Genomic DNA, 111704 nt, shown 5'->3' with positions numbered 1-111704 from the left:
CTCGGCCAGGCGTTGCAGCTCCTCCGAGACCTGCGGTGCGGCCGGTCGCTGCGCCCCGTACATCTCCATGCGGGCCATCGCCGCCTCGCGGTTGCGCTTGTTCATGGAGTCCCCTCGCGAGATCAGGTACACGAGGGCTCCGAGCCACGGGATCAGGATGATGAAGATGGTCCACACTGCCTTCATGCCACCGCCCAGCGTGTCGTCGCGGAAGATGTCGATGAGGATGTGGACGAGGAGCGAGATCCACGCCAGCAGGATCGTGAACCAGAAGATCGAGACCATCACGTCCCAGAAGCCGAAGTCGTCAGACATGTTCCACCTACTCAGTAGTCGCTGAGCGACCGGCGGTCGCCGTGGGCCGTGACGGCGTAGATCACCAGGACGTTGACGGTGATCATGATGAGCGACCACAGGGGATAGGCCGCCATGAAGACGAGGTTGGCGATCGAGCTCAGGATCGCGAGCACGATGGCCACGATCCGGGCCCACATCGCGCCGCGGAGGAGCGCACCGCCCGCCGCTGCGACGAGGATCCCGAGGATCAGGTGGGTCCAGCCCCACGTGGAGTAGTCGACGGTCACGACGAGGTCGTTCTTGCCGACCAGGTAGTAGTCCTCGTCGAAGATGCCGACGAGGCCGGCGATCGCGTGGAAGCACCCGAGGATGAACATCAGGGTGCTGGCGAACATGATCCAGCCCGACCAGCCGCCCCCCGAGGCCGGGCGGTCCTGCCCCCTCACCGGGGTCGGTGTCGACATCAGCGTGCCTCCCTGTCGTCGTGCTCGTGCCTCCAGCATGGAGACGGCGCAGCGCGCCGGCCTCACCCATCAAGGGTGACGCGAGGACCCCGCTGTCGGCGCACCGTTGCGGGATGGTGCACGGTGCGGTCGACGGCGCAGAGCAGGTCTTCGAGTACGACGTCCAGCTGTCGGGGTGGCCCGACGAGTCGGTGTGCGAGCGCTACCCCGGCATGAGGGTGCGGAGCACGGATGCGCAGACCGCCCTGCGCCGACGGGTCGAGGGTCCCGAGGAGCTGAACGCGTTGCTCGCCGAGATCAGCACCGTGGGTCTGACGCTCACGGACGTGCACCGGGTGGCGAGTGTCGACGACGCCGAGCCCGAGGCGCGGCGCGGGGTCTACGAGGTGCGGGTGCTCGGTGAGCTGGGAGAGCCCCTCCTGCGCTACCTCAGGTGCGCGCACTACCCGGTCCAGCGACAGACCCTCGTGCGGCTCACCCTTGCCGCCGGTGAGCTCCACCGGTTCCTGCAGGCCTGCGTGGAGTGCGGCGCGGGGCTGGAACGGGTGCGCCGCGTGGGTGCACCTGTCCTCATGGGCGCGCGCTAGCAGAGGCCGAGCGTCCGCCCACGGCGTACGGCGTCCACCCGCCGGTTGACGCCCAGCTTGCCGAAGATGCCCTTGAGGTGGGTCTTGACCGTGTTGGTGGACACGTAGAGGGCTGCGGCGATCTCCTCGGTCGAGTTCATCTGCGCCAGCAGCTGGAGGACCTGGCCCTCCCGCTCGGTGAGCAGCGAGGGAGGCAGCTGGTCAGCCTCCACGCCGGTCGGCGCGGCGACGGACGCCGGTCGCCAGTGCCCGTCGTCGTCACCGGGGCAGGTGGCGAGGAAGTCGCGGTGCTTGCGCAGCAGGACGGCGTCGCGCTCGACGGCCCGGCGCAGCCACCCCCAGTCCCGCATCACCGCGCGGCGCATCCCCTCGCTCGTGGCCGAGCGGAGCGCTCGGTCGGTGAGCAGCCGTGCCCGTTCGTCCCGATGCTGGTCCTCGGCCATGCGTGCCTCGAGCAGCCACGCCTCGACCTGCAGGGCGAGGGGAGCGTGGTCGAGGTCGGTCACCGCACGGCTGAGGACGGCCAGTGCCCCGCGCACGTCCCCGATCGTCCGCCGGGCGAGCGCCGCCATGACCATCGCCTCGACGACCGCGTGCCGGGGAACGGGGGTGAGGAGTGCCATGGCGCGGTCCGGCTCGCCCGACGCGATCAAGGCCTCGGCCCGCACGACCGTCAACAGCTCGGAGAGCCAGTCCGTGGACCTGGCCGCCGGCACCGCCGGCTCCCGGGCTGCCAGGAGACGGATCGCGGCCTCGGGAGTTCCCAGGGCGATCGCCAGCCTCGCCTCGAGCAGGAGGTGGCTCGTCGCCAGCCACGGGTCCCGCCCGCGCACGACGTGCTCCAGGGAGTCGAGGCGGAGCCGGGCACCGGGGAAGTCGGCCCGCTCGAGGGCGACCCATGCCTCGGCCAGGAGGGCGTGGGCGTGGCCGGAACCACCGCGGGGGTCGGTCGGTCCGGTGCGCACCTGCTCCGCGTGACGTTCGGCCCGCCGCAGGTCGCCCTGCAAGGCCTCCACGTGGGCCAACGGACCCACGAACCTGCTGCGGATCTCGGCCGGGGCGGCGTCCGCTCCGCGGGACAGCACGGCGGCGATCTCACCGCGGCCGGCATCCTCGAGGCGCGTGGCCGCGAGGTGGGTCTTCAGGAGCTCGCTGAGCTCGGTGATGCTCGACTGAGCGGTAGGTGGACCGTCAGCGTGCGGTGGGTCCAGGGTGCCCGGCGCCGGGATCACCCGGGGTTCGCCCCAGGTTCCGTCCGACCGGATCTCGACCAGGGCCCAGCCCCAGGTGGGCGGGCCCTGCTCGTGCACCCGCGCTCGGGGCTGCGGCACGGTGGGCGCCGCGACGTGCTCGGTCAGCGGGGGCCTGCGGCGGGGGGCGTGCCGGGCGGGAGGATGGAGTGACATGGGGGACCACCTGGTGTGTGACAGAACGGTCACATCCCATTGAGTCACCCCCCGGGGTGAGGCGGGATCACCCCGGGAGTGATTTCACCCGGGTGAGGTCTAGATCAGGGACCGGCGACGCGCGAGGCTCACCGCTTCGGTCCTCGAGTGGACGCCCAGCTTGCGGTAGACGGCGCGTGCATGTGTCTTCACCGTGTTGGGGGACAGGTAGAGCGCGCCAGCGATCTCGTGGAGGCTCATCGGGCCCTGCAGCGACCGGAGGACGTCGACCTCGCGGTCGGTGAGCGGCTCCCCGGCCAGCTCGATGGTGTGGTCGTCCTGGATCAGGTGTCGTACGGCGTCGGCCCGCGCGTGCATCGCAGTCATCCCCTCGCCGAAGCGGCCCATGCGATGGGTGAGCTCGGTCAACAGGTCGCGCGCGAGGGCGGTGTGTCCTAGTCGGGCTGCGATGTGGGCGCTCATGAGGAGGTGGTGGATCGGCCCCCACACCGCCTGCGCGTTGTCGAGGCGGCGGGTCGCGAGACCGAGCTCCAGCGTGCGCATCGCCTCGTCTGACTTTCCCGCGTCGGCCAGCGCCAGTGCCAGGGCGACGTAGGCCCACGAGGCCTGCGGGGTGGCTCCGAGTCCTCTGCTGTCGAGCACGTCGATCGCTCGCTCCGCCCACTCCCGTGCTCGTGCAAGGTTGCCGCGCTCGCACTCGGCGAAGCAGGCGAGGGACAGCGCCAGGATGCGGAACACTCCGGGCGCACCGTCACCCCTGATGGCCGCCTGGAGGTGCGGAACGGCCTCGTCCAGCTCGCCCTGCAGGTAGTGAGCGTGGCCGAGCGTGGCCTGGGCGATGACGTACTGGGCCGACCGGCCGTTCGTCTCGAGCTCCGCCGCACGTCGCGCCGCGGCCATCATGTCGAGGGGACCACCGAAGCCGAGCAGGGCGCGCATCTGGACCGTGGCGGACTCGATCGAGCAGGAGCCGTCCGGCAACGGACCGTAGTCCTCCAGGCCCTCGAGGGAGCGCAGGTGCCCCGCCATCGTCCGCTCGTCGCCGGCGAGGCCGGCCAGCCAGGCCGCCGTCGCCTGCGCAGGCGGACTGCCGTCGCCCCAGCCGACCCCCTCGAGCCACCCCTGGACGGTGGCGCCCTGACCCGCGTCCACGAACCGCAACCAGTTGACCTGGACGAGCTCGGCTGCCTCCTGGCGTCTTCCTGCAGCGAGCCAGTGGGTGATCGCCTCTGGGACGAGGGCGCGTGCGGAGAACCACTCGGCGGCCCGGGCATTGAGGCCGGCGAGGTCCTCGGGCTCTCGAGCCAGCTCTAGCTCGCTCCGGGCGACGGCGGCGAAGAGCTGGTGGAACCGGAACCACCTGCGCTCCCCGTCCAGAGGGACGAGGAACAGGTTCGCGCGCTCGAGGTCGTGGAGGACCGTCGCGCTGTCCCTGCGTCCGAGTGCGTGGTCGCAGAGCGAGGCCGAGAACCGGTCCAGCACGGATGCCTCCAGGATGAAGTCCCGCAACCGCTCCGGCTGCCGGCTCAGCACCTCTTCGGTGAGGTAGTCGCCGATGAACCGGTTGGTCCCGCTGAAACGGTGCACGAACTCGTCCGGATCGGGCCGGTCGGCCAGCGAGAGCGCGGCCAGGTAGAGGGCCGCCGGCCAGCCCTCCGTCCGGTCGACCAGCTCGGCGAGGGTGTGGTCGGACAGGACGGCGCCTGTGCGGGCGAACATCTCGCGCGCCTCTGGGAGCGTGAAGGCGAGATCGTCGGCCCGGAGCTCGGCCAGGTCCCGGGACACGCGCAGGCGCCCCAGCCTGAGTCCCGGGTCGGACCGGCTGATGATCACCAGGTGCACGTTGTCCGGGAGGCTCTGGATGAGCAGCTCGACCTCCTCGTGGCGTGCCGGCGACTGGACGAAGTGGAAGTCGTCGAGGACGAGCACCAGCTCCTCCGGCATGGCTCCGAGGGCCGCGACGATGGTCGTCAGCAGGGTCGGCGGAACCTCGGCCAGCCTGCCGAGCACCCGTCCGGCTTCGACGGCTGGCAGCGCGCACCCCGCCCGTTCGAGCGCCGCGGCCACGTGGCTCCACAGCCGTACGGGGTCATCGTCCCCTGCGTCGAGGGAGACCCAGGCCGAGGCGGGGCACTGCTCCGTGAGCAGGCCCTGAGCGACGACGGTGGTCTTGCCGTACCCGGCGGGGGCGGCCACCAGGGTGACAGGGTGGCGGATCGCGTGGAGCATGGCGTCGAGCAGACGCGGCCGGTCGACCCAGCTCGCGCGCGCGGACGGGGCATGGAGCTTGGCCTCCGACAGGTGGCTCATCGAGGGGAGGGCAGCACCATGGGGAAGCGAATCCGGCCTCACAGGGTTCACCAGTCGGCCTCCCGTCCGCCCGTGTACGAGTCGGAGCATACGCCGCTCGACCGCCGGCCGTCGGGACCCGGGACCGGGACCGGGACCGGGACCCCCCCGGGGTTCACGTTGGCGGCCGCCTGCGTGGGGAACGCCGTGGAGTGGTACGACTTCGCGATCTACGGAGCGCTGGGCGTGGTGCTGGCCCAGCTGTTCCTGCCCGTGAGCGACCCGAACGCGGTCCTCCTCGCGGCCTTCGCCCTCTACGCCACCGCCTTCCTGGTCCGGCCGGTGGGAGCGGTCCTCTTCGGGAGGTGGGCGGACGCGAGGGGACGCCGGGGAGTGTTCACCAGCACGCTGCTGCTCATGAGCCTGGCCACGGCGGCTGTGGGGCTGCTGCCCGGGTACGCCGCGATCGGCGTCGTGGCCCCTGTGGCGCTGCTGGTGCTGCGCGGGACGCAGGGGCTTGCCGCCGGTGGTGAGCTCGGACTGGCGGCCGTCTTCATCGTCGAGTCGGCCCCCGCGGGTCGCCGCGGGGCGTTCGCCGCCTGGCACACCGCGACCCTCGCCCTCGGCCTCGCCGCCGGCCTGGGCGTCGGTGGTCTGGTCCAGCTGCTCCCCGACGACTCGGTGACGGCCGGTTGGTGGCGGGCGCCGTTCCTGCTCGCGCTTCCCCTGGGCATGGTGGGCGTCCTCCTCCGCCGACGGGGGCTGGAGTCGCCCCTGTTCCTGCACGCCCGGACCATGGCAGCGCGGCGGCCCGCTCCCGTCCGGGTCGTGTGGTCGGAGCACCGCCGCGGTGCCCTCACCGGGTTCGCTGTGATCGCTGCCGGCTCGCTGGCCTTCAACACGTTCTTCGTCTACGTGCCCAACCACCTCGTGGCGACCCGCGACTGGGCTGCCCCCGAGGCTCTGCTCGCCTCGGTCATCGGTCTGGTCGCCGCGGCCGTGTCGGCGCTCGCCCTCGGACGGCTCTCTGATCGACTCGGCCGTCGTCCGGTCGTCATGGGCTCACTCGTGGGGCTGGTCGTGGGGTCCGGACCGGTGATGGCGCTGGCCCACAGCGACGCCCTACCCGCCATCGTGCTCGCCGAGGTCCTGGCGGGGGTCGCCGTCGGTGGCGTGCTGTCGGTCTCGCTGCTGGCCGAGATGTTCCCCACCGCCGTTCGCGCCACCGGCCTGGGGCTCACCGCCGGGATGGCCACGGCCCTGGTCGGGGGCACCGCCCCGTTGGTGGGGCAGGTCGTCGAGACGGCGACCGGGCACGACCTCGCTCCCGCGGCGTACGTCGCCGGCGTCGCGGTCGTGGCGCTGGCGGCGCTTCGATCGTGGCCGGAGACCGCCTTCGGCAAGCTCTCCTAGTCGTTCTCGAGCTCGACGGGGGGCTCGCGGCGGACGTCGACCAGTGCGTAGCCCTCGCGACTGAGCGCGGCCAGCAGCCCGTGCAGCTCCGCCTCGTCCCCCAGCACCACGTGGATCGTGGAGCCGCCGGGGTCCTTGGAGACGGTCGCGCCCTCGAAGTCGTCCAGGAGATCGGGCGGCACCTCGCCGACAGCGCGGATCTCGTAGACCGATCTCGACATGGCGCCCTCGATTCGTGGAGGTGGGGAACCGAATGGCATCACCATGCCCTCCCGGATGCCTGGACGCGTCACCCTCGGCGGGTGACGCCGACCGCCGGTGGTCCGTCGCACGGTGGGGCATGGCCGGTTCGCAGACCTACGACACCCCGGAAGAGGCGGCGCGGGAGATCGAGCGCCTGCGCGCGGAGCTGACGCGGTTGAGGAGCGCGCCGCCGGCGGGGCAGCCACCGGTCACGACCGAGCGCCGGGGCTGGTGGCGCCCGGTGGTCGCGGGCGTGCTCGTCGTGCTGGCCGCGCTGATCGCACCGCTGTCGGTCCTGGCCACGTGGTCCAACGGTCAGATCCAGGACACCGACCGCTACCTCGCGACCGTGGCGCCGCTGGCGGACGACCCCGCCGTCCAGGGGGCGATTGCCGCCCGCATGGAGCAGGTGATCTTCTCCTACCTCGACGTCGACGCGGCCGTGGACGAGGTCGTCTCCGCGCTCCAGGAGCGTGGGCTCCCGGACCGGGCTGCCACGACCCTCGATGGCCTGTCGGGCCCTCTCTCGACGGGCATTCGAGGATTCGTCGAGGACCGCATCCTCGCCGTCGTGCAGTCCGACGCCTTCGAGCAGGCGTGGGTCGAGGCGAACCGGACGGCCCACGCCGAGCTGGTCGCCGCGCTGAACGGCGACACGGACGGGGCGGTGGTCATCGAGCGGGGGGAGGTCAGCGTCCAGCTCGCCACGCTCATCAACACCGTCAAGCAGCAGCTGGTCGACGCCGGGTTCGGCATCGCCGACCGGATCCCGGAGGTCGACGCCTCCTTCGCCATCGTCAAGTCGGACGACCTGGAGACGGCGCAGAACCTGCTGGGGTGGCTGGACGACCTCAGCATGTGGTTGCCGGTGGTCGGTCTCGCCCTCATCGGTGTCGCGGTCGCGATCTCCCGGGACCGGCGCAGGACGGTGCTGGCCGCGGGCCTGGCGGTGGCTGTGGCGATGCTGCTGCTCGGGGCAGCCCTCAACGTGATCCGACCGTTCTACCTCGACGCCCTGCCCGAGAGCAGCTCGCCGGAAGCGGCCGGAGCGGTCTACGACCAGCTGGTCTCCTTCATCCGGGTGGCGCTGCGCGGGGTCCTCGTCATCGCGCTGACGGTGACCGTCGTGGCTTGGCTGAGTGCGGCGCACGGGTCCGGGGCGGCCGCACGCTCGGCACTGTCGAAGGGGGTGGACGGGCTCCGCCGGGGCAGGTCCCGGGCCGGGATGGACACCGGACGGCTCGGCGTCGCGCTGGCGACGTACCGGGCACCGGTCCGGGCGACCGTGGTCGCGGTGGCAGCGCTCCTCTACCTCGCTCAGGACCACCCCACGGGTGGGACCGCGCTCGTGTTCGTGCTCGTGACCGCGCTCGTGCTGCTCGTCCTCGAGGTGCTGGCCGCCCGCCCGGAGCCGGCCCCGGCCGTGCCGCCGGCACACGAGTAGGCGGGCGGTCACCGGCCGTTGCCGTTGCCGTTGCCGTTGCCGGTGGACGGTCGGATCACCAGCTCGAGCAGGGTTCCGGCCACGGACACCACCACGGCGCCGAGGACGGCACTGCCCGGGCCGGCGATGTCCATGTTGGCGGTCAGGCCCGCCGTGACGGCGAAGAGCGTGCCGTTGACGAGGAGCGCGGAGGCGCCCATCCGAAGCCAGGACTGGGAGCCGACGAGCCACTGCAGCACCGGTCCCACCATGGCGTTGACCAGTCCGAAGACCACGGAGATGGCGAGGTAGGCCCCGACCCCGCCGCTGACCTCGATGCCCGGGACGACCGCGGTCGCGACCCACACCGCGGCGGCCATGATCGCCCAGTTCACGAGCACGTGGACGATGGCCAGCAGGTCTTCGCTGGTGAGGCCGCCGACCTCGTGCTGCTCGACCACAGGCTCTGCGAGCTCGCCGGCCGCCGGGTCGCTGAGCCCGAAACGGTCCTTGAGCTGCACGAGCCATGGCGCGTCGGAGGAGTCGAACTGGGCGCCCATGACAGTGGAGGCGACGACGATGCCGGCCGCCGCCAGGAGCCAGCCGAGCAGCGTGATCGTCACCCCGAACAGACCGAAGTCCTCGGTGGCCCGGGTCATCACGCCCGGCATGTAGATGGGTGTGCCGATGGCGAAGATCGTCATGCCGGCTGCCGAGACCGCTCCGGTCGCCAGCAGCCGGCGCCAGTGCACCTCCCGCTCGAGCATGAAGTAGGGGATGCACGTCCACAGCACCAGACCGATGCCGGCCGACAGCGGGATCGTCCAGAGCCACTGGGGCGGGAACCGGCTGGCGAGCTCCCGGAGGACGAAGGAGAGGCCGGTCATCACGGTGAACGCGACGAGACCCAGCCCGGCGTACATCGTGCTGCGCATGCCACGCCTCTCGCGCCCCCACGCCGCCCGGTACATCGACTGCAGGCGACGGCTGAACGCCATCGCGGAGTAGACCAGCAGCAGCGCGCTGAAGACCGACACGCTGATAGACGCCCCGGCAGGGGTGTCGAACAGCTGCGCCACTGCGTCGGCCGACGCACCCGACAGGGCGAACCGGCGGATGATCGCGTCACTGATCACGTCCTCCTGGCCGGCCGGTGCGGCGCTGGCCACGACGATGAAGAGCGGGATCAGGGCGGTCAGGGCCTGGGCCGAGAGGACGATGCAGCGGTCGAACCCCTCCATGAGGGCGAAGCGCCGCACGGACTGCCCGAGGAACGACGCGGCCACCCGGCGCGAGAGGGCGCTGACCTCGTTCGTCCGCTCCTCCGGCAGCAGGCGCATGAGCCGATGCTCGATCCATCGGGCGCGGGCGTCGTCACCCCTCACGTGTGAGCCATGGGTGACCCCCCGGCTCACACGTAAGGGGTGATACGCCCGTGCCGCTCGGCACCCGACACTCGACCGAGGCGGTGCGGACCGTGACGCGGACCGCGCGTCGGTCACTCCGACGCGGCTGATGGTGAGGTGGGTGCAGATGATCGGACACCACCGGCTCGTGGGAGCCCGGTGATGGACCGCCTCCTGGTGCTCCTGGGCGCCGGCCTGGTGCTCCTCGACTACGTGGTCAAGTTCCTCGCGATCGGGGTGCTGCCGAGCAATCGGAAGCCCTCGTCTGCCATGGCGTGGTTGATCCTGATCCTCATCGTGCCGCTGGCGGGGTTCCTCGTCTTCCTGGTCCTGGGCCGTACCAGCCCCGGCCGGGGAAGACTGGCGCGGCAGCGCGAGGCGGACGCGGCAATCCGTGCCGCCACGGAGGGCCTGCCCGCGTCCACGGTCTCCGCACCGGCGTACCTGCCGTCGATGGCGACCCTGAACTACAACCTCGGCTCTCTGCCCCTCCAGGGAGGGAACCAGGTCGACCTCATCCCGGGCTACCACGACGCCATCGCGGCCATGACCGCCGAGGTCGCCGCGGCCGAGACGTCGGTCGAGGTCGAGTACTACATCGCGGCCTGGGACGAGGTGACCGCTCCGTTCTTCGAGGCAATGGTCGAGGCCACCGGGCGGGGCGTGCGGGTGCGGCTGCTGGTCGACCACCTGGGGTCGAGGGGCATCCCGGGCTACGCCGACTTCGCGAAGCGCCTGGACGCATCCGACATCCAGTGGCGGGCGATGCTCCCGGTCCGTCCCCTCAAGGGCGAGTTCCAGCGCCCGGACCTGCGCAACCACCGCAAGATCCTGGTGGTCGACGGCCGCGTGGCCTTCATGGGATCGCAGAACCTCATCGAGCCGGGCTACAACAAGCCGAAGAACCACGCCGCGGGACGCGAGTGGGTCGAGCTCGTCGCGCGCGTCGACGGGCCAGCGGTCAGCGCCCTCCGGGCGGTGTTCGCCAAGGACTGGTTCACCGAGACCCACGAGCGCCTGGGCGAGGAGTTCTCCGCCTCGACGCCGCGGACCCACGCCGCCGGCGTGACGGCGCAGGTCCTGCCCAGCGGTCCCGGCTACGCCACGGAGAACAACCTGCGGCTCTTCACCGCCCTGATCTACTCCGCGCAGTCCCGCGTCTCGTTGACCAGTCCCTACTTCGTCCCCGACGAGCCCCTGCTGTACGCCGTGACTACCGCGGCACGACGGGGTGTGGAGGTGGAGCTCTTCGTGAGCGAGGAGGGCGACCAGTTCATGGTCTACCACGCTCAGTGCTCCTACTACGAGGCGCTGCTCGAGGCCGGCGTGCGCATCCATCTCTACCCCGCCCCGGCCGTTCTCCACTCCAAGCACTTCTCCATCGACGACGACGTCGCGGTCATCGGCTCCAGCAACATGGACATGCGCTCCTTCGCGCTGAACCACGAGGTGTCGATGATGCTCACCGGCGCGGACGTCGTCGCACGCTTCCGCAAGGTCGAGGACGACTACCGCGCGCTGTCGCGCGAGCTGACGCTCGAGGAGTGGCGGCAGCGCTCGCACTGGCAGCGATACCTCGACAACACGATGCGGCTCACCGCCGCGCTGCAGTGAGGAGACCGACATGGCGCGAACAACTCACGAGCTGTGGCTCGAGGACCGGCAGGGAGTGCTCGACCGGTGCCGCGACCGGACCTGGTGGCGGTGGATGCACTGGTGCACGTCCATCGGCCTGCTGCTCGCGGTCGTGCAGTGGGGATGGGTCGGCCCGAGTGCGGTTGTCCTCGCGGGCGTGGCGGTGTCGGTGCTTCTCTTCGTCGCGTGCGTGGGAAAGGTCGACGTCCCGCAGGTACGGCTCGTCGTGGACCTGACCGCCCTGGCCGCCCTCGCGGCGGTGGGCGCGGCCGGTCTGGTCGCGGTCTCGGCGACGGTGGGGCCGCTCGTCGTGCTCGTGCTGACCCTCACGTCGCCCGCCGTCCGCCGGTCGCTGCGTGACGCGCGCACGGCGTTCCGGCTGTCCGTCGTCCTGTCGCGCGAGGCACGCAGGCGGCCCAGGTCCTTGCCGTGACCATCAGGGTCACGTGGCTCGGACACGCCACCGTGGTGGTCGACATCGACGGCGTCCGCCTCGTGGCTGACCCCCTGCTGCGCCGGCACAACGGGATCCTGCGGCGCCGCGGCGGCGCGACCACCGCCCCGCAGGACGAGGCCTGGTCCGGCGCGCACGCCGTCCTCCTCTCCCACCTGCACCACGACCACGCGGAGGTGTCCTCGTTGCGGAGGCTCGGCGAGGTGCCGGTGCTCACGGCGCCGGACAACGCCGCCTGGGTGACGAAGAAGGGCCTGGCCGGGCGGGGCGTCGCCGAGGGGGAGTGGGTGCCCGTCGGCGACGCGGGCGACGTGGCGGTCCGGCTGGTCCCGGCGGTGCACCATTCGCGGCCGATGCCGCACCGGCCCAATGCGGCGAACGGGCACCTCGTCCGGGGACCGTCGGGAGTGGTCTGGGTCGCGGGTGACACCGACCTGTACCCGGGGATCGCTGGCCACCCGGAGCTGGCGGGCTCCGCGGTCGACGTGGCCGTGGTGCCGATCGGTGGCTGGGGTCCGCGCCTCTCGCCGGGACACATGGGGCCGAAACAGGCCGCGAGGGCATGCCGGATGGTGGCTGCCCGCTGCGCGGTCCCGGTCCACTGGCAGACGCTGCACGTCCCCGTCGCCGGGCGGTTCCCGCGCGGCTGGATGGACCTCGCCGGCCCGCGGTTCGCGGAGGCGCTGGCCCACGAGGCGCCGACCTGCGAGGCGCGGGTGCTGGAGATCGGCTCGTCGACGACCATCCACTGACCTCTGCTCACTCGCCGCGGGGGATCCGCCGCCCAGCGGCTGCGCACCAGACTCGTCCGTGCCCACCGCCGACAGCAGGAGACACCCATGCCGCACGCGGACGAGACCCTCGTGGACGACGATCACGCGGACGCCGACCTCGTCGCCCAGGTCCATCGCTACCGGGAGGTGCGCGAGACCCTGGAGCGCAGCGCGCTCCCGCGCGCCACGTCGGTCGACGGCCGGACCTTCGAGCTCCAGGCCTCGCTGCACGACCTGGAGCTGCGACGCGGGGGGTACGTCGCCCTCGAGGCGGGTGCGGTCACCCGGCTCGGCCAGATCACCGACCTCGCGTCCCACATGGTCACCGTCGACATCGGTGGCCAGGACGGGTCGCGCTCCGGCGTCCTCGTCCGGCTCGCGGTCGGCAGCGGGTTGCTCCTCGACCGTGGCGAGACGTTCCACGACGCCCACGTGAGGCCCGCCGCTCCGGAGGAGGTGGCGGCCTGGCTGGCCCGGACCACGTCCGACCGCGCCGCCCTCACCGTGGGGGAGCTGCTGCTGGCACCCGGCGTGCCGGCCGCGCTCGACAGCGGTGGCCTGGGCCGGCACACCTTCCTCTGCGGCCAGTCCGGGTCGGGGAAGACGTACGCGCTCGGGTTGCTGCTGGAGCGCGTGCTCGCCGAGACGACGCTGCCCGTCGTCGTCCTGGACCCGAACTCCGACCACGTCAACCTGGGGCGGCTGCGCGCGGACGCCGATCCGGAGCTCGCCACCCGCTACCGCGAGGTGGCCGGCGGCGTGGACGTCTGGGGGTACCAGCCGGGCCAGCGCCCGCTGCGCCTGCGCTTCGACGAGCTGGACGCCCGCACCCAGGCAGCCGTGCTGGGTCTCGATCCCCTGCGCGACGCCGAGGAGTACGCCGCGCTCGTGGACCTCCTCGCCGCCCGCGAGAGTGGGCGGCCACTCATCACCGGACTCTCACAGCTGCTCGAGGCCGAGTCCGAGGGGACGCGCAGGCTCGGCAGGAGGGCCCGCAACCTCGGCGTCCTCGAGTGGTCGGTCTGGAGCCCCGACGAGCCGTCGATCCTCGCCGAGATCGCGGCGCCGTCCGCCCGCTGCGTCGTGGTCGACCTCGGTTCGCTCCCCACCATGGGCGAGCAGCGGCTCGTGTCGGACGCGGTGCTGGCCGCCCTCTGGGCCCGACGTCCCGAGCGCAGACCCGTGGTCCTCGTCATCGACGAGGCCCACAACATCTGCTCGTCGACACCGATCGAGCCACTCGCGCGCCTGTCCACCGAGCGCACCATCCAGGTGGCGGCGGAGGGACGGAAGTACGGGCTCTACCTGCTGGTGTCCACCCAGCGGCCGGGGAAGGTGCACGAGGAGATCGTCTCCCAGTGCGACAACCTGGTTCTGATGCGCATGAACGCCGCGTCGGACCTGCACGAGATCGAGAGGCTGTTCTCCTTCGTGCCACCCGGCCTCATCGCCGGGGCGTCGGGCTTCGCCATGGGCCAGGCCCTCGTCAGCGGACGCATCTTCCCGCCGGGCGCCTGCTACGTCCAGATGGGTGCCCGGGTGGCCGAGGAGGGCGGCGCCGACGTGCCCGCGACCTGGGCTCGCGCGCGCGGCGGGTAGGGCCAGGCCGGGCTCATCCGCTGCGGGTGAAGCGGGGCGGTGTGCGTGCTTCCTAGGCTCCGAGAGGACGGCGACCGGGTGACCCCCACCGGGTCGCGTCCCACCGACCCGCAGGAGGAGAGCATGTCCAACGACCTCGACCAGGAGACCGGCGACGACCTCGATCTCATGGGTCCGATCGACTACATCGTGGTGGAGTTCCCGGGAAGCAGGATGACGGGGGAGGGGTTCGCGATCCTCCTCGACCTCGTCGACCGGGGGCTCATCCGCATCCTTGACCTCGCCTTCGTCACGAAGGACCCGGACGGGTCCGTCCACGCGATCGAGATCCGTGACATCGACGGCGACGGGGAGCTCGACCTGACCCTCTTCGAGGGGGCCTCTTCGGGGCTGCTGGACGAGGAGGACCTGGACGACGCGGGCACCGCGATCGAGGCGGGCAACTCCGCGGGCATCCTGGTCTACGAGAACGTATGGGCCGCGCCCTTCGCCCGGGCCGTGCGAAAGGGGGGTGGGCAGCTGGTCGCCAGCGGCCGCATCCCGGTCCAGGCCCTGCTCGCTGCTGTCGATGCCGCCGACTCCGCTGCCTCTGTCTGACCACGAGAGAACAGGAACACGTCATGCCAGGTCTTCTCCGCGGTGTCGCACGCACCGCCGTCGTCGCAGGTACGGCCACGGCCGTGTCCAACCGGGTCTCACGCCGGCAGGCGGGCAGGTGGGCCGATCAGCAACAGCAACAGCAGCAGTACGCCGAGCCGCCGCCGCAGCAGTACGCCCCGCCGCCGCCCGCCCCGCAGGCCGGCATGGACGACAAGCTGGCGCAGCTCAAGGAGCTCGGCGAGCTGAAGGCCGCCGGAGTGCTGAGCGAGCTCGAGTTCGAGCAGCAGAAGGCCCGCATCCTCGCCGGGTGATGCCACGCCGCCACGCCGCCGCATGAGCCACCGCTCCAGCGGGTACTGGCGGCACAGCACCCAGATGTAATGCCTCGGGCCTCCGCACGTTGAGGTGCACGCGGGAAGTCCCCGCGGATCCTGAGCGAGGTGGCGCGATGAGCAGCGGTCTGTGGGACTACCGAGACTCCGTTTGGGACTACCGCGAGTCGACCTGGACCCTCGACGCCGACCTCGTCGGCTACGAGGTCGTGGCCTCAGACGGCCATCTCGGCACCGTCGTCCGGGCCTCCAGCTCGTCCGCCGCGGCCTACCTGGCGGTCGACGCTGCGCGCGCGGGTGCGGGGCTGCGCCTCGTGCCGGCCGGCGCCGTCGCTTCGATGGACCACGACGACCGCACGGTCCGGATCGACCTGACGGTGGTCCAGGTCGCGGCCGCACCGGCCTACGAGGAGGCGGACGGCGCCGTGCGCGCCGAGCACCACGACTACTTCAGCACCCTGGACCGCTGCTGACCTACTCGCGCTCGTCCTCGAAGTGGACGGTGACGGCGTAGATGACGAGCACGTCCAGGAGGATCAGCAGTCCGTACCATCCGGGCGACGCCGAGAGGAACGCCAGGTTGGTCACGGCGCTGAAGGAGGCGATCACGATGGTCGCCACCCGGCTCCAGGGCCTCCGGTAGAACAGGGCGATGCCGGTGAGGAACGCGAGGGTGCCGAGCGCCATGTGGGCGATGCCCCACCCGGCGTAGCTCTGGAACAGGAGCAGCTCCGACGAGTTGACGTCGTACACCCGGTTCTCCAGGAGGGCGATGAACCCGCCCAGGACGTGGAAGCCGCCGATCAGCACCAGCATGATCGAGGCGAAGCCCATCATCCCCGTCCACAGTCGCGAGACGGGTTCGTCGTAGGAGTCCTGGGGGTTCGACCGGGTGGTGTCGCTCGCCATCGTGGTCCTCCTCGTCCTGGTGCCTCAGGCACAGGCTCGCACCGCATCGGTGCAGGGGATTCACCCTGCGCGGGTGACGTCCGGCGGTCACGACTCCGGTCAGGACTCAGCGGGGCCACCGGGCTTCCGGAGCTCCTCCATCGCCTCGACGATGGCCACCGGCGCGTCCTCCGAGAGCTCGGCGTGCAGCAGCACGACGTCACCTCGCTCGAGCTCGCGCTCCATCGCCGGTCGTACCTCGTCCAGCTTCCCGTCGCTCGACAGCACCAGGAGCGCGGAGGAGCCGGGGGTCAGCTGCGCGCCGAGCTCCTTGACGAAGTCCTCGTCGATGCCTGACTTGCGCAGTCGGGCCGCTGCGGAGGCCACCCCGGCTCCGACCGCGGCGCCCGCCACGGGCGCCAGCACGACCATGCCTACCAGGCCACCGAGGATCGACCCCTTGCCGGCCATCGCGGCCGTCGAGTGCTTCAGGTGCCCGATCACAGGCTCCTTCGCCTGCGGCATCCACGCGATCGTGATGGCGTCGTGGACGGTGAGGACCTTGCGTTCCGCGAGGCTCTTGAGCCGCACGGCTGCGGCCTCGGCCCCGAAGGGGGTGTCGTAGCGCCAGACCGTCAGGGCCGTCATCGTGATCGCCTCACTGGGCTGCCGCGGCGGATCCCGCCGACGAGGGGGCGGAGGACGGCGAGAAGGGGTGCAGCTGTTCCCGGCCGCCCTCGATGACGAGGCACGTCGATTCCGGCACCTCCCGCCAGGCGCCCTGCAGGGACCCCAACGGCTCGGACACCACGAGACGTGCATCGTCGGACAGCTGCTGGAGGGTCGGGTTGTCCGGGTGCTGCATCCGGAGCGCGCTCACGTCGACGTTGTGGAACAGCGACCGGGACCTGCCCTCGCTGGAGTACCGGAACGCCCACGTGACCTCTCCGTCGGTGGTGGCGACCGTCATCTGGATCGGGAACTGGATGCCGTGCCGCCGTCCCGTCTCCTCGATGAAGCCGACCGCCCGGGCCACGGCCGCCGGCGGGTCCTGCTCGAGCCCGTAGGTGAGGGCGAGGAAGAAGAAGAGCTCCGAGTCCGTCGACCCCTCGATGAGCGGGAACAGCGCGGGCTCCACCTCCAGCGTCAGGTCGCGCTTCACCGACGCGAACTCCGCGATCGCGCCGTTGTGCATCCAGAGCCAGCGCCCGTGCCGGAAAGGGTGGCAGTTGCTCTGCTGCACGGGCGTGCCGGTCGTCGCCCGGATGTGGGCGAACACCCGACCCGCGGAGGCGTGGCTCGAGAGCTCGCGCAGGTTGCGGTCGCTCCACGCAGGCTCGGTGCTGTGGTAGATGCCCGGCTCCTCCTGGGCGCCGTACCAGCCCACCCCGAAGCCGTCGCCGTTGACGGCCTCGACCCCGAGCCGCGAGTGCATGCTCTGCACCACGAGCGAGTTCTCCGGCGCGAACAGCAGGTCCGAGAGGAGCACCGGCGAACCGGAGTAGGCGAGCCATCGGCACATGGCGGTCGTCCTTTCGATCATGGTCGACCGCTCCATTCCACGCGCGCCGCGGGGTCGACGGCTCACCCGAGCGGGGTGAGGTCCCGCCCGGGGCCGGGTCGTAGTGTCTGGCCGGTGGCAGCCCCCGAACCGCCGGCTCCGCTCGCACTGGCCCGGGGCCTGGCCGCGCACCGTCCCGGCTCGAGGGTGCCCCACACCGTCGTCGTCCTCCCGTCCTACAGCGTGGAGCACGCGCTGCTCGCGCACTTCGGGCCGCGCATCCCCGCCCTGGAGAACCGGCAGCTGCTCACGATGCTGTCGCTCGCGCGGGTTCCCGGGGCCGAGATGGTCTTCGTGACGGCCGAGCGGCCCACCGAGCGGGTCGTGGACTACTACCTCTCGTTCGTCGAGGACGCGCTCCGCGACGGCGTACGCGCCAGGTTCCACGTCGTGGAGGTCCCCGACAGCACCCCGCGCTCGGTCACCGAGAAGCTCCTCGACAGGCCCGACCTCCTGGCAGGGATCCGGTCGATGACCAGCGGCCGGCTGGCCTTCATCGAGCCGTGGAACGTGACCGACCTGGAGATGCAGGTCGCCGAGCGGCTGGGTCTGCCCCTCAACGGCACCCCCGCGGGCCTCTGGCCCATGGGGTTCAAGAGCAGCGGACGCCGGATCATGCGGGACGCCGGGGTGCCGCTTCCTTCGGGTCAGGAGGACGTCCGCAGCGTCGACGAGGTTCTCGCGGCCGTGGAGCGCGTCCGGCTGGAGCATCCCGGCGCCGAGGGTGTGGTGGTGAAGCTGGACGACAGTGCGACGGGCCTGGGCAACCGCGTGATCAGGTTCGCCGACGTCCCGACCACCACCATGCTCCGCACGACCGTCGAGCTCCTGGGGCCCGACTACCTGTCTGCGCTCGCTTCCGGTGGCATCGTCGAGGAGCTGAAGACCGGTGATGAGTTCGCCAGCCCGAGCGTGCAGGGCGAGATCACGCCGGGGCGTCGCGTGCAGGTCGTCTCGACGCACGAGCAGCTCCACTCCGGCACCCACCGACAGGTCTACGCGGGCTGCCGCTTCCCTGCGAGGCCGGACTACCGCAGCGAGCTGACGGCGTACGGCGCGTCGGTCGGGCGGCTGCTGGCGGACCGGGGTGCCCTGGGCCGGTACGCCGTCGACTTCGCGGCGACCCGCCCGTCGTCGACGTCGCGGTGGCGCCTCCACGGCCTCGAGATCAACCTGCGCAAGAGCGGCACCTCGCACCCGCTGTCCCTGCTGCACAACCTGACGTCGGGCCACTACGACGACGTCGCCGGCACGTGGTCGCTCCCGGACGGTTCACGACGCTGCTACCGGTCGACCGACCACCTCGTGGACCCGGCCTGGGCCAGGCGCCCGGACAGCGACGTCATCGACGCCGTCGACCGCGCCGGGCTGACGTTCGACCGGGGGCACGCGGTCGGTGCGGTGCTCCACATGCTGGACGGGCTGAAGGCCGGCGGGCTCCTGGGACTGACGACGATCGGCCGCTCGCCCAACCACGCCCAGCGGCTCTACGACGCCGCGGTGGCGGCGATCGCGGGGCGAGGACCACCGGATCCGGGTGAGGCGCACGGACGCAGGTTGTCTGGCAGCATGAGTGGTGGGAAGGACGACGCATGGACCGAGGCACCCGGGCTGACATCGACGGCGAGGGCGTGAGCCCGGGCCACCGACGCCGGGCCGCGGACACACTGGCCCGCCGGGATCCCGGTGGCCTGCTCTACGGCGCGGTGATCGCGGCCGGTTCCCTGGCCGCGGTGAGCGCCAACCTCTCGCACGCCCACAGGGTCGCGCTCAGCGTCACCGCTGTCGTGGTCACCTACTGGCTGGCGCACGTCTACACGGAGAGCCAGGAGATGCTCTTCGAGGGGGACCACCGCCCGTTGTACCGGCGTACCCCGCACGCCGCAGCCAAGGAGGTCTCCATCCTCGTCGGTGCCGCGCCGGCTGTCGCCGTCTATCTCGTCCTCTACCTGCTGGGGTTGTCCTCGAGCGGCGCGGCGCTCTGGGCGCTGTGGTTCTCCGTGGCGTTCCTGTCGGTGATCGGCTACCTCGGAGCACACCGGGCAGGCATCGGCGGATGGCGCCTCGTGCTCGAGTCGGCCGGGGCCGCCTCGCTCGGTGTCCTCGCGGTGATGGGGAAGCTCTTCCTGCACTGAACGCCGGGGGCGCGCTACTCGACGACCTGCAGCCCGCGAGCGGTGTTGTTGAGCCGCCGTCCTCCGGTGTCGGTGACCGTGACGATGTCCTCGATGCGAACCCCGAACCTGCCGGCGAGGTAGACGCCGGGCTCCACGGAGAAGCACATGCCCGGGACCAGCGGCTGCTCCTCGCCCTCGATCATGTACGGCGGCTCGTGCGTCGTGGTGCCGATGCCGTGGCCGGTGCGGTGGATGAACTGCTCGCCGTAGCCGGCGTCAGAGATCACGGCGCGGGCCGCCCGGTCGACCTCCTGGCAGGCGACGCCGGGCCGTACCGCGTCGACACCCGCCTGCTGGGCCAGGCGCACGATCTCGTGCACCTCGCGGACCGTGTCCGACGGCTCGCCGACGCAGACGGTGCGGCTCGTGTCGGAGCCGTAGCCGTGCATGAGCCCGCCGAAGTCGAGGACGACGGCGTCACCGACCTCGATGGTGCGTTCGCCCGCCTCGTGGTGGGGGTTGGCACCGTTCGGCCCGGAACCGACGACGGTGAAGTCGACCTGCTCGTGGCCGTGCTCACGGAGCAGGCGCGCCAGGTCGGCCGCCACGTCGGTCTCCTTCCGCCCCGAGAACCGCACGTGCAGGATCTGCTCGTACGTCGCGTCCGCGGCCGCGCCCGCCGCCTCCAACCGGGCCAGCTCGTTGGCGTCCTTCACCGCGCGGAGCATCGGCAGTCGCGTCGTGATCGAGTCGTACGCCGTGCGCGGTAGCGCCGCCTGCAGGCCCAGCAGGTGGAGGGCCCACGTGCTGTCGGAGATCGCGTAGCGACCGTCCGGACGCAGCAGCGCTTTCGCCGCGGCGTACGGGTCGGTTCCGTCGAGCCAGTCGACGACGGTCGTCGCGGCGGTGCCGTCGGCCCGCTCGGCATCCGGTCGCTCCAGCCTGGGCACCAGCAGCGTCGGCTCGCGGTCGGCGGTCAGGACGAGCAACGTCAGTCGCTCGGTGATGGCGGTCGGCTGGTAGCCGGTCAGCCACACCAGGTCCGGGCCAGGGGACACCAGGACGCCGTCGACGCCGGCGTCACCGCCGGCGGCCACGACCCGGGCCATTCGCGCGGCGTAGTCGTCTCGCGTGAACGGGACCGGATTCATGACGCACTCCCTGCGGCAGTTGTCGGGATGGTGTGGAGGTGGGCCGCGGCCGCGGCGGCGGCGTCCCCTGCGGTGCCCTCGGCCGCCTTGTGCCGGCGGATGGCGACCACGGCGAGGAGGATGCCGAGCGCACTGATCACCGCCATCAGCCAGGAGGCTGCGCCCAAGCCGGAGGCGAGGGCGTCGCCCGGGCTGGCGCCGTCGTCGAGCTGATTGCTCTCGACGGTGGCGTAGATCGTGGCGCACAGGGCGGTCGCGACGGCTGCGCCGACGTAGCGAGCCATGTTCGACACGCCGGACGCCCCGCCGACCTGTTCCTGCGGCACGCACGCGGTCGCTGCGGACGACGCCGGCCCGTTGGAGAGGCCCATGCCGACGGCGATCGCGAGGATCGGCAGCAGGAAGGCGACGTACGCCCACGACGAGTCGGTGAAGCCGATCCACCCGAAGCCGACCGCCATCAGGATGAAGCCGACGCCGATCACCTGACGTCCGCCGAGCTTCTTGGCCAGCTTGGGAACCAGCGGCGCGACGGCCACGAGTCCGACGGTCGCCGGGAGGGTGGCGATGCCTGCCTCGAGCGGTGTGAAGCCGAGCGCGGCGGGGTTCTGGAAGTAGAGGCTGAGCAGGTACATCAGCCCGTTGATCGTGCCGGCGCCGATGAGGATGGCGAGCGTCGAGCCGACCAGGATGCGGTTGCGCAGCAGCGCGAGGTCGAGCAGCGGCACCGCGACCCGCTTCTCGATCACGATGAAGAGGAAGCCGGCGACGGCCGACGCGGCGAAGCAGCCCAGCGTGGCGGCGGAGATCCAGCCCCAGTCGCCACTCTTGGTGAAGCCGTAGATCAGCGGCACGAGCGTGAGCGCGATCAGCACGGTGCCCAGGTAGTCGATGGAGCGTGGCCGTGTCTCGTCCCGCGACTCCTGGACGGTCATGAAGGTCAGCGCCATGCAGAGGACGGCGACCCCGGCGTCGATCCAGAACAGCCCCTGCCAGCCGGTGACGTCCACGAGGACGCCTCCGAGGAGGGGCCCGGCGGCCGCGCCGACCGCGGCGGCGGCTCCCCACAGCGACACGAACTTCAGCCGTTGGTCCCCGGACGTCGCGACCGTCAGGAGGCTCAGGCCGCACGCCAGGATCGTGGAGCCGGCCGCGCCCTGGACCACCCGTCCGGCGATCACCATGCCGCCGGACTCGGCGAGCGCGATCATGACGCACGAGACCACGAAGAGCGCCAGGCCGAGCTGGAAGACCTTCCTCCGCCCGAACACGTCCCCCAGTGAGCCCGACGTGATGATCACCGCCGCCCCGACGAGCGAGTAGCCGGTCACCGCCCACTGGAGCGTGTCGACGCCCATGCCGGTGTCCTCGCTGATCGCCGGCAGCAGGATGCTGACCGCCGAGGTGTTCGCGTTGACCACCAGGGTGGAGATGCAGGTGGCCGCGAGCACCCCACGCGCCGTGGTCCTCACAGTGGTCGCCTCACTCATCGTCAATTCCCTTCTCAGGTCAGATCACGGGGTGGTCCCGGTCCCCGAGGTCGGGCTGGCCCCCACGGCGGGCGATGCCGCGTCGCGCCGCCGAGGTCAGCAGCCTGATCCCGAGCCCGAGGACCGCCAGGTTGAGGATCATCTGCGTCGTCACCAGCAGCATCATGCTCTGGCTCGAGGCGACGATGTCCCCGAAGCCGACAGTGGCGAAGACGGTCACTGTGAAGTAGAGAGCCATGACGTGGTCCAGGGGCCGCGAGAAGCCCTCGGGGTCATGGAGCGAGTTGGCCAGGTAGAGCCGGGCGAAGATCAACAGGTAGAGCGGGACGAGGACGGCGAGGGACTCGATCGCGCGCAGGATCGGGTACTTCGATCGGACGATGGCCGGCACCTGTGCGCCGACCACCGCTGCAAAGACGCCCAGCATGAGGACCAGCCACAGCACCCCGGTGCCGTCGTCCGGGCGCTTCGCCGGCAGCAGGAAGTACGCCGCGCACATCACCGCCACCGCGACCACCACCCGGCAGAGCACGAGGAGGCCCTGCGTCCGGGCGGCCCGTCGCGCGTCCGCGGGCCGTGGCGGGGTCATGCCGCGCACCTTGCGAGCGGGGACATGGCGCACCTCCTCGTCCGGGTCACGCCGCACCGTCGACGATCGGGCACGTGCGGACGAGCCACCTCCCCCGGCGTGGGTGAGCAGCGGAGCCGGGCGCCTCAGGCGGCGTCGGGAGCCCACCGGACGACGAGCAGTGCGACGTCGTCCTCCTGCTCCTCGCTCGCCATCGCACCCAGCAGCCGGTCGCACAGCTGGTCGAGGTCGGACGTGGAGGGAGCCACCTCGGCGAGCAGGTGCTCGAGCGCCACGATGCCGTCCTCGATGTCGCGGTCGCGGCGCTCGACGAGCCCGTCGGTGTAGAGCACGAGGGTCGCGCCGGCCTCCAGCGCCACGACGCCCTCGTGCCGGTCGACGGCGGGGTCGAAGCCGAGCAGCAGGTCGTTGGCGTCGGCGTCGGCCAGCCTGGTCACGGTGCCGCGCGGGTCGACGAGCAGCGCCGGCGGATGTCCGGCGTGGGACCAGCGCAGCAGGGCCCCCGCAGAGCCCTCACCGGGGGAGTGCACCTGCTCGATCCGCGCCACCACTGCGGTGGCGGTGGTCTCGAGCTGCAGGGACTGCATGACCGTGTCGAGCCCGGACAGGATCGCAGCCGGCGCGTCACCGCTGTGGACGGCGATGCCACGCAGCAGCCCCCGGACCTGTCCCATCGCGGCGGCCGCCTCGACGTCGTGACCGACCACGACCACGATGTCGGGCGCCGTGGACGCACCGTCGCCCTGCAGGAAGGCGTCGTACCAGTCGCCCCCGATGCGAGCCGCCTCGCCGGCGGGCGTGTAGCGGGTGACGACCTGGAGGCCCTCGCGGTGCGGCGGCGGGGTGAGCATGCTGCGCTGCAGGGCCTCGGAGACGTCGCGCTGGGACTCGTAGAGCCGGGCGTTGTCGAGCGCGAGGGCGGCGCGTGCGCCGATGTCCTCGAGGAGGGCCACGTCGTCGGCGGTGAACGGCGTGCGGTGGATGTCGCGGAAGGCGCTGACGACGCCGACCGTGCGGCCGCGGGCGCGCAGGGGCACGACCGCGGCGGAGAAGGGGGCCAGCTGGCGCAGCAGGTCGCGGGCCGCGCCCGGCTCGAGCACCGCGGCGACCGCCTCGGTGGCCGACGAGGACAACAGCACGGGCGTCATCTCCCGGATCGCCTGGGCGAGGTAGGAGGAGTCGGTCATCGCCCGGAGCCGCCTGGTCGCGTAGTCGCGCAGGGTGTCCTCCATGGCGGGGTCGCGGTGCGACCACCCGACGTCGCGCAGACCGCGTCGCCAGTCGGTCGCGTGCGGGTCCTCCACCAGCGTCACCAGGCACCAGTCCGCGAGCTCGGGCACCAGCGAGGTGGCGAGGCGGCTGACGCCCTCGGTCGGGTCGAGGGTCGCGGTGAGCGCCTCCGAGACCGACGCCAGCAGCGCCAGGCGGTGGGCCGACCGGTCCAGCGCCTCCTGGGCGTCACGCCGGGCGGAGATGTCGACGAAGTAGACAGCCAGGCCCTCGGGGGAGGGCCAGGCGCGCACCTCGTACCAGGCGTCGAGCGGCGGGGGGTAGTAGGGCTCGAAGGTCACCGGCTCGCCCGACGCGACGGCCGCGCGGTAGTGCTCCTCGAACGGGCCACCCGCGGCAGCGGGGAACGCCTCCCAGATGCTGGCACCGACCAGGTGCACGCGGCTGGAGCCCAGCAACCGCTCGGCCTCGGAGTTGACGTAGGTGAAGCGCCACTGGCGGTCGAGCTGGAAGAACGCCGACGACATGGACTCCAGGACGCGACCCACGCGGGCCTCGCCCTCGCGCACCTCGGTGGTGTCGTACGCCGCCCCGACGAGGCGGACGGGCTGGCCGTCGGGACGGTCGGCGAAGGCGTGGCCGCGGGCCTCGATCCACCGCACGGTCCCGTCGGGCCGCACCACCCGGTACTCCGCGTCGTAGTCACCGCACGTGGCGATGGCGCGCTGGAGCGCGTCCGAGACGCGGCCGATGTCGTCGGGGTGCACGCACCGGTTGAAGGCCTCGATGGTCCCGCCGAAGCCGTCCTCGTCGAGGCCGAACAGCTCGAGGAGCCGGCCGTCGAAGCGGAGGTCGCCGCTCACCAGGTCCCAGACGAAGGCCCCGACACCGGCGGCGTCGACGGCGAGCCGCCACGCGAGACGGTCGCTCTCGGCGTCGAGGGAGGACGGAGAGCGCGGCGGCGAGGAGTCGTCGTCGGTCACGGGCCTCTTCTCACGTCAGGTCGGTGGCCCACGTTCCTCGAGGCACGCGCACAGCGTGCCACACGGCGGGTCCGCGACACCGGTGAACGACGAAACCTCAGGGCGTCCTGGCTGCCCGCGCAGCGGGCGGGAGGTCGTCGACGTCGGCGGCCGCCGCGGACGCCGGGTCGGCCGGCAGCTGCGCCACCTGCTCGCGGCACCACACCGACACCGTCCGGGTCCCGTCGAGGACCCCCGCGCGGAACGCCGGCCACGGCTCCCAGCGGGCGTCCTCGACCTCGTCCGGGTCGGGTGTCACGGCGCCCTCGGCGGACCCGACGAAGACCGGGCACATCTCGTTCTCGACGACGCCCTCCTGCTCGGCGCGGTAGCGGAACCGTGGCAGCACGAGCCGCAGGCCGGTGACCGTCGTGCCGAGCTCCTGCTCCACCCGGCGGCGCACGGCGTCCTCGAGGGGCTCGCCGGGAGCGGGGTGGCCGCAGCAGCTGTTGGTCCACACGCCGGGGAAGGTCCGCTTGTGCAGGGCGCGGCGGGTGACGAGCACGTTGCCGTCGCCGTCGAAGAGGTAGCAGGAGAACGCCAGGTGGAGGGGGGTGTCGGCGTGGTGGACGCCGGCCTTGTCGGCGGTGCCGACGGCCTGCCCGTCCTCGTCGAGCAGCACCACCTGCTCGGGCGTGACGGTGTCGGTCGTGCTGGTCTCGGTCGTGGTCATGCGGGCCTCCCCACGGGTCGGGCGAGCTGGTTGACGGCGGTGTCGAAGAGCCACGGCAGCGTCGTTGCTGCCGGGACCAGGTGCCTGCGGACGGACGCATGGGCGGTGGCGCGCAGGAGCGCGTGCGTGAGGAGCTCGTGGCGTGCGCCCAGCCGGCGGGCCAGCCGGTCGTAGCGGTCGGTGCGGCCCTCGGCGACGCACGCGACGGCGACGCGCGCCTGGGCCAGTCCGAGGGCGAGTCCCTCGCCGGTGAGGGCGTCGACGTAGCCCCCGGCGTCGCCGACGAGCAGCACCCGTCCGGCCGACCGGGAGCGGGCCCGCTGCCGCAGCGGCCCGGCCCCCATCACCCGCGTGCGCGGGCCGGTCAGGCGCTCCTGCAGCAGCGGGAAGTCGTCGAGGAGGTCCTCGAAGCGCGAGCCGGCGTCGCCCAGCACCGCGACGCCGACGAGGTCGTCGTCGACCGGCGTCACGTAGGCCTCCGCGCGCGGTGACCAGTGCACCTCGACGTACGACGTCCACGGCGCCTGCTGCACGTGGCACCGCAGGCCGAAGCGTCGTCGCCCGTCCACCGGTGCGTCGAGGCCCACCATGCGGCGCACGGGGGAGTGCAGCCCGTCCGCGGCGACGAGGTGGCGGGCGGGCTCCCCGTCGACCAGGACGTGGTCGCCGGCGTCGTCCACGCGCGTCACCGCACGGGGGTCGAGGGTGATGCCGGCGGCGGCGACCTCCCCGGCGAGCGCGTCGTGGAGCACGGTGCGACGCACGCCGCGACCCGGACCGCGGGAGAAGCGCGCCGTGGCTCCCGGGCCCCCGGCCGAGCCGTCGAGGTAGCGGATGCCGCTCAGCTCGCGCCCGCGCGGGTGGACCCCGAGGGCGGCCAGCTCGGCCACGGCCCCGGGCATCAGCCCCTCGCCGCACGCCTTGTCGATCGGGCCGGTGCGCGGCTCGCGCACGACGACGGAGAGCCCGGCTCGGTGGGCGTGCAGCGCCGCTGTGAGGCCCACCGGCCCGCCGCCGGCCACCACGAGGTCACGCACCGGCCGGCTCCGCGCTCGGCAGCGTCGCGAGCGCCGCGTCCTCGACCCGGATGCGTACGACGAGGAGGGCGGCGTTGAGGACCGTGAACACCAGGGCGGTGATCCAGGCCGCGTGCACCAGCGGCAGGGCGACGCCCTCGACGACGACGGCGACGTAGTTGGGGTGGCGCAGAAACCGGTAGGGCCCCGACGTCACGGGCGCCATGCCCGGCACGACGATCACGCGGGTGTTCCAGCGCGGGCCGAGGGTCGCGATGCACCACCAGCGCAGGGCCTGGGACGCGACGACCAGGGCGAGCATCGACCAGGCCAGCAGGGACGGCACCTGCGGTTGCCGGATCCACGCCTCGGCGAGCGCGCCGACCAGCAGGGCGGTGTGCAGCACGACCATGAACGGGAAGTGCCCCAGGCCGTGCTCGACGCCGCCGCGCTCGCGGCTCCACCGGGCGTTGCGGGTGGAGACGACCAGCTCGGCGACCCGTTCGAGGCCGACGAGCGCCACCAGGACGGTGAAGGCGACGAGGCTGGTCACGCGACGGCCCTCAGCAGCACCAGCTCGGAGCAGAAGCCCGGGCCCATCGCCATCAGGACGCCGTGGCTGCCGGGCGCGGGCGGGCGCTCGCGCAGCGTGTCCTCGAGGACCTGGAGCACCGAGACCGACGACAGGTTGCCGACGCGGGCCAGCGAGTCCCAGGTCAGCCGGACCGCCTCGCGCGGCACCTCGAGCGCCTCCTCGAGGGCCTCGATCACCTTGGGGCCGCCGGGGTGGCAGACCCACCAGCCGATGTCGGCGCGGGTGAGCCCGTGGTCGGCCAGGAACGCGTCGACGTCGCCGCGCACGAACCTGCCGACGAGCGTCGGCACCTCGGCGTCGAGCACGATCCGCAGGCCGCTGCCGGTGACGTCGAAGCCCATGGTCCGCTCGCTGTCGGGGTAGAGCCGGCTGCGCGAGTCGAGCACCTCGACCGGACCCGGCCGACCGGACCGGCCGGACCGGCCCACCGCGACGACGGCGGCCGCACCGTCGCCGAAGAGCCCGCTCGCGACCAGGTTGGGCACCGAGGCGTCGTCGCGCTGGACGGTCAGCGAGCACAGCTCCACGGCGATGAGGACCGCGGTGTGGTCGGGGTGGCCGAGCAGGTAGTCGTGCACGCGGGCGATGCCGGCCGCCCCGGCGACGCACCCGAGTCCGACGAGCGGCATCCGGCGGACGTCCTCGCGCAGCCCGACCTGCGCGGCGATGCGCGCGTCGAGCGAGGGGACGGCGAGCCCGGTGACCGTCGCGGTGACGACCAGGTCGACGTCGGACGGGGTCAGGTCGGCCGCCTTGAGCGCGTCGACGAGCGCCCGGGAGCCGAGCTCGACGGCGTGCTCGATGAAGAGGTCGTTGGCCTGCCCGAAGTCGCCCAGTCCGGCGTACTGGTCGAGCGGCAGGACGGTGTGGCGGCGCTCGACCCCGGCGTTGGCGTGGAAGCGCCGCATCAGGGACCGGTCGAGGCTGCGCTCGGAGATGAACTCGCCGAAGGCCTCGGTGATCTCCTCCTGCGGGTGGGAGTGCGGCGGCAGTGCGCCTCGTACGGAGAGGATCCTCATGTCAGCCACCTCGGGGTGTGGGGGTCGTGGGCAGGTCGGGGGGCAGGTCGGGGGTGGGTCTGTCCGGACGGTCGGGACGGGCCAGGCTGCGCACCAGCCCGCCCGCCAGTCGGGCGTCGATGCGGCCGCCGCCGAGACCGAGCTCGACGAGCGCGTCGAAGGCGTGCCGGTCGCGGCCGGCGGCGCGGATCCCCGCGTCGACGATCCGCGGCGACCGGGCCAGCCGCCCGGCCGCCCACGTGTGCCGCAGGTGCGTGCCCAGCAGCGAGCGTACGACGCGTCGGTGCTCGGCGCCGGCGTCCGCCGGTCGCCCGGCCCGTACGGCCCGCGCGGCGGTGCGGCCGGCCGCGATGCCGGTGGCGACGGCGTAGTAGATGCCCTCGCCGGTCAGCGGGTTGACCAGACCGGCGGCGTCGCCGACGAGGAGGACGGGCCCGTCGGGCTGGTCCCAGCGCCAGGAGCTCAGCGGGAGGTGGTGGCCGCGCCAGTCGCCGCCGGTGCGCGCGGCGCCCGGCACGAGCTCCTCGAGCTGGTCCAGGAGCAGGCGACGGCTCGGGGCACCGCCGCTCCGCTCGTCCGGCAGCAGCTCGCCGTAGCCGACGTTGGCCAGCCCGTCGCCGCGGTCGAAGGCCCACGCGTAGGACGGCTGGCGGCGGGTGCCGTAGCGGATGACCTGTCGACCGGCCGTCTCGGGCGTGATCGGCGCGTAGCCGCGGATCGCGATCGCGCGGGGCTCGCGGCGCTTACCGAGCAGCGCGGTGCGGACGAACGAGTGGGCGCCGTCGGCGCCGACCACGACGTCGGCCGACATCTCGCCCGACACCACGGGGGTCCCGGTCCCTGTCCGCGTCAGGGAGGTGGCGCGGTGCGTACGCAGCACGGCACCGACGGCCACGGCCCGCTCGACCAGCCGGGCGTCGAGCACCCGGCGCGGCACGACGTGCACCTCGCGACGCATCGGGCCGGCGACGGAGACGTCACCGTGCGCCAGCTCGAGGTCGCGCAGCGGCGACCAGCCGTCGACGACATCGGCTGCGCCGACCGGCGCGAGGGCGTCGAGCACGTGGGGCGCGATGCCGTCCCCGCAGGACTTGTCGCGGGGGAAGTCGCTGCGGTCCAGGAGCAGCACGCGCAGGTCGGGGTCCTCGGCCAGCGCGCCGAGCGCGGTGGCCGACCCGGCGGGCCCGGCGCCGACGACGACCAGGTCCCAGTGCTCGGTGGCGGTGTCATGACTCATCGCGCGACCACCAGCAGCAGGGCGTCGACCAGCGCGATGCCGACCGCTGCGGCGAAGGGGGACCGTCCGGTGCCCACGACGACGACGGCAGCGAGGGCGAGCACGACGGTGACCACCGCGACGGTGACGACGAGCGGCGGGCCGGACCCGACGAGGACCACGACGGACGCCGTGACGAGGACGACGGCAGCGACGGGTCCGATGCGCTGCCGGCCCAGCCGGTGGGGGAGGCCGCGCACGCCCGTGGCGGCGTCGTCGGCCAGGTCGGGCAGCACGTTGAGCAGGTGGGCCCCCACGCCGAGGAGGGCGGCGCCGACCGGCCACCACCACGGCGGTGCCTCGCCGTCGGCGAGGGTGACGACCGCGGTGAGACCGCCGAAGGACACGGCGTAGGGCGCCCACGACCACACCGTCGTCTTGAGCCAGAGGTTGTAGGCCCAGGCGGACGCGACGCAGGCCAGGTGCACCAGGCCGGCGGCAGGTCCGAGCGCGAGGGACAGCACGACGCAGGCGACCACGGCCGCACCGCACGCGGTCCGGACGACGGCCACCGAGCCGGCGCCGATCGCCAGGGGCTTGTCGCGGCGACCCGCGGCGCGGTCCCGCGTGCGGTCGACGAGGTCGTTGCTCCACCCGACCGAGAGCTGGCCCGCCAGCACGGCCGCCACCAGCACGACGGTGGTCGTCGGGGCCAGCCCCTGCGCGACGGCGAGCAGGCCCGCCAGGACCGTGACCGCCAGCGCCGGACCGGGGTGCGCCGCCCCCACCAGCGCCCTCACGGGCGAGGGGCTGGTGAGCTCCGGGCCCACCGGTCGGGTGGTCACCGCGTGCCCCAGAGCGCGTCGGGCTCCCGGGTGAGCCGGCCGACCAGGCGCGCGGCGCCGACACCGACGACCGCGACGAGCCAGCCCGCGAGGACGTCGACGACGTAGTGCTCGCCGGTGTAGACGAGCGTGAGCGCCATCGCCAGGGCGTACGCCGCCAGCAGCACGCGCGAGACCCGCGACACCGACGGCCACAGGAAGAGCGCCGCGAGGAGCGCGGCACCCGCGTGCAGCGAGGGCATCGCGGCCACCGGGTTGCTGCCCGACTGGCCCAGCTGGACGAGGCTGCCGATGCCGTCGAGCCCGAGCCCCTCCCAGCCGAGGTGCGAGATCCGGTCGATCGCGCCGATGTCGCCGCGCTGCGCGGCCAGCCAGGGCGGAGCGGCCGGGTAGGCGAGGTAGCCGGCGATGCCGAGGAGCGACATCGACAGTACGGCGGTGAGCCACTCGCCGAACCGGTCACGGAGACGGAACCACACGACCGCGGTGATGAGCGGGATGGTGACGAAGTGGGTGACGTAGACCAGCGCGGCCACGACGTCGTACCAGTGGGGGGAGCCGTCGACGAGGTGGCCCTGCAGCCACACGCTCGGCACCGCGCCGAGCAGCGCCTCGTCGGCACGAGCCGGTCCGAGCACGTGGAGGCTGGCACCGAGCCGGTTGGTGTCGGCGCCGTCGCCCACCCCGAGCGGCGCGGTGACCCACTGCGCCACCCAGTAGGCCACCAGGATGGCGCTGAGCGGGGACCAGGCGATCAGCAGCTGGGCGATCGGGCCGTGGCGGGAGTCCGTCGCCGGTGCGGGGGCGATCCCGGACCGCGGCGCCGCCGCGGTGGAGTCGACGGTGTCGGTGCGCGAGGTCGCGGGGCTGGTCATGGCGCGCTCCGCCGGCGCGCGAGCCGCTCGAGGACGGCCTGGGTCCGGAAACGGTTGTAGCGCTGGATGGCGATGAACGGCAGGTTGACCAGCACGCCGTAGGCGGCGAGCAGGGCCGCGGCCAGGGGCGGGTTCCAGAGGACGAAGAGCGGACTGCACCACATGGCCCACCAGTGCCCCATTTCGGCCCGACGAGTCTCGCGCACGAACATCTCGAGTCCCGCGGCGTCGCGCGCGGGCAGCTCGCGCTTGCTGACGCCGCCGTCGAACAGGGCGCCCGCCTCGGGGACCCGGTCCTTCCAGCGGTGGATGTGCAGGCGGCGTCGGTACCAGCGGCCGCGGTCCTCGAAACGGCGCTCCCGCAGTCCCCAGCCGTCGCGTGCCAGCCGCTCGTCGCTGAGGCGGTGGGCGGCGTAGCCCGTGGCGGCGTGGAAGACACCCCATGCGACCACGTCGACCACGATCGTGAGGGTCTGCGGCATGACGAGTCGCAGCATCAGGCCACCCCCTCCCCGGACCGGTGGTCGGCGAGGGAGACCTCACGGCCGCGCCACGACACGGAGCGGCGTACGGCGGTGAGGGCGAGCGAGCGCGCGAAGACCAGGTCGAAGGCCAGCAGCGGAACCGGGAACAGCGCCCACGCCCACCACCGGAACGAGCCGGCGCGCCCCAGCACCCACCGCAGCTGCAGGGCCACGGCGACGTAGGCCACCGTCCACAGAGCAGGGCTGCCCGCCACGACCGACGAGCCCCGTCCGACGACGGCGACGAGGAGGGACAGGAGCGCCCCGACGGCCACGGCGTGGTGCGCGCTGATCCAGGCGACCGTGGCCGCGGTGGCCGCGGGCGCAGCGTCGGACGCCCCGGAGGCGATGTTCTTGGTCCACCCGGCCACGAGCTGGCCGAGGCCGCCGGGATAGCTCCGCATCCGCACCGCGGCCCCCCCGACCGCGCACCACACCGGCAGCCCGACCCGGTGGTAGGCGGCTGCGAGGGCGGCGTCGTCGAGGATCTCGCCGCGGACGGCCTCGTGGCCGCCCGCGCGCTCGTAGTCGTCGCGCGAGGTCAGCAGGCAGGGCCCGAACGCCATCGGCGCGTGGGTCGGCTGTTCCCGAGCGGCGCGACGCGTGAAGGCCGCGCTGGCCATCAGGGCGACCACGTTGAAGTAGGCCGACAGCTGCTCGTAGGGACGTACGACGTCGTGGTGCGGCTGCACCGACACCAGGCCGCCGTGGCGGGCGTGCGCGGCCAGGAGGCCGGCGAGGGCGCCCGGCTCGAGGACGGTGTCGGCGTCGAGCAGGAGCAGCAGGTCGCCCGTCGTCGCCCCGACGCCGACGTGGCAGGCCCATGCCTTCCCGGTCCACCCGGGCGGCGGGGTGCGGGCCGGCACCACTCGGGCGCCGCCCGCCTGCGCGACCGCTGCGGTCGCGTCGCGGGACGCGTCGTCCACCACGACGACCTCATGGACCGCCGACCCCTGGGCGGCCACCGACTTCAGCAACGCGGGAAGGGTCTGCTCCTCGTCGCGGGCCGGCACGACCACCGAGACCGTGGGCACCGGGAGCGACGCGGCGCCCGCCCGGTCGTCGGGTCCGGGCAGCGTGCGGAGGTCGGCCAGCAGTCGCTGGGCCCAGACTGCTGCCCCGAGGAGGAGCACCCCGAGCACGAGGTCGACGAGGAGGGCGGACGTCACGGGGTGCTCGTCCGTCGTACGACGAGCGGCATCCCGCCGCGGGGATGGACGGCCACCTTGGCCTCCGCCACGGGGCGCGTCCACACGCCCGGACCGCCGGGCACCTCGAGCCGGTGCTCGCGCAGCAGCTCGGCGAGCACGACGACCATCTCCCCGAGCGCGAACTCGCGACCGATGCAGAGTCGGGGTCCCTGGCCGAAGGGCAGGTAGCCGGTGCGGGCGGTGCCGTCGAGGAACCGCTCGGGGCGGAAGGCCTCGGGCTCGGGCCAGAGGTCGGGGCGGCGATGGACCAGCCACGGACTGATGATGGCCAGCGTGCCGGCGGGCACGGGTCGCCCGCCGAGCTCGTCGTCGCGGTGCGAGCGGCGCGAGATGGCCCACGCCGGCGGGTAGAGGCGGAGCGCCTCGTCGACGACGGCGCGCGTCCACGGGAGCCGGTCGCGGTGAACCACGAGCGGCACGGGACCGGCGTGGCCGGCGAGCTCGTCGCGCACGCGCCGCTGGGCCACCGGGTGCTCGGCCAGCAGCATCAGGGTCCAGGCCAGAGCGGCGGCCACGGTCTCGTGGCCGGCGATGACCATCGTGACGAGCTCGTCGCGGATCTCCCCGTCGTGCATGCCGCTGTCGAGCAGCAGGCCGAGGAGGTCGTCGCCGTGGTGGGCCGTCGCGCCGGCGTGGGCGTTGCGGGCCCGCCGCTCGGCGATGATCGCGGCGGCACCGGCGTCGAGGCGCCGGCGTGCGGAGCGGAGCCGGAGGTTGGTCCGGGTCGGCGTCCACTCGGCGCGGGGGAGGATCGACCGACCCAGCCGCACCACGAGGTCGGCTGCCTCGCTCGTGGCGGCCAGGAGGTCGTGGGCCTGGTCGGACAGGTCGGTGCTGAAGAGCGCCCGCCCGACAGCGTCGAGGCCGATGGTGTGGGTCAGTGCGGCGACGTCGACCACCTCACCCGAGCGGGCCGTGCCGCCGAGCCGCGCGGTGATGGCCGTGCGGGCGGCGGCGCGCACCTCGTCGCCGACCGCCTCGAGACGCTGGTGGTGGAAGGCCGGTGCGGCGAGGCGTCGGTGGTCGATCCAGCTCGGTTCGGCGGAGGCGAGCAGGCCGGGCCCGGTCACCCGGGCGAGGGCGGCGTACTGGACGGTGTCCTTGCCCCAGCTGCGGGCCGAGGTCTGGAGCACGTGCTTGACGTCGGCAGGGTCGTTGAGCAGCAGCGCCGGGGCGCCGGGCACCGGGAAGGAGACGGTGTCACCGAAGCGCTGCGACACCTCGCCGAGGAAGGCGAGCGGGTCGGCGCGGACCGACCGGAAGGCCCGGGCCATGTCCCACGACGTGGGCCCCGGGATCCCGACGTCGGTCGGCTGCATCGCCTGCAGGCGGGTCGCCACGCTCATCGGCGCACCTCGCGTCGCCGGCCCAGCCACGTCCACGCCACGCAGCTGCAGAGCACCAGCCCGAAGCCGAACATCAGGTCCTCCACCGGGGCGTAGAACAGGCGGCCGTCACCGAACATGGTGATCCGGCCGCTGCCGATGATGGCGTCTCCTGAGTAGCGCACGATGCCGCGGCCGGTGAGCCAGCCGTTGGTGAGGAGCTGGAAGAACACGATGATCGCGTAGGCGCTCCACCAGTCACGGGTCGAGGTGACGCGCGTCCGGGCGACCCACCGGTCCAGCACGAGGGCCAGCGGCACGCAGGCGAGGGCGATGGCGGTGTAGGTCACGTGCCCCTCACCTCGCCTCCTCGTGTGCCCGTGGCGTCCAGGGGCGTACGCCGCGCCGGGCCGCGCTCACACCCTCGAGCGTCAGCACCGACACGACCGGGATGACGACGAAGAAGGCGATCTCCTCCAGCGGCAGGCCGGCCAGCCGCCACGGCAGCGTCTGGTCCTCGTCGAACCACCAGTGGCCGACGTGCGTGGCCCACAGGTCCCACAGCAGGAACGGCGTGCCGGCGAGGCCGATGGTGAGCAGCAGGCGCCCCGGCTGCCGGAGCACCTGCAGCCGGAACGCGGGCACCAGCGGCAACGTGCCGGCCAGGCAGAACGCCAGCATGGCGACGTAGGACCAGTGGGGCAGGCTCATCAGGTGATCATGCCTGCACCGGCAGGCTCGACCGGTCGCCGGTGAGCCGCTTGAGCACGAGCTCGGCGCTGATCAAGCACATCGGCAGGCCGACCCCGGGCACCGTGCTCGCGCCGGCGTAGAGCAGCCCGTCGACCTTGGCCGAGACGTTGCCCGGACGCAGGAACGCGCTCTGGCGCAGGGTGTGCTCGAGCCCGAGGGCACCGCCGCGCCACGAGTGGTAGCGGGTGGCGAAGTCCTCCGGGCCGACGGTGTGGCGGACCCGGATCCGCTCGCGCAGGTCGGGGATCCCCGCCCAGGACGCGATCTGGTCGATCGCGGCGTCCGCGGTGCGCTCGACGGTCTCCGAGCCCGCTCCCTCGTCGCCGCCGCTGCCGATGGTCGTGTCGGCCGGCACGGGGACGAGCACGAACAGGTTCTCGCAGCCCTCGGGCGCGACGCTCGGGTCGGTCTCCGACGGCTTGCAGACGTAGATCGAGGCGGGATCGGGCACCCGGGCATCCTTGCCGAAGATGTCGCCGAAGTTCTGCCCCCAGTCGCGGGTGAAGAACAGCGAGTGGTGCGGCAGCTCGGGCAGCCGGCCCTCGACGCCGAGCATCGCCAGCACGGCGCCGGGCCCGGGGGAGCGGTCGCGCCACGCCGGCTCGGGGTGGGTCTGCAGCTCGGTGGGCAGCAGCGCGGTCTCGAGGTGGTGGAGGTCGGCCGCCCCGACGACCACGTCGGCCCCGAGCGTCTGCAGCCCGCTCGCCGACTCGTGCTCGACGCCGGTCACCACGGGACGTCCACCTCCTGCGTCGGAGGTGAGGATCCGGGTGACGGCTGCCCCGGTGTGCAGGCGCGCGCCGTGCTTCTCCGCGAGGTCGGCGATGGCCCGGATGAGCCGGGTGAACCCGCCCTGGGGGTAGAGGACGCGGTCGCCGAGGTCGAGGCGGCTCATCAGGTGGTACATGCTCGGCGTTCGGCTGGGGGAGGAGCCGAGGAAGACGGCTGGGTAGCCCAGCACCTGCCGCAGCCGGTTGTCGGTGAACGAGCCGGCGACGTGGCTCTCCAGCGACCTCGTCAGCAACCGACCGAGCGCCGGCGTCCGGCGTACGACGTCGGGGTGCACGAAGGCCGTGGGCGAGTCGAAGCTCGTGTAGAGGAACCGGCGCAGGGCCATGTCGTAGGTGTCCTCGGCCGAGCGCAGGTAGGCGTCGAAGCGGTCTCCCGCCCCGGGCTCGAGCGACTCGAACAGTGCGCGGTTGTGCTCCCGGTCCGGCCGCAGGTCGATCGGTTCGGGGTGGCCCTCGAAGAACACGCGGTAGCTCGGGTCGAGCACGGTCAGGTCGAGCTCGGCCTCGGCCGAGGTGCCGAGGAGCTCGAAGAAGTGCTCGAAGACCTCGGGCATGAGGTACCACGAGGCGCCGGTGTCGAACCTGTAGCCGTCGCGCTCCACGCTGCCGACGCGGCCGCCGAGGTCGTCGTTCTTCTCGAGGAGGTCGACCGAGTGGCCGCGCGAGGCGAGGAGCGCCGCGGTGGCGAGGCCGGCGATGCCGCCGCCGACGACCACGACACGCTGGGGCGTACCGTCTCCCGTCCTGCGGGGCGTCGGGGCGAAGCGATTGAGACGATCGGGCAGGCGGAGCGTCACGAGCGTCCTCCCCGCAGCGAGCTGGCGGCCAGGCGGAGCTTGACCGGCGTGGGGACCCGGACGCGGGTGCGTCGGATCTCCTCCGGCGAGGCGGCGCGCAGCCGCTGGGCCAGCTCGGCGAAGGTCGCGTGGGCCGCCCGGACCGCGCGGCGACTGCTCGGGGGCAGGTCCGGCACCACGGCGGCGGCCGCACGCAGGTCGTCGTCGACGTCGTCGAGGATGCGGTCGCGGTCGGCCTCGCAGAACGTCTCGACGTCGAGGCCGGGGAAGTAGTCGCGGCGCAGCAGGTCGTGGTCGTCGGACAGGTCGCGCACGAAGTTGAGCTTCTGGAACGCCGCGCCCAGGCTCCGTGCTCCCGGGGAGAGCCGCTCGTACTGCTGGTCGCGGTCGGGCCGCGCGTCGGGCGCGGCCAGGAAGGCGCGCAGGCACATCAGCCCGACGACCTCGGCCGAGCCGTAGACGTAGCGGTCGAACGTCTCCTGCGTGTGCGACCCGGTGTCGAGGTCGGTGCGCATGGAGGTGAAGAACGGGGTGACGATCTCGGGCTCGAGGCCCACGGCGATGGCCGTGCGGGCGAAGGCGTGCACGACCAGGTTGCCGCTGTAGGCGGTGCGCATCGCGTGCGCGACGTCGCCCTCGAGCCAGTCGAGCATCGTGGCCCGGGCCGATCGGTCCAGCGTCGGGTCGGGGTTGTCGACGATCTCGTCGGCCACGCGCACGAGCGCGTAGATGTTGCGGACCTGGGTGCGCACCGGCTCGGCGAGCAGGCGCGAGGCCAGGCCGAACGAGCTGGAGTACTCGCGGATGACGACGGCCGAGCTCGCCTCGGACACCGTGTCGTAGAGGCTGCGTGGGGCGCTGCGGCCCATGAAGAGCGTCATGCCGCCACCTCGCTGCCGTCGGCCAGGACGGCCGGTGGGACGGCCACGCCGTCCAGCAGGTCGGCCGGGATCCCGAGGCCGTCGAGCACCGTCCGTGCCTGGGCGAAGTGGCGCTCGGCGAGGTCCTCGACGAAGCGCCGGGAGCCCGAGGCCACGAGCAGGTCCCGTGCCTCGGCGAGCTCCTCGTCGCTCAGCTCCCGGCCGAGGTAGTCCTGCAGCTGCAGCCACGCCGAGGTGGTGCGCGCGTGCACCAGCAGTGGTGTCTGCTTGCGGGTGCGCAGGTCGCACGTCGCGCTCTTGCCCGAGCGCGTGGGATCGCCGAAGACACCGATCAGGTCGTCCGCGAGCTGGAAGGCGATCCCCATCGCGCGACCGACCTCGCCGAGCCGGGCGATGGTCGACGCGTCGGCCCCCGCCAGCACCGCGCCGGCCTGGAGGGGGAGGATGAAGGAGTAGGCGCTGGTCTTCTGCGCCTCCATCTCCAGGCTCTGGGCGAGGGTCGCGGGGGCGAGGTCGAGGGAGTGCCGGACGTCGGCGAGCTCGCCGGCGGCGGTCCGGTGCAGCGCCGTGTCGAAGAGGTCGAGCAGCCGCCCGACGACCGGAGCCGGGGCACCACTCAGCGCGACGGTGCGGACAGCGGCCGCGAGCGCGAGGTCGCCGGCCAGGATCGCTGCGGTGAGGCCGTAGCCGGCGGCGACCTCGGGCTCGGCTCCGTCGACACCGGCCAGTGCGCGGAAGGTGCCGCTGACGTTGGGGCGCCCGCGCCGCACGTGGTCGTCGTCGATGACGTCGTCGTGGATGACGAAGGCCGTGTGGAGGAGCTCCACGGCCGCCCCGACCTCGGCCGCGGCGTCCGGCGACCCGCCGCCGAGCGCGTCGTGGGTGGCCCTCACCAGGGCGGGACGGAACCGCTTGCCTCCCTCGGTCGCGGCGGACAGCGCCTCCCACAGGAGCGCGTGGTGGGCGTCGATCGCGGCCGCGCGCCGGCGGCCGTCCTCGAGGATCCGAGCCAGTGCCGCGTCCGTATCGGTGCCGATCATCTGTGCCTCCCGCAGTTCGACCGTTCCTTGGTGTCCAAACCTATGCAACACTTCCAACTAAATCTAGGCACGATGCAAAGGAGTGGACAAGGTTTGGACGCCCATGCTCGCGCATCCCTCACTATCGGTGATCTGGCCCACAGGACGGGAGTACCCATCTCAACGCTCCGCAGCTGGGAGAAGCGGTACGGCTTTCCGGAGCCCCGTCGTCAGCCCGGTGGGCACCGGCGCTACAGCGACGCCGATGTCGACGCCGTCCTCGACGTCCTGGCGCGCCGCCGTGGCGGCCTGTCGCTCGCCGCCGCCGTGCACCGTGCCGAGGCTCCGCAGGTCCGGTCGGGCTCGGTGTTCGCCGAGCTCCGGCGCCTCCACCCGCTGCTCAGGCCGCAGGTTCTGTCGCGCCGCACGCTCGTGTCGATGAGCCATGCGATCGAGGACGAGTGCGCGGCGCGCGCCGCCGACCCGGTGCTCGTCGGGGGGTTCCAGCGCGAGCGGTTCCTCCGTGCCTCCTACGACCGCTGGCGCGAGCTCGCCCGGACCGCGCAGGTCGCCGTCGTCTTCGCCGACTTCGACACGCGTGACGCCGCCCCGCCCCGGCGCGGGGTCCCGGTGGAGGTCCCGATCCCGCCGGAGTCGCCGCTCAACCGCGAGTGGCTCGTCGTCTGCGACGCCGCCGACCTGCCGGCGTGCCTGGTGGCGGTCGAGCGCCCCGGTGGGGGTGCCGATCCCGCCGCCGAGCGCACCTTCGAGGCCGTCTGGTCGGTCGACCCCCAGGTGGTGCGCGACGCCAGTCGCATCGCCACCGCGCTGGCCGACGACCTGCGTCCCGGCTGGCGCGACGCCCTCGACGTACCACCCCAGCCGGACCCGCCAGGGGCGTCCGAGGACCTCTACCGGGCGACGCTGCTCTTCGACCGGATGGTCGCCTACATCGACGCGGCCCACTGACACGGCCCGTTGACGGGTGGCGGGTTAGGGTCGCCTAACCTGTGCAGGTGTCCGAGCTCGCCACCCCCGATGCTGCCCCCGATGCCGCCCCCGACGTCGTCCAGCCGCTGCGTGACCTCTGGCGCCGCTACGGGGCCTACCGCACCCGGTTCGTCGGCGCCGTCGCGGCGTCGACGGTCAACAAGGTCGCCGACGTCGTCCCGGAGCTGCTGATCGGTGCGGCCGTCGACGTGGTGGTGCGCGGCGACGCGTCGTTCGTCGGCGAGGTCCTCGGCGTCGAGTCGCGCTTCGCGCAGCTCGGCTGGCTGGCGGTGATCAACGCCGTCGTGTGGGTCGTGGAGTCGGTCAGCCAGTACGTCGCCAGCGTCCTGTGGCGCGGCCTGGCGCAGGGCGTCGAGCACGACCTGCGCGTCGAGGCGTACGACCACGTCCAGCACCTCGACCTCGGGTGGCACGAGAGCCGTCCCGCCGGTTCGACGCTCGCCACGCTCAACGACGACGTCAACCAGCTCGAGCGCTTCCTCGACGTCGGTGCGCCGGCGATCCTGCAGACGGCGCTCAACGTGCTGCTCGTCGGCGCGGTGTTCGCCGCCGCGTCGGGCCAGCTGCTCGTGCTGGCCTTCCTGCCGATCCCGCTGATCGTGATCGGCTCGCTGGTCTTCCAGCGCCGCCTCGAGCCGCTCTACGACCGGGTCCGGGTCGCCGTCGCCGACCTGTCCAGCACCCTCTCGTCCAACATCTCGGGCATCGCCACCATCAAGGCGTTCACCGCCGAGGACCGCGAGCGCGACCGCGTCGCGGCGGTCTCGCAGGCCTACCGCGAGGCCAACACCGACGCGATCCGCTCCTCGGCCGCCTTCGTGCCGCTGGTGCGGATGGCGATCCTGGCGGGCTTCACCTGCACGCTGCTGCTGGGCGGCTGGGCGACCCTGCGCGGCGACCTCGAGGTCGGCCTCTACTCCGTGCTGGTCTTCATGACCCAGCGCCTGCTCTGGCCGCTCACCGAGGTCGCGGAGGTCCTCGACCTCTACCAGCGCGGGCGGGCGTCGGCGGCCCGGATCCTCGGCCTGCTCCAGGTGCCGGTGACCGTGCCGGCCGGCGTCACGGCGCTCGAGCGCCCCGTGGCCGGTCGGGTCGAGCTGCGCGGTGTCCGGGCCGGCTACGCCGACGGCCCCGACGTGCTGCACGGCATCGACCTCGTGGTCCCGGCGGGTGAGACCCACGCGATCGTGGGATCCACCGGCTCCGGGAAGTCGTCGCTGCTGCGCCTGGTGCTGCGCTTCGACGACCCGCGTGAGGGGCAGGTCCTCTTCGACGGTCAGGACGTGCGCGGCCTCGACTGGGACTCGCTGCGCGGCTCGCTGGGCTACGTCGCCCAGGACGTCTTCATGTTCGCCGGATCGGTCGCCGACAACATCGCCTACGGCCGCCCCGGCGCCACCCGCGAGCAGGTCCGCGAGGCCGCCGAGGCGGCTGCGGCCCTCGACTTCATCGACGCGATGCCCGACGGCCTCGACACGTGGGTGGGGGAGCGGGGCGTGACCCTCTCCGGCGGCCAGCGGCAGCGGCTCGCCCTGGCGCGTGCGCTGCTGCGGGACCCCGCGGTGCTGGTGCTCGACGAGGCCACCAGTGCCGTCGACAACGAGACCGAGGCGGCGATCCAGCGCTCGCTGCGCCGCGCCACCGCCCGGCGTACGGCGATCGTGGTCGCCCACCGGCTCTCGACCGTCCGGCACGCCCACCGCATCTGGGTCCTCGACGCCGGCCGGGTCGTCGAGGCCGGGACGCACGACGAGCTGATCGACCGCGGCGGGTCCTACGCCGCCCTGTGGCGGGTCCAGACAGGCGAGGCGGCGGAGCAGGTCGTCGCCATCGACGCGACCGCCGACGTCTGATCGAGGCCGCGTGGGGGTACCGGCGGGCATGCCGACCCACGCTCGTCCGCCACGCGTCGTCCTGGTCACCGGTGCCTCCAGCGGCATCGGTGAGGCCGCCGCCCACCGCGTCGCCCGCCAGGGCGACCACCTCGCGCTCCTCGCCCGCGGTCGCGGCGCCCTCGATCGGGTGGCCCGCGCCTGCGACGCGCTCGGCGCCGCCTCGACGACCGTCCTGCCCGCCGACATCAGCAGGGACGACGAGGTCGAGGCCGCGGTCGCCGCCGTCATGGCGCAGCACGGCTGGATCGACACGGTCATCGGCAGCGCGGGCGTGGTCGCCTACGGCCGGGTGGAGGACGTGCCGGCCGAGGTGTTCGACCAGGTCGTGGCCACCAACCTGCTCGGCTCGGTCAACCTCGCCCGCCACGTGCTCCCCGTGCTGCGCACGCAGGGCGCCGGCAACCTGGTGCTGGTCGGCTCGGTCATCGGGCACATCGCCGTCCCCGACATGGCGGCGTACGTCGTGAGCAAGTGGGGCGTCCGCGCGCTGGTGCGTCAGCTCCGGGTCGACAACCGCGACCGCCCGGGCGTCCGGATCGAGTACGTCGCCCCCGGCGGCGTCGACACGCCCATCTACCGGCAGGCGGCGACGTACGGCGACGCGGCCGGGCGCCCGCCGTTCCCGGTCACCACGCCCGAGCGCGTCGCCGGTCGCGCCCTGGCCGTCGCCGACGGGCGCCGCAGCGGTGGGCAGGTCGGCCTCGCCAACGAGGTGATCCGCCTCGGCTTCACCGCGTTGCCGTGGGCGTACGACCGTCTCGTCGGTCCGCTCTTCGCCGTCGCGGCGCAGGACCAGACGGTCGACGTGGCTCCCGGCCCGGGCAACGTGATGTCCTCGCGCGAGGAGCACAACGGCCTGCGAGGTGGGCACGGCAACGCCCTGCTGGCCATCGGCGCGAACGCCGTCGCGCTCGCCCGCCGACGGGTGCGGGAAACCGGGGTGAGTCGGTCGTCGTCCGGCCGATAGCATCGCCGGGGACAACCGTCCCGCCCCACCTCCCAGAAGGAGCACTCGTGTCCGACATCAAGGTCGTCCGCATCCACGCCGATCAGCGTGCGGAGACCACGGTCACGACGGGCACCAAGGCCTGGGAGCTCTTCCGTGACGACGCCGACGTGGTCGCCGCGCGGGTCGCGGGGCAGCTCAAGGACCTGGCCCACGAGCTCGCCGACGGCGACGAGGTCGAGGGCGTGGCGATCGACAGCCCCGACGGGCGCGACATCCTGCGGCACTCCACCGCCCACGTGCTGGCGCAGGCCGTGCAGCAGCTCTTCCCCGACGCCAAGCTGGGCATCGGCCCGCCGGTGGAGAACGGCTTCTACTACGACTTCGACGTCGAGACCCCCTTCGTGCCCGAGGACCTGGTCAAGATCGAGTCCGCGATGCGCAAGATCATCAAGGAGAACCAGCGCTTCGAGCGCCGGGTCACCACCGACGCAGACGCGCTGACCGAGCTCAAGGACGAGCCCTACAAGATCGAGCTGATCGGCCTCAAGGGCGGCGCCGGCACCTCGGACACCGAGGGTGCCTCCGTCGAGGTGGGTGCCGGCGAGCTGACCATCTACGACAACATCGGCCGCAACGGCGAGGCCAAGTGGTCCGACCTGTGCCGCGGCCCGCACCTGCCGACCACCAAGCGGATCCCTGCGTTCAAGCTGATGCGCAGCGCGGCGGCCTACTGGCGCGGCGACGAGAAGAACAAGCAGCTCCAGCGCATCTACGGCACCGCCTGGGAGACCAAGGAGGCGCTCGAGGAGCACCTGCACCGCATCGAGGAGGCCGAGCGGCGCGACCACCGCAAGCTCGGCCGCGAGCTCGACCTCTACTCGTTCCCCGACGAGATCGGGTCGGGCATGGCGGTCTTCCACCCGAAGGGTGGCGTGATCAAGCGGGAGATGGAGGACTACGTCCGCCGTCGGCACCTCGAGGAGGGCTTCGACTACGTCGGCACCCCCCACATCAGCAAGGACGGGCTGTTCCACACCTCCGGGCACCTGCCCTACTACGCGGACACCATGTTCCCGCCGATGGAGATGGAGCACGCCGAGTACCGCCTCAAGGCGATGAACTGCCCGATGCACAACCTCATCTACCGCTCGCGGCAGCGCTCCTACCGCGAGCTGCCGCTGCGGTTCTTCGAGTTCGGGTCGGTCTACCGCTACGAGAAGTCCGGCGTCGTGCACGGCCTCACCCGGGTGCGTGCGATGACCCAGGACGACTCGCACTCCTACGTCACCCCGGAGCAGGCCCCGGCCGAGGTCGAGCACCTGCTCACCTTCGTCACCGGACTGCTCAAGGACTTCGGCCTCGACGACTACTACTTCGAGCTGTCGACCCGCGACGACTCCAAGCCCGACAAGTTCATCGGCTCGGACGACCAGTGGGCGACCGCGACCGAGGTGCTGGAGACCGCCGCGCTGAAGTTCGGCGTCGACCTCGTGCCCGACCCGGGCGGCGCAGCGTTCTACGGCCCCAAGATCTCCGTGCAGGCCAAGGACGCGATCGGCCGCACGTGGCAGATGTCGACCATCCAGTACGACTTCAACCAGCCCGCGACCGACCGCTTCGACCTGGAGTACGTCGCCGCCGACGGCAGCCGCCAGCAGCCGGTGATGATCCACTCCGCCAAGTTCGGCTCCATCGAGCGGTTCATCGGCGTCCTCGTTGAGCACTACGCCGGCGCGTTCCCGCCCTGGCTCGCGCCCGTCCAGGTGCAGGGCATCCCGATCGCGGAGCGCCACAACGACTACCTGTTCGACATCGCGAAGCAGATGAAGGCGCAGGGCCTGCGGGTCGAGGTCGACGAGTCCGACGACCGGATGCAGAAGAAGATCCGCAACGCGCAGCTGCAGAAGGTGCCGTTCATGATGATCGCCGGCGACGCCGACGTGGAGGCGGGCGCCGTGTCGTTCCGCTACCGCGACGGGCGCCAGGACAACGGCGTACCCCTGGCCGAGGCGATCGAGCGGGTGGCCGCGGCCGTCGCGTCGCGCGAGCAGGTCTGACAGCGGTGGTGGCGTCCGGCCGGCCGATCGTCGACCTCACCGACGAGCAGGCCCGCCGTGCCCTGCCGCTCAAGTGGGGCACGGTCCCGCCTGACGTGATCCCCGCGTGGGTGGCGGAGATGGACTACGCCGTCGACCCGGTCGTCCTCGAGGCCGTCCAGCGGGCGCTCGCCGACGGGATCACCGGGTACCCGCTCTTCGGCTGGGACCCGGCGCTGGCGGAGTCCTACAGCGACTGGTCGTCGCGGCACTTCGGCTGGGCACCGGAGCCCGAGGCGGTCCACCCGGTGGTCGACGTGACCGCCGGGGTCCGACTGGCGATCGACGTGTTCAGCGGGCCCGGGGGAGTGGTCTTCCCGACGCCGGGCTACAACGCCCAGTTCGGGCTCGCGAGCGTCACCGGCCGCGAGGAGGTGCGCCTCCACGTTCCGGCCTCCGCAGACCGGGCGGAGATCGACCTCGACCGGCTCGACCGTCTCTTCGCCGACGGGGCCCGGACGCTGCTGCTCACCCAGCCGCACAACCCGTGGGGCCGGGTCTTCACCCGCGCCGAGCTCGAGGGGATCCGCGACGTCGTCGTACGCCATGGCGCGCGTGTCGTCAGCGACGAGATCCACGCACCCCTCGTGCTGCCGGGCGCCGAGCACCTCTCCTACCTCGCGATCGAGGGCACCCACGACCACGCCGTCGCCGTGGTCGCCGCGTCCAAGGCGTTCAACACCGCCGGCCTGCGGTGCGCGCAGGTCGTCGTCCCCGACCCCGCCTCCCGCCGGCTGCTCGCCGACCAGCCGATGTCGCGCAACGACTCGCACTCGCCGCTCGGTGCCATCGCCGCGCGGACGGCGTACGACCTCGGCGACCCGTGGCTCGGCTCACTCGTCGAGCGCCTGGACCAGCAGCGCGCCCTGCTCGCGGAGCTGCTCGCCGCCCACCTTCCGGAGGTGCGGATGCGCCCGCTCGAGGCGACCTACCTCGCCTGGCTCGACGCCTCGGCCTACGGCCACGACGACGCCGCGGCGGTGGCACTGCAGCGGGGCCGAGTGATGGTCAGCGACGGTGCGTCGTACGCGCCGGGCACGCCGGGGTGTGTCCGGCTCAACATCGCCACCTCACCCGAGCGCCTCACCGAGATCGTCCAGCGGCTGGCGAAGGCCTGGACCTGACACGCGCCGTGGATCTCTACTCGGACGCACGGCTGTACGACCGGGTGTTCCCCGGAGGCGGCCCGGCCGTCGACTTCTACCGGGCCGAGGCGGACTGACCGGACCTCCACATCGGTCGGGGAACCGTCGGGTCGCCCGGAGCGGCGCTGGGCGACCCGACGGTTCCCCAGCGGGTCGGGGGCGGAATGGAGTGCCGTGACGCCGCCCACCCGGCGGCACACTGGTGGGATGGACGAGGAGCTGAGGAGGGCGACGGCGCGCGCCATGGGCCACGAGTCCTGGGACGAGGTCGTGGTCCTGGGCGGTGGGCGGGGCGGTGCCTACCTCGCCACGAAGGACGGGGTCGCGCGCGTCGTGAAGGTCCACCGCCCCGACGACCCCTACCGCGGGCGGCGGGAGCGTGCGGCCCTGGTGGCGCTCGGCGGTGCTGCGGGCACGCCTTCGCTGCTGGCCGAGTCCGACGACCCCGCGTTCGTCGTGATGTCCGTGGTCGAGGGGGAGGGCAGCGTGGCCGACGCGCTGCTCGGCTCCGACGCGGGCGTGGCGCACGGGGCCGTGGTGCGGTGGGCCCAGGCGCTGGGAGCGGTGCACGCAGCAGGCAGCCCCGAGGTCCGTACGTCGTTCGCCGACGCGCTCGCCGAGCGCGGGCCCGACCTCCCGGCACGCAGCCTCGCCGACGACTTCGCCGCGGCTGCGGAGATGTACGCCGCGGCCCTCGACGACCTGGGCCTCCCGCCCCACACCCGCGCGCTCGACGAGCTCCGCGCACTGCCCGCAGCCCTCGCCGACGACGACCACGAGGTGCTCAGCCCGGCCGACACCTGCCCGGACAACAACGTCGTCGGCGCCGACCGGGTCCGTCTCATCGACTTCGAGCACGCCGAGCTGCGCCACCGCGCCTGGGACGTCGCCTACCTCCTGGCGCCGTGGCCGAGCTGCTGGTGCGCCTGGACGCTGCCGCACGAGGTCGCGGAGGCCGGCATCGCCGCCTACTGCGCCGCCGTGGGTGAGGCCGTACGCCCGCAGCAGCTCACACGCGACCTCGAGGTCGCGACGCTCGGGTGGCAGGCGATGACGCCGGCGTGGTTCCTCGCCGGTGCCCTCGAGGACGACGACGCCGGGGCCGGTCCGCGTCGTCCCGCACGGCGTGCGTTCGTCCTGCACCGCCTCGACGCCGTCGCGTCGAGCACGTCCAACCCGCACCTGGCCGCGCTGGGCGGCGACCTCGCAGCGACGCTGCGGGGTCGCTGGGGCGACGTCCGGCTGGAGGCGGCACCCGCCTTCCGGCGGGAGCCCTGACGAGGCGGTCAGCGCACCCGCTTCACGTACCTCCGGCACGGCGAGACGAAGGTCTCCCCATCCGCGGTGACCTCGTAGGGCAGGTCGCCGGCGTCCGACCAGCCCTGTCGCTCGTAGAACCGGCGCGCGCGAGCGTTGCCGACGACGACTGCCAGCCACGCCGAGGAGTGCCCACCGGCAGCCACCCGCCGCTCGGCCTCGGCGAGCAGCTCGGTGGCCAGGCCCGACCCGCGGGCGCCCGGTGCGACGAACACCTGCTCCACCTCGTCGCCCACCACCATCACGAAGCCGAGCAGCGAGCCGTCGTCGGCCACCGCGACCGCCGTGTCCGCCACCCGCGGCGGCGTGCGCTCGTGGAACGCCGCCAGCGTGCGTGCCGCGGTGAGGCCGTCCGGCACGTGCCCGGCGTGGCCGTCGTGCCAGCCCTCGTGCCACAGGTCCGCGACGGCCGCCATGTCGGCGTCCCCGGCCGGTCGGATCGACGTCATGGGGCCACCCTAGGATCGCTGCCATGAGCGGCGGGACGAGTGACGACGGGCTCGAGCGGATCTGGACGCCCCACCGGATGGCCTACGTCCGGACGGCGGTGGACGACGAGGGCTGCCCGTTCTGCGCGATCCCGTCCCACCCCGACGACGAGGCGCTCGTCGTGGCGCGCGGGGCGTCGACGTACGTCGTGCTCAACCTGCACCCCTACAACCCCGGTCACCTGATGGTGCTGCCCTACCGCCACGTCGCCGACCTCACCGACCTCACGGCCGACGAGGCGGCCGAGCTGATGGCGATGACGCAGCAGGCGCTGAGGGCCGTACGACGGGTGAGCCGCCCGCACTCCTTCAACGTCGGGCTCAACCTCGGCCGGTCCGCCGGCGGCTCCCTCTCCGAGCACCTGCACCAGCACGTCGTGCCGCGGTGGACCGGCGACGCCAACTTCATCACCGTCGTCGGCGGCACCAAGATGCTGCCGCAGCTGCTCGAGGACACCCGCGACCTGCTCGCGAAGGCCTGGACCGAGGTCGAGCAGGAGGATCCGACCGGGGGTCAGCCGACCGGGTAGGGGTGCTCCGGCGACCGCCCCTGGAAGGCCAGGATCGCGGGGTTCTGGATACGGCCCTCGCGGATCTCGATGGCGCGACTGATCGTCTCGTCCGCGTCCCACGCAGCGGGCCCGCGGAGGACGGTCTCCATGAAGGGGAGGAGCGCCTCGCTGTTCTCCCACGTCGCCGAGTCCCAGAGGTAGGACGGGCTGTGGTCGACGGCGTAGTAGTGCACGCGGTCCGCGACGGTGAACATCGGCTCGTCGAACGTCGTCGGCCTGGCCCACGAGAAGCCCATGCCCTCGTCGCAGGACACGTCCACGATGAGGCTGCCCAGCCGGAAGTCGGCCAGGTCCTCGGTGCGCAGGTAGGTCAGAGGCGCCGCGGTGTCCTGCAGCGTGCAGTTGACGACGATGTCCGCCTCGGCCAGGTAGGGCGCGACGGGCATCCGTCCGCGCTCGGTGATGACATGGGTGACGATCGCGTCGTCGGGGTGGTGGTCGAACTGGCGGATCCGCACCGAGTGGATCGGTGAACCCACGGCAGCGACCCCCCGAGTGGTGAGCACCACGACCTCGTGGACGCCGTGGGCCTTCAAGGCGGTGACCGCGCCGCGCGCGGTGGCCCCGAACCCGATGACGACCGCGCTCAGCCGGCGTCCGTAGTCCCCGGTGATGCCGACGAGCTCCATCGCCTGCAGCACCGAGCAGTAGCCGGCGAGCTCGTTGTTCTTGTGGAACACGTGGAGTCCGACGTGTCCGTCCGTCGTCCAGTGGTTCATCGCCTCGAAGGCGATCAGCGTCAGCTCGCGGTCGATCGCGAGCTGCGTCAGCGCCCGGTCCTGCACGCAGTGCGGCCACCCCCAGAGGACCTGGCCGGGACGCATGGCCGCGACGTCGTCGTGCTGGGGCTTGGGGAGCACCACGACGTCGGAGTCCCGCAGGATCTCCTCGCGCGAGGCGAAGCCGGCCACGTGCGGCGCCAGCGACTCGTCGCTGATCCCGAAGTGGTCGGCGTACCCGTGCTCGAGCGTGGTCCGTGCCGCGACCTCGGGAGCGAGGCGTGCGAGGTGGTCGGGGTGGAGCGGGAGGCGGTGCTCGTTCTCCTTGGCCGACGTGCCGATGACGCCGAGGCCGAGCAGGCTCACTTCTTCCTGGGCATCAGGGGCTCGGGGGCATCGCTCTTCCCGACCGCCTTGGCGTGCTTCTCGGCACGCTTCTCCTTGATGGACTTGCCGGACTTCTTGGACATGCCTTGCCGTGGCGACTTGTCGCTCATCGGGGCTCCTCGATTCGGAAGCCTGACTGGCTCCGTCCTGCCACAGTACGCCGCGGCGCTAGCGTGGCCCCCGTGGATGACCCGCGCCTCGCCGCCGATGCCGCACTGGCCGCCGATCTCGTGCGGGAGGCAGCCCTGCTGGCCGCCCGCATCCGGCAGGAGGGACTGGACGTCGAGCGCAAGACGAGCGGCTCCGACATCGTCACCCAGGCCGACACCGCGGCCGAGCGCCTGATCGTGCAGCAGCTCACCGCCGAGCGCCCGGACGACGCCATCGTGGGGGAGGAGGGCACCTCCAGGCCCGGCTCGTCGGGTCGCACGTGGGTCATCGACCCGGTCGACGGCACCTTCAACTTCTCCCGCGGCAGCGACTGGTGGTGCACCGCCATCGCCCTGCACAACGAGGACGACGTGCTGCTGGGCGCGGTCCACCACGCCGCCAGCCTGCGCACCTGGGTCGGCGGCCCCGACCTGCCGAGCACCTGCGACGGCGCGCCGCTCGCCCCGCTCCCCGACACGCCGCGCGAGGAGCGCTGCGCCGCGACCTACCTGCACCCGCCGTTCTTCGCCAGCGAGGTCGGCGAGGCGTTCGCCCGCGCGTTGGGCCAGGTCGGCACGCTGCGGATGTTCGGCTCCGGGACCATGGACACGATGGCGATCGCTTCAGGCCAGTGGGACGTGCTCTTCCAGCACTCGGTGGCCGACTGGGACCGGCTCCCGGGGGCCGCGATCATCCGCGGTGCCGGCGGCGAGTCCGTCGTCGTACCCGCGTCGGGCGTCGACTGGACCGTCTCCGGCGCGCCCGCAGCGGTGGCGGACGTACGCGCCGCGCTGCTGGACCGGTAGCCTGCCGCCGTGCTCGACAGGTTCAAGCAGTTCTGGCAGGGCGTCATGCTCGCGCCCTTCGTCAACCTGTTCATCCGCCTCGGCATCAGCCCCGACGTCGTGACGCTCGTCGGCACGCTCGGGGTGAGCTTCGGTGCCCTGTTCTTCTTCTCCCAGGGCTGGGTGTGGCAGGGCGTGCTGTTCATCACCGCCTTCGTGTTCAGCGACCTCGTCGACGGAGCGATGGCCCGCAAGGTCGGCCGCAAGGACGACTTCGGTGCCTTCCTCGACTCCACGCTCGACCGGGTCGCCGACGGCGCGCTGTTCGGCGGACTGGCGCTCTACTTCGCGTGGCACACCGAGAGCCACCTCTACCTCGTGCTGTGCCTCGTCATCCTCGTCATGGGCGCGGTCACGTCCTACGCCCGGGCCAAGGCCGACCACCTCGGCTACGACGCCAAGGTCGGCATCGCCGAGCGGCCCGACCGCCTCGTCGGCATGCTCGTCCCCGCGTTCTTCGCCGACGTCCTCGACCTGCCGATCCTGCTCGAGGTCGCGCTCTGGGCGCTCGCGGTGGCGGCGACCGTGACCGTCGTGCAGCGCATCTGGGTCGTACGACGTCAGGCGCTCGCGCGGGCCGCAGCGCAGGGGTGATCACGCGCTCGACCACCGTGCTCCCGGTGCATCCTTTGGGATGAGCCCGCACTACGATCGGAGCATGGCTGAGCACACCCCCCAGACGTCCACCCAGACGCCTTCAGAGACCCCCATCGAGCACGGCACGAGCCGCGTCAAGCGCGGCATGGCCGAGATGCTCAAGGGCGGCGTCATCATGGACGTCGTCACCGCCGAGCAGGCGAAGATCGCCGAGGACGCCGGTGCCGTCGCGGTGATGGCGCTCGAGCGGGTTCCCGCCGACATCCGCGCCCAGGGTGGCGTCTCCCGGATGAGCGATCCCGACATGATCGACTCCATCATCGAGGCCGTCTCGATCCCGGTGATGGCGAAGGCCCGCATCGGTCACTTCGCCGAGGCCCAGGTCCTGCAGTCGCTCGGCGTCGACTACATCGACGAGTCCGAGGTGCTGACCCCGGCCGACTACACCAACCACATCGACAAGTGGGCCTTCACGGTGCCGTTCGTGTGCGGTGCGACCAACCTGGGTGAGGCGCTGCGCCGCATCACCGAGGGTGCGGCGATGATCCGGTCCAAGGGCGAGGCCGGCACCGGCGACGTGTCCAACGCGGTGATGCACATGCGCACGATCGGCGGCGAGCTGCGCCGGCTGCACAGCATGGCGGAGGACGAGCTCTACGTCGCGGCCAAGGAGCTGCAGGCCCCCTACGAGCTGGTCAAGGAGGTCGCGGCTGCGGGCAAGCTGCCGGTGGTGCTCTTCACCGCCGGCGGCATCGCCACCCCGGCCGACGCGGCGATGATGATGCAGCTCGGCGCCGAGGGCGTCTTCGTGGGCTCGGGCATCTTCAAGTCCGGCAACCCCGCCCAGCGCGCCGAGGCGATCGTGAAGGCCACGACCTTCCACGACGACCCCGACGTGGTCGCCAAGGTCTCCCGCGGCCTGGGCGAGGCCATGGTCGGCATCAACGTCGACGAGATCCCGCAGCCGCACCGTCTGTCCGAGCGCGGCTGGTGACACCCGGCCGCGGCGGGCCTCAGTCCCGCCGCGGCTCCCCGGCGTAGGTGCCGAAGGACCACTGGTTGCCCTCCGCGTCGGTGACCCGGAACTCCCGGCTGCCGTAGTCCTGCTCGACGACCGGTGACGGGTCGAGCCCGGCCTCGACGGCTCGGCCGTGGACGGCGGCGACGTCGGAGGCGACGACGTACGCCGCCGTGGTGCCGGGCTGCTGGGTGAACGGGCCGTCCGGCTTGTGGCAGCCGAGCATCACCCCGCCGCCCTCGGGCCAGTCGAGCTGGGCGTGCTGCACGACGCCCGCTTCGTCGCGGTAGGCAGCGGTCTCCTCGAAGCCGAGGGCGACGAGCGTGCGGATGACGAGGTCCGGGTCGTGCGCCTGCAGTGCGGGCCAGACGGTGGTGCGGTGCTGTTTGCTCATGCCGACGATGTTGCCGCGCCGCCGCCCGGGGCGCCTTGGACATTTGGGAACTCGGCGGCGAGCCAGGCCGACGGCCCCAGCCCGGCGAACTCGTGGAAGTCCCGCGCCAGGTGGGACTGGTCGTAGTAGCCCGTCCGGGCGGCCACCTGCGCCAGGGACGACCCTGCGGCCGCCGCCGCGACCACCTCACGCCGCGCGGTGTCGAAGCGCGCGAGCCGCTGGAGGGTCTTGGGGCCGTGTCCCGTCTCGGCCGTGAGCAGCTGGGTGAGTCGCCGGCGGCTGTAACCCACGGTGTCGGCGACGTCGGCGACCGCCCGGGGCGCCGGGCCGGTGAGCAACCGCCACGCCTCCTCCACCTCCGGCGACGGTCCGTGGTGGGAGGTGCTCCGGTCGGCGCGGGCGGCCAGCCGCAGCAGGAACCGACCGACCGCGGCGTACCTCCCGGGCCAGTCGGGCGCCGCGTGCAGCTCCTCGACGACCCGCTCGACCTCAGGGCCGAGCAGGTCGCGCGCGTCCCAGCTGCCCACGGGCAGGTCGGACGCCGGGACGCCCAGGAGCCGTCGGACGCCCACCGGGTGGAGGGTCAGCTGCACCCCGGCCCACCTGTCGGGCTGCTCGACCATCGCCGCCCGGGTGTGGAGCCCGCCGAGGCTCACCCACTGCGCGTCGCGCACCCCGTCGACCCAGGCCTGCTCGGTCGGGGCGGTCCGCAGCGGTCGCCCGAGGCCCAGCACGAGGGTCAGCCCCGCGGACGGCAGGCCGCGGTGCACCCCGGGCGCGAGTCCCTCGGCGGAGTAGCCGTCCATCGCGACGACGTGCCGGGCGAGCGGCGCCGGGACCCGCGCCGCCGGCAGGTGCTCCCACGCCCCGACCATCCGTCGAGTGTGCCGCACCGTCCGCCGCGGCGTCACGCGTCAGCGCAGGGTCGGGTCAGCGCACCGCGCGGGTCAGCACGCGGGCGGCGTTCGTGAAGCCGTACGCCTCCTCGCCGGGCTGTGCGGGCAGGCCGAGGCGGACCACCATGGTCCGCGTCGTCGGGTCGACGAGCAGCACCTGGCCGCCGAAGCCGAGCGCGGCGAAGACCTCCTCCGGCGCCGACGGCGCGAGCTGCCCGCTGGTGGGCCGCAGCGGTTGACCCTGGGCGTCGACGGGGTCGGTGGCGCCGCGGAGCGCACCGGGTCGGTTGAGCCACCAGAGGAAGCCGTAGGCCGCGTTGTGGACCGTGGAGGACCGGCCCACGGCCTCGCGGACCCAGCTGCGGTCGATGATCCGCGTGCCGTCGACCTTTCCCCGGCCGAGGTGGAGCCGGCCCAGCCGGGCGATGTCGAGGCAGGTGGTGCGCAGCCCGTGGAAGACGGCCGCGTCGTCGGCCCGGTCGGTGACGAAGCTCGTACGGGTCATCCCGAGCGGGTCGAACAGCCGCTTCCTGGCGAAGCGCGCCACCGGCATGCCGGTCGCCCGCTCCAGCACCGGCTCGAGGACCTGGATCGCGGCGTTGTTGTAGGCCCACGCGCTGCCCGGCGCGTACTGCTGGGGAAGGGAGACGGCGTACCGCGTGCGGCTCCGGGCCGTCAGGAGGTCGACGTAGTCCGACTGGAGCGACCAGAAGCGGCCGCTGTCGTTGGCGAGCAGGTTGCGCACGGTCACCGACTCCGACGGCGTGCCCCGCCACTGCGGCACGTAGGTCGAGACGCGGTCGTCGAGACGCAGGTCGCCGTCGCGCACCGCGATGCCGACCAGCGTGCTCGTGACCGACTTGGTGATCGAGAAGACCTCGCGCGGCTCGTCGCGCGGCAGCCGCCAGCTGCGGTGCGCCACGAGCCTGCCGTCGCGCAGCACCGCGAAGCAGGTGGAGTCGAGGCGCCTGGCCTCGGCCGCGCCGCGCCGGATCGCTCGGGCGCGCAGGCCGACGCTCGACGGGGACGCCGTCGGCCAGCCGTCCACCGTCCGGGGAGCCGGCCTGCTGCCGGTGTCGGCGCCGTCCCGGTCCACCGCGGCGCCGGTCGCCGTCGGGGCGCTGCCGGTGGCGAGCGCGACCCCCAGCAGGACGGCGGGCAGACGGCGAAGCCTCATGGGGCGTGAGCCTACGGCGGAGCGACGGTCCTAGGATCGACGATCGTGGATCCGACCATCGGCGTGCTCGCGCTGCAGGGCGACGTGCGCGAGCACCTCTCCGTCCTGCGGTCCCTGGGCGCGGACGCGATCTCCGTACGCCGTCCTGCCGAGCTCGCCGCGTGCGACGGACTGGTCATCCCCGGTGGCGAGTCCACGACGATGGTCAAGCTGGCCCGGATCTTCGACCTGCTCGAGCCGCTGCGCGACGCCGTACGCGGTGGGCTGCCCGCGTTCGGGACGTGCGCGGGCATGATCCTGCTGGCCGACCGGATCGAGGACGGCGCGGCGGGACAGGAGACCGTCGGCGGGCTGCACATCACCGTGCGCCGCAACGCCTTCGGCCGCCAGGTCGACTCCTTCGAGGAGGATCTCCATGTCGACGGCCTGGCCGACCCGGTGCGCGCGGTGTTCATCCGCGCGCCGTGGGTCGAGGCGGTCGACGACGACGTGGAGGTGCTGGCCCGGGTGGAGGAAGGGCCGGCCGCGGGTAGGATCGTCGCGGTCCGTCAAGGCCCCCTGATGGCGACCTCGTTCCATCCCGAGGTCGGTGGCGACGGCCGGGTGCACGGCATGTTCGTGGACCTGGTGCGCTCGGCCTGACGACCGCACAGACGCACAGCGACGGATAGAGGGACTCATGTCAGGCCACTCCAAGTGGGCAACGACCAAGCACAAGAAGGCCGCGATCGACGCCAAGCGCGGCAAGCTCTTCGCCAAGCTGATCAAGAACATCGAGGTCGCCGCGAAGCAGGGTGGCGGCGACCCGGCCGGCAACCCGACGCTCTACGACGCCATCCAGAAGGCGAAGAAGAGCTCGGTCCCCAACAAGAACATCGACTCCGCGCTCAAGCGGGGCTCGGGTGCCGAGTCGGGCGGAGTCGACTACAAGGCGATCTCCTACGAGGTCTACGGCCCGCAGGGCGTGGCGATCCTCGTCGAGTGCCTCACCGACAACACCAACCGCGCCGCGATGGAGGTCCGCACGGCGGTCACCCGCAACGGCGGCACCATGGCCGACCCCGGCTCGGTCTCGCGCCTGTTCACCCGCAAGGGGATCGTGGTCGTGCCGAAGTCGCAGGACCACGACGGCACGGTCCGGGAGGTCACCGAGGACGACGTCCTCGAGGCCACCCTCGACGCCGGCGCCGAGGAGGTCAACGACCTCGACGAGGCGTTCGAGGTGCAGAGCGAGGCCACCGACGTCGTCGCGGTCCGCACCGCCCTGCAGGACGCCGGCATCGACTACGACTCCGCCGACGTGCAGTTCGTCGCGAGCCTCGAGATCCCGGTCGACGCCGACGGCGCCGGCAAGGTGCTCCACCTCGTCGACGCCCTCGAGGACCTCGACGACGTGCAGGACGTCTTCACCAACGTCGACATCCCCGCCGACGTGATGGCCGAGCTCGAGACCGCCGACGCCTGACCTCTGCTCTTCACCGCTGTAACGCCGGGTTAGTCCAACTACCCACCCAGATGCATCACGGGCGAGGTCCAGCGGTCTAAGCAACGGTCATGCTGCTGACGGGTTGGTCAGCAGCGCAGCCAGCCGGTCGGCTGGGGTCTGCAGCTCAAGGGTAGGGCGGGGTCGACGGTTGAGGCTGTCGGCAACTCGGCGGAGGTCCTCTGCAGTGTGGATGCTGAGGTCGGTGCCTTTCTCGAACCAGTGCCGCAGCAGCCGGTTGGTGTTCTCGTTAGTGCCGCGCTGCCACGGCGAGCGGGGGTCGCAGAAGTAGACCGTGGTGGCGAGCTCGAGCTGGATGCGTTGCCACTCGGCGAGCTCGCCGCCACGGTCCCAGGTGATCGAGCGGCGCAGGTGCTCGGGCAGCTGGCTCATCTCGCGGATCATCGCCTCCGCGACGCTGGCGGCGTCATGGCGCCCGGGCAGGTGCAGCAGGATCGTGAACCTGGTCGAGCGCTCCACCAGCGTTCCGATCGCCGACTTGCTGGCCGGGCCGACGATGAGGTCGCCCTCCCAGTGTCCGGGCACCGCCCGGTCCTCGACGTCGGCGGGCCGGTCGCTGATCTTGAACGCCTCGGCGTAGGGCGACGTGGTCCGTGTGTTGTGCCCGCGGGGTTTGCGCTGGTTGCGTTTGAGGCTCAGCTGCTGGTGCAGGTCCTTGCGCAGCTCGCCGCGGCCCTGCACGTACAGCGTCTGGTAGATCGTCTCGTGGCCCACCCGGTTCATGCTCTCGTGTGGATGGTCTCGGCGCAGCACCTGCCCGATCAGCCTGGGTGACCAGCCGTCGTCCATCTGGTCCTCGATCCACCGGCACAGCCCCGGATTGCGGGCAAGCTTGTGCTGCTTGGGGCGCCGGCGGCGCTCATGCGCGGCGCGGTGCGCGACCGGTCCCCAGTACGAGCCGTCCGGGCCGCGGTTGCGGTTGACCTCACGCCAGATCACCGACTTGTCGCGCCCGATCAGGTCACCGATCTCCTGGTAGGTGCAGCCGCACCGTAGCGCGACCGCGATCGCGGACCGGTCCTCACTGGTCAATGCTCGCCGCTGCCGCGGCCGGCCGTCGGGGCGTGGCTCGTCCGGCACCCTGGCCGGCGCGCTTCCGGGCAGGCCACCATCGCGGCCGAGCTGGATCACAGGGCTCATGAGCCCTGATCGTCGCCACCAGCCCGTCCCGGCCTTCACCGACACGCCCGAACCTGTCGCTGCACGCTGCAGCGACAGCCCCGAGCACACCAGATCGAAGAACTCCTCCTGCTCCTCATACGAGATCGCCCTCATCGCCATCCACAACACCGCCTCACACTCGGCGTTGCTTCGACCACTGGACTCCGCCCACGGTCGGTACAACCACGAACCCGGCGTTACAGCCCGAGCAGGCCGACAAGCAGGCGCCGCGGGGAGGCGACGCGCCGCGTGTCGTACGCCGTCGCGCGCCCGCCGCGGGTTAGCGTGATCGCACGAACACATGTTCGGACGGGCTCCGGACGGACCGGCGGTGGAAGGGGAGTGGCGTGCGCGTGCTCGGCATCGACCCCGGCCTGACCCGGTGCGGTGTCGGCGTGGTCGACGGCAGCGTCGGCCGGCCGCTGACCATGGTCGACGTCGGTGTCGTCCGCACCAGCTCCACGCTGCCGATCGCCGAACGCTTGGTGACCATCGAGAAGGGCCTCGACGCCTGGATCGAGGAGCACCGGCCCGACGCGGTCGCGGTGGAGCGGGTCTTCGCGCGCTCCGACTCGAGCACGATCATGGGCACCGCCCAGGCCAGCGGCATCGCGCTCGTCGTCGCCGCACGCAGGGGCCTGCCGATCGCGATGCACACCCCGAGCGAGGTCAAGGCCGCGGTGTCGGGCAACGGCCGCGCCGACAAGGAGCAGGTGGGTGCGATGGTCGTCCGCATCCTGCGCCTCGCCGAGCTGCCGAAGCCCGCCGACGCCGCCGACGCGCTCGCGCTGGCCATCACCCACGTCTGGCGCGGCTCCGCCAGCAACCGCCTCGAGGCCGCCGTGGCCCAGGCCCGGAGGAACACCCCCGTGAGGACCCGATGATCGCCTTCGTCCGCGGCGAGGTCGCCGCCGTCACCCTGTCCAGCGCCGTCCTCGAGGTCGGCGGCGTCGGCCTCGAGCTGATGTGCACGCCCGGCACCCTCGCCACCCTCCGCGTCGGCACCCCGGCGACGCTGCCCACCAGCATGGTCGTGCGCGAGGACAGCCTGACGATCTTCGGCTTCCTCGACGAGGACGAGAAGCAGGTCTTCGAGATCGTGCAGACCGCCTCGGGCGTCGGCCCCAAGGTCGCCCAGGCGATCGTCGCGGTGATGAGCCCCGACGACGTACGTCGCGCCATCACGACCGAGGACGTCAAGGCGCTGACCCGCGTCCCGGGCATCGGCCAGAAGGGCGCCCAGCGCATCATCCTCGAGCTCAAGGACCGCATCGGCCCGCCGGTCGGCGTCCACCACTCCGCTGCCGCTGCGGTGCCGGCGACCGACGCGTGGCGTGACCAGGTCCACCAGGGCCTCGTCGGGCTCGGCTGGTCGGCCAAGGAGTCGGAGAAGGCGGTCGAGGCCGTCGCGCCCGACGCCGGTGACGCGCCCGACGTGGGTGCGCTGCTGCGCGCGGCCCTCCGCACGCTGAGCAGGGCCTGAGGCGCCGATGAACTGGGACGACACCGACGAGGACACCTACGACGAGGTCGAGCTGAGCGCGGCCGAGCTCGGCCACCTCCAGCGGCTCACCGACGCCGATGCGGACGGTGACGAGCGTGCCGTCGAGGCCGCCCTGCGGCCCAAGACGCTCGACGAGGTGGTCGGGCAGGCACGCGTGCGCGACCAGCTGGGGCTGGTGCTCGAGGCCGCCCGCCGCCGTGGCCGGGCACCCGACCACGTCCTGCTCTCTGGCCCCCCGGGCCTCGGCAAGACCACCCTCGCGATGATCATCGCCGCCGAGATGAGCACGCCGCTGCGGCTCACGAGCGGTCCGGCGATCACCCACGCGGGCGACCTCGCCGCGATCCTGTCGGGGCTCAACGAGGGCGACGTCCTCTTCGTCGACGAGATCCACCGGATGTCGCGACCGGCCGAGGAGATGCTCTACATGGCGATGGAGGACTTCCGGGTCGACGTCGTCATCGGCAAGGGGCCCGGCGCCACCGCGATCCCGCTGGAGATCCCGCCGTTCACCCTCGTGGGCGCCACCACCCGGGCCGGGCTGCTGCCGGGCCCGCTGCGCGACCGGTTCGGCTTCACCGCCCACCTCGAGTTCTACGAGCCCCACGAGCTCGACCAGATCGTGCACCGATCCGCCGGCCTGCTCGGCGTCCACCTCACCGCCGACGGATCGGGCGAGATCGCCTCCCGCTCGCGCGGCACCCCCCGCATCGCCAACCGCCTGCTCCGTCGCGTCCGCGACTACGCGCAGGTGCGCGCCGACGGTGTGCTGAGCCTGCCGGTGGCGCAGGCCGCCCTCGACCTGTTCGAGGTCGACGAGTCCGGTCTCGACCGCCTCGACCGGGCGGTGCTCGACGTGCTGTGCCGTCGGTTCGGCGGGGGACCGGTCGGCGTGTCCACCCTCGCCGTCGCCGTCGGCGAGGAGCGCGAGACCGTCGAGGAGGTCGCCGAGCCGTTCCTGGTCCGGCTGGGCATGCTCGCGCGTACGCCGCGAGGCCGGGTCGCGACGCCTGCGGCCTGGCACCACCTGGGCCTGACGCCGCCGCCTGTGCCGACCGTCGACTCCACGCTGTTCGACGACGTGTGAGTTGGCAGCAGCCACCGCGGCGGCTGCGGCCCCGGGCGGGGGACCCGCGTAGACTCCACGCGCTCCCGCACCCCGACCCTCGAGGAGAGCCCCCGCCGTGAACGACCTCGTCGCCCTGCTTCCCCTGCTGGCCATCCTGGCCCTGTTCTGGTTCATGGTGGTCCGGCCCCAGCAGCGCCGGCAGAAGGAGGTCGTCCGCCTCCAGCAGAGCATCGAGGTCGGCCAGCGGGTGATGATGTCCTCGGGCATCTACGGCACCGTCGTCTCGCTCGCCGACGACCGCGCCCGCCTCGAGATCGCGCCCGGCACCCAGATCGACATCGCCCGCGCCGCGATCGCGAAGGTCGACGAGCCGCTCGGGCAGCCGGCCCCTGACGCGCGCGACGATGCCTGATCGTCGTACGGCCCAGGAGGCGCTCAGGCGCCTGACGGTCGACGTGGCCGACTGGCCCGAGGAGGGGGTGACCTTCAAGGACATCACCCCGGTCCTCGCCGACCACCACGCGTTCTCGGCGGTCATCACCGCGCTGGCGGCCTCCGGCCGCGACGACCACGGCACCGTCGTCGTCGACAAGGTCGTCGGCATGGAGGCTCGCGGCTTCATCCTCGCCGCCCCGGTCGCGCTGGCGCTCGGCGTCGGCTTCGTGCCGGTGCGCAAGGCAGGCAAGCTGCCACGCGAGGCGCACGCGGTCTCCTACGCCCTCGAGTACGGCGAGGCGACCCTCGAGGTCCACACCGACGCCATCGCGCCGGGGGAGCGGGTGCTCATGGTCGACGACGTCCTGGCGACCGGCGGCACCGCAGTGGCGACGCGGCAGCTCATCGAGGCCTGCGGCGGCGTCGCGACCGGCGCGTCGGTGCTGATGGAGCTCTCGTTCCTCGACCCCCGGACGGTCACCGGCGACCTCGCGGTCGACTCGCTGCTCACGATCTGACGGCGCTCACTAGACTGGTCCAATGGCAGAGGACCCGGCACCCGCGCAGGACGCCAAGGCGCCTCTGACAGCGCGCGGGATGCGGGCCAGGCTCGCCCGGGTCGGCACCCGGCCGCCCTCGTCCAACCCGGTCCTCGAGCCCCTCTTCCGCGCGGTGCGGGCCAACCACCCGAAGGCCGACCTGGCGCTGCTCGAGCGCGCCTACGCGGTCGCCGACAAGTGGCACACCGGCCAGATGCGCAAGAGCGGCGACCCCTACATCACCCACCCGCTCGCGGTCACCACGATCCTCGCCGACATCGGCATGACCGAGCCGACGCTGGTCGCGGCGCTGCTCCACGACACGGTCGAGGACACGCCCTACACGCTGGAGGCCCTGCGCGCCGACTTCGGTGACGAGGTCGCGCTGCTGGTCGACGGCGTCACCAAGCTCGACAAGGTGCAGTACGGCGACTCGGCGCAGGCCGAGACCATCCGCAAGATGATCGTGGCGATGTCGCGCGACATCCGCGTGCTGGTCATCAAGCTCGCCGACCGCCTGCACAACATGCGCACGCTGCGCTACGTCCCGGCGGCCTCCCAGGAGCGCTCGAGCCGCGAGACGCTCGACATCTACGCGCCGCTGGCCCACCGCCTCGGCATGAACACCCTCAAGTGGGAGCTCGAGGACCTCGCGTTCGCGACGCTCCACCCGAAGATCTACGACGAGATCGTGCGGATGGTCGCCGAGCGGGCGCCCTCGCGCGACCAGTTCCTCGCCGAGGTCGTCGTCGAGATCGAGCAGGACCTCAAGGCCTCGCGCATCAACGCGAAGGTCACCGGTCGGCCCAAGCACTACTACTCGATCTACCAGAAGATGATCGTCGGCGGCCGCGACTTCTCCGACATCTACGACCTCGTCGGCATCCGGATCCTCGTCGACGAGGACCGTGACTGCTACAGCGCGCTCGGGGTGATCCACTCCCGCTGGAACCCGGTGCTGGGGCGGTTCAAGGACTACGTCGCGATGCCGAAGTTCAACATGTACCAGTCGCTCCACACGACGGTCATCGGGCCGCAGGGCAAGCCGGTCGAGGTGCAGATCCGCACCTTCGCCCAGCACCGCCGGGCCGAGTACGGCGTCGCGGCGCACTGGAAGTACAAGGAGAACTCGAAGGCCGGCGTGGACACCGACCGCCTCGGTGACAAGGACGACCTGACCTGGCTGCGCCAGCTCCTCGACTGGCAGTCCGAGGTCGAGGACCCGGGCGAGTTCCTGGAGTCGCTGCGCTTCGAGATGAACCAGCAGCAGGTCTACGTCTTCACCCCGCGCGGCGACGTGATCCCGCTGCCGATGGGGGCGACGCCTGTCGACTTCGCCTACGCCGTGCACACGGAGGTCGGCCACCACACGATCGGCTCCCGGGTCAACGGCCGGCTGGTCCCGCTCGAGTCCACGCTCGACAACGGCGACGTCGTCGAGGTCTTCACCTCCAAGTCGCCCACGTCGGGCCCCTCGCGCGACTGGCTCAACTTCGTCCAGTCGCCGCGCGCCCGGTCCAAGATCCGCCAGTGGTTCACCAAGGAGCGCCGCGACGAGGCGATCGAGCGCGGCAAGGACCAGATCGCCAAGCTCATGCGCAAGGAGGGCCTGCCCCTCAACCGCTTGATGACCCACGACGTCCTGGCGCTCGTCGCCGAGCACTTCCACCACGCCGACGTCTCGGCGCTGTACGCCGCGGTCGGGGAGGGCAACCTCAGCGCGCAGGCCGTCGTACGTCGTGTCATCGACCTGCACGGCGGCGACGACGGGGCCCAGGAGGACCTCTCCGAGGGCGTCACGATCACCGGTCGCTCACGCGCGGCCAAGCGCGGGCCGACCGACTCCGGCGTCATCGTCAAGGGCGTGGACGACCTCTGGGTCAAGCTCGCCAAGTGCTGCACCCCGGTGCCGCCCGACCCGATCCTCGGCTTCGTCACCAAGGGCGGGGGAGTGTCGGTGCACCGCAAGGACTGCACCAACGCCTCCAGCCTGCTCGGCCAGCCCGAGCGCGTGCTCGAGGTGGAGTGGGCGCCGACGTCGCAGTCCACGTTCCTGGTCAACATCCAGGTCGAGGCCCTCGACCGCGCCCGCCTGCTCTCCGACATCACGATGGCGCTCTCCGACGCCCACGTGAACATCCTCAGCGCGACGCTCTCCACCACCCGCGACCGGGTCGCCAAGAGCCGCTTCTCCTTCGAGATGGCCGACGCCGCCCACCTCGACGGCGTGCTCCGCGCGGTTCGCGCGGTCCCGGGCGTCTTCGACGCCTACCGCGTCACCGCCTAGCACCACACGTGAGCGGGCACTTCCTGCCCGTCCGTGAAAGTGAGCGGGCACTTCCTGCCGGTTCGAGCACGAGGAAGTGCCCGGTCGGCGCGCGAGACGGGCAGGAAGCGCCCGGTCGGCGCGGCAGACGGGCAGGAAGTGCCCGGTCGGCGCGACAGACGGGCAGGAACTGCCCGGTCAGCCGAAGTCCGCGGCTGCCTTCTTCGCCATGTCGAGGAAGGCCTGCTTGTTGGCGAGCTCGGACTCGAGGTCCTTCACGCGCCGCTCGTCGCCGGCGGCGGAGGCCTTGTCGAGCTTGGCCTGCGTCTCGGCGATGCCGGCCTCGAGCTTGCCGATCATGTCGTCGGCGCGGGCGGACTTCTCCGGGTCGCTCCGGCTCCACTGCTCGTCCTCGACCGCGCGGATGGCCTGCTCGACCTTCCGCATCCGTCCTTCGAGCTCCTTCATCCGGTCGCGCGGCACCTTGCCGGCGGCGTCCCAACGGTCCGCCAGGTCGCGGAAGGCCTTCTTGGCGGCCTCGACGTCCGTCACGGGGACCAGGGCCTCGGCCTCGACCAGGATCGCGTCCTTGACCTCGGCGTTGGCCGCGAACTCCTCGTCGAGCGCGGCGTTGGCGGCGTCGCGGGCACCGAAGAAGGTGTCCTGGGCGCCACGGAAGCGCTGCCAGAGCTTGTCGTCGACCTCGCGCGGCGCGGGGCCGGCGGCCTTCCACTCGCGCATCAGGTCGCGGTACCTGCCGGCGGTCGGGCCCCACTCGGTCGAGGACGAGAGCGCCTCGGCCTCCTTCGCAAGCCGCTCCTTGATCACCCGGGCGGAGTCGCGGCGCTCGTGCTCCTCGGCGAAGTGCGCCTTGCGGTGGCGGGTGTACGTCGTCCGCGCGGTGGAGAACCGGCGCCACAGCGCGTCGTCGGTGGCCCGGTCGAGCCGGGGCAGCTCCTTCCACGTCGCCAGCAGCTCGCGCAGCCGGTTGGCGCCGTTGCGCCAGTCGGTGCCCTCGGCGAGCCGCTCGGCCTCGGCGACGAGCTTCTCCTTGGCCGCCTTCGACTCGGCGGTCTTCTGGGCCCGCTCCTCCTTGCGCGCCGAGCGCTGGACGGCGATGACCGGGGCGAGCGCGTCGAGCCGCGCGGCGAGGGACACGAGGTCACCGACCGCGTGGGCGTCCACGACCTGCTCGCGCAGCGCCTTCGCCGACGAGGTGGCCTCCTCGGGAGCGAGCCGGCCCGACGTGACGCGCTGCTCGAGCAGGTGGACCTTGCCCTCCAGCTCCTCGAAGCGCTTGGTGAAGAACTCCAGCGCCTCCTCGGACGTGCCGGCCTCGTAGGACCCCACGGGACGCTCGCCATCGGCGGTTCGGACAAAGACGGTGCCGTCCTCGGCCACCCGACCCCAGGGCTGCTGATCCGGGGTCGCGTCGTCTCGGGACTGCTTGTCGGCGCTCATGGTCGCCCATCGTAGTCATGGCCCGGAGTGCCCTCGGTAGGCTTCCCACCGCAAGCAGGAGTACGACGACCAGCAAGGACTGACGCCCGTGTTCATCGCCGGCTTCCCCGCCGGACCCTGGGGGACCAACTGCTACGTCGTGGCGACGGGTCCCGGGTCTGAGTGCGTGGTCATCGATCCGGGCAAGGACTCCGCGGCTGGTGTCGACCAGGTCGTCCGCGAGCACCGGCTCAAGCCGGTGAGCGTCCTGGTCACCCACGGCCACGTCGACCACATGTGGTGCGTCGCGCCGGTCGCGGGCACCTACGACGCCACGGCCTGGATCCACCCGTCCGACCGGCACCTGCTCTCCGACCCGATGGCCGGGATGAGCCCCGAGACGACCCAGATGCTGCTCGGTGGCGACTACTCGTGGGCCGAGCCCGACGACGTGCGGGAGCTGAGCGACCTCGCCGAGCTCGAGCTCGCCGGGCTCAGGTTCGTCGTCGACCACACCCCGGGCCACACCGAGGGGTCGGTGACCTTCCGTACGCCGTACGCCCAGCAGGACGTCTCGGAGGTGATGTTCTCCGGCGACCTGCTCTTCGCGGGGTCGATCGGGCGCACCGACCTGCCCGGTGGCGACCACGCCACGATGCTGCGCAGCCTCACCGAGAAGGTCCTGCCGCTCGCCGACGACATCGTCGTGCTTCCGGGCCACGGTGAGCAGACCTCCATCGGGCGCGAGCGCGCCACCAATCCCTTCCTCCAAGACCTTCCCCGAGACCTCACCCAGGACCACTGATGAGCAAGATCGCCCCGCTGAGCGGGTTCCCCGAGCTGCTGCCTGCGCAGCGCGCCGTCGAGCGCGAGGTGATCGCCTCGGTCTCGCGCACCTTCGAGCTGCACGGCTTCGCCAACATCGAGACCCGTGTCGTCGAGCCGATCGAGCGACTGGCCAAGGGCGGTGAGGTCGACAAGGAGATCTACGTCCTGCAGCGCATCGCCGCCGAGCCCGACGCGAAGGCCGAGCTGGGTCTCCACTTCGACCTCACGGTGCCCTTCGCACGCTACGTCCTCGAGCACGCGGGCCACCTCGAGTTCCCGTTCCGACGCTTCCAGGTGCAGCCCGCGTGGCGTGGCGAGCGGCCCCAGGAGGGCCGCTACCGCCAGTTCACCCAGGCCGACGTCGACATCGTCGGGCGTGACGAGCTGCCCTTCCACCACGACGTCGAGGTGATGGCGGTGATGGTCGACGCGCTCGGCCGGCTGCCCATCCCGCGGGTGTCGTTCCAGTTCAACAACCGCAAGCTGATCCAGGGCTTCTACCGCGGACTCGGCATCGACGACGTCACCGACGCCATCCGGGTGATCGACAAGCTCGACAAGCTCCCCGCCGACGAGGTCGCCACCATGCTCGTGGAGCGGGTCGGTGCCACCCCGGAGCAGGCGCAGCGGTGCCTCGAGCTCGCCACCATCCGCGTCGAGGACACCTCGTTCGTCGAGCGGGTCCGCGCGCTCGGGGTGAGCGACGAGCTGCTCGACCAGGGCCTCGAGGAGCTCGCCGCCGTGGTCGAGGGTTGCCGCGCCGTCGCCGGCGACACCGTGGGCGTGGAGGCCAACCTGCGCATCGCGCGCGGCCTCGACTACTACACCGGCACGGTCGTCGAGATCTTCATGGAGGGCTACGAGCGCCTCAAGTCCGTCGGCGGGGGAGGGCGCTACGACGCGCTCGCCAGCGACGGTCGTACGACCTATCCCGGCGTCGGGGTGTCCTTCGGGGTTTCCCGCACCCTCATCCCGCTCATCTCCGACGGTGTCCTGTCCGGCAGCCGGCCGGTGCCGAGCGTCGTGCTCGTCGCACTCAACAGCGAGGACGACCGGACCGCCAGCACCCGCGTCGCTGCGGGGCTCCGCGCGCGGGACATCGCGTGCGAGGTCGCCCCCACGCCGGCGAAGTTCGGCAAGCAGATCCGTTTCGCCGAGCGTCGCGGGATCCCGTTCGTCTGGTTCGTCCAGGCCGACGGCACGAGCCAGGTCAAGGACATCCGCACCGGGGAGCAGGTCGAGGCCGACCCCGCCACCTGGACCCCGCCGGAGCACGACCTCCGGCCCACCATCGTCAGCACCGTCAGCACCTCTGAGGAGAACAAGTGATCCGCACCCATGACGCCGGCGCCCTGACGCTGCCTGCGCACGTCGGCCAGACCGTCACCCTCGCCGGATGGGTGGCGCGTCGGCGCGATCACGGCGGGGTCGCCTTCATCGACCTGCGTGACGCGTCCGGTGTGGTCCAGGTCGTGATCCGAGACCCGGAGGTCGCTCACCCGCTTCGCAGTGAGTTCTGCCTGAAGGTGACGGGCGAGGTCGTCGAGCGCAGCGAGGGCAACGTCAACCCCCAGCTTCCGACCGGTCACTACGAGGTCGTCGCGACCGAGGTCGAGGTGCTCTCCACCTCCGACCCGCTGCCGTTCCCGATCGACGACGCGTCCGGCCACAAGGGCGGCGAGGTCGGCGAGGAGGCGCGCCTCAAGCACCGCTACCTCGACCTGCGCCGCTCGGGTCCCAACGCCGCCCTGCGCCTGCGCAGCAAGATCAACAAGGCGGCTCGCGACGTCCTCGACGCCCGCGACTTCGTCGAGGTCGAGACCCCGACCCTGACCCGCTCCACCCCCGAGGGCGCTCGCGACTTCCTGGTGCCGGCCCGCCTCGCCCCCGGCAGCTGGTACGCCCTGCCGCAGAGCCCGCAGCTGTTCAAGCAGCTGCTGATGGTCGGCGGCATGGAGCGCTACTACCAGATCGCCCGCTGCTACCGCGACGAGGACTTCCGTGCCGACCGGCAGCCCGAGTTCACCCAGCTCGACATCGAGATGAGCTTCGTGGACCAGGAGGACGTCATCACCCTCATGGAGGACGTCCTCGAGGCCATGTGGGCCCAGGCCGGCCACACCATCGAGCGCCCGCTGCCGCGGATGACGTACGCCGACGCGATGGCGAGGTTCGGCTCCGACAAGCCCGACCTCCGCATGGGCCTCGAGCTCGTCGAGTGCACCGACTACTTCAAGGACACGACGTTCCGCGTGTTCCAGGCCGACTACGTCGGCGCCGTGGTGATGCCCGGCGGCGGCAGCCAGCCGCGTCGCCAGTTCGACGCCTGGCAGGACTGGGCCAAGCAGCGCGGCGCCAAGGGCCTGGCTTACGTCACGATCGCCGAGGACGGCGAGCTCGGCGGGCCGGTCGCGAAGAACCTCACCGACGCCGAGCGCGAGGGCCTGGCCGCCCATGTCGGCGCCGGCCCCGGCGACTGCATCTTCTTCGCTGCAGGGCCGGCCAAGAGCAGCCGCGCGCTTCTGGGCGCCGCCCGCCTCGAGATCGGTCGGCGCGGAGACATGCTTGACGACTCCACCTTCGCCTTCACCTGGGTCGTCGACGCCCCGTTGTTCGAGCCGAGCTCCGACGCGGTCGCCAGCGGCGACGTCGCGGTCGGTGCCGGCGCGTGGACGGCCGTGCACCACGCGTTCACCAGTCCCAAGCCGGAGTTCGCCGACACCTTCGACACCGACCCGGGAAGCGCGCTCGCCTACGCCTACGACATCGTCTGCAACGGCAACGAGCTCGGTGGCGGGTCCATCCGTATCCACCGCGGGGACGTCCAGAAGCGCGTCTTCGCGGTCATGGGCCTGTCGGAGGACGAGGCGCAGGAGAAGTTCGGCTTCCTGCTGGACGCCTTCAAGTTCGGTGCGCCTCCCCACGGCGGCATCGCCGTCGGCATGGACCGCATCGTCGCGCTTCTCGCGGGCACCGACTCCATCCGCGACGTGATCGCCTTTCCGAAGTCCGGAGGCGGCTACGACCCGCTCACGGCGGCGCCCGCCCCCATCACGGCGGAGCAGCGCAAGGAAGCCGGTGTCGATGCGCCGCCCGTGAAGGACGTCCCGCCGGGGGAGTGATCTCCCGCACGTTTGCCGGGGATGGGTGGCGACCGCGGGGAGGACGCGTCGTAACGGGATCGTTACCCGTCGGTGATCGTTCACGCGTCGCAGGTCACATAGAGTCCCGTTCGGCGCGGTCCCCGGAGGGGCCCGCAGGACGCCACCCAACCCGAACGTGATGGGGAGAGAATGTCGGCACCAGCGACTGGGCCCGAGACCTTGGGCTCGCTCAGCGACGAAGCGGAAGTCACCGACCCGAACAGCAAGCAGGGCAAGGAGATTGCCGGCAAGTCGCCGCTGCAGATCGCGTTCGCTCGGTTGCGGAAGGACAAGATCGCCGTCGTCTGCGCGATCGTCGTGCTCTTCTTCATCCTGGTCGCGATCTTCGCCGACCTGATCGCCAAGGCCTTCGGCGTCAACCTCGACACGGTCAGTGCGTGCGAGGTCCTCGAGTGCAACTTCGCCGAGCCCGGCGTGGGCTACCCCAAGACGGGCCCGCCGTTCCACCCCTTCGATCCCGAGCACCCCTTCGGCATCGCGCCGCGCACCGGTGCCGACAACCTGGCCCACTGGATCTACGGCTGCCGCACGTCCCTCATCATCGCGGGCGCGGCGACGCTGTTCGCGTCGGTGGTCGGCATCGTGGTCGGCCTCGTGGCTGGTTTCGCCGGTGGCGTCGTCGACCGGATCCTGTCGTTCATCATCGACTTCTTCCTCACGATCCCCTTCCTGCTGGCCGCGCTGACGATCGCCCCGATCATCATCGACCGGTTCGGCACCAGCGACAGCTACGAGACGGTGCAGATCGCCTCGCTCATCGGCATCCTCTCGCTGTTCGGCTGGATGACCGTGGCGCGACTGATCCGCGGCGAGGTGCTCTCGCTGCGTGAGCGTGAGTTCATCCACGCGGCCCGCGTGCTCGGCATGCCCACCCGGCGGATCCTGTTCCGCGAGCTGCTGCCCAACCTCACCGCGCCGATCGTCATCAGCATCTCGCTGATGCTCCCGGCGTTCGTGGCGGCGGAGGCCGGCCTGGCCTTCCTCGGCATCGGCGTGACCGGCAGCGCCTCGTGGGGCCAGACGATCGCCAACGCGGTGCCCTACTGGAGCAACTACCCCCTCTACCTCTGGGAGCCGCTGATCGGCGTCGTGGCGCTGGTCCTCGCTCTCAACCTCCTGGGCGACGCCGTACGAGACGCGTTCGACCCCAAGACCCGCCGCTGAGGCGGTTCTCCCACACACGTCACCCGGGCGCTTCCGGTGTGCGAACAACAACGAAAGGCTGGACAATGAGACGGACCAAGGCGGCGGCAGCACTCGCCACCAGCGCCGCGCTCGTGACCCTCGCCGCCTGTGGTGGCGGCGGCGGGAACGACGACGAGGGCGACAACGGCAGCGGCAGCGAAGGTTTCCAGGACGCTTCGGAGACCATCGCCAAGGACGCGGAGCGTCAGGGCCCCGCGCCCGAGGTCGACGGCGCGTCGGCCGGCGGCACCATCACGGTGTACCTGCCGGACGACCCGGGCCCCGAGGACCTCGACCCGACCAACGGCTGGTCGGTCACGGGCAACTCGATCCAGCAGGCGCTGACGCACCGCTCGCTGACCCAGTACTCCCGTGACGAGGAGTCGGGCGAGATGATCCTCGTCCCCGACCTCGCCACCGACCTGGGCCAGCCCAACGACGACTTCACGGAGTGGACCTTCACCATCCGTGAGGACGCCACGTGGGAGGACGGCAAGCCGATCACCGCGGAGGAGGTCGCCTGGGGCATCCAGCGTTCGCTCGACTCCGAGGCCTTCCCGTCCGGTCCCGGCACCGAGTACTCGAAGACCTACTTCCTCGACGCCGACTCCTACAACGGCCCTTACACCGACAAGGGCAAGGAGTACGACGGCATCACCTTCGACGAGGGTGCCCGCACGGTCACCATCAAGATGAACCAGCCCTTCCCGGACATGGACTACTGGGGCGCCTTCATGGCGATGGGCCCGGCCCCGCTCGGCAAGGTCTCCGACCCGCCGGAGTACGGTCGCAGCCCGCTGTCGACCGGCCCCTACAAGGTCGAGTCGTTCCGCCCGAGCGAGGAGCTCGTCCTCGTCAAGAACGACGCCTGGGCGGCTGACTCCGACCCGGCTCGTCACCAGTACGCCGACAAGTGGATCTTCAAGTTCGCTGCCGACCCGACCCAGACCGACGAGCTGATGCTCAGCGGCAACACCGAGTCGCAGACGGCCCTCTCGGCCAGCATCACCGCCGAGAACTACGCCAAGTTCAACTCCGACCTGGGCGAGCGTCTCGTGCAGCAGTCGGCCCAGTGCACCAGCTTCTGGGCGCCGGACTACACCAAGACCACCCCGGAGATCCGCAAGGCCCTGGCCTACGCCTACCCGTACGAGAGCGTGTGGCAGGCCTCCGGTGAGGTCCCCGGCGTGACCCGCGTGCCGGCGAACTCGGTCATGCCTCCCGGCATGGCGGGCAAGTCCGACTACCAGGTCGACGGCGAGCAGATCACCTACCAGCCCGAGAAGGCCAAGGAGATCCTGGCCGAGGCCGGCGAAGAGGGCTACGAGATCCACATGGCCTACAACACCGGTTCGCCGACTGTCGAGGCTGCCCAGAAGCAGATCGAGAAGGGTCTCACCGACTCCGGCTTCACGGTCACGTCCTACCCCGTCCCGATCGAGACCTCGCTCTACACGATCTGGACCGACCCGGACAACAAGATCAACAAGAAGCTCAACCTGCGTGGCGTCAACTGGTGCTCCGACTGGCCGTCGGGCTCGACCATGATCCCGGCTCTGCTCCGCACCGGTGCGACCTACAACACCGCGCAGTTCTCCGAGCAGGCGATCGACGACAAGATGAACGAGATCGGCACCATGGAGCTCGACCAGCAGGCTGACGCCTGGGGCGCCCTGGACGAGGAGATCGCGACCGACTACTACCCGATCATCCCGACCGCGTTCCGCAACGACCTCTTCGCCTTCGGCGAGAAGATCGGGAACCCGACCGGTGACGGTGCCCTCGGCGCGCCCAACTACAAGGATCTCTACGTCGCTCAGTGATCCTGTGGTCGACTGACTGACTGACTGGATCAGTCGACCTCGCTCCACCTCGGTGTGGGGGTCCCGTGACCCGGGGCCCCCACACCACCGTGTGTCCGGCACCGCCGGCAGCTGCTCACAACCCCCGGAGGGAAACCCTCGTGTTCGCCTATGTCGTCAAGCGCCTGCTCTCGGGCGTGGTCGTCCTCTTCCTCATCTCGATGAGCGTGTTCCTGCTGTTCTGGTACGGACCGTCGGAGCCCGCCCAGACCATCTGCGACAACGACACGAGCAACCGCTGCACGCCTGCGCGCCTCGAGGTGTTCCGCGAGAACCTCGGCTTCAACAACGCGTGGTACGAGGAGTACGGCACGTTCATGAAGGGTGTCGTGGCCGGGCGCGAGATCCAGTTCGGCAGCACCACCAAGTTCCAGTGCGACGCCCCGTGCCTGGGCTACTCCTACCGGACCAAGGCTCCGGTGTTCGAGGAGATGAAGACCCGGATGCCCGCCACCTTCTCGGTGGCCATCGGCGGCGCGTTCCTCTACCTCGCCCTCGGCATCCCCATCGGCGTCGCCGCGGCCCGAAGACGCGGGACCCTGGCCGACAAGGCACTCGTCTCGAGCTTCCTGGTCATCTCCTCCATCCCCTACTACCTGTTCGCCCTGCTGACGTGGTTGTTCCTCACCATCAGCTGGGAGATACCCCTGTTCGCCGAGACCGGCTACTTCCCGATCACCGAGAACCCAGCGAAGTGGTTCAGCGGGATGCTGCTCGCCTGGCTGGCGCTGGGCGCCTTCGGGTGCACCCAGTACACCCGCTACGCCCGTGGATCGATGGTCGAGGTGCTCAACGAGGACTACATCCGTACGGCGAAGTCCAAGGGCCTGACCTCCAACTCGGTGGTCTACCGGCACGGGCTGCGTGCAGCGCTGGTCCCGGTCATCACGATCTTCGGCATCGAGTTCGGCACCCTGCTCGCCGGTACGATCTTCACCGAGAGGATCTTCGACATCGACGGGATCGGACTGTGGGCCCTCCAGGCGGTTTCCCAGCGGGACCTGCCCGTGGTCTCGGCCACCGCCCTGTTCGGCGCCGCGGTGCTCATCATCTCCAACATCGTTGTCGACGTCGTCTACAGCATTCTCGACCCCCGAGTGAGGCTCTCGTGACCATCACGTCCCCCTCGTCCGCCGCTCCCGCCAGCGACGTCGACGGACCGTTCCTCCAGGTGGAGGACCTCACGGTGACGTTCCCGACGCAGGACGGACCCGTGCAGGCCGTGAAGGGGCTGAGCTACTCGGTCGAGCTGGGCAAGACGCTCGGCATCGTGGGCGAGTCCGGCTCCGGCAAGTCCGTCTCCAGCATGGCGGTGATGGGCCTGCACGACGCGAAGTCGAGCGAGATCACCGGCTCCATCCGCGTGGGCGGCACCGAGGTCGTCGGGCTCGCCGAGAGCCGCATGCGCAAGCTGCGCGGCAACTCGATGGCGATGATCTTCCAGGACGCCCTGGCCGCGCTGCACCCGTTCTACCGGGTCGGCGACCAGCTCGCCGAGGGCTACGCGATGCACCACCCCAAGGCGTCCAAGCGCGACGCACGTCGCCGGGCGATCGAGATGCTCGACCGCGTCGGCATCCCGCAGCCCGACCGTCGCGTCGACGACTTCCCCCACCAGTTCTCCGGCGGCATGCGCCAGCGCGCCATGATCGCGATGGGCCTGATCAACGACCCGTCGCTGCTGATCGCCGACGAGCCGACCACCGCGCTCGACGTGACGGTCCAGGCGCAGATCCTCGACCTGCTGCAGGACCTGCAGCGTGAGTTCAACTCGGCGGTCATCATCATCACCCACGACCTCGGCGTCATCGCCGAGATGGCTGACGACGTGCTCGTGATGTACGCCGGCCGCTGCGTGGAGTTCGGCACCACCAAGGAGATCCTGACCAAGCCCGAGATGCCCTACTCGTGGGGTCTCCTCTCCAGCATCCCCGAGGTCGGTGCGTCCACCGACGCGCGCCTCATCCCGATCCCGGGCAACCCGCCGAGCCTGCTCAAGCCGCCGTCGGGCTGCTCCTTCCACCCTCGGTGCGCCCACCGGGACAAGGTGCCCGGCGACCTGTGCGTCACCGAGCTGCCCGAGCTCACGTCGGCGAGCAACCGCGCCGCTCACCTCAAGCGGTGCCACCTGCCCAACCCCCAGGAGATCTACCAGACGGAAGTGCTGCCGGAGATCGCCCCCGACCTCGCCGAGGAGACCCGATGAGCCAGGACCCCAACGCGAAGGTGGCGGTCGACGCCAGCGAGGTCGGTGCCAATGCGGCGGAGACGGGCGAGCGCGACCTGTCGCACCACACCGACGTCGTGGACGACCACGAGGTCGCGGGCGAGGCGCCGGGCTTCCACGCCCTGGCGGAGCACGGGCACGTCGCCACCGCGCTCGACCCCGACGCCGAGCCCATCATCAGCGTCGACAACCTCAAGATGTACTTCCCCGTCAAGTCCTCCGGTCTCGTCCGGCGCACGGTCGGCCACGTGCAGGCGGTGGACGGGGTGTCGTTCCAGGTGCCGCGCGGCGGCTCGCTCGGCCTGGTCGGCGAGTCCGGTTGCGGCAAGTCCACGACCGGTCGGCTGATCACGCGTCTCTACACGCCGACCGGCGGGTCGATGATGTTCGAGGGCCAGGACCTGGCCAAGCTCTCCAACCGCGAGATGCGACCCCTGCGCCGTGACGTGCAGATGATCTTCCAGGACCCCTACACCTCGCTCAACCCCCGTCACACCGTCGGCTCGATCGTGGGGGCGCCGCTCGCGGTCCACAACGTCGTGCCGAAGAACAAGATCCTGTCGCGGGTGCAGGAGCTGCTCGAGGTCGTGGGCCTCAACCCGGAGCACTACAACCGCTACCCCAACGAGTTCTCCGGCGGCCAGCGCCAGCGCATCGGCATCGCGCGGGCGCTCACCCTCAACCCCAAGCTCCTGGTGGCCGACGAGCCGGTCTCGGCCCTCGACGTGTCGATCCAGGCGCAGGTCGTCAACCTGCTGCAGGACCTGCAGAAGGAATTCGACATCGCGTTCCTGTTCATCGCCCACGACCTCGCGGTGGTGCGTCACTTCTGCCCCGAGGTGGCCGTGATGTACCTCGGCAAGATCGTCGAGATCGGTGACCGCGAGACCATCTACGGCCACGCCCACCACCCGTACACGCAGGCGCTGCTCTCGGCCGTGCCCGACGTGAAGCAGGCCGCCATCGGTGGTCGGCGCGAGCGCATCCGGCTCGAGGGTGACGTGCCCAGCCCGATCAACCCGCCGTCGGGGTGCCGGTTCCGCACCCGGTGCCAGTTCGCCCAGGAGATCTGCGCGAAGGTCGAGCCGCCGCTCCTGCAGATCGGCAAGCGCCACAAGGTGGCCTGCCACTTCGCCGGCGAGCTGGGTGCCCACCCGGCGACCCCGGTCACCACCGACCTGCTCGCCGTCGACGACCAGGGCAGCCCGGTGCCGGGTGCCACGCCGACCAACGAGCAGCTCACCATCCCGGGCTACGAGAAGACCTGGTACGACCTGGAGTCCAAGCAGACCACGGGGGCCTGAGGCCGCCGCCTGACGCGGTCGGGGGATACTTCCCGGCGTGGACGGCTTGTTCGAGATTCCGGGCGCGGGGCAACCCGCGCCCGGAGCCGTACCCAGCGCCGGCTCGCTCGGTGCCAACACCCATGCCTCGGCGCCGCTGGCCGTGCGGATGCGTCCGCGCACGATCGACGAGCTCGTCGGCCAGCAGCAGCTGCGGGCCGCGGGCTCACCGCTGCGCCGGCTGATCGAGGGCGACCAGTCGATGTCGCTGCTGCTCTGGGGGCCCCCGGGCACCGGCAAGACGACCATCGCGGCGATCGTGAGCCAGCAGACGCGGCGCAGGTTCGTGGAGGTGTCGGCCGTCGCCGCGGGCGTGAAGGAGGTGCGCGCCGCGATCGACGGCGCCCGCGCCGAGCTCGCCCGGGGTGGGCAGGAGACCGTCCTGTTCGTCGACGAGGTGCACCGCTTCACCAAGGCCCAGCAGGACGCGCTGCTGCCGGGGGTGGAGAACCGGTGGGTCACCCTGATCGCCGCCACCACCGAGAACCCCTTCTTCTCCGTCATCAGCCCGCTGCTGTCGCGCAGCCTGCTGCTGCGGCTGCAGTCGCTCACCGACGACGACGTCGCGGAGGTGATCGACCAGGCGCTGGCCGACGAGCGCGGGCTGGCCGGCGGCACCACGCTCGACGAGGACGCCCGTGCGCACCTCGTACGACTGGCGGGCGGTGACGCGCGGCGTGCCCTGACCTACCTCGAGGCAGCCGCCGGCGCCGCGGCGAGCAACGGTCACGCCGCGATCGACCTCGCCACCGCCGAGACCGCCGTCGACCAGGCCGCCGTGCGCTACGACCGGCAGGGCGATCAGCACTACGACGTCATCTCCGCCTTCATCAAGTCCATCCGCGGCTCCGACCCCGACGCCGCGCTGCACTACCTCGCGCGCATGATCGAGGCGGGGGAGGACCCGCGGTTCATCGCCCGGCGCCTGGTCGTGCACGCGAGCGAGGACGTCGGCCTGGCCGACCCGACCGCGCTGCAGGCGGCCGTCGCCGCGGCGCAGGCCGTGCAGCTGATCGGCATGCCTGAGGCCCGGATCAACCTCGCGCAGGCCACCATCCACCTCGCCGTCGCGCCCAAGTCCAACGCGGTGATCACCGCGATCGACGCAGCGATCTCCGACGTGCGGGCCGGCAAGATCGGCCAGGTGCCCGCCCACCTGCGCGACGCGCACTACGGAGGCGCCAAGGACCTCGGCCACGGCAAGGGCTACGCCTACCCGCACGACGAGCCCTACGGCGTGGCCGAGCAGCAGTACCTCCCCGACGTCCTCGTCGACGCCAGCTACTACCGGCCGACGGCGCTGGGGGCCGAGGCCGGGGTGAAGGAGCGCTGGGAGCGCGTACGACGCATCGTGCGGGGTGGCTGACGCGGCTACGGTGGCGACATGCGCCTCGGATTCCACGCCTCCCACGAGCAGATCGCGCCGTCGCAGCTGCTCACCGATGTCCAGCACGCCGAGCGGGCCGGGTTCGACATGGCCATGTGCTCGGACCACTTCGGCCCCTGGAGCCGCCGGCAGGGTCACTCCGGCTATGCCTGGTCCTGGTTGGGGGCGGCGCTCGCCACGACGGGGCTCGAGCTCGGCTGCGTGTGCGCCCCGGGTCAGCGCTACCACCCCGCCGTCGTGGCGCAGAAGATCGCCACCCTCGCGGAGATGTTCCCCGGGCGGTTCTGGACCGCGTTGGGGAGTGGCGAGGCCAGCAACGAGCACATCACCGGTGAGCGGTGGCCCCGGAAGGAGGTGCGGACCCGACGGCTCGAGGAGTGCGTCGAGGTGATCCAGCGCCTGCTCGACGGCGAGGAGGTCAGCCACGACGGTCTCATCACTGTCGATCGGGCGCGCCTCTGGGACGTCCCGGCGGTGCGGCCCCGCCTCATCGGCCCGGCGGTGTCCGTCCCGTCCGCTGCGAGGGTGGCCGCGTGGGCCGACGGTCTCGTCACGATCAACCAGCCCGTCGACGTGCTGCGCGACATCGTGGCGGCCTATCGCGACGCGGGCGGCCGTGGACCGCTCGCGCTCCAGGTGCACCTGTCGTGGGCTCCGACGAGCGAGGAGGCGAACGCCATCGCCTTCGACCAGTGGCGCAGCAACGTCTTCACCGAGCCGGTGAACTGGGACACCGAGACCCCGGAGGGGTTCGACGTCATGGCCGAGCACGTCGACATGGAGGCGGTGCGCGGCGCCGTCGAGGTGTCTGATGACCTCGCGTGGCACCGCGACCGGATCGCCGAGCTGGCCTCCGTGGGCTTCGACGACGTCTACCTCCACTTCGTGGGCCAGCAGCAGGAGGGTTTCCTCGACACCTTCGGCGAGCACGTCCTCCCCGCCCTCCGGGGCTGACGCCGACGTCCGGTGTCTGCTTGTCTGGTCCGGTGAGAGTGACCGACACGAGCGACCTGTGGTGGAAGAGCGCAGTGATCTACTGCCTCGACGTCGAGACCTTCTACGACGCCGACGGCGACGGGACCGGCGACCTGGAGGGCCTGGCGCAGCGCATCGACTACCTCGCCGAGCTCGGCATCACCTGCCTGTGGCTCATGCCGTTCTATCCCAGCCCGGACCGCGACGACGGCTACGACCTGACCGACTTCTACGGCGTCGACCCGCGCCTGGGCAACCACGGCCAGCTGGTCGAGGTGATCCGCACCGCGCACGACCGCGGCATCAACGTGATCGCCGACCTGGTGGTCAACCACACCTCCGACCGGCACCCGTGGTTCCAGGCGGCGCGGCGCAGCACGTCGAACCGCTATCGCGACCACTACGTCTGGCGTGACACCGAGCCCCCGGACACGTCGAAGCTCGTCGTCTTCCCCGACCGGGAGGACTCCATCTGGGAGCTCGACGACCGCACGGGGGAGTGGTACCTCCACAACTTCTACAAGCACCAGCCCGATCTCAACCTCGCCAACCCCGAGGTGGTCGATGAGATCCTGCGGGTCGTCGGGTTCTGGCTGGAGCTGGGGTTCGACGGCTTCCGGGTCGACGGCATCCCGTTCCTGGAGCAGAACGCGAAGAACATCGGTGACCCGGCGCTGGTCGTCGACCCGCACGAGCTGATGCGGACCATCCGCAGCTTCCTCAACCGTCGCGCCGGCCACGCGATGATGCTGGGCGAGGTCAACCTGGCGCACGCGCAGCAGCTGGCGTTCTTCGGCGGCGAGGCGGCCGACGAGCTGCAGATGCAGTTCGACTTCATCGGGATGCAGGCGACCTACCTCGCGCTGGCCAGGGAGGACGCAGGTCCGATCGTCACCGCGCTCGAGGAACGCCCGGCCATCGGGGCCACCTGCCAGTGGGCGACGTTCCTGCGCAACCACGACGAGCTCACCCTCGACAAGATCTCCGACGCCGAGCGCCAGGAGGTCTTCGCGGCCTTCGGGCCGGAGCCGGAGATGCAGCTCTACGACCGCGGCCTGAAGCGGCGGCTCCCCACCATGCTCGGCGGCGACCCCCGTCGGATCCGGATGGCCTACAGCCTGATGTTCTCCCTCCCCGGCACGCCGACGCTCTACTACGGCGAGGAGATCTGCATGGGCGAGGACCTCGAGGCCGAAGGCCGCATGGCCGTACGCACCCCGATGCAGTGGAGCGGCGGGCGCAACGGCGGGTTCTCCACCGCCGCGCCCTCCCGTCTCGTGCAGCGGGTCGTTCCGGACGCCTACGGGCCCGAGCACGTCAACGTCGTGTCGCAGATGCACGACCCGGAGTCGCTGTGGAGCTTCATGCGCAAGCTGATCAGCATCCGGCGCACCTGTCCCGAGCTGGGGTGGGGGACGTGGAGCGTGGTCGAGCAGCCGTCCGCCCAGGTGCTGGTGCAGCGGTGCCAGCTCGACGGCAGCGCCGTCGTGACGGTGCACAACCTCGGTGCCGAGCCCGTCGTCGTCGACGTACCGGTCGATCCGCGCGACGAGGACCTCGAGGCGGTGGACCTGATGGCCGAGGAGGTGGTGACCGGGGCCGCGACGACGCGCGTGGCGCTGGACGGCTACGGGTTCCGCTGGCTGCGGGTGCGCCCGACGGGTGACCTCTCGATCCCATGAGGCTTGTAGGCTCGGCGCCGTGACGAACGAGCAGGTGGGGCTGGCGGCAGCCGGTGCGGTGGCGCTGGTGGCGCTCGTCGTCGCCCTGCTCGCGCAGCGCCGCGCCCGCCGCGCCGAGGCGCTGGTGTCGTCGCTGGCCGAGCGTGTCGCCCTGGTGTCGACCCCCGCCGCCCAGGCGCCCCCCGTCGCCGACAGCGGCACGACCGCCTTCGTGATCACCGAGGTGGGAGCGTCCGACGACGAGCCCGACGAGGCACCCGGTGCCGCTGCGGCGGTGCCCGTGGCCCGGCCCACCGACGGCCGGCTCTTCACCGACATCGTCGCGCGCGAGACGGTGGTGAAGGCCGCCGGCTGGACCCACGGCCTGCGCCGCGCCCTGTCGCCCGAGACGCGCAACCGGATCCGGTTCGCGGTGCGGCAGGAGACCAGGGTCGCCGGACGCGAGCGCCGCGCGGAGATGAAGCAGGCCCTGCGTGAGTTCCGCGCCCGCGAGCGCGCAGCCGTGCGGGAGGACGTCGCCTGATGGGTCGCCCTCTCTGGTTCGTCGCCGGGGCGGGGGTCGGGGTGTACGCCGCTGCCCGCGCCCGCCGCGCCGCCGAGTCCCTCACCGCCGACGGCCTGCGCGACCGGGTCCGCGGCTGGCAGGCCGGTGCCCGGGTCTTCGCCGAGGAGGTCCAGCAGGGCCGCACCGAGCGCGAAACCGAGTTGCGCGAGCAGCTCGGGCTGAGGCCCCATGGACCACCCGAGCTCTCGAGTGGTTTCGAGGCTCGCACCGCTCGCCCCTCAACCACCGACGCAGAGAAGGACCACTGATGGACACCGCCGAGATCCGCCGCCGCTTCCTCGCGCACTTCGAGGCCGCCGGACACGCCGTGGTGCCCTCCGCCTCGACCCTCGCCGACGACCCCAACCTGCTGTTCGTCAACGCCGGCATGGTGCCGTTCAAGCCCTACTTCCTCGGGCAGGAGACGCCGCCGTTCGACCGCGCGACGAGCGTCCAGAAGTGCATCCGCACGCCCGACATCGAGGACGTCGGCAAGACCACCCGGCATGCCACCTTCTTCGAGATGTGCGGCAACTTCTCCTTCGGCGACTACTTCAAGGAGGGCGCCATCGAGCTGGCGTGGTCGCTGGTCACCAACTCCGTGGAGGAGGGCGGCTACGGCCTGGACAAGGAACGCCTCTACCCGTCAGTGCTGGTCGGCGACGAGGAGGCCATCGGCCTCTGGATGAAGGTCACCGGGCTGCCCCGCGAACGGATCGTCCAGCTCGGCCCCAAGGAGAACTACTGGTCGATGGGCGTGCCCGGACCCGGTGGACCGTGCTCGGAGATCCTCTTCGACCGCGGCCCCGAGTTCGGCCCGGACTTCGACGTCGCCACCCTCGGTCCCGACATGCCGGTCGAGCTCGAGGACCGACTCCTGGAGATCTGGAACCTCGTCTTCATGCAGGACGACCTGAGCGCCGTGCGATCGAAGTCCGATTTCGACATCGCCGGCTCGCTGCCGAAGAAGAACATCGACACGGGCATGGGCCTCGACCGCGTCGCCCTGCTGCTCCAGGGCAAGAAGAACATGTACGAGATCGACATCGTCTACCCCGTCATCGCGCGGGCCGAGGAGCTGACCGGCAAGAAGTACGGCGTCGATCGTGCCGACGACGTTCGCTTCTGCGTGGTTGCCGACCACGTCCGGTCCTCGATGATGCTCATCGGCGACGGCGTCACCCCCGGCAACGACGGACGTGGCTACGTCCTGCGCCGGCTGCTGCGCCGCGCGGTGCGCTCCATGCGCCTGCTGGGCTGCGAGGACCGCGTGCTGCCCGAGCTGATGCCCCTCTCCCGCGACGTGATGGGGCCGGTCTACGGCAACCTGGTCTCCGACTGGGAGCGCATCTCGCAGGTGGCCTACGCCGAGGAGGACGCGTTCCGCAAGACGCTGCAGGCCGGCACCCAGATCTTCGACACCGCCGCGTCCGAGGTGAAGACGTCAGGCGGGACCACGCTGTCCGGTGAGCGGGCCTTCGCCCTGCACGACACCTACGGCTTCCCCATCGACCTCACGCTCGAGATGGCGGCCGAGCAGGGCCTCGCCGTCGACGAGCAGGGCTTCCGCGGCCTGATGGCCGAGCAACGCGAGCGCGCCAAGGCCGACGCCCGCGCCAAGAAGGGCGCCCACGGCGACACGGCCGTCTACCGCGGCGTCTTCGACGAGCACGGCCCCACCGAGTGGCTCGCCTACGAGACGCTGGAGACGGAGTCGAAGCCGCTCGCCCTCCTCAGCGGAGGTTCACCGGTGACGCGGCTGGCCGAGGGCGAGGTCGGCGAGCTGGTGCTCGACCGCACCCCGTTCTACGCCGAGTCCGGCGGCCAGGTCGCCGACGCCGGCACGATCGTCTTCGACGGCGGACGGCTCGAGGTGCTCGACGTCCAGCGCCCCATCAAGGGTCTCGTCGTCCACCAGGTGCGCGTGCTCGAGGGCGAGCTGGTTTCGACAGGCTCAACCGGCGAGAAGGGGCTGCTCCACGCCCGCGTTGACCCCGAGTGGCGCACCGGCGCCCGTCAGGCGCACTCCGGCACCCACGTCGTGCACGCCGCGCTGCGCGAGGTGCTCGGCCCGACCGCGCTGCAGTCCGGCTCCTACAACCGCCCCGGCTACCTCCGTCTCGACTTCGGCTGGACCTCGGCGCTCAGCCCCGAGCAGGTGCGCGACATCGAGCTCGTCTCCCAGCAGGCGCTGCGCGCCGACCTGCCGGTGTCGTGGGACTACATGACGCTCGAGCGGGCCAAGGAGTGGGGCGCGATCGCCCTGTTCGGCGAGACCTACGACAACACCAAGGTCCGGGTCGTCGAGATCGGCGGACCCTGGTCGCGCGAGCTCTGCGGCGGCACGCACGTCGACCACGCCTCGCAGATCGGCACCGTCGTGGTCACCGGCGAGACGAGCGTGGGGTCGGGCAACCGGCGCATCGAGGCGCTCACCGGCGTGGAGGGCTTCGGCTACCTCGCCCGCGAGCGCGACGTCGTCGCCCAGCTCACCGGCCTGCTCAAGACCCAGCCCGACGACCTCGTCGGCCGCGTGCAGGGCCTCACCGAGCGGCTGCGCGCCGCGGAGAAGGAGCTGGAGAAGGCCCGCCTCGCCCAGCTCCTCGGCGCGAGCGCCGACCTGGCTGCCGGTGCGGCGCAGGTCGGTCCCGTCAAGGTCGTGGCCCACCGCGCCGACGGCGCCGGCGGGGGTGACGTACGCAACCTGGCGATGGACGTGCGTGGCCGGCTCCCTCAGGGTGAGCCCGGCGTCGTGGTCATCATCGGTCAGGCCGACGGCAAGGTGTCGGTCGTGGCCGCCACCAACGACGCGGCACGGGCGCGCGGGTTGTCCGCCGGCGAGCTGGTCCGCTCGGTCGGACCGTTGCTCGGCGGCAAGGGCGGCGGCAAGGACGACGTCGCCCAGGGCGGCGGCACCGACGCCTCGCGCATCGACGAGGCCCTCGAGCTCGTCACCCGTGAGGTCGCCGCGAGGGCGCAGGTCTGAGCGTGCGGTTCGGAGTGCGGCTGGGCGTCGACCCGGGGGATGCCCGGATCGGCGTCGCCAGCAGCGACCCCTCCGGGTTCCTCGCCACGCCGGTCGAGACGGTGCGCAGCGGCGGGGGCGACGTACGTCGTCTTGCGCAGCTGGTGACCGAGCTCGGGGCGGTCGAGGTCGTGGTCGGCCTGCCGCGCTCCCTCAACGGGACCGAGGGGCCTGCCGCGGCGAAGGCGCGTGCGCTCGCCGGGCGGCTGGCCCGCCGAGTTGCCCCCGTGCCCGTCAGGCTGTGTGATGAACGACTGACCACGGTGTCGGCCGAGTCGATCCTGCGCGAGCAGGGCCGGCGCGGGGCCAAGCGACGCGCCGTGGTGGATCAGGCAGCCGCTGTGCTGATCCTGCAGACTGCACTCGACACGGAGCGGTCGAGCGGGCAGCCACCGGGAGAGATCGTCGAGGTGACGGAGACAGATGACTGAGCACGAGGGCCGGGCGGACGAGGCCGTGCGTCCGGACGAGCGCGAGGAGCTCGACGAGCTCGAGGACCGCGACTACGTCCCGGGCGGCAGGCGCCGCAAGGGACGCGGTCTCAAGGGCTGCGTCGCCGTCCTGGTCGCCCTCGTCGTGCTCCTCGGGGGCTTCTACGTCGCGCTGACCCAGGGCGTCTCCTGGGTCGCCGACCAGTTCCAGGGTCCCGACGACTATCCCGGGCCCGGCACCGGCTCCGTCGAGTTCACCGTCAACGAGGGCGACTCCACCGCCCAGATCGGTCGCAACCTCAAGGCCGACGGCGTCACCAAGTCCGTCCAGGCCTTCATCGACGCCGCCGCCGGGGAGCCCGACGCGGCCGGCATCCAGGTCGGCGCCTACGAGCTCCAGAAGGAGATGAAGGCCGCCGACGCCCTCGAGGTCCTCATCGACCCCGACAACCTCATCGGCTTCCCGACCGTCACGATCCCCGAGGGCCTGCGGCTCACCGAGATCGTCTCGACGCTGGCGCAGAACACCGACTTCCCCGAGCGCGCCTGGAACCGCGCGCTCCAGCAGCCCGACCGCCTCGGCCTGCCCGACTACGCCGAGGGCAACGCCGAGGGGTACCTGTTCCCCGCGACCTACGAGGTCAAGCCGGGGATGAAGCCGGTCCGCATCCTCAAGATGATGGTCGACCGCTGGCGCGAGGCGGCCGACGCCGCCGGCCTGGAGGAGCGGGCCGCCGAGCTGGGCAAGACGCCCGGCGAGCTGATGATCATCGCCTCCCTCATCGAGGCCGAGGGCCGCGGCGACGACATGCCCAAGATCTCGCGGGTCATCTACAACCGCCTCGACGGTCCCGGCGACAAGGGCGGCACCAACGGCACGCTCGGCATCGACGCCTCGATCGCCTACGGGCTCGGGCTCTCGCCCGGCTCGACCGAGCTGACCCCCGAGCAGCTCGCGGAAGACACGCCCTACAACACGCGCATCAACGCCGGCCTCCCGCCGACGCCGATCGAGGCCCCGGGTGACGACGCCATCGCGGCGGCGGCCAACCCGGCCGACGGGCCCTGGTACTACTACGTCACCGTCAACCTGGAGACCGGCGAGACGAAGTTCTACGAGGACTACGACGACTTCCTGGTCGGACGCGACGAGTACAAGACCTACTGCGAGACCTCGGACCGGTGCTGACCCGCCGGTGCGGCGTGCTGGGCGACCCGATCGCCCACTCGCTGTCGCCGGTGCTGCACCGAGCGGCGTACGCCGAGCTCGGGCTGGACTGGGCCTACGACGCCCACCGGGTGGCCTCCGGTGGGCTCGGGGCCTTCCTCGACGGGCTCGACCCCGAGTGGCGCGGGTTGTCGCTCACCATGCCCCTCAAGCGTGAGGCGCTTCCGCTGGTCGACCGGCTCAGTGACCGGGCGCGCCTGGCGGGGGCGGTGAACACCGTGGTCCTCGAGGACGATGGCACCCGCTCGGGGGACAACACCGACCTGCCGGGTGCCGTCGCCGCGATCCGGGAGCGTACGACGTCCCCGCTGGCGACGGCGGCGATCCTCGGCGGCGGCGCCACGGCCACGTCGGTCGGGCTGGCGCTGGCCGACCTCGGCGTGTCGCTGATCAGGCTGGCGGTGCGTGACGCGGCCCGCGCCGAGGAGACCGTGACCGCCCTGCGCGCCCACCCGGCTGCTCCGGAGGTGGTCGTCGAGCCACTGGAGGGCGGACAGTGGAGCATCGGGCCCGACCTACGGGCCGCGGGCTCCACCGTCGACATCGTGGTCTCGACCATCCCCGCGTCGGCGCAGACCCCCGAGCTGGTCGCCGGTTGCGCCGACGTGGCGGCCGTCTTCGACGTCCTCTACGCCCCGTGGCCGACCCCGCTGGCCGCCTCGGCCGACGGACGGGTGCTCGTCGGCGGTCTCGACCTCCTCGTCCACCAGGCGGCGCTGCAGGTCGAGCTGTTCACCGGTCTGGTCGCTCCGCTGTCGGTGATGCGAGAAGCAGGCGAACGCGCCCTCGCGGCGCGCAGTGCCGGTTGAATGTCCCCGTGACCGACACCGTGCTCGACCCCGCGCTCGCCGCGCTCGTCGCGGCCGTGCTCGCCGGGCTGGGCGGGCTGCTGGTGCCGCGACTGATCGCGCGGGTGCCGGAGCCCGCCCCCCAGCCCGCCGCCGTACCCGTGCCGGCGGACGGCGCCCACGCGGACGAGCCGCCCAAGATGCTCTACGCCGAGATCGCGGCGCGGCCCGGGCTCGCGTGGCGGAGCGGGCTGCTCTCGGCCGCCGCCGGCGCGTTGCTCGGCGCCGCCACCGGTCTCGACTGGCCGCTGCTGTGGCTGGTGCCGCTCACCCCGGTCGCGGTCGCGCTGTCCGTCATCGACTGGCACACCCGGCTGCTGCCCCGCGTCGTCGTCGTACCCGCGACCCTCGCCGCGGTCGTCGTGGTCACGGCCGTGGCGCTGGCCACCGGGGAGCGTGACGCGCTCGTGCGCGCCCTCGTCGCGATGGTGATCGCGCGCTCGTTCTTCTGGGTGCTGTGGTTCGTGCGGTCGGCCGGCATGGGCTTCGGTGACGTCCGGCTGGCGGCGCCGGTGGGGTTGGTGCTCGGCTGGACCGGCTGGGGCGCGCTGGCGATCGGGCTGTGGGCCAGCTTCATGCTCTTCGTCGTCCCGGCGCTGGTGGTGCTGATGGCGCGGCGGGACCGCAGCCTGCTGAAGAAGTCGTTCCCCTTCGGCCCGTTCATGGTCGGCGGGGCGCTGGTGGGTCTCGTCTGGGGGACCGCGCTCGCTGGGCGCATCTGGGGCTGAGAGACTTCACCCATGCTCCGATGGCTCACAGCAGGCGAGTCCCACGGTCCCTCGCTGGTGGCGATCCTCGAGGGGCTGCCCGCCCACGTCCGCGTCACGACCGACGACCTCGCCGAATCCCTGGCCCGCCGCCGGCTCGGCTACGGCCGCGGTGCACGGATGAAGTTCGAGCAGGACCAGGTTCGGGTGCTCGGCGGTGTGCGCCACGGCGAGACCCAGGGCGGCCCGGTCGCCATCGAGGTCGGCAACACCGAGTGGCCGAAGTGGGAGAAGGTCATGTCGGCCGACCCCGTCGACCCCGTCGAGCTCGAGGCGCTGGCCCGCAACGCCCCGCTGACGCGGCCCCGCCCCGGTCACGCCGACCTCGTGGGCATGCAGAAGTACGCCTTCGACGAGGCCCGTCCCATCCTCGAGCGCGCGTCGGCCCGCGAGACCGCGGCCCGCGTCGCCCTCGGCCGGGTGGCGTCCAACTTCCTCGAGCAGGCCGTCGGTGCGCGGATCGTCTCGCACGTCGTCTCGCTCGGAGGCGTCAAGGCGCCCGCCGGCCTCGTGCCCGCTCCCGACGACGTCGAGCGGCTCGACGCCGACGAGGTCCGGTGCCTCGACCCCGAGGCGAGCGCGGCGATGGTCGCCCGCATCGACCAGGCCCACAAGGACGGCGACACCCTCGGCGGTGTCGTCGAGGTGGTCGTCCACGGTCTCCCGCCGGGCCTCGGCTCGCACGTGCACTGGGACCGCCGGCTCGACGCCAGGCTCGCCGGGGCACTGATGGGCATCCAGGCGATCAAGGGCGTCGAGGTCGGCGACGGCTTCGAGCTCGCCGACACCCCCGGCTCGCTCGCCCACGACGAGATCGTCACGACCGACGACGGCCTGCGCCGTACCTCCGGACGCTCCGGCGGCACCGAGGGCGGCATGTCCACCGGCGAGGTGCTCCGGGTGCGGGCCGCCATGAAGCCGATCGCCACCATCCCGAAGGCCCTGCGCACCGTGGACGTGGCCACCGGCGAGGCGACCGTCGCCCACCACCAGCGCTCCGACGTGTGCGCCGTCCCCGCCGCAGGGATCGTCGCCGAGGCCATGGTCGCGCTCGTGCTCGCCGACGCCGTGGTGGAGAAGTTCGGCGGCGACTCGGTGCAGGAGACGCGGCGCAACGCCTCGTCCTACCTCGACACCCTGCGATTCCGATGAGGGGGGTCCGCTGATGGCCCCTCGCGTCGTCCTCGTCGGCCCGATGGGGGCCGGCAAGACGACGGTCGCCGGCCTGCTCGGCGAGGCGTGGGACCTGCCCGTCCGCGACACCGACGCCGACATCGAGTCGAGCACCGGTCGCGAGATCTCCGACATCTTCGTGGAGTCGGGGGAGGACCACTTCCGCGACCTCGAGGCTGCCGCGGTGGCCGCAGCCTTGGCCGAGCACGACGGCGTCCTGGCGCTGGGCGGAGGTGCGGTCCTGCGCCCCGAGACGCGCGAGCTGCTGGCCGGGCTCCCGGTGGTGTTCCTCCGGGTCGGCCTCTCCGACGCGGTGAAGCGGGTCGGCCTCGGGGTCGGGCGACCGCTGCTGCTCGGCAACGTGCGCTCCCGCATCAAGGCCCTGCTGGACGAGCGCACCCCGGTCTACGAGTCGGTGGCCGCGCACAGCGTCGACACCGACGGCCGAACGGCGGCCGAGGTGGCGGCCGAGGTTCGGAGGCTGGTCGGATGACCAAGCGCCAGACCCGCAGGCAGCACCGGTCCCAGCAACAGCAGGACCAGCGGGCTGACCACGCCGCCCCGACGGCCGGCGACACCGTCGTGCACGTGGGTGGCGCCTCGCCGTACGACGTCGTCATCGGCCACGGGCTGGCCGGGCGGCTCCCCACGCTGCTCGGCGAGTCGGTCGAGCGGGTCGCGGTGCTCTACGCCGGCACGCTCGGTGCGCTCGCCGACCCGGTGGTCGACGCGCTGGTCGAGCACTACGACGTCCTCGCGCTCGGCCTCCCCGACGGTGAGCGGGCCAAGACCGCGCCCGTGGCCTCCGACTGCTGGGAGGCTCTGGGAGAGGCCGGCTTCACCCGTTCCGACGCGGTCGTGACCATCGGCGGGGGAGCCACGACCGACCTCGGCGGCTTCGTCGCCGCGACCTGGCTGCGCGGCGTACGCGTCGTCCACGTGCCCACGACGCTGCTCGCCATGGTCGACGCCGCGGTCGGTGGCAAGACCGGCATCAACACCGGCGCCGGGAAGAACCTCGTCGGCTCGTTCCACGAGCCCGCCGGCGTCCTGTGCGACCTGGCCCTGCTGGAGTCGCTGCCCCACGAGGAGCTCGTCGCGGGGATGGGGGAGGTCGTGAAGTGCGGCTTCATCGCCGACCCCGCCATCCTCGACGTCGTCGAGCGCACCGACCCGGCCGCGCTGACCTGGGACTCCGCCGAGCTGCGCGAGCTCGTCGAGCGGGCGATCCGGGTCAAGGTCGACGTCGTCGTCGACGACCTCAGGGAGACCGGCGGCGCCGACGGCCACCCGGGCCGTGAGGTGCTCAACTACGGCCACACCCTCGCCCACGCGATCGAGCGCACCAGCGACTACACCGTCCGCCACGGCGAGGCGGTCGCCATCGGGTGCGTCTACGTCGCCGAGCTCGCGTCCCGCGCCGGCTCGCTCGACCCCGCGCTCGTCGAGCGGCACCGGGCGGCGTTCGCCCGCGTCGGGCTGCCGACGTCCTACGACGCCGCCACCTTCGACGACCTGCACGCGGCGATGAAGGTCGACAAGAAGGCACGCGGCTCCCAGCTGCGCTTCGTGGTGCTCGACGACCTCGCCGCGCCGCGCATCCTCGCCGGCCCGGGCGAGGACGACCTCCGGGCGGCCTACGCCGCGATCGGAGCCCCGTCGTGAAGGTCCTCGTCCTCAACGGCCCCAACCTGGGGCGGCTCGGCCGTCGGCAGCCGGAGATCTACGGGTCGACCACCCACGCCGAGCTCGCCCACCAGTGCGTGGAGTGGGGTCGGGCGCTGGGGCTCGAGGTCGAGGTGCGCCAGACCAACCACGAGGGCGAGCTGCTCGACTGGCTCAACGCCGCGGCCGACGACGGCGTACGCGTCGTGCTCAACGCCGGCGCGTGGACCCACTACTCCCTCGCGCTCTGGGACGCCTGCGCCCAGCTCACCGCGCCCCTGGTCGAGGTGCACATCTCCGACCCGAAGCAACGCGCGGAGGAGTTCCGGCACACCTCCGTCATCGAGCCGCACGCCGTGGCCACGATCGCCGGGCAGGGGATCGACGGTTACCGCCAGGCGCTGGAAGTGGTGGCAGCTGCCGACGGAGGCCACCCCTAGGGGTGTATCACCGGCCGACGGCGCATCTCCTTTACCTTGAGGGCGCTGAGGGGCGCCCACCCGGAGGTGTTCCACATGTCCAGCGTCGTCCACACCTGGCGGAGGCCCGCCGTCCCGGCCCTGATCTTCGTCCTCACGGCCCTGCTGCTCGTCCCGGGCGTGGCGTCGGCGGCGCCACCGGTGGCCGAGTCGGGTCCTGACGTCACCGTGGTCGCGGGGGCCTCCGCGCAGCTCTCCGGAAGCGTGAGCGATCCGGACGGTGACGCGCTGGAGATCCGCTGGATGGCCACGGTCGTCACCCAGGGCGACGTCTCGTCCTGCACCTTCAGCGGTCCGTGGAGCTGGGCGCCGGTGACGCCCCAGGGGCTCTCGCCGTCATTGAGCTGCACGGAGCCGGGGTCCTACCTCCTGCAGCTGGTCGTCGGCGACGGCACCTCCTCCGACGACGACACCGGGGCACTCGTCACCTTCACCGACCCGGACACGAGCCCGGCGACCTGCACCTTCCGGTCGTGGTCCAAGCGCTTGACGAGCCTCAGGATCGGCGATGCGCAGTCCGGGGTGTCGTCCTACACCGTGCTGCACACCTACAACCTGACGCTGGAGCCGATGTCCGGCACGTGGGCCCCGCCCACCTCGTCGACGACCCTCCAGTGGTCCCGACCGAGGCGCGGGGCGGGTCTGGCGCTCATCAGCCACACCAACGGCGCGGGGCTCAGCGGCGAGTGCGTGGTGCTCGTACGCCGCGACGGAACCGCCAGGGTCACGGGCTGACGGTGTCGCGCCTCGGCAGGTCGCTGAGCCCTCCGCGGGACCCGTCTGGACCTGTCTTCCGCCCGGCCCGCCGGAGGGGGACGATGCACAGCAGGGCGGGACGAGAAGGAAACGGGGGTGTGCCGTGCGCGTGCGCTACGTCCTCTCGGCGCTGGTGGTCGCGGTCGCGACGGGCGTCTTCTGCGTCGGCGTGGTCTCCCGGCTCGCGATGTCCCTGCTCGCCCGCCAGAACCCGCAGGCGCACGGGCTGATCAGCGACGACGGCTTCGAGATGGGCGTCGTCACCCTCGCCGGCTCGGCCAGCCTGGCCGTGGTCGGGATCCCCGTGGGCATCGTCGGGTGGCTGACCTACCTGGTCGCGCGGCCCCTGCTGGTCGGGCCGGCGTGGTTCCAGTGGTTCAGCCTGAGCGTGCCGCCCGGTGTGGTGGCCGCAAGCCTCGTGGTGCACCCGACCGGGGTCGACTTCACCGTCCTGGACCCGCTGTGGCTCGCGGTCGGGCTGTTCGTGGCCGTTCCGGCCGCCTACGGCCCGATCATGCACGCGGTGATGCTCCGTGTGGGTGGTACGCCGCTGGGCCTGGGGCTCGCCGCCCGCGCACCAGCCGTCGCCTGGACCCTGCGCGCCCTGTTCGCCGTCTGGGCGACCGTCGCACTGGTCGCGCTCTGGCGTGACGTCCTCGCCCTGACCTGAGGGCGTCACGCCCGACCCGCACCCGGGTGGGCCTGTGCTTGGATCACCGGGTGCTGCCCTTCCGCCAGGTCGATGTGTTCAGCGCCGAGCCGTGGCTCGGCAACCCGCTCGCCGTCGTGCACGACGCCGACGGCGTCACCGACGAGGAGATGGCCCGCTTCGCGCGCTGGACGAACCTGTCCGAGACCACGTTCCTGTGCACGCCGACCGACCCGGAGGCCGACTACCGCGTGCGGATCTGGACGACCACCGGCGAGCTGCCGTTCGCCGGCCATCCCACCATCGGCAGCGCCCACGCGTGGCTGGAGGCCGGGGGAGTGCCCCGCGGCGACGTGGTGGTGCAGGAGTGCGGCGCCGGGCTCGTCGACGTACGACGCTCGCCGCGGCTCGGCTTCGCGGCCCCGCCGTTGCGTCGATCCGGCCCCGTCGACGCCGACCTGCGGGCACGCGTCGTCCGCGCGCTCGGCGTCACCGACGCGGCGGTCGAGGACGTCGCGTGGATCGACAACGGCCCGGGGTGGGTCGGCGTCGACCTCGGGACGGCGGACGCGGTCCGCGCCGTCGTGCCGGACATCGCCGCCTTCACCGACCTCAAGGTGACCGTCCTGGGGCGGTGGGACACCGCGACCGCAGCCGGGCTCGGTGCCGACGTCGAGGTTCGCGCGTTCTACGCCGACGGCCGGGAGTTCGGGGAGGACCCCGTCACCGGTAGCGCCAACGCCGGGCTCGCGCAGTGGCTGATCGGCACCGGTGCGCTGCCGTCGTCGTACACCTCCCGGCAGGGCAGCGCCATCGGCCGGGAGGGGCGGGTCCGGCTCGAGGCCGTCGACGGCCAGGTGTGGGTGTCCGGCGACGCGGTGACCCGGATCGTCGGCGAGGTCGACCTCTAGCCGACCCAGCCGCGGGTCGAGGGACTCGCCCGACGGTCGGCCAGAGGCACCGAGGGCTGGGTCCGGGATCGAGGGTAGGCGAACCGACGGCCGCTGTCCGCAGAACGTGTGGACCGGTGTGGACCGGTGGTCGCTACACGGCGCACTGCCCGCACGCCTGGCCGACCTCGCGGACTGAGCGGTCCAGACATCCGTAGTAATGCTGATGCGACTGCAGCGATGCCCCGGTCACACTCGAGGTGCGACGACAGGGGAGGAAGACCATGCGAAGCGTCCTGAGCAGGAGCGCCCACGCTGACCAGCTGGAGGCCGAGGTCCGCGACGCCATGTGCTGCGTCCCGACCGACCGGTGCTGGGACTGCCAGGTGAAGCTGGGCGAGGTGCGAGCGGCACGCCGCGACGCGCTGCTCCACACGATCAGCACGGTGCGACCGCGACGGCCCGTCTGGTGATGGTCCGAGACGGCGCGGCCGGCGCCGGCAGCGGGGGACGCGTCCCGCACTCGGTCGCGGCGAGCAGCAGGGACGAGCGGAGCGAGGGCGACCGCGCCGACCCGGCCCTCGACCTCGTGGAACCTCTCGACTCCGTTCCTACGGGTGTTCGGGGGGGCCGAACCTCTCGGCGGTGACGCCGTGCCTCAACCCGCGGTCGCTGACGGTCAGGGCGTCCTGGCCGGTGAGCGTGAGGATCGCGCGGACGACACACGCCCCGGCGAGGATGACCTCGGCCCGGGCCGGCTGCAGGCCGGGGATCTCACGCCGCTCCTCCGCAGGGCGGGTCCGGAACACCTCGATCTGTCGGTCGACCTCGTCCGCGTCGAGGACGGTCGCGTGCACGACGTCCGGGTCGTAACGGTCCAGGCCGTGCATGATGGTTGCCAGGTTGGTGGAGGTGCCTCCCATCGCGATCACCATGTCCGGGCGCGGTCGGTCCGCCAGGTCGGTGAGGTCGGCCGCGATCGCGTCGAGAGCCGTGTCGACGGTCTCCCGGGGCACGGCGGCGGCGAGCCCGAAGCGCTCGGCGAACCGCGCGGCGCCCACGTCGACACTGAACTGCTCGTCGATCCGGTCCGCGCTCCCGAAGGTGAACTGGCTGCTGCCGCCGCCGGAGTCGAACACCAGCAGCCGGTCGCCTGCCAGTGGCAGGGTCGACACGGCGGCCAGGTACGCGAGCCGCGCCTCCTCCCGCCCCGAGATGACCTCCACGGCGACCCCGCAGCGGCGGTGGACGGCCGCCAGGAAGTCGTCCCGGTTCGGTGCCTGTCGTAGGCCTGCGGTGCCCACGGCGACGATGTCGAGCGGACCGCCTCGTCGGGCGTCGTCGACGAGGTCGTGGATGGCGTCGACGGTACGGCCCATCGAGGCGGCGGTCAGCCCACCTGCCGCCACCAGCCCCTCGCCGAGCCTGGTGACCACGGAGGTCTCCATCTCGATCCGCGCGGTGCCGTCGTCGTCGCGGTGACCGAGCGCGAGCTTGACCGAGTTGGTGCCCACGTCGATGACGGCGAACCGCCTCGGTCCCCACCCGAGCATCGACTTGAGGCACCGGGGCAGGCTGGTGTTGCGCCGGTCGCTGAGCCCGAGCCGGTCGATCTCCTTCGACACGAGGTCCGGGTCCGGGGACTCCACGGCGACGGTGCGGACGGTCCGTCCCTCCGCGCTCACCTCGGTGAGCTCGACCATGCAGTCGCCCACGACTGACCGGCGACGACTCTTGCGGATGTCCACGAGGCGCAGGTCGTCACGCGGAGGGACCAGGTCGTCCAGCAGCTGCGCCAGGCTGAGATCAGACGGCGGGGTCTCCGGCAGCGGGGCACCGAGCGCCGCGAAAGCGGCCGCGACCGCCCCGGGCTCGAGGGGGATGGGGGCCTTCATCGTCGGAACCCACAGCTGCAACCCGGCGCCGTTCACCTGCTGCAGCACCTTGACGTCCAGGACGCCGTCCCGCACCTTGACGGAGGCGTCGCCGTACATCGACAGCACGTAGGTCTCGTCGCTCTCGACGGATGCCGCGGCCCGCAGCGGTGCAAGGGTGTCGAGGTCGGCGAGGTCGTCGCCGAACGTGCGCCACTCCCACCGCGGTACGACCTGCGGCGCGGACCGGTGGATCGGGTGGTCGCTCGTGGTCATGGTCTTTCGCCTTCCTCGACGACCCCGGACCCGCTGACCGGGCGATCGGGAACGGCGCGGGTCGTTCCCAACGCGGCCACGGCTCGGTGCACGTTGCCGTGGATGTGATCGGCCCCCAACAGCTCAACCGCACCCTGCCGCTCGAGCACGCGCCGCACCGCCGGCCGGACGGCCGCCAGCCGCAGCTCCACACCCGACGCGTCCGCCATCCGGATCATCTCCGACACCGTCGCCGCCCCTTGCGAGTCGATGAAGTTGACCCCCGCGAAGTGCAGCACCACACCGTCCACCTCGGGGTCGAGCACGGCGACGCGCACCTGGTCGACCAACGCGTCCGCGGTGGCGAAGAAGATTCCGCCGTCCACCCGCAGCACCACGATGCCCGGGGTTGTCTCGTCCTCGGGATGGGTGTCGAGGTCCCGGAACACCTGGGTGCCGGGCTCCCGGCCGAGCGTCGAGACGAGCGGGTGCGTGACGACGTACACCAGCCACACGAGCGACAGCGCGATGCCGATGACGACGCCCGCGAGGATGCCGAGGACGAGGGTTCCGAGGATCGCGGCCGCAGCCACCCAGAAGTCGGCTCTCGACACCCTCCGCAGGCGCCGCATCTCCCCGACGTCCATCATCCCCATGACGACGGCCTCGATGATCAGGGCGGCGAGGACCGGCTTGGGCAACGAGGAGAAGAGCGGTGCGAGGAAGAGGAGCGCCAGGAGGACGGTGACGCCCGACGTCAGCGACGCGAGGCCGGTGCGGGCTCCCGACCGGTCGTTCAGGGAGGTGGCGGAGAGACTCGTGGAGACCGGCATCCCGTGGAGGAGGCCCGCGCCGACGTTGGCCGCCGACTGGGCGACGGACTCCTGGTCGATGTCGACCCGGTAGTGGTGCCTGGCCGCCATGGCGCGGGCATCCCCGGCGGTCTGGGAGAACCCGATCATCACGAGTGCGAAGGCGGCCACGAAGACGGTGCCGGCGTGGTCCACCAGCAGGCTGGGATCGGGCACCTCGAACGACGGCAGCCCGCGCGGGATGTCCCCGACGAGGTCCACCCCCCGGTCCGCGAGGTCGAGCACCCGCGCCGCGACGAGTCCGCCCACGAGCAGCACGAGCGCGCCGGGAACCTGCGGGGCGATCCACCGGAGACCGAAGACGACAGCCAGGGCCACGACGCCGACCGTCACCGTGGCGAGGTGCGCCTGGTCCAGCGTGGACAGCCACGACCACAGCTCCTGGAATGAGGTGTTGCCTTCGGCGTCGGTGCCGGTCAGCTTGGGGAGCTCCCCGATGACGACGTCGATGGCGGCACCGAAGAGGAATCCGGTGACCACGGCCCGGGACAGGAACTGGGACAACCACCCCATGCGGAACACCGCGAGCGCGAGGAAGAGCAGTCCGGTCGTCAGCGTGATGCCAGCCACGAGGGTGGCCGCGTCGGCGGGGTCGGTCACGCTCGCCGCCAGCACGGCGCCGCCGGCGACGGCCGCCAGACCCGAGCTGGGACCCATCGAGATCTGACGGCAGGTGCCGAACAGGGCGTAGAGGATCGTCCCGGCGGCGGCGGCATAGAGCCCGCTCTCGAGCGGCACCCCGGCGATCTCGGCGTAGCCGAGGTTCTTGGGGATGATCAGCGCCGCGACCACGACCCCGGCGACGAGGTCACCGCGCAGCCATCCCCCCTGGTAGTGGCGCAGCTGGTCGAGGATCGGCAGGAAGCGGAGCGCCGACCTCCGCGGGGAAGCCGTGGCGCTGTCGGGGGGCACAGCCGCGCTCATGAGAAATCGACCGGGCGGTTCACTCGGGCCCGACGGCCGGTCCCGCGCCCGACTCCCGCCCCTGGACGTCCGCAGCCATCCGTGGCTCCCTTCGTTGACGGGACGTCGCGCCGCCACGACACCGTCCGAACACTTTCCAGCGCCGCGCGGTGCTGGAGATCACCCGGAGTGTGTGACGTGCGGCCGCGGCCGCGACCCGGGAGCGCTGACCGGTCGCCGAGGCGCGGACGCACGCCACATCTCACGATCGGCGTGAGGGGGAGCTCCCGGAGTCTCGACCTTCGATGGAGGACGCCAGCTCGCGGTCGATCCAGCGCCCGATGACCTCGACCACGTAGGCCCGCTCGTCGCGGTCGAGCAGATGTCCTCTCGCGATGCCGTGCCACGTCTCCAGGCAGCTGCGGCAGCAGGTCGCGGTGGCGTGCTGAGCCACGAAGACGGGGTGGTTGCGGTACGGGGTCTGCCGGCCGTCATTCCGCGGCGCGGCCGGCGCCAGCCGCTCGGCGATGATCTCGGCGGCGTGAGCCCGCATGGTCTGCGGTCCGCGCAGCTCAGCCGTGGCCCGCTCGCGCCCGCGCAGGTGGAAACGCAGACCGAACGGTCGCGCCGTGGCGCGGTCGATCCGGTCATCGATCTCGGCGGGCTCGGACACGCAGCGCACCTGGTGCGTCAGAGAGAGGCGAGCCAGTCCTCGATCGGGACGTCGCCGTCACCGAAGACGAGGGTCTTGCGGTGGGCGCGCGGGTCGGCCAGCACCGCGAGCGCGACCTGGGCGACGAGCTCGCGCGAGGTCGTGTCACCGTCGCCGGAGCGGGCGTCGGGGTTGACCGAGCCGCGTCCGGGCTCGAGCGTCAGGCTTCCCGGGCCGAGGATCGTCCAGTCGAGGCCGGACGCGCGCAGGTGCTCGTCGGCGGCGATCTTGGCGTCCTGGTAGGCGCGGAAGGGGTTGTCCTCCGGCACCAGGTTGTCGTGGTCGGCCCCGGAGAACGAGACCATGACGTAGCGACCGGCGCCGGCGGTCTGCGCCGCGTCCATCGACCGGATCGCGGCGTCGCGATCGACCGCGAAGGTCCGCTCGGGGTCGCCGCCCCCGGCGCCCGCCGACCAGACGACCGCGTCCTGGCCGGACAGCACGTCGGCCAGCGCGTGGACGTCGGCGTCCTCCACCGAGGAGACCAGCGCGGTCGCGCCCGTGGCCTCGACGTCCGCGACGTGCTCGGGGTTGCGGATGACCGACGTGACCTCGTGTCCCGCCTCCACGAGCATGGGCGCGAGGAGGAGAGCGATCTTGCCGTGTCCGCCGATGATGGTGACTCGCATGGTGTCGACGCTACAAGGGGCAGGGTTGGCCGGCGGTTAGGTTGGCGCAGGTGCAGTCCTCGACCCACGACCTGACCATCGGTGCCACGGAGGTCCGCAAGGCCTTCGTCGACGACCACGAGCCGCAGGCCGAGCGCGAGTGGGCCTGCCTCACGCTCCTCGCCGAGCACGCGCCCGGGCTCGCACCGCGCCCGGTGCGCCGCGAGGACGGCACGACGCCGGTCATCGTGATGGAGCGACTGCCCGGCGCGCACCTCGCGTCCCGTCCGCTGACGGCCGACCAGACCGTGGCCCTCGGCACGGCGCTGCGCCGGCTGTACGACGTACCGGTGGAGGCCGTGCACGACGCGGGCATCGGCCCGCGGCGCGGCGGAGCCACCGCCCTGCCGGACGTGCTCGTCGAGTGGCTTGCCGACGACCACGACCTGGGGGAGTGCCGCGACCCGGGGCTGGTCGCGGACGCGCTGGCCCGCGCCCGGGCGTACGTCGCCGCCCCGCCGCTCCCGGAGCCGCGCACCACGGTGCTCGGCATCGCCGACCTCAACCCGGCCAACGTGCTGTGGGACGGGCGCACGGTCCGGCTGGTCGACTTCGAGGACGGCGGACTCAGCGACCCGGCGTACGAGCTCGCCGACCACGTCGAGCACGTCGGCAGCCGCCTGCCCGGGGTGTACGACGCCCGGGCACTGGCCGACGCGGTCGGGCTCGACGACGGGGACCGCGCCCGGACGGCCGCCTACCGGCCGCTGTGGGCGGCGTTCTGGCTCGCGATGCTGCTGCCGGGCAACGGTGGGTGGCGGCGCAACCCGCCGGGCACGACCGAGGAGCAGGCCGCGCATTTCATGGCTCTCGCGGGCCACGACTAGACTTGCGCGTCGGCGCGGGGCCACGGCCACGCCGCCCGCACTTTCTTTGACAACTCGACGAAGGCGGAAAGACTCACATGGCAACCACCAACGACCTCAAGAACGGCATGGTCCTCAAGATCGAGGGTCAGCTCTGGTCCGTCGTCGAGTTCCAGCACGTGAAGCCCGGCAAGGGCCCGGCCTTCGTCCGCACCAAGCTCCGCAACGTCGAGTCGGGCAAGAACGTCGACAAGACCTTCAACGCCGGCACCAAGGTCGAGACGGCCAACGTCGACAAGCGCACCATGCAGTACCTCTACAACGACGGCTCGTCCTACGTCTTCATGGACACCAGCACCTACGAGCAGCTCGAGGTCACCCCCGAGGTGGTCGGCGACGCCAAGAACTTCATGCTCGAGAACCAGGAGGCCATCGTGGCCACCAACGAGGGTCGCGTGCTCTTCATCGAGCTCCCCGCCTCCGTCGAGCTGCTGATCGCCGAGACCGAGCCGGGCCTGCAGGGCGACCGCTCGACCGGCGGCACCAAGCCCGCCACGCTCGAGACCGGCCACACCATCGCGGTGCCGCTCTTCATCACCTCCGGCGAGAAGGTCAAGGTCGACACCCGCGACTCGTCCTACCTCGGCCGCGTCAAGGCCTGACACCAGGTGGCTGCCCGCTCCAAGGCGCGCAAGCGCGCGCTGGACATCCTGTTCGCCTCCGAGCTCCGCTCGGAGGACCCCGTGGTCGCGCTCGAGCGCGCCATCGAGGCCGGCGAGGGCCCGACCAACGACTACACCACGACGCTGGTGCGGGGCGTGGTCGAGCACCGTGCGCGCATCGACGAGGTGCTGACGACCTACAGCAAGGGCTGGACGCTGGCCCGGATGCCCGCGGTCGACCGCAACGTGCTCCGCATCGGCGTCTTCGAGCTGCTGTGGGGCGACGACGACGTGCCCGACACCGTGGCCGTGAGCGAGGCGCTGCACCTCGTGCAGGACCTCTCGACCGACGACTCGCCGGCCTTCGTCAACGGCTTGCTCGGCTCCGTCCAGCGCGACCGCGCCAGTCTGGTCTGACCGTGTCCGGGGCCGCCCTGAGGGGCGGTCCGGACCGGCCTCACCCGCAGGGGTCAGCCGGCTCGCGGCGGCAGCGCCCGAGGACCTAGGTTGACCCCATGAACGCCTCCACCTCCGCCGCAGAGCAGGCCCACCACAGCGACTGGATGGACCACGCGATCCGCGCCGGGCTGGTGGCGTACGGCGTCGTGCACCTCCTGGTCGGCTGGCTCGCGCTGCAGCTGGCCTTCGGCGAGAAGGAGGACAGCGCCTCCAACTCCGGCGCGCTGCACTACCTCGCGCAGCAGCCCATGGGCGGCGTGCTGGTGTGGATGATCGCCGTCGGCATGCTCTTCCTCGTCGTGTGGCGGCTGCTGGAGTTCGGCTTCGGGTTCCGCGACGAGTCCGACGACAAGAAGCGGTGGCGCAAGCGGGCCACCTCGCTCGGCAAGGCCGTGATCTACGGCGCGATCGGCTGGAGCGCCGTGCAGACCGCCACCTCCTCGGGCGGCGGCAAGGGTGGCACGGACTCGACGACGGCGAAGATCATGGACCTCCCCGGCGGTCAGCTGATCGTCGGTGCGATCGGGCTCGCGATCATCGGCTACGGCATCTCGCTCGTCGTCCGCGGGTGGACCGAGAAGTTCCGCGAGCACCTCGACGCGCAGGGCCAGGCCGGCCAGGACGGCTCGGCCTACGTCCTGATGGGCAAGATCGGCTACATCGCCAAGGGCGTCGCGATCATCATCGTGGGCGGCCTGTTCGGCTACGCCGCGATCACCCACGAGGCGAAGAAGTCGGGCGGCCTCGACCAGGCCCTGCAGACGGTGCTCGAGCAGCCCTTCGGGCCGGTGATGCTGACCGCGATCGCGCTTGGCATCGGCGCCTACGGCGTCTTCTGCTTCGCGCGCGCCAAGCACCTCTCGCGCTAGCGACCTCGCCCTAGCGACCCCGGCCGGGGCTCCCCGCGCTCGCCGGTGCCCCGGCGGCGACGGCGAGGGCCGAGGCGACCATGTGGTCGCGCACCTGCTCGACGGTGACCCGGCTGATCCGCGGCACCCCCGGCTCGTCCTCGGAGACCAGCATCGCGACCCGGCCGAGCTGCAGGGTGCCGAGGCCGCTGGCGTAGAGCATGTTGGCCAGCAGGCCGGGGTCGTCGACGTGGAAGTCGCCGCTCTCCACGCCGGCCGTGATCGTCCGGGTGAGCACCGACAGGCAGCCGCTGATGGCCTGCCCGAGGCGATACATCGCGCTCTCGCTGACCTCCTCGAGCAGGTCGCCCCCGGGGCGCCGCATGATCGCCTGGGCGCAGTCGACGAACGCCGGGTGGGCCAGGCCGTAGTCGACGAACGCCTCCACGAGGCGGACCAGCTGGTCGCGCGGCTCGCTCGTGGCCGCGGCCGCCTGCTCCAGCGCCAGCCGCAGCTCGTCGAGGTACTGCACCAGCGTGAGGCTGAAGAGCTCCTCCTTGCCGGTGAAGTGGCGGTAGATGATGGCGCGGTTGATGCCGACCGCCCCGGCGATGTCCTCGATCTGGGCGTCGCGGACGCCACGCTCGTCGAAGAGGCGGCGCGTCGCGGAGATGATCTCCGCCTCGCGCAACCGGCGCCGCGTGGCCGCGGTGCCACCCCGTCCGGGTCCGGGCGCGTGGGTCGGCTCGGTGCTCATGGCAGCCAGTCTAGGTACGTCGTCGCGCGACGCCGGGTGTGGTTCGATGCCGGGGTGCTGCTTGCCACCGCCCGTCGTGCCGCGCTCGTGCCGCTCGTCGTCGCCGTCGTCGTCACCGTGCTCGTCTCCGTCGTCGGCGCGCTGGTCGCAGCCCCCACCGCCTCGGCCGCCACGGACGGTGGCCGGTTCGCCGGGACCGTCCGGCTGCCCGGCTGCTCCGGGTCGGTCGTGCGGTGGCCGGCGGCCCTCGACTCCGACCGCGCGGTCGTCCTGACCAACGGCCACTGCGTCCGCCGGCCGTTCCTCGGCGCCCGCGAGGTGCTGGTCGGGGACAAGCGGTGGACGCGGGTCGAGCTGCTCGACGGCCTCGGCAGGGTCGCCCGGGTGGGGCGCGCCGTACGGCTGCAGTACGCCACGATGTACCGCACCGACGTGGCCGTCCTGCGGCTGCGTGACACGTACGCCGACCTGGCCCGGGCAGGCGTGGCGCCGCTGACGCTGGCCGCCGAGGGTCCGTCGCGCGGGGACCGGATCCGGATCCCGTCCGGCTACTGGACCGAGCAGCGGGCCTGCACGACCACGGGCACGGCGTACCGCCTGCACGAGCGGATGTGGGACTGGTGGAGCTCGATCCGGTTGCCGGTGCGCGACGGGTGCGCGATCCGGGGCGGCTACTCCGGCTCGCCGATCGTCTCCCGGCAGACCGGGCTCGTCGTGGGGATCGCCAACACCGGCTATGCCGGGGGTCGGCGCTGCATCGACTCCGCGTGCGAGGAGAACCGGCGCGGGCGGGTGGTCATGCGCCGGGACATGAACTACGGCCAGCAGACGTCGTGGTTGCTCGGCTGCCTCGATGCCGGCCGGACCTTCGACCTCGACGTGCCCGGGTGCCGGCTGCCGAAGCCTCGCCGCTGAGCGCTGCGATCGCGCTTCACGTCGTGACGTGCGCGCGGACCGCCTCGATCGTGTCGGCCTCGGACGGCCCCTTGTCGTCGCGGTAGCGCAGGACCCGGGCGAATCGCAGCGCGACGCCGCCGGGGTAGCGGGTGGAGCGCTGGAGCCCGTCGAAGGCGATCTCCACCACCTGCTCCGGCCGGACGTGGACGACATAGCTGTCGCGATGCGTCTCCAGCGCGAGGAAGCGCTCGGTCTGCCACGCCAGCATCTCGTCGGTCATCCCCTTGAAGGTCTTGCCGAGCATCACGAAGCCGGTCTCCGAGGACTCGTCACGCGCGCCGAGGTGGATGTTGGAGAGCCAGCCCTCGCGCCGTCCGGACCCCCACTCGACGGCCAAGACGACGAGGTTCGAGGGTGTGGCGCGGCTTGACCTTGACCCACGCCGCGCCGCGGCGGCCGGCGGCGTAGGGGGCTGACAGGTCCTTGAGGACGACACCCTCGTGCCCGGCGGCGACGGTCTCGGACGCGAAGGCGTCGGCGGCCTCCGGGTCGGCCGTGACGAGGCGGCGTACGCGGTGGGGCTCGGGGACCAGCGCGTCGAGCGCGGCGAGGCGCTCGTGGCCGGGGGAGTCGAGCAGGTCGCGGCCGTCGACGTGGAGCAGGTCGAAGAAGTGGGGCGTCACCGCGACGCCTGAGTCCTGAGCGGTGCGGCTCGCGGTGTCCTGGAAGGCCATCGGGCGGCCGTCGTCGGACAGCGCGAGTGCCTCGCCGTCCAGGACGAAGCGCTCCGCTGGCAGCGAGCGGGCGACCTCGACGACCTCGGGCAGCCGCCCGGTGATGTCGTCGAGGCTGCGGGTCACCACGAGGACGTCGTCGCCGTCGCGGTGGACCTGGATGCGGATGCCGTCGAGCTTGGCGTCGATCGCGACCTCGGTCGCGCCGTCGGGGGACAGGCCCGCCATCGCGGCCGCGACGTCGGGTGCGCTGGAGGCGAGCATCGGCATGATCGGACGCCCGACCTCGAGCCCGATCGCGGCCAGCGCCTCCTCGCCCGCGAACGCCGCCCCGGCGGCCGCGACGGTGGAGCCGGCGAGCATCGCCGCACGGCGCACGGCGGCGAGCGGGACGCCTGCCACCTGGGCCACCGCTTCCTGGGTGACCGCGTCGAGAGCGCCCTGGCGCACGTTGCCGGTGACGATGGCGCGCAGCCACGCCTGCTCGGCCTCCGTCGCTCGGCCGAAGAGGTCGGCGACGGCGTCCTTGCGGGCCAGCTGCGAGCCGGCGCCCGAGAGCCGCGACATCGCCTCGAACCCCTCGTGGACCTGCAGCACGGTCAGCGACGGCTCGTCGGCGGCGCCGGGGAGGGCGCTCACCCCGCGCCAGCCCAGGCCGGTGCGCCGCTGGCGCAGCGCGCCGCCGAGGTAGGACACGACCACCTCGAGCTCCCCGGGCTCGACGCGCGCCAGCAGCTCGGCGAGCGCGGCCACCTTGGCCTTGCGGGAGCGGGTGGCGGCCACGGCGGCGGAGGTGGCGACGAGCTCGGCGAGCAGCATGCGCCCATCCTGCCGCCCGGCACCGACAGCGGTGCCACCCGAACGGGCAGGATGGTGCCCGTGCCCGACCCCCAGCTCTACGTGCCCCGGTTCAACGTGATGGACCCCGACGAGGTCCGCCCGTTCGTGCACGCGGTCGCGGCGGCGCAGCTGGTCACGGTCGGTGACGACGGCGTCCCCGACGCGACGTTCCTGCCGGTGCTGTGGGAGGGCGACCGGCTCGTCGGACACCTGGCGCGCGCCAACGCCCACTGGCGGCGCATCGCCGCCGGGTCGCCCGCGCTGGCGATCGTCACCGGTCCCGACACCTACGTCTCGCCGTCCTGGTACGCCACGAAGTCCGAGCACGGCAAGGTGGTCCCGACCTGGAACTACTCGGTCGTGCACCTCCGCGGGCGCGTCACGGTGCACGACGACCCCGCCTGGGTGCGCGGGCTGGTCACCCGGCTGACCGATCGCCACGAGCAGTCCCGCGCCGAGCCGTGGGCGGTCACGGACGCGCCTGCCGACTACGTCGAGAAGAACCTCCGACCCATCGTCGGTGTCGAGGTGGTCGTCTCGTCGGTCGAGGCCAAGGCCAAGCTCAGCCAGAACCGCTCCGACGAGGACCGCGCCGGCGTCGCCGCCGGGCTCGCCGCGGACGGGCGTGAGCCGGACGGGCTCGTCGCTCCGTGACCCGGGTCCGCGAACGCTTCACCGGCCGCATCGCGGGCGTGGGCAGCACCAGCGGCGTACGCGTCGTCGTCGGCCGCTGGGACGGCTCTCCCTGGGGCGCCTTCGCCGACGTGATGGTCGAGGACGCGTCGGGACACCGGGTGCTGCTCGCGCCGTCGGAACGGGTGCGGGACTTCGTCGCGGCGACCTACACCTTCGACGAGCACGTCATCGAGCCGGTGGCGGTCGACGACACCGCCGACGGCTGGCAGGTGTCGACGCCGTCGCTGTCGCTGCGGCTGGTGGTCGGCGGTCGTACGCCGCTGGGCGCGCTGCTCGGCCTCGTGCCGGACCGCGTGGCGACCGCGCCCGCCTGGTGCGCCGCCGTCGACCCCGTCGCGCGCGTCGTGCTGAGCGGCGTACGCACGCGCGGGACCGCCGGCAACGACCGCCGGGAGTGGTACGGCGCCACGTCGGTGTCGGCCGTCACGGCCCTCGAGGGCTCGTGGCGGGGGAGCGGCATGGGCTCGCTCGCCCCCGTCGACCCGCCCTGCCGGTTCGGGTTCTCCAGCACCCCGAGGCGGCCGTCGGTGACGAGCGTGGTGACGACGGTCGAGCGCCCTAGACCTGCAGCTTCTCGACCCTCCGGATGACGTGCTCGCCCTTCCTCTCGAGGAACACGATCTCGCCGAAGTCGACGTGCGACCACCCGTCCTCGTCGTCGGTCAGGGCCTCGGAGGCGAAGATGGCGGCCGTCGCCTCCGCCTCGTCGCACGACGTGAAGTCGTAGGAGGTGTCGTCCGACTCCGCGCGGCGACCGACGAGCAGGTACATCGGCTCGAGGAGCATCGAGAGGGCGTAGTCGTCGGTGCCGGGGTCGGACTTCCGCAGCTCCTTCCAGTCCCCGGCCGGGTCGGTCTCGCCGTGGTGCCCGAGACCGACGTTGACACCGATGATCCGGTTGGGCGACACCAGGGCCATCTTCATCTTGGTCAGGGCAGGGAGGTCGAGGTCCTTCATCGCCCGGGCGACGAGTCCGACCATCTCCTCGATCGCGCGCTGGACGTCCTCGTCGCTGTCACCGTCGAGCAGGGAGAGCAGGAGCGCGTAGAGGAACTCCGTGTCGGTCGTGCCCCGCATCTGCTTCAGGTACCGGTCCTCGCAGTGCTGCAGCAGCTCCCGCTGCAGGAGCATCCAGTTGGGCAGGTCGCCGTTCTGGGCCAGGATCCATGGGGTCTCGTCGAAGGAGAAGGGGTGGCAGTTCTCGTCGACCATGACGACCTTCGAGTCATAGGACGCCGCCCGCACGTGGCCGAGCATCGTGCTCGCCTGCAGGCTCGGGATGATGCGGGTGGCGTTGTCGTCGTAGAACGCGGCCATGGGCCGGCGGTAGACGAACGGATCCTCCGGCTTGAGCAGGTGCTCGCTCCACAGACCGAACCCCCATCCCGCCAGCTGGAGGTCCGGGTAGTGCTCGGGGTCGAGGGCCTGGTTGACCAGGCTGTTCGACGGGGTGAGCAGCAGGTTCTCGAGCGGCGTCTCAGGCCCGATGTAGGCGAGCACTCGGCACATGTGGTTCCTTCACTGACGGGAGGACGTGCCGCGGTCGGCGTCCCAGAGCGTCGCCACCCTACGGGCGAGCCGGTTCGTCAGAGCAGCCCGAGTCCCCGCGCGTGCCGTCGTACGGCGTCGGTGTCGGCAGCCAGCACGAACGGGACGTCGGCAGCCCACGCGTCGGCCACCTTCTCCACGCGCCCGTCGCCCGGGTCGAGCCGCACCTCGCGGATGTAGACCGCGAGGACCCGGCCGGGGTGCTCGCGCACGATGTCGGCGTAGATCTCGGGGTCGTGCTCACCGGAGTCGCCGATCAGGACGAAGGACAGGTCCGGGTGGAGGTCGAGGACCTCCCGGATGCGGTCGTGCTTCTGCTCGCGCCCGCGCCAGGTGCCGAGCAGGTCGCGCAGCAGGACCGGGCCGAGGGGGAAGCCACGGTGCCGCAGGAAGCCGACCAGGAACGAGTGCAGGTTCCAGGGGCTGGACGAGACGTAGAAGACCGGGTTCACGCCGGCGGCGAGGTCGCGGTAGAGCGCCGCCGCACCGGGGAACGGCGTACGGGTGAGGGAGGAGCCGGTGAAGGTCTGGAGGATCATCCGCCCCACCCGCTGGACGCCGGTCTGCAGGATCGTGTCGTCGACGTCCGAGACGATCCCGAACCGCGCGTCGGCCGACGGGACCCGCACCTCGACGGGCGCCGGGTGCCGTCCTGTCACGCCCCGGTACTCCTCGCGGAGCTCGACGGTCCCCCGTGCCCACGGGCTCGGGACGGCCTCGGTCGACGGCACCCTGACCAGGAAGTAGCCGTCGGCATCGGTGACCGCCTCGACACTCGCACCGCCAAGCGTGACCAGGAGGGGGACACCGGGCAGCTCGTCGGTCAGGAAGTGGCGCATGGTGCGACGTACCGCGTCCCCGACGCCCTCCCCGTCGACGGCCTCGGAGGCCATCGGGTTGTCGAGCACGCGACCTCGTACGACGGCTCCCGCAGGCCCGCCGTGACCGATGTAGGGCTCGATGCGGAAGTGCGCCGGCGTCCCCGATCGACGACGGCGCAGGCGGGCGCCGTCCCAGGCGCGTTCCAGCGAGACGAGCAACCGTTGGGCGTTCACGGGGCCACCGTAGGCGGGCCCGGATCGGCGGCGACGGCCGGGTGAACTCGCTCACACCGCCTCGCAGGGACCGCGCCGCCGCGTCGGCTCGGGATTCGACATGTCCTCGCGATCGTGTTCTGGTGGATGAGCCGCAGGCAGTGCTCCCCGTCGTGGACGGGCGCCTCCCATCGCGAGGTGATGCATGCCGCGGCCCGTCGCCCCCAACCCCCCCCCGTGAGGTCTGAAGCACGTGTCTGTCGTGTCCCCCCGTTCCCTGTCCGCCGGTCTCGCCGCAGCCGCTCTCGCGCTGACCCTCGTCCCCGGCAGCGCTGCTGCCGAGGAGTCGCGCGAGGCCGTCGGCGTACGCCTCAAGGTGGCGGACCAGCCGCCCGTCGAGGTCGCGACCGTCCCGCGCGCGTGGCCCGGCCAGCTCCTCGAGACGCACGGCGTCCCGGTCGACGGCAACGACCTGGTCGACGTCGTCCGCGACGGTCGTGAGGTCTCGGGCAAGCGCAAGCGCCTGCGCCAGGGCGACGTCGTACGCCTGACCGACGTCGTCAAGAAGCGCAAGACCAAGCGCGTGCGCGTCCGGCCCCGCACCGTCGAGGTCGCCACGACCAAGCTGAAGCCCGGCCGTCGCAAGGTCGTGCGCGAGGGCCGGCCCGGCGTCCGCGAGGTCGTCGCGGTGAAGACCCTCCACAACGGGGAGCCGGCGAAGTACCGCGTGGTCAAGCGCAAGCTCGTGAAGGACCCGCGCCCGCGTCGGGTGCTGGTGGGCCGCAAGGCGTACGCCGTCACCGGCGCGAACGGGCTCAACTGGGGCGCCCTCGCCAACTGCGAGTCCGGCGGCAACCCGAAGGCGGTCAACCCGGCCGGCTACTACGGGCTCTACCAGTTCGACCTCGGCACCTGGCGCAGCGTCGGCGGCTCCGGCGTCCCGACCGCCGCCTCGGCCGGCGAGCAGACCTACCGCGCCAAGCTGCTCTACAAGCAGCGCGGCCGCTCGCCGTGGCCCCACTGCGGCCGCCTGCTCTGAGCTGACCCCCTCACGTCGGGGAACCGTCGGGCTGTCGATCGTGCTGATCGGCAGCCCGATCGTTCCCCAGCCCGGCTACTGCCCGATGCGCGTGCGCACCTCGTAGAGCTCGGGGAAGAACGTCAGGTCGAGCGCCCGGCGCAGGAAGTCGACGCCGGACGACCCTCCCGTGCCCGTCTTGTGGCCGATGACCCGCTGTACGACCTGGAGGTGGCGGAAGCGCCACTGCTGGAAGGCGTCCTCGACGTCGACGAGCTCCTCGCACGTCTCGTAGACCCCCCAGTGCTCGGCCGGCGCGGCGTAGACCGTGGCGAAGAGGTCGACGAGGTCGGTGTCGGTGGTGTGCGGCAGGGTCCAGTCACGGTCGAGCAGCCGCTGCGGGACGGCGTACCCCTGGCGTGAGAGGTGGGCCAGGAACTCGTCGTAGAGGGACGGCTCGTGCAGCAGCTCGTCGAGCACCGAGCGAGCGGCCTCGTCGTGGGAGAAGACCTTGACCATGTCGGCGTTCTTGTTGCCGAGCAGGAACTCGACCTCGCGGTACTGGTGGGACTGGAAGCCCGAGCTGGTGGCCAGGAACGGCCGGATCTCGGCGTACTCCGAGGGCGTCAGCGTCGCGAGCACCGACCACTGGTCGGTGAGGGTGTGCTGGATGTGCTTGACGCGCGCCAGGCGCTTGAGCGCGGGGGAGAGGTCGTCGGCACGCAGCAGCGCGCGGGCCGAGCGCAGCTCGTGGATCATCAGCTTGAGCCAGAGCTCGCTCGTCTGGTGCTGGACGATGAAGAGCAGCTCGTCGTGCTGCGGCGGGTCGGACAGCGGCTGCTGCGCCGACAGCAGGACGTCGAGGCGCAGGTAGTCGCCGTAGGACATCGACTGCGAGAAGTCCTTCTGGATGCCTTCTTCGAGGTCGCGCGTGTTCGGTGTGTCGGCCGGTCCCTGTCCCATGGGCTGCAAGGTAGTCGGTGCCCTCGTCTACCGTCGCCCCATGGCCACCGCGACCAGCCCTGAGGCAGGGGGGCGCACCCGCACCTGGGTGCCCGACTGGCCGTGCGCTCCTGCGCAGGTGCTGCGCCCGCAGCGCCGCGGGGCCGGCGACCCCACCCAGCGCCACGAGGAGTCCGGCCGCATCTGGCGCGCCATGCGTACGCCGGTGGGGCCGGCGTCGCTGTGCGTGCAGCCGCGGCCGTCTGCCGGCGAGGTCCTCGGCCGGGCGTGGGGGCCGGGCGCGGAGTGGGCGCTCGACCGGATGCCCGCGCTGCTGGGCGCCGAGGACGACCCGACCGGCTTCGAGCCGCACCACCACCCCGAGGTCGCCGAGGGGTGGCGCACCCACCAACACTGGCGCATCGGCCGCACCGGGCTGGTGATGGAGTCCCTGGTGCCCTCGATCCTCGAGCAGAAGGTGACGGGCAAGCAGGCGTTCGGCTCCTTCCGCGAGCTCGTCCGACGCCACGGCGAGCCCGCGCCCGGGCCCGTCGCCCCGCTGCGCCTGATGCTGCAGCCGACGCCCGGGACGATCGCCGCGATCCCGTCGTGGGAGTGGCTGCGCCTCGGCGTCCAGCCGGCCCAGTCCCGCACGATGGTGACCGCCTGCCGGCTGGCGTCGTCGCTCGAGCGCGTGAGCGAGGTGTCCGGTGAGGAGGCCGAGCGGCGGCTCTGCTCGATCCGCGGCATCGGGGTGTGGACGAGCGCGGAGGTGCGCCAGCGAGCGCTGGGCGACCCCGACGCGGTCAGCTTCGGCGACTACCACCTCGCCAACTGGGTGGGCTGGGCGCTCGTCGGCCACGACATCAGCGACGAGGAGATGGGCGAGCTGCTCGAGCCCTACCGGCCCCAGCGCGGCCGGGCCGCCGCGATGGCGATGGCCGGCGGCCGGCACCGCCCGCGGCGCGGCCCGCGGATGAGCATCCCGACCCACCTCCCGACCCGCTGACGGGCGTTCCCGGACGCGGTCCAGACCCCCCAGAAATGGTGTCGCCGCCCGTCACGGCCGGGAGTAGCGTCGAGGCGGACGTGAGGCTGAGGGAGGCCGACATGGGCGACGTCGATCCTGTCCTGCTGCTCGCCACGACCGACGAGGCGTCGAGGGACGTCCTGGGGTCGGAGCTGCGGGGGAGGTACGGGGGCGACTACGAGGTGGTCGTCTGCGCGACCTACGAGCACGCCCGGGCGGTGCTCGAGGGGCTGCGCCGGTGGGGACGGCAGGTGGCGCTGGTGGTCGCCTGCTACGGCCCCGACGACCGAGGCGGGCTCGACTTCCTGCGCCGCGCCTACTCCCTCCACCCGTCGGCCAAGCGGGCCGTCGCCGGGATCTGGGGCGACTTCGCCAGCACCCGCGAGGTCTTCATTGCGATCGGCCATGGGCACGCCGAGCTCGTCCTGCTCCGCCCCGAGCGCCGGCGCGACGAGGAGTTCCACGGCACCATCACCGATGCGCTCGACGACTGGCACCTCGCCCAGGGCATCGGCTTCGAGGCGGTGCGGATGATCGGCGAGCAGCGTGACGAGCGCACCCACGCCCTGCGCGACCAGTTCGGCCGCAACCACATCCCCGTCGGCTTCCACCAGGTCGGCACCGAGTCGGCCAACCGGCTGCTCGCCGGCCTGGGGCTGACCGAACCCGAGCTGCCCGTGCTCCAGCTCGCCTTCACCAACCCGCCGACCACGCTCGTGGCGCCCACCGACCTCGAGATCGCCGACGCCTTCGGGCTGATGAGCCCCCTGTCGCCCGAGCACGTGTACGACGTCGTCGTGGTGGGCGCGGGCCCGAGCGGGCTCGCCGCCGCCGTCTACGCCTCCTCGGAAGGACTGTCGACGATGGTGGTCGAGCAGTCGGCGGTGGGCGGCCAGGCGGGCACCTCGTCGCTGATCCGCAACTACCCCGGCTTCTCGCGGGGCGTCAGCGGGGCCCACCTGGCGTGGCGCTCGTTCCAGCAGGCGTGGTCGTTCGGCAGCGAGTTCTCCTTCCTCCGCGAGGTCCAGGCGCTCGGCGCCGACGGCGATCTCCGCACGGTCTCGATGTCGGACGGCAGCGTCGTCCGCACCCGCAGCGTGGTGATCGCCACCGGCGTCGACTACCGCCGTCTCGACGTCCCGGCGCTGGAGGGCCTCGTCGGTCGCGGGGTCTTCTACGGCGCGGCCGTCGCCGAGGCGCCGTCGATGGCCGGGATGGAGGTCTACGTCATCGGGGGTGGCAACTCGGCCGGGCAGGCAGCCCTCCACCTGGCCCGCTACGCCCGCCACGTCACCCTGCTGGTGCGGGGGGCGTCGCTCGCGGCGAGCATGTCGGACTACCTCATCGCCCAGCTCGACGCGACCCGCAACGTCGGCATCCGCTACGGCACGGCGGTGCTCGACGGGCGGGAGGAGGACGGGTGCCTGGCCGCGCTGACGCTGGGGGAGCAGCACAGCGGTCCGGGCGGGGGCGAGGAGGTGACCGCCGGCGGACTCTTCGTGCTCATCGGCTCGGTGCCCCGCACCCAGTGGCTGCCCGCCGAGATCGTGCGCGACCAGGCCGGCTTCGTCGTCACGGGCGAGGACGGGCGACTGCCGCAGGAGACGACCATGACGGGCGTCTTCGCCATCGGCGACGTGCGCGCCGGGTCGGTCAAGCGGGTCGCGACGGCGGTCGGGGACGGTGCGAGCGTCATCGCCACGCTCCACGGCTACCTGGCGGCGCACCCGCAGGCGACCTCGACCCCATGAGCCGACGCCACGCCGGGGCCGGGGCGCCGGTGACACGCGGGATGCGGGTGCTCCTCGTCGTCGCGGCCGTGCTCGTCTTCCTCGCGGGCTTCCAGCTCACGGTCTTCGCGACCCGCACGGCGGAGTGGTTCTCGTGGACCATCGACGTGCCGATGACGGCCGTCTTCCTCGGCGCGGCCTACTGGTCCAGCGCCGTGCTCGAGGTGGCCGGAGCACGCTCGCGGACGTGGAGCCGCGCGCGGCTGACCGTGTGGCCGGTGCTCGTCTTCACGGTCCTCACGCTCGTCGTGACGCTGGTGCACCTCGACAAGTTCCACCTCGGCGCCGAGCACCCCGCCAGCGCCCGTGGCGTCGCGTGGGGCTGGCTGGCCATCTACGCCGGAGTACCGCTGGCCATGGTGGTGGGCCTGGCCCTGCAGGCGCGGGCCACGGGCGCGCCGACGGACGCGGACGACGTACGACGCCTCCCCGCCGCCCTGCGCGGGCTGCTCGTCGGCCTGGCGGTCCTGCTGCTCGTCGCCGGGGTCGCACTGCTGCTGGCGCCCGGATGGGCCGCCGAGGCCTGGGCCTGGCCGCTCACGCCGCTGACGGCCCGCGCCGTCGGCGCCTGGCTCGTGGGGCTGGGGCTGGGCTGGGCCGCGGGCCAGGCGGCCCTCGTCGACGACGCAGCGTCCGTGCGCCCCGTCGGGCTCACCGGCGCGGCGTTCGTGGTGCTGGAGGCGGTGGCCCTGCTCCGGTACGGCGACGCGCTGGACTGGTCGGGCTGGCAGGCGGCGGCGTACGTCGCCGGGCTCGTGTGGATCGCGCTCGTCTCCGCCTGGATCCTCGCGCTCAGAGCAGGGGGCGCAGGGGCGCGAGGAAGCTCTCGGTGAACTTCCGGTTGAGGTCGCGCGCCTCCCACTCGGCGAGGGTCAGCTCGAGGCAGTTGGACTCGTCGTTGGCGAAGACCTCCTCCATCACCGCCGCGAAGTCGGGGTCGATGACCTCGAGGTTGATCTCGTAGTTGCCCTGGAGGCTGAGCCGGTCGATGTTGGCGGTGCCGACGGTCGACCAGCTGCCGTCGACGGTGGCGGTCTTGGCGTGCACCATGGCGTCCTTGAACCGCAGGATCCGCGCGCCGGACGTGAGCAGCTGGCCGTAGTAGCCGCGGGAGATCCAGTCGGCCACGATGTGGTTGGACTTCAGCGGCAGCAGGATCCGCACGTCG

General features: G+C 72.2%; 114 protein-coding genes (2 of these 114 cut by a window edge). 67 read left to right on the top strand and 47 right to left on the bottom strand.

All coding sequences use genetic code 11. The features are described from left to right. Together ACNKF0_RS13705 and ACNKF0_RS13700 are read right to left on the bottom strand one after the other, a co-directional pair. Window positions 1–315: the 5' portion of an SHOCT domain-containing protein gene (locus tag ACNKF0_RS13705; RefSeq protein ID WP_416952935.1), read on the bottom strand. Its footprint begins 66 nt before the window's first position; the window shows 315 of its 381 coding nt (coding positions 1–315); the start codon lies at window positions 313–315; the stop codon falls past the left edge of the window. 11 nt (window positions 316–326) lie between these two features. Beyond that, the gene (locus ACNKF0_RS13700) at window positions 327–761 is read right to left on the bottom strand and encodes a hypothetical protein (protein ID WP_416952933.1); all 435 of its coding nucleotides are present in this window, start codon (window positions 759–761) and stop codon (window positions 327–329) included. A 113-nt stretch (window positions 762–874) separates the two neighbouring features. Here ACNKF0_RS13700 and ACNKF0_RS13695 point away from each other — a divergent pair, with 113 nt between their 5' ends. Next, entirely contained in the window at window positions 875–1348 is a 474-nt protein-coding gene (locus ACNKF0_RS13695) for a hypothetical protein (RefSeq protein WP_416952931.1), read from the top strand. Here the strand turns inward: ACNKF0_RS13695 and ACNKF0_RS13690 are convergent. After that, entirely contained in the window at window positions 1345–2754 is a 1410-nt protein-coding gene (locus ACNKF0_RS13690) for a LuxR C-terminal-related transcriptional regulator (protein WP_416952929.1), read from the bottom strand. The genes ACNKF0_RS13695 and ACNKF0_RS13690 overlap by 4 nt on opposite strands. Before the next feature lie 99 nt (window positions 2755–2853). After that, window positions 2854–5064, bottom strand: coding sequence for a LuxR C-terminal-related transcriptional regulator (locus ACNKF0_RS13685; protein WP_416952927.1), 2211 nt, complete (start codon window positions 5062–5064; stop codon window positions 2854–2856). 174 nt (window positions 5065–5238) lie between these two features. Here ACNKF0_RS13685 and ACNKF0_RS13680 point away from each other — a divergent pair, with 174 nt between their 5' ends. Further along, window positions 5239–6456: an MFS transporter gene (locus ACNKF0_RS13680; protein ID WP_416952925.1), complete on the top strand. Its 1218-nt coding sequence runs from the start codon at window positions 5239–5241 to the stop codon at window positions 6454–6456. Here the strand turns inward: ACNKF0_RS13680 and ACNKF0_RS13675 are convergent. Beyond that, entirely contained in the window at window positions 6453–6677 is a 225-nt protein-coding gene (locus ACNKF0_RS13675) for a hypothetical protein (protein WP_416952923.1), read from the bottom strand. The two genes, ACNKF0_RS13680 and ACNKF0_RS13675, sit on opposite strands and share 4 nt — an antisense overlap. 119 nt (window positions 6678–6796) lie before the next feature. On the opposite strand from ACNKF0_RS13675, the gene ACNKF0_RS13670 reads away from it, so the two are divergent. After that, complete coding sequence (locus tag ACNKF0_RS13670) at window positions 6797–8143, top strand: hypothetical protein (RefSeq protein ID WP_416952921.1); 1347 nt, start codon at window positions 6797–6799, stop codon at window positions 8141–8143. A gap of 8 nt (window positions 8144–8151) precedes the next feature. Here the strand turns inward: ACNKF0_RS13670 and ACNKF0_RS13665 are convergent, their stop codons facing one another. Continuing rightward, entirely contained in the window at window positions 8152–9462 is a 1311-nt protein-coding gene (locus ACNKF0_RS13665) for a phage holin family protein (RefSeq protein ID WP_416952919.1), read from the bottom strand. Window positions 9463–9690: 228 nt separating this feature from the next. Between ACNKF0_RS13665 and cls the strand changes: the two genes are divergently transcribed. From cls to ACNKF0_RS13630, 7 genes are all read left to right on the top strand, one after another. Further along, the gene (cls, locus tag ACNKF0_RS13660; RefSeq protein WP_416952917.1) at window positions 9691–11142 is read left to right on the top strand and encodes a cardiolipin synthase; all 1452 of its coding nucleotides are present in this window, start codon (window positions 9691–9693) and stop codon (window positions 11140–11142) included. Window positions 11143–11152: 10 nt separating this feature from the next. Continuing rightward, the gene (locus ACNKF0_RS13655) at window positions 11153–11596 is read left to right on the top strand and encodes a hypothetical protein (RefSeq protein WP_416952915.1); all 444 of its coding nucleotides are present in this window, start codon (window positions 11153–11155) and stop codon (window positions 11594–11596) included. Further along, window positions 11593–12369 (top strand): MBL fold metallo-hydrolase, encoded by a 777-nt coding sequence (locus tag ACNKF0_RS13650; protein ID WP_416952913.1) that lies wholly within the window; start codon window positions 11593–11595, stop codon window positions 12367–12369. The genes ACNKF0_RS13655 and ACNKF0_RS13650 overlap by 4 nt, the downstream gene beginning before the upstream one ends. 87 nt (window positions 12370–12456) lie before the next feature. Further along, the gene (locus ACNKF0_RS13645; protein WP_416952911.1) at window positions 12457–13989 is read left to right on the top strand and encodes an ATP-binding protein; all 1533 of its coding nucleotides are present in this window, start codon (window positions 12457–12459) and stop codon (window positions 13987–13989) included. 123 nt (window positions 13990–14112) lie between these two features. Next, window positions 14113–14586 carry a DUF6325 family protein gene (locus ACNKF0_RS13640; RefSeq protein ID WP_416952909.1) on the top strand — a complete coding sequence of 158 codons (474 nt, stop codon included), beginning with the start codon at window positions 14113–14115 and terminating at the stop codon, window positions 14584–14586. 23 nt (window positions 14587–14609) lie between these two features. Then, on the top strand, window positions 14610–14900 hold the full coding sequence (locus tag ACNKF0_RS13635) for an SHOCT domain-containing protein (protein WP_416952907.1): 291 nt from the start codon (window positions 14610–14612) through the stop codon (window positions 14898–14900). Between the two features lie 137 nt (window positions 14901–15037). Beyond that, window positions 15038–15394: a hypothetical protein gene (locus tag ACNKF0_RS13630; RefSeq protein WP_416952905.1), complete on the top strand. Its 357-nt coding sequence runs from the start codon at window positions 15038–15040 to the stop codon at window positions 15392–15394. Between the two features lies 1 nt (window position 15395). Here ACNKF0_RS13630 and ACNKF0_RS13625 read toward each other — a convergent pair whose 3' ends face one another. From ACNKF0_RS13625 to ACNKF0_RS13615, 3 genes are all read right to left on the bottom strand, one after another. Then, window positions 15396–15830: a hypothetical protein gene (locus ACNKF0_RS13625; protein ID WP_416952903.1), complete on the bottom strand. Its 435-nt coding sequence runs from the start codon at window positions 15828–15830 to the stop codon at window positions 15396–15398. Between the two features lie 99 nt (window positions 15831–15929). Further along, a complete protein-coding gene (locus tag ACNKF0_RS13620; protein WP_416952901.1) occupies window positions 15930–16457 on the bottom strand; it encodes a DUF1269 domain-containing protein in 528 nt (175 codons plus the stop codon). Between the two features lie 10 nt (window positions 16458–16467). Continuing rightward, window positions 16468–17352: a class II glutamine amidotransferase gene (locus ACNKF0_RS13615; protein ID WP_416952899.1), complete on the bottom strand. Its 885-nt coding sequence runs from the start codon at window positions 17350–17352 to the stop codon at window positions 16468–16470. Window positions 17353–17445: 93 nt separating this feature from the next. Between ACNKF0_RS13615 and ACNKF0_RS13610 the strand changes: the two genes are divergently transcribed. Both ACNKF0_RS13610 and ACNKF0_RS13605 read left to right on the top strand, forming a co-directional pair. Then, entirely contained in the window at window positions 17446–19005 is a 1560-nt protein-coding gene (locus tag ACNKF0_RS13610; protein WP_416952897.1) for a peptide ligase PGM1-related protein, read from the top strand. Beyond that, window positions 18963–19505, top strand: a complete 543-nt coding sequence (locus tag ACNKF0_RS13605; protein WP_416952895.1) for a hypothetical protein — start codon at window positions 18963–18965, stop codon at window positions 19503–19505. Before ACNKF0_RS13610 ends, ACNKF0_RS13605 begins: the two co-directional genes overlap by 43 nt. Window positions 19506–19519: 14 nt before the next feature. Here ACNKF0_RS13605 and ACNKF0_RS13600 read toward each other — a convergent pair whose 3' ends face one another. The 19 genes from ACNKF0_RS13600 to ACNKF0_RS13510 form a co-directional block, all read right to left on the bottom strand. Continuing rightward, on the bottom strand, window positions 19520–20638 hold the full coding sequence (locus ACNKF0_RS13600; RefSeq protein WP_416952893.1) for an aminopeptidase P family protein: 1119 nt from the start codon (window positions 20636–20638) through the stop codon (window positions 19520–19522). Beyond that, complete coding sequence (locus tag ACNKF0_RS13595; protein WP_416952891.1) at window positions 20635–22110, bottom strand: MFS transporter; 1476 nt, start codon at window positions 22108–22110, stop codon at window positions 20635–20637. Before ACNKF0_RS13595 ends, ACNKF0_RS13600 begins: the two co-directional genes overlap by 4 nt. Window positions 22111–22147: 37 nt before the next feature. After that, the gene (locus ACNKF0_RS13590) at window positions 22148–22717 is read right to left on the bottom strand and encodes an ion channel (RefSeq protein WP_416952889.1); all 570 of its coding nucleotides are present in this window, start codon (window positions 22715–22717) and stop codon (window positions 22148–22150) included. Window positions 22718–22842: 125 nt separating this feature from the next. Further along, window positions 22843–24930, bottom strand: coding sequence for a SpoIIE family protein phosphatase (locus ACNKF0_RS13585; RefSeq protein ID WP_416952887.1), 2088 nt, complete (start codon window positions 24928–24930; stop codon window positions 22843–22845). Between the two features lie 97 nt (window positions 24931–25027). Continuing rightward, the gene (gene idi, locus ACNKF0_RS13580; protein ID WP_416952885.1) at window positions 25028–25642 is read right to left on the bottom strand and encodes an isopentenyl-diphosphate Delta-isomerase; all 615 of its coding nucleotides are present in this window, start codon (window positions 25640–25642) and stop codon (window positions 25028–25030) included. Beyond that, a complete protein-coding gene (locus ACNKF0_RS13575) occupies window positions 25639–26679 on the bottom strand; it encodes an NAD(P)/FAD-dependent oxidoreductase (RefSeq protein ID WP_299923612.1) in 1041 nt (346 codons plus the stop codon). Before ACNKF0_RS13575 ends, idi begins: the two co-directional genes overlap by 4 nt. Next, the gene (locus ACNKF0_RS13570; RefSeq protein ID WP_299923609.1) at window positions 26672–27211 is read right to left on the bottom strand and encodes an isoprenylcysteine carboxyl methyltransferase family protein; all 540 of its coding nucleotides are present in this window, start codon (window positions 27209–27211) and stop codon (window positions 26672–26674) included. Before ACNKF0_RS13570 ends, ACNKF0_RS13575 begins: the two co-directional genes overlap by 8 nt. After that, window positions 27208–28272: a type III polyketide synthase gene (locus ACNKF0_RS13565; protein ID WP_299923606.1), complete on the bottom strand. Its 1065-nt coding sequence runs from the start codon at window positions 28270–28272 to the stop codon at window positions 27208–27210. Before ACNKF0_RS13565 ends, ACNKF0_RS13570 begins: the two co-directional genes overlap by 4 nt. A gap of 1 nt (window position 28273) precedes the next feature. Beyond that, entirely contained in the window at window positions 28274–29509 is a 1236-nt protein-coding gene (locus ACNKF0_RS13560; protein WP_416952882.1) for an NAD(P)/FAD-dependent oxidoreductase, read from the bottom strand. After that, on the bottom strand, window positions 29506–30333 hold the full coding sequence (locus tag ACNKF0_RS13555) for a UbiA family prenyltransferase (protein WP_416952880.1): 828 nt from the start codon (window positions 30331–30333) through the stop codon (window positions 29506–29508). The genes ACNKF0_RS13560 and ACNKF0_RS13555 overlap by 4 nt, the downstream gene beginning before the upstream one ends. Next, window positions 30330–31208 (bottom strand): phosphatase PAP2 family protein, encoded by an 879-nt coding sequence (locus ACNKF0_RS13550; protein WP_416952878.1) that lies wholly within the window; start codon window positions 31206–31208, stop codon window positions 30330–30332. Before ACNKF0_RS13550 ends, ACNKF0_RS13555 begins: the two co-directional genes overlap by 4 nt. Then, entirely contained in the window at window positions 31205–31705 is a 501-nt protein-coding gene (locus tag ACNKF0_RS13545) for a hypothetical protein (RefSeq protein WP_416952876.1), read from the bottom strand. Before ACNKF0_RS13545 ends, ACNKF0_RS13550 begins: the two co-directional genes overlap by 4 nt. Continuing rightward, window positions 31705–32901, bottom strand: coding sequence for a glycosyltransferase family 2 protein (locus ACNKF0_RS13540; RefSeq protein WP_416952874.1), 1197 nt, complete (start codon window positions 32899–32901; stop codon window positions 31705–31707). Before ACNKF0_RS13540 ends, ACNKF0_RS13545 begins: the two co-directional genes overlap by 1 nt. After that, window positions 32898–34289, bottom strand: coding sequence for a cytochrome P450 (locus tag ACNKF0_RS13535; protein ID WP_416952872.1), 1392 nt, complete (start codon window positions 34287–34289; stop codon window positions 32898–32900). The genes ACNKF0_RS13540 and ACNKF0_RS13535 overlap by 4 nt, the downstream gene beginning before the upstream one ends. Beyond that, window positions 34286–34618 carry a lycopene cyclase domain-containing protein gene (locus ACNKF0_RS13530; protein WP_416952870.1) on the bottom strand — a complete coding sequence of 111 codons (333 nt, stop codon included), beginning with the start codon at window positions 34616–34618 and terminating at the stop codon, window positions 34286–34288. Before ACNKF0_RS13530 ends, ACNKF0_RS13535 begins: the two co-directional genes overlap by 4 nt. Before the next feature lie 7 nt (window positions 34619–34625). Further along, window positions 34626–34979 carry a lycopene cyclase domain-containing protein gene (locus ACNKF0_RS13525; RefSeq protein WP_416952868.1) on the bottom strand — a complete coding sequence of 118 codons (354 nt, stop codon included), beginning with the start codon at window positions 34977–34979 and terminating at the stop codon, window positions 34626–34628. Window positions 34980–34986: 7 nt separating this feature from the next. Further along, a complete protein-coding gene (crtI, locus tag ACNKF0_RS13520; protein ID WP_416952867.1) occupies window positions 34987–36609 on the bottom strand; it encodes a phytoene desaturase family protein in 1623 nt (540 codons plus the stop codon). After that, window positions 36606–37490, bottom strand: coding sequence for a phytoene/squalene synthase family protein (locus ACNKF0_RS13515; RefSeq protein WP_416952865.1), 885 nt, complete (start codon window positions 37488–37490; stop codon window positions 36606–36608). The genes crtI and ACNKF0_RS13515 overlap by 4 nt, the downstream gene beginning before the upstream one ends. After that, entirely contained in the window at window positions 37487–38530 is a 1044-nt protein-coding gene (locus tag ACNKF0_RS13510; RefSeq protein WP_416952863.1) for a polyprenyl synthetase family protein, read from the bottom strand. The genes ACNKF0_RS13515 and ACNKF0_RS13510 overlap by 4 nt, the downstream gene beginning before the upstream one ends. 93 nt (window positions 38531–38623) lie before the next feature. Here ACNKF0_RS13510 and ACNKF0_RS13505 point away from each other — a divergent pair, with 93 nt between their 5' ends. From ACNKF0_RS13505 to ACNKF0_RS13480, 6 genes are all read left to right on the top strand, one after another. Next, entirely contained in the window at window positions 38624–39478 is an 855-nt protein-coding gene (locus ACNKF0_RS13505; protein ID WP_416952861.1) for a DICT sensory domain-containing protein, read from the top strand. 47 nt (window positions 39479–39525) lie between these two features. Further along, window positions 39526–41373, top strand: a complete 1848-nt coding sequence (locus ACNKF0_RS13500) for an ABC transporter ATP-binding protein (RefSeq protein ID WP_416952859.1) — start codon at window positions 39526–39528, stop codon at window positions 41371–41373. 28 nt (window positions 41374–41401) lie between these two features. After that, window positions 41402–42382, top strand: a complete 981-nt coding sequence (locus ACNKF0_RS13495) for an SDR family NAD(P)-dependent oxidoreductase (protein ID WP_416952857.1) — start codon at window positions 41402–41404, stop codon at window positions 42380–42382. A 47-nt stretch (window positions 42383–42429) separates the two neighbouring features. Further along, window positions 42430–44421 (top strand): threonine--tRNA ligase, encoded by a 1992-nt coding sequence (gene thrS / locus ACNKF0_RS13490; RefSeq protein WP_416952855.1) that lies wholly within the window; start codon window positions 42430–42432, stop codon window positions 44419–44421. Window positions 44422–44426: 5 nt separating this feature from the next. Beyond that, entirely contained in the window at window positions 44427–45584 is a 1158-nt protein-coding gene (locus tag ACNKF0_RS13485) for a MalY/PatB family protein (RefSeq protein WP_416952853.1), read from the top strand. A gap of 228 nt (window positions 45585–45812) precedes the next feature. Next, window positions 45813–46883, top strand: coding sequence for a phosphotransferase family protein (locus ACNKF0_RS13480; protein ID WP_416952851.1), 1071 nt, complete (start codon window positions 45813–45815; stop codon window positions 46881–46883). Window positions 46884–46891: 8 nt separating this feature from the next. On the opposite strand, the gene ACNKF0_RS13475 is transcribed toward ACNKF0_RS13480, so the two are convergent. Then, window positions 46892–47371, bottom strand: a complete 480-nt coding sequence (locus ACNKF0_RS13475; protein ID WP_416952849.1) for a GNAT family N-acetyltransferase — start codon at window positions 47369–47371, stop codon at window positions 46892–46894. A 23-nt stretch (window positions 47372–47394) separates the two neighbouring features. On the opposite strand from ACNKF0_RS13475, the gene ACNKF0_RS13470 reads away from it, so the two are divergent. Continuing rightward, the gene (locus ACNKF0_RS13470) at window positions 47395–47940 is read left to right on the top strand and encodes an HIT family protein (RefSeq protein WP_416952847.1); all 546 of its coding nucleotides are present in this window, start codon (window positions 47395–47397) and stop codon (window positions 47938–47940) included. Here the strand turns inward: ACNKF0_RS13470 and ACNKF0_RS13465 are convergent. Together ACNKF0_RS13465 and ACNKF0_RS13460 are read right to left on the bottom strand one after the other, a co-directional pair. Then, window positions 47925–49067 carry a N(5)-(carboxyethyl)ornithine synthase gene (locus tag ACNKF0_RS13465; protein WP_416952845.1) on the bottom strand — a complete coding sequence of 381 codons (1143 nt, stop codon included), beginning with the start codon at window positions 49065–49067 and terminating at the stop codon, window positions 47925–47927. The genes ACNKF0_RS13470 and ACNKF0_RS13465 overlap by 16 nt on opposite strands. Next, window positions 49064–49198, bottom strand: a complete 135-nt coding sequence (locus ACNKF0_RS13460; protein WP_416952843.1) for a hypothetical protein — start codon at window positions 49196–49198, stop codon at window positions 49064–49066. Before ACNKF0_RS13460 ends, ACNKF0_RS13465 begins: the two co-directional genes overlap by 4 nt. 72 nt (window positions 49199–49270) lie before the next feature. On the opposite strand from ACNKF0_RS13460, the gene ACNKF0_RS13455 reads away from it, so the two are divergent. From ACNKF0_RS13455 to pdxS, 3 genes are all read left to right on the top strand, one after another. Next, a complete protein-coding gene (locus tag ACNKF0_RS13455; protein ID WP_416952841.1) occupies window positions 49271–50044 on the top strand; it encodes an inositol monophosphatase family protein in 774 nt (257 codons plus the stop codon). 9 nt (window positions 50045–50053) lie between these two features. After that, window positions 50054–50677: a phosphatidylinositol phosphate synthase gene (gene pgsA / locus ACNKF0_RS13450; RefSeq protein ID WP_416952839.1), complete on the top strand. Its 624-nt coding sequence runs from the start codon at window positions 50054–50056 to the stop codon at window positions 50675–50677. A 64-nt stretch (window positions 50678–50741) separates the two neighbouring features. Then, window positions 50742–51674 (top strand): pyridoxal 5'-phosphate synthase lyase subunit PdxS, encoded by a 933-nt coding sequence (gene pdxS / locus ACNKF0_RS13445; RefSeq protein WP_416952837.1) that lies wholly within the window; start codon window positions 50742–50744, stop codon window positions 51672–51674. Between the two features lie 19 nt (window positions 51675–51693). Here pdxS and ACNKF0_RS13440 read toward each other — a convergent pair whose 3' ends face one another. The 3 genes from ACNKF0_RS13440 to ACNKF0_RS13430 are packed head-to-tail and all read right to left on the bottom strand — an operon-like array spanning window position 51694 to window position 54165. Beyond that, window positions 51694–52092 carry a glyoxalase gene (locus ACNKF0_RS13440; protein WP_416952835.1) on the bottom strand — a complete coding sequence of 133 codons (399 nt, stop codon included), beginning with the start codon at window positions 52090–52092 and terminating at the stop codon, window positions 51694–51696. Then, entirely contained in the window at window positions 52089–52967 is an 879-nt protein-coding gene (locus ACNKF0_RS13435; protein WP_416952833.1) for a helix-turn-helix domain-containing protein, read from the bottom strand. The genes ACNKF0_RS13440 and ACNKF0_RS13435 overlap by 4 nt, the downstream gene beginning before the upstream one ends. 55 nt (window positions 52968–53022) lie before the next feature. Beyond that, window positions 53023–54165, bottom strand: a complete 1143-nt coding sequence (locus tag ACNKF0_RS13430) for a serine hydrolase domain-containing protein (RefSeq protein ID WP_416952831.1) — start codon at window positions 54163–54165, stop codon at window positions 53023–53025. 42 nt (window positions 54166–54207) lie between these two features. Here ACNKF0_RS13430 and pdxT point away from each other — a divergent pair, with 42 nt between their 5' ends. Next, a complete protein-coding gene (gene pdxT / locus ACNKF0_RS13425) occupies window positions 54208–54807 on the top strand; it encodes a pyridoxal 5'-phosphate synthase glutaminase subunit PdxT (RefSeq protein WP_299925073.1) in 600 nt (199 codons plus the stop codon). A 37-nt stretch (window positions 54808–54844) separates the two neighbouring features. Continuing rightward, complete coding sequence (locus ACNKF0_RS13420; protein ID WP_299923525.1) at window positions 54845–55630, top strand: YebC/PmpR family DNA-binding transcriptional regulator; 786 nt, start codon at window positions 54845–54847, stop codon at window positions 55628–55630. 87 nt (window positions 55631–55717) lie between these two features. Here the strand turns inward: ACNKF0_RS13420 and ACNKF0_RS13415 are convergent, their stop codons facing one another. Further along, complete coding sequence (locus ACNKF0_RS13415) at window positions 55718–56950, bottom strand: IS30 family transposase (RefSeq protein WP_416958514.1); 1233 nt, start codon at window positions 56948–56950, stop codon at window positions 55718–55720. A gap of 227 nt (window positions 56951–57177) precedes the next feature. Between ACNKF0_RS13415 and ruvC the strand changes: the two genes are divergently transcribed. From ruvC to ACNKF0_RS13385, 6 genes are all read left to right on the top strand, one after another. Next, window positions 57178–57714 carry a crossover junction endodeoxyribonuclease RuvC gene (ruvC, locus tag ACNKF0_RS13410; RefSeq protein WP_416952829.1) on the top strand — a complete coding sequence of 179 codons (537 nt, stop codon included), beginning with the start codon at window positions 57178–57180 and terminating at the stop codon, window positions 57712–57714. Continuing rightward, window positions 57711–58313 (top strand): Holliday junction branch migration protein RuvA, encoded by a 603-nt coding sequence (ruvA, locus tag ACNKF0_RS13405; protein WP_416952827.1) that lies wholly within the window; start codon window positions 57711–57713, stop codon window positions 58311–58313. The genes ruvC and ruvA overlap by 4 nt, the downstream gene beginning before the upstream one ends. 7 nt (window positions 58314–58320) lie before the next feature. Next, complete coding sequence (ruvB, locus tag ACNKF0_RS13400; protein WP_416952825.1) at window positions 58321–59421, top strand: Holliday junction branch migration DNA helicase RuvB; 1101 nt, start codon at window positions 58321–58323, stop codon at window positions 59419–59421. 97 nt (window positions 59422–59518) lie between these two features. After that, a complete protein-coding gene (yajC, locus tag ACNKF0_RS13395) occupies window positions 59519–59815 on the top strand; it encodes a preprotein translocase subunit YajC (RefSeq protein WP_416952823.1) in 297 nt (98 codons plus the stop codon). After that, a complete protein-coding gene (locus ACNKF0_RS13390) occupies window positions 59808–60356 on the top strand; it encodes an adenine phosphoribosyltransferase (RefSeq protein ID WP_416952821.1) in 549 nt (182 codons plus the stop codon). The genes yajC and ACNKF0_RS13390 overlap by 8 nt, the downstream gene beginning before the upstream one ends. A gap of 22 nt (window positions 60357–60378) precedes the next feature. After that, the gene (locus ACNKF0_RS13385; protein WP_416952819.1) at window positions 60379–62664 is read left to right on the top strand and encodes a RelA/SpoT family protein; all 2286 of its coding nucleotides are present in this window, start codon (window positions 60379–60381) and stop codon (window positions 62662–62664) included. A 177-nt stretch (window positions 62665–62841) separates the two neighbouring features. On the opposite strand, the gene ACNKF0_RS13380 is transcribed toward ACNKF0_RS13385, so the two are convergent. Beyond that, on the bottom strand, window positions 62842–64104 hold the full coding sequence (locus ACNKF0_RS13380; protein ID WP_416952817.1) for a DUF349 domain-containing protein: 1263 nt from the start codon (window positions 64102–64104) through the stop codon (window positions 62842–62844). An 88-nt stretch (window positions 64105–64192) separates the two neighbouring features. On the opposite strand from ACNKF0_RS13380, the gene ACNKF0_RS13375 reads away from it, so the two are divergent. From ACNKF0_RS13375 to ACNKF0_RS13250, 26 genes are all read left to right on the top strand, one after another. Further along, window positions 64193–64888, top strand: coding sequence for an MBL fold metallo-hydrolase (locus ACNKF0_RS13375; RefSeq protein WP_416952815.1), 696 nt, complete (start codon window positions 64193–64195; stop codon window positions 64886–64888). Continuing rightward, window positions 64888–66240, top strand: a complete 1353-nt coding sequence (gene hisS / locus ACNKF0_RS13370) for a histidine--tRNA ligase (protein WP_416952813.1) — start codon at window positions 64888–64890, stop codon at window positions 66238–66240. Before ACNKF0_RS13375 ends, hisS begins: the two co-directional genes overlap by 1 nt. Further along, window positions 66237–68033 (top strand): aspartate--tRNA ligase, encoded by a 1797-nt coding sequence (gene aspS / locus ACNKF0_RS13365; RefSeq protein ID WP_416952811.1) that lies wholly within the window; start codon window positions 66237–66239, stop codon window positions 68031–68033. The genes hisS and aspS overlap by 4 nt, the downstream gene beginning before the upstream one ends. A 171-nt stretch (window positions 68034–68204) precedes the next feature. Next, window positions 68205–69239 (top strand): ABC transporter permease, encoded by a 1035-nt coding sequence (locus ACNKF0_RS13360; RefSeq protein ID WP_416952809.1) that lies wholly within the window; start codon window positions 68205–68207, stop codon window positions 69237–69239. Between the two features lie 65 nt (window positions 69240–69304). Continuing rightward, the gene (locus tag ACNKF0_RS13355) at window positions 69305–71083 is read left to right on the top strand and encodes an ABC transporter substrate-binding protein (protein WP_416952807.1); all 1779 of its coding nucleotides are present in this window, start codon (window positions 69305–69307) and stop codon (window positions 71081–71083) included. A gap of 140 nt (window positions 71084–71223) precedes the next feature. Beyond that, window positions 71224–72234, top strand: a complete 1011-nt coding sequence (locus ACNKF0_RS13350) for an ABC transporter permease (protein WP_299923489.1) — start codon at window positions 71224–71226, stop codon at window positions 72232–72234. Further along, window positions 72231–73328 carry an ABC transporter ATP-binding protein gene (locus ACNKF0_RS13345; RefSeq protein ID WP_416952805.1) on the top strand — a complete coding sequence of 366 codons (1098 nt, stop codon included), beginning with the start codon at window positions 72231–72233 and terminating at the stop codon, window positions 73326–73328. Before ACNKF0_RS13350 ends, ACNKF0_RS13345 begins: the two co-directional genes overlap by 4 nt. 218 nt (window positions 73329–73546) lie before the next feature. Next, window positions 73547–74653 carry an ABC transporter ATP-binding protein gene (locus ACNKF0_RS13340; RefSeq protein WP_416958512.1) on the top strand — a complete coding sequence of 369 codons (1107 nt, stop codon included), beginning with the start codon at window positions 73547–73549 and terminating at the stop codon, window positions 74651–74653. A gap of 37 nt (window positions 74654–74690) precedes the next feature. Next, window positions 74691–76058 carry a replication-associated recombination protein A gene (locus tag ACNKF0_RS13335; protein WP_416952803.1) on the top strand — a complete coding sequence of 456 codons (1368 nt, stop codon included), beginning with the start codon at window positions 74691–74693 and terminating at the stop codon, window positions 76056–76058. Between the two features lie 18 nt (window positions 76059–76076). Beyond that, window positions 76077–77033: a TIGR03885 family FMN-dependent LLM class oxidoreductase gene (locus ACNKF0_RS13330; protein WP_299923483.1), complete on the top strand. Its 957-nt coding sequence runs from the start codon at window positions 76077–76079 to the stop codon at window positions 77031–77033. Window positions 77034–77065: 32 nt separating this feature from the next. After that, on the top strand, window positions 77066–78736 hold the full coding sequence (locus tag ACNKF0_RS13325; protein WP_416952800.1) for an alpha-amylase family protein: 1671 nt from the start codon (window positions 77066–77068) through the stop codon (window positions 78734–78736). Window positions 78737–78755: 19 nt separating this feature from the next. Continuing rightward, a complete protein-coding gene (locus ACNKF0_RS13320) occupies window positions 78756–79259 on the top strand; it encodes a hypothetical protein (RefSeq protein ID WP_299923477.1) in 504 nt (167 codons plus the stop codon). Then, on the top strand, window positions 79259–79549 hold the full coding sequence (locus ACNKF0_RS13315; RefSeq protein ID WP_299923474.1) for a DUF6167 family protein: 291 nt from the start codon (window positions 79259–79261) through the stop codon (window positions 79547–79549). Before ACNKF0_RS13320 ends, ACNKF0_RS13315 begins: the two co-directional genes overlap by 1 nt. Further along, the gene (gene alaS / locus ACNKF0_RS13310) at window positions 79549–82266 is read left to right on the top strand and encodes an alanine--tRNA ligase (RefSeq protein WP_299923471.1); all 2718 of its coding nucleotides are present in this window, start codon (window positions 79549–79551) and stop codon (window positions 82264–82266) included. Before ACNKF0_RS13315 ends, alaS begins: the two co-directional genes overlap by 1 nt. A gap of 2 nt (window positions 82267–82268) precedes the next feature. Beyond that, on the top strand, window positions 82269–82736 hold the full coding sequence (gene ruvX, locus ACNKF0_RS13305) for a Holliday junction resolvase RuvX (protein ID WP_299923468.1): 468 nt from the start codon (window positions 82269–82271) through the stop codon (window positions 82734–82736). Then, window positions 82729–83925, top strand: coding sequence for an endolytic transglycosylase MltG (mltG, locus tag ACNKF0_RS13300; protein WP_299923465.1), 1197 nt, complete (start codon window positions 82729–82731; stop codon window positions 83923–83925). Before ruvX ends, mltG begins: the two co-directional genes overlap by 8 nt. Further along, complete coding sequence (locus tag ACNKF0_RS13295; protein ID WP_299923462.1) at window positions 83919–84773, top strand: shikimate dehydrogenase; 855 nt, start codon at window positions 83919–83921, stop codon at window positions 84771–84773. The genes mltG and ACNKF0_RS13295 overlap by 7 nt, the downstream gene beginning before the upstream one ends. An 8-nt stretch (window positions 84774–84781) precedes the next feature. Next, complete coding sequence (locus ACNKF0_RS13290; RefSeq protein WP_299923459.1) at window positions 84782–85540, top strand: prepilin peptidase; 759 nt, start codon at window positions 84782–84784, stop codon at window positions 85538–85540. 12 nt (window positions 85541–85552) lie between these two features. Beyond that, the gene (gene aroC / locus ACNKF0_RS13285; protein ID WP_416952796.1) at window positions 85553–86731 is read left to right on the top strand and encodes a chorismate synthase; all 1179 of its coding nucleotides are present in this window, start codon (window positions 85553–85555) and stop codon (window positions 86729–86731) included. A 13-nt stretch (window positions 86732–86744) separates the two neighbouring features. Next, on the top strand, window positions 86745–87245 hold the full coding sequence (locus ACNKF0_RS13280) for a shikimate kinase (RefSeq protein ID WP_299923453.1): 501 nt from the start codon (window positions 86745–86747) through the stop codon (window positions 87243–87245). Next, window positions 87242–88417 (top strand): 3-dehydroquinate synthase, encoded by a 1176-nt coding sequence (gene aroB / locus ACNKF0_RS13275; RefSeq protein WP_299923450.1) that lies wholly within the window; start codon window positions 87242–87244, stop codon window positions 88415–88417. Before ACNKF0_RS13280 ends, aroB begins: the two co-directional genes overlap by 4 nt. Continuing rightward, window positions 88414–88857, top strand: coding sequence for a type II 3-dehydroquinate dehydratase (locus tag ACNKF0_RS13270; RefSeq protein WP_299923447.1), 444 nt, complete (start codon window positions 88414–88416; stop codon window positions 88855–88857). Before aroB ends, ACNKF0_RS13270 begins: the two co-directional genes overlap by 4 nt. 75 nt (window positions 88858–88932) lie before the next feature. Then, window positions 88933–89631 (top strand): PKD domain-containing protein, encoded by a 699-nt coding sequence (locus tag ACNKF0_RS13265; protein WP_299923444.1) that lies wholly within the window; start codon window positions 88933–88935, stop codon window positions 89629–89631. A gap of 124 nt (window positions 89632–89755) precedes the next feature. Next, the gene (locus ACNKF0_RS13260) at window positions 89756–90322 is read left to right on the top strand and encodes a hypothetical protein (protein WP_299923441.1); all 567 of its coding nucleotides are present in this window, start codon (window positions 89756–89758) and stop codon (window positions 90320–90322) included. A 50-nt stretch (window positions 90323–90372) separates the two neighbouring features. Then, window positions 90373–91212, top strand: coding sequence for a PhzF family phenazine biosynthesis protein (locus tag ACNKF0_RS13255; RefSeq protein ID WP_366916420.1), 840 nt, complete (start codon window positions 90373–90375; stop codon window positions 91210–91212). A gap of 263 nt (window positions 91213–91475) precedes the next feature. Next, window positions 91476–91664 carry a hypothetical protein gene (locus tag ACNKF0_RS13250; RefSeq protein ID WP_299923438.1) on the top strand — a complete coding sequence of 63 codons (189 nt, stop codon included), beginning with the start codon at window positions 91476–91478 and terminating at the stop codon, window positions 91662–91664. A gap of 138 nt (window positions 91665–91802) precedes the next feature. Here ACNKF0_RS13250 and ACNKF0_RS13245 read toward each other — a convergent pair whose 3' ends face one another. From ACNKF0_RS13245 to ACNKF0_RS13230, 4 genes are all read right to left on the bottom strand, one after another. After that, the gene (locus ACNKF0_RS13245) at window positions 91803–93341 is read right to left on the bottom strand and encodes a Ppx/GppA family phosphatase (protein WP_416952791.1); all 1539 of its coding nucleotides are present in this window, start codon (window positions 93339–93341) and stop codon (window positions 91803–91805) included. Further along, window positions 93338–95104, bottom strand: a complete 1767-nt coding sequence (locus ACNKF0_RS13240) for a SulP family inorganic anion transporter (protein WP_416952789.1) — start codon at window positions 95102–95104, stop codon at window positions 93338–93340. The genes ACNKF0_RS13245 and ACNKF0_RS13240 overlap by 4 nt, the downstream gene beginning before the upstream one ends. 253 nt (window positions 95105–95357) lie before the next feature. Then, window positions 95358–95768, bottom strand: coding sequence for a DUF4186 domain-containing protein (locus ACNKF0_RS13235; RefSeq protein WP_416952787.1), 411 nt, complete (start codon window positions 95766–95768; stop codon window positions 95358–95360). Window positions 95769–95785: 17 nt separating this feature from the next. Next, on the bottom strand, window positions 95786–96436 hold the full coding sequence (locus ACNKF0_RS13230; RefSeq protein WP_299923427.1) for an SDR family oxidoreductase: 651 nt from the start codon (window positions 96434–96436) through the stop codon (window positions 95786–95788). A gap of 50 nt (window positions 96437–96486) precedes the next feature. Between ACNKF0_RS13230 and ACNKF0_RS13225 the strand changes: the two genes are divergently transcribed. From ACNKF0_RS13225 to ACNKF0_RS13210, 4 genes are all read left to right on the top strand, one after another. Then, window positions 96487–97302: an aminoglycoside phosphotransferase family protein gene (locus ACNKF0_RS13225; protein WP_416952785.1), complete on the top strand. Its 816-nt coding sequence runs from the start codon at window positions 96487–96489 to the stop codon at window positions 97300–97302. Between the two features lie 77 nt (window positions 97303–97379). Then, window positions 97380–97943, top strand: coding sequence for an elongation factor P (gene efp, locus ACNKF0_RS13220; protein ID WP_299923420.1), 564 nt, complete (start codon window positions 97380–97382; stop codon window positions 97941–97943). Between the two features lie 6 nt (window positions 97944–97949). Beyond that, window positions 97950–98360 (top strand): transcription antitermination factor NusB, encoded by a 411-nt coding sequence (gene nusB / locus ACNKF0_RS13215; RefSeq protein ID WP_416952783.1) that lies wholly within the window; start codon window positions 97950–97952, stop codon window positions 98358–98360. 98 nt (window positions 98361–98458) lie between these two features. Further along, entirely contained in the window at window positions 98459–99271 is an 813-nt protein-coding gene (locus ACNKF0_RS13210; RefSeq protein ID WP_416952781.1) for a DUF1206 domain-containing protein, read from the top strand. Between the two features lie 10 nt (window positions 99272–99281). On the opposite strand, the gene ACNKF0_RS13205 is transcribed toward ACNKF0_RS13210, so the two are convergent. Next, complete coding sequence (locus ACNKF0_RS13205; protein WP_416952779.1) at window positions 99282–100007, bottom strand: TetR/AcrR family transcriptional regulator; 726 nt, start codon at window positions 100005–100007, stop codon at window positions 99282–99284. A gap of 54 nt (window positions 100008–100061) precedes the next feature. On the opposite strand from ACNKF0_RS13205, the gene ACNKF0_RS13200 reads away from it, so the two are divergent. Continuing rightward, window positions 100062–100922, top strand: coding sequence for a S1 family peptidase (locus tag ACNKF0_RS13200; protein WP_416952777.1), 861 nt, complete (start codon window positions 100062–100064; stop codon window positions 100920–100922). 16 nt (window positions 100923–100938) lie between these two features. On the opposite strand, the gene ACNKF0_RS13195 is transcribed toward ACNKF0_RS13200, so the two are convergent. Together ACNKF0_RS13195 and ACNKF0_RS13190 are read right to left on the bottom strand one after the other, a co-directional pair. Then, complete coding sequence (locus ACNKF0_RS13195) at window positions 100939–101301, bottom strand: hypothetical protein (protein WP_416952775.1); 363 nt, start codon at window positions 101299–101301, stop codon at window positions 100939–100941. Further along, window positions 101234–102457 carry an ATP-dependent DNA ligase gene (locus tag ACNKF0_RS13190; RefSeq protein WP_416952773.1) on the bottom strand — a complete coding sequence of 408 codons (1224 nt, stop codon included), beginning with the start codon at window positions 102455–102457 and terminating at the stop codon, window positions 101234–101236. The genes ACNKF0_RS13195 and ACNKF0_RS13190 overlap by 68 nt, the downstream gene beginning before the upstream one ends. A gap of 60 nt (window positions 102458–102517) precedes the next feature. Here ACNKF0_RS13190 and ACNKF0_RS13185 point away from each other — a divergent pair, with 60 nt between their 5' ends. Together ACNKF0_RS13185 and ACNKF0_RS13180 are read left to right on the top strand one after the other, a co-directional pair. After that, window positions 102518–103132 carry an FMN-binding negative transcriptional regulator gene (locus ACNKF0_RS13185; protein WP_416952771.1) on the top strand — a complete coding sequence of 205 codons (615 nt, stop codon included), beginning with the start codon at window positions 102518–102520 and terminating at the stop codon, window positions 103130–103132. Beyond that, on the top strand, window positions 103129–103764 hold the full coding sequence (locus tag ACNKF0_RS13180) for a hypothetical protein (protein WP_416952769.1): 636 nt from the start codon (window positions 103129–103131) through the stop codon (window positions 103762–103764). The genes ACNKF0_RS13185 and ACNKF0_RS13180 overlap by 4 nt, the downstream gene beginning before the upstream one ends. Here the strand turns inward: ACNKF0_RS13180 and ACNKF0_RS13175 are convergent. Further along, window positions 103733–104683, bottom strand: coding sequence for a class II glutamine amidotransferase (locus ACNKF0_RS13175; RefSeq protein ID WP_416952767.1), 951 nt, complete (start codon window positions 104681–104683; stop codon window positions 103733–103735). The genes ACNKF0_RS13180 and ACNKF0_RS13175 overlap by 32 nt on opposite strands. Window positions 104684–104760: 77 nt before the next feature. After that, window positions 104761–105777, bottom strand: coding sequence for an App1 family protein (locus tag ACNKF0_RS13170; RefSeq protein ID WP_299923388.1), 1017 nt, complete (start codon window positions 105775–105777; stop codon window positions 104761–104763). Between the two features lie 241 nt (window positions 105778–106018). Here ACNKF0_RS13170 and ACNKF0_RS13165 point away from each other — a divergent pair, with 241 nt between their 5' ends. Further along, window positions 106019–106795, top strand: coding sequence for a transglycosylase family protein (locus ACNKF0_RS13165; RefSeq protein ID WP_416952765.1), 777 nt, complete (start codon window positions 106019–106021; stop codon window positions 106793–106795). Window positions 106796–106870: 75 nt separating this feature from the next. Here ACNKF0_RS13165 and kynA read toward each other — a convergent pair whose 3' ends face one another. Further along, window positions 106871–107737, bottom strand: coding sequence for a tryptophan 2,3-dioxygenase (gene kynA / locus ACNKF0_RS13160; protein ID WP_416952763.1), 867 nt, complete (start codon window positions 107735–107737; stop codon window positions 106871–106873). A gap of 40 nt (window positions 107738–107777) precedes the next feature. Here kynA and ACNKF0_RS13155 point away from each other — a divergent pair, with 40 nt between their 5' ends. The 3 genes from ACNKF0_RS13155 (at window position 107778) to ACNKF0_RS13145 (ending at window position 111369) form a co-directional block, all read left to right on the top strand. Then, window positions 107778–108725, top strand: a complete 948-nt coding sequence (locus ACNKF0_RS13155) for a DNA-3-methyladenine glycosylase family protein (protein WP_416952761.1) — start codon at window positions 107778–107780, stop codon at window positions 108723–108725. Window positions 108726–108805: 80 nt separating this feature from the next. Next, entirely contained in the window at window positions 108806–110497 is a 1692-nt protein-coding gene (locus ACNKF0_RS13150; protein ID WP_416952759.1) for an FAD-dependent oxidoreductase, read from the top strand. Then, window positions 110494–111369, top strand: coding sequence for a hypothetical protein (locus ACNKF0_RS13145; protein ID WP_416952757.1), 876 nt, complete (start codon window positions 110494–110496; stop codon window positions 111367–111369). The genes ACNKF0_RS13150 and ACNKF0_RS13145 overlap by 4 nt, the downstream gene beginning before the upstream one ends. Here ACNKF0_RS13145 and ACNKF0_RS13140 read toward each other — a convergent pair. After that, window positions 111329–111704: the 3' portion of a phospholipase D-like domain-containing protein gene (locus ACNKF0_RS13140; RefSeq protein WP_299923370.1), read on the bottom strand. Its footprint extends 869 nt past the window's final position; 376 of the gene's 1245 nt are visible here — the last part of the coding sequence; its start codon lies beyond the right edge, outside the window; its stop codon occupies window positions 111329–111331. The genes ACNKF0_RS13145 and ACNKF0_RS13140 overlap by 41 nt on opposite strands.

The sequence above is a fragment of the Nocardioides sp. T5 genome (genome assembly GCF_048161455.1).
GTDB lineage: Bacteria > Actinomycetota > Actinomycetes > Propionibacteriales > Nocardioidaceae > Nocardioides.
Note: the sequence above shows the minus strand (reverse complement) of the source record. Positions and strands in the feature narration are given on the sequence as shown.

Bases quoted from the DNA above. Each gene is read 5' to 3' on its own strand.
- ACNKF0_RS13700 (WP_416952933.1), bottom strand. From the start codon at position 761: ATGTCGACACCGACCCCGGTGAGGGGGCAGGACCGCCCGGCCTCGGGG.
- ACNKF0_RS13695 (WP_416952931.1), top strand. From the start codon at position 875: ATGGTGCACGGTGCGGTCGACGGCGCAGAGCAGGTCTTCGAGTACGAC.
- ACNKF0_RS13690 (WP_416952929.1), bottom strand. From the start codon at position 2,754: ATGTCACTCCATCCTCCCGCCCGGCACGCCCCCCGCCGCAGGCCCCCG.
- ACNKF0_RS13685 (WP_416952927.1), bottom strand. From the start codon at position 5,064: ATGAGCCACCTGTCGGAGGCCAAGCTCCATGCCCCGTCCGCGCGCGCG.
- ACNKF0_RS13675 (WP_416952923.1), bottom strand. From the start codon at position 6,677: ATGTCGAGATCGGTCTACGAGATCCGCGCTGTCGGCGAGGTGCCGCCC.
- ACNKF0_RS13670 (WP_416952921.1), top strand. From the start codon at position 6,797: ATGGCCGGTTCGCAGACCTACGACACCCCGGAAGAGGCGGCGCGGGAG.
- ACNKF0_RS13665 (WP_416952919.1), bottom strand. From the start codon at position 9,462: ATGCGCCTGCTGCCGGAGGAGCGGACGAACGAGGTCAGCGCCCTCTCG.
- cls (WP_416952917.1), top strand. From the start codon at position 9,691: ATGGACCGCCTCCTGGTGCTCCTGGGCGCCGGCCTGGTGCTCCTCGAC.
- ACNKF0_RS13655 (WP_416952915.1), top strand. From the start codon at position 11,153: ATGGCGCGAACAACTCACGAGCTGTGGCTCGAGGACCGGCAGGGAGTG.
- ACNKF0_RS13645 (WP_416952911.1), top strand. From the start codon at position 12,457: ATGCCGCACGCGGACGAGACCCTCGTGGACGACGATCACGCGGACGCC.
- ACNKF0_RS13640 (WP_416952909.1), top strand. From the start codon at position 14,113: ATGTCCAACGACCTCGACCAGGAGACCGGCGACGACCTCGATCTCATG.
- ACNKF0_RS13635 (WP_416952907.1), top strand. From the start codon at position 14,610: ATGCCAGGTCTTCTCCGCGGTGTCGCACGCACCGCCGTCGTCGCAGGT.
- ACNKF0_RS13630 (WP_416952905.1), top strand. From the start codon at position 15,038: ATGAGCAGCGGTCTGTGGGACTACCGAGACTCCGTTTGGGACTACCGC.
- ACNKF0_RS13625 (WP_416952903.1), bottom strand. From the start codon at position 15,830: ATGGCGAGCGACACCACCCGGTCGAACCCCCAGGACTCCTACGACGAA.
- ACNKF0_RS13620 (WP_416952901.1), bottom strand. From the start codon at position 16,457: ATGACGGCCCTGACGGTCTGGCGCTACGACACCCCCTTCGGGGCCGAG.
- ACNKF0_RS13615 (WP_416952899.1), bottom strand. From the start codon at position 17,352: ATGATCGAAAGGACGACCGCCATGTGCCGATGGCTCGCCTACTCCGGT.
- ACNKF0_RS13605 (WP_416952895.1), top strand. From the start codon at position 18,963: ATGGACCGAGGCACCCGGGCTGACATCGACGGCGAGGGCGTGAGCCCG.
- ACNKF0_RS13600 (WP_416952893.1), bottom strand. From the start codon at position 20,638: ATGAATCCGGTCCCGTTCACGCGAGACGACTACGCCGCGCGAATGGCC.
- ACNKF0_RS13590 (WP_416952889.1), bottom strand. From the start codon at position 22,717: ATGACCCCGCCACGGCCCGCGGACGCGCGACGGGCCGCCCGGACGCAG.
- idi (WP_416952885.1), bottom strand. From the start codon at position 25,642: ATGACCACGACCGAGACCAGCACGACCGACACCGTCACGCCCGAGCAG.
- ACNKF0_RS13565 (WP_299923606.1), bottom strand. From the start codon at position 28,272: ATGAGGATCCTCTCCGTACGAGGCGCACTGCCGCCGCACTCCCACCCG.
- ACNKF0_RS13560 (WP_416952882.1), bottom strand. From the start codon at position 29,509: ATGAGTCATGACACCGCCACCGAGCACTGGGACCTGGTCGTCGTCGGC.
- ACNKF0_RS13550 (WP_416952878.1), bottom strand. From the start codon at position 31,208: ATGACCAGCCCCGCGACCTCGCGCACCGACACCGTCGACTCCACCGCG.
- ACNKF0_RS13545 (WP_416952876.1), bottom strand. From the start codon at position 31,705: ATGCTGCGACTCGTCATGCCGCAGACCCTCACGATCGTGGTCGACGTG.
- ACNKF0_RS13535 (WP_416952872.1), bottom strand. From the start codon at position 34,289: ATGAGCGTGGCGACCCGCCTGCAGGCGATGCAGCCGACCGACGTCGGG.
- ACNKF0_RS13525 (WP_416952868.1), bottom strand. From the start codon at position 34,979: ATGAGCCTGCCCCACTGGTCCTACGTCGCCATGCTGGCGTTCTGCCTG.
- ACNKF0_RS13515 (WP_416952865.1), bottom strand. From the start codon at position 37,490: ATGACGCTCTTCATGGGCCGCAGCGCCCCACGCAGCCTCTACGACACG.
- ACNKF0_RS13510 (WP_416952863.1), bottom strand. From the start codon at position 38,530: ATGATCGGCACCGATACGGACGCGGCACTGGCTCGGATCCTCGAGGAC.
- ACNKF0_RS13495 (WP_416952857.1), top strand. From the start codon at position 41,402: ATGCCGACCCACGCTCGTCCGCCACGCGTCGTCCTGGTCACCGGTGCC.
- ACNKF0_RS13480 (WP_416952851.1), top strand. From the start codon at position 45,813: ATGGACGAGGAGCTGAGGAGGGCGACGGCGCGCGCCATGGGCCACGAG.
- ACNKF0_RS13475 (WP_416952849.1), bottom strand. From the start codon at position 47,371: ATGACGTCGATCCGACCGGCCGGGGACGCCGACATGGCGGCCGTCGCG.
- ACNKF0_RS13470 (WP_416952847.1), top strand. From the start codon at position 47,395: ATGAGCGGCGGGACGAGTGACGACGGGCTCGAGCGGATCTGGACGCCC.
- ACNKF0_RS13460 (WP_416952843.1), bottom strand. From the start codon at position 49,198: ATGAGCGACAAGTCGCCACGGCAAGGCATGTCCAAGAAGTCCGGCAAG.
- pdxS (WP_416952837.1), top strand. From the start codon at position 50,742: ATGGCTGAGCACACCCCCCAGACGTCCACCCAGACGCCTTCAGAGACC.
- ACNKF0_RS13440 (WP_416952835.1), bottom strand. From the start codon at position 52,092: ATGAGCAAACAGCACCGCACCACCGTCTGGCCCGCACTGCAGGCGCAC.
- ACNKF0_RS13435 (WP_416952833.1), bottom strand. From the start codon at position 52,967: ATGGTCGGGGCGTGGGAGCACCTGCCGGCGGCGCGGGTCCCGGCGCCG.
- ACNKF0_RS13430 (WP_416952831.1), bottom strand. From the start codon at position 54,165: ATGAGGCTTCGCCGTCTGCCCGCCGTCCTGCTGGGGGTCGCGCTCGCC.
- ACNKF0_RS13420 (WP_299923525.1), top strand. From the start codon at position 54,845: ATGTCAGGCCACTCCAAGTGGGCAACGACCAAGCACAAGAAGGCCGCG.
- ACNKF0_RS13415 (WP_416958514.1), bottom strand. From the start codon at position 56,950: ATGGCGATGAGGGCGATCTCGTATGAGGAGCAGGAGGAGTTCTTCGAT.
- ruvA (WP_416952827.1), top strand. From the start codon at position 57,711: ATGATCGCCTTCGTCCGCGGCGAGGTCGCCGCCGTCACCCTGTCCAGC.
- ruvB (WP_416952825.1), top strand. From the start codon at position 58,321: ATGAACTGGGACGACACCGACGAGGACACCTACGACGAGGTCGAGCTG.
- ACNKF0_RS13390 (WP_416952821.1), top strand. From the start codon at position 59,808: ATGCCTGATCGTCGTACGGCCCAGGAGGCGCTCAGGCGCCTGACGGTC.
- ACNKF0_RS13385 (WP_416952819.1), top strand. From the start codon at position 60,379: ATGGCAGAGGACCCGGCACCCGCGCAGGACGCCAAGGCGCCTCTGACA.
- ACNKF0_RS13380 (WP_416952817.1), bottom strand. From the start codon at position 64,104: ATGAGCGCCGACAAGCAGTCCCGAGACGACGCGACCCCGGATCAGCAG.
- hisS (WP_416952813.1), top strand. From the start codon at position 64,888: ATGAGCAAGATCGCCCCGCTGAGCGGGTTCCCCGAGCTGCTGCCTGCG.
- ACNKF0_RS13360 (WP_416952809.1), top strand. From the start codon at position 68,205: ATGTCGGCACCAGCGACTGGGCCCGAGACCTTGGGCTCGCTCAGCGAC.
- ACNKF0_RS13355 (WP_416952807.1), top strand. From the start codon at position 69,305: ATGAGACGGACCAAGGCGGCGGCAGCACTCGCCACCAGCGCCGCGCTC.
- ACNKF0_RS13340 (WP_416958512.1), top strand. From the start codon at position 73,547: ATGTACTTCCCCGTCAAGTCCTCCGGTCTCGTCCGGCGCACGGTCGGC.
- ACNKF0_RS13330 (WP_299923483.1), top strand. From the start codon at position 76,077: ATGCGCCTCGGATTCCACGCCTCCCACGAGCAGATCGCGCCGTCGCAG.
- ACNKF0_RS13315 (WP_299923474.1), top strand. From the start codon at position 79,259: ATGGGTCGCCCTCTCTGGTTCGTCGCCGGGGCGGGGGTCGGGGTGTAC.
- alaS (WP_299923471.1), top strand. From the start codon at position 79,549: ATGGACACCGCCGAGATCCGCCGCCGCTTCCTCGCGCACTTCGAGGCC.
- mltG (WP_299923465.1), top strand. From the start codon at position 82,729: ATGACTGAGCACGAGGGCCGGGCGGACGAGGCCGTGCGTCCGGACGAG.
- aroC (WP_416952796.1), top strand. From the start codon at position 85,553: ATGCTCCGATGGCTCACAGCAGGCGAGTCCCACGGTCCCTCGCTGGTG.
- ACNKF0_RS13280 (WP_299923453.1), top strand. From the start codon at position 86,745: ATGGCCCCTCGCGTCGTCCTCGTCGGCCCGATGGGGGCCGGCAAGACG.
- aroB (WP_299923450.1), top strand. From the start codon at position 87,242: ATGACCAAGCGCCAGACCCGCAGGCAGCACCGGTCCCAGCAACAGCAG.
- ACNKF0_RS13265 (WP_299923444.1), top strand. From the start codon at position 88,933: ATGTCCAGCGTCGTCCACACCTGGCGGAGGCCCGCCGTCCCGGCCCTG.
- ACNKF0_RS13250 (WP_299923438.1), top strand. From the start codon at position 91,476: ATGCGAAGCGTCCTGAGCAGGAGCGCCCACGCTGACCAGCTGGAGGCC.
- ACNKF0_RS13245 (WP_416952791.1), bottom strand. From the start codon at position 93,341: ATGACCACGAGCGACCACCCGATCCACCGGTCCGCGCCGCAGGTCGTA.
- ACNKF0_RS13230 (WP_299923427.1), bottom strand. From the start codon at position 96,436: ATGCGAGTCACCATCATCGGCGGACACGGCAAGATCGCTCTCCTCCTC.
- efp (WP_299923420.1), top strand. From the start codon at position 97,380: ATGGCAACCACCAACGACCTCAAGAACGGCATGGTCCTCAAGATCGAG.
- ACNKF0_RS13210 (WP_416952781.1), top strand. From the start codon at position 98,459: ATGAACGCCTCCACCTCCGCCGCAGAGCAGGCCCACCACAGCGACTGG.
- ACNKF0_RS13205 (WP_416952779.1), bottom strand. From the start codon at position 100,007: ATGAGCACCGAGCCGACCCACGCGCCCGGACCCGGACGGGGTGGCACC.
- ACNKF0_RS13190 (WP_416952773.1), bottom strand. From the start codon at position 102,457: ATGCTGCTCGCCGAGCTCGTCGCCACCTCCGCCGCCGTGGCCGCCACC.
- ACNKF0_RS13175 (WP_416952767.1), bottom strand. From the start codon at position 104,683: ATGTGCCGAGTGCTCGCCTACATCGGGCCTGAGACGCCGCTCGAGAAC.
- kynA (WP_416952763.1), bottom strand. From the start codon at position 107,737: ATGGGACAGGGACCGGCCGACACACCGAACACGCGCGACCTCGAAGAA.
- ACNKF0_RS13155 (WP_416952761.1), top strand. From the start codon at position 107,778: ATGGCCACCGCGACCAGCCCTGAGGCAGGGGGGCGCACCCGCACCTGG.
- ACNKF0_RS13145 (WP_416952757.1), top strand. From the start codon at position 110,494: ATGAGCCGACGCCACGCCGGGGCCGGGGCGCCGGTGACACGCGGGATG.